The organism is Proteus sp. fly-1067 (assembly GCF_040139345.1).
Taxonomy (GTDB): domain Bacteria; phylum Pseudomonadota; class Gammaproteobacteria; order Enterobacterales; family Enterobacteriaceae; genus Proteus; species Proteus vulgaris_B.
This window is the reverse complement of the sequence record NZ_JBEEUL010000008.1, coordinates 57672-173014: the sequence shown is the minus strand read 5'-3', so window position 1 is coordinate 173014 and position 115343 is coordinate 57672. Positions and strand designations below refer to the sequence as shown.

The 115343-nt window shown below is 37.1% G+C and carries 103 protein-coding genes (2 of these 103 cut by a window edge); 53 read left to right on the top strand and 50 right to left on the bottom strand.

All coding sequences use genetic code 11. The features are described 5' to 3' along the window. The 6 genes from atpA to glmS all read left to right on the top strand — a co-directional run. A protein-coding gene (gene atpA / locus ABN217_RS12590; RefSeq protein WP_109410108.1) for a F0F1 ATP synthase subunit alpha crosses the window boundary here: on the top strand, positions 1-722 show its 3' portion. Its footprint begins 820 nt before the window's first position; only the last 722 of its 1542 coding nucleotides appear in the window; its start codon lies off the left edge, out of view; it ends in the stop codon at positions 720-722. Between the two features lie 58 nt (positions 723-780). Continuing rightward, a complete protein-coding gene (gene atpG, locus ABN217_RS12585; protein WP_036933511.1) occupies positions 781-1644 on the top strand; it encodes a F0F1 ATP synthase subunit gamma in 864 nt (287 codons plus the stop codon). A 34-nt stretch (positions 1645-1678) separates the two neighbouring features. Further along, positions 1679-3061, top strand: a complete 1383-nt coding sequence (gene atpD / locus ABN217_RS12580; protein WP_023583323.1) for a F0F1 ATP synthase subunit beta — start codon at positions 1679-1681, stop codon at positions 3059-3061. A gap of 21 nt (positions 3062-3082) precedes the next feature. Beyond that, entirely contained in the window at positions 3083-3499 is a 417-nt protein-coding gene (locus tag ABN217_RS12575) for a F0F1 ATP synthase subunit epsilon (protein ID WP_006534340.1), read from the top strand. 152 nt (positions 3500-3651) lie between these two features. Beyond that, positions 3652-5025 (top strand): bifunctional UDP-N-acetylglucosamine diphosphorylase/glucosamine-1-phosphate N-acetyltransferase GlmU, encoded by a 1374-nt coding sequence (gene glmU / locus ABN217_RS12570; RefSeq protein WP_072071084.1) that lies wholly within the window; start codon positions 3652-3654, stop codon positions 5023-5025. A gap of 159 nt (positions 5026-5184) precedes the next feature. After that, entirely contained in the window at positions 5185-7011 is a 1827-nt protein-coding gene (glmS, locus tag ABN217_RS12565) for a glutamine--fructose-6-phosphate transaminase (isomerizing) (protein WP_164526885.1), read from the top strand. A gap of 88 nt (positions 7012-7099) precedes the next feature. On the opposite strand, the gene ABN217_RS12560 is transcribed toward glmS, so the two are convergent. Next, positions 7100-7549: a DUF411 domain-containing protein gene (locus ABN217_RS12560; protein ID WP_197269725.1), complete on the bottom strand. Its 450-nt coding sequence runs from the start codon at positions 7547-7549 to the stop codon at positions 7100-7102. A gap of 493 nt (positions 7550-8042) precedes the next feature. Next, positions 8043-8450: a YgiW/YdeI family stress tolerance OB fold protein gene (locus ABN217_RS12555; protein WP_231619374.1), complete on the bottom strand. Its 408-nt coding sequence runs from the start codon at positions 8448-8450 to the stop codon at positions 8043-8045. 345 nt (positions 8451-8795) lie between these two features. Between ABN217_RS12555 and satP the strand changes: the two genes are divergently transcribed. Then, positions 8796-9359: an acetate uptake transporter gene (satP, locus tag ABN217_RS12550; RefSeq protein WP_072070516.1), complete on the top strand. Its 564-nt coding sequence runs from the start codon at positions 8796-8798 to the stop codon at positions 9357-9359. Between the two features lie 19 nt (positions 9360-9378). Here satP and ABN217_RS12545 read toward each other — a convergent pair whose 3' ends face one another. The 3 genes from ABN217_RS12545 to ybiA form a co-directional block, all read right to left on the bottom strand. After that, on the bottom strand, positions 9379-9963 hold the full coding sequence (locus ABN217_RS12545; RefSeq protein ID WP_072070512.1) for a rhomboid family intramembrane serine protease: 585 nt from the start codon (positions 9961-9963) through the stop codon (positions 9379-9381). Between the two features lie 87 nt (positions 9964-10050). Next, positions 10051-10962, bottom strand: a complete 912-nt coding sequence (nagK, locus tag ABN217_RS12540) for an N-acetylglucosamine kinase (RefSeq protein WP_196554667.1) — start codon at positions 10960-10962, stop codon at positions 10051-10053. Positions 10963-11119: 157 nt separating this feature from the next. Then, positions 11120-11671, bottom strand: coding sequence for a riboflavin biosynthesis intermediates N-glycosidase (ybiA, locus tag ABN217_RS12535; RefSeq protein ID WP_115351339.1), 552 nt, complete (start codon positions 11669-11671; stop codon positions 11120-11122). Positions 11672-13034: 1363 nt separating this feature from the next. On the opposite strand from ybiA, the gene ABN217_RS12530 reads away from it, so the two are divergent. The 9 genes from ABN217_RS12530 (at position 13035) to ABN217_RS12490 (ending at position 26198) form a co-directional block, all read left to right on the top strand. Then, positions 13035-13433 carry a hypothetical protein gene (locus tag ABN217_RS12530; RefSeq protein WP_072070509.1) on the top strand — a complete coding sequence of 133 codons (399 nt, stop codon included), beginning with the start codon at positions 13035-13037 and terminating at the stop codon, positions 13431-13433. Positions 13434-13604: 171 nt separating this feature from the next. After that, positions 13605-15725 (top strand): UDP-forming cellulose synthase catalytic subunit, encoded by a 2121-nt coding sequence (gene bcsA, locus ABN217_RS12525; protein ID WP_072070508.1) that lies wholly within the window; start codon positions 13605-13607, stop codon positions 15723-15725. 2 nt (positions 15726-15727) lie between these two features. Next, on the top strand, positions 15728-18079 hold the full coding sequence (bcsB, locus tag ABN217_RS12520; protein ID WP_196554666.1) for a cellulose biosynthesis cyclic di-GMP-binding regulatory protein BcsB: 2352 nt from the start codon (positions 15728-15730) through the stop codon (positions 18077-18079). An 11-nt stretch (positions 18080-18090) separates the two neighbouring features. Then, positions 18091-21792 (top strand): cellulose biosynthesis protein BcsC, encoded by a 3702-nt coding sequence (locus ABN217_RS12515; RefSeq protein WP_349459480.1) that lies wholly within the window; start codon positions 18091-18093, stop codon positions 21790-21792. Positions 21793-21807: 15 nt separating this feature from the next. Continuing rightward, complete coding sequence (gene bcsD / locus ABN217_RS12510; RefSeq protein ID WP_115351337.1) at positions 21808-22278, top strand: cellulose biosynthesis protein BcsD; 471 nt, start codon at positions 21808-21810, stop codon at positions 22276-22278. Positions 22279-22317: 39 nt separating this feature from the next. After that, positions 22318-23229 carry a sensor domain-containing diguanylate cyclase gene (locus ABN217_RS12505; RefSeq protein ID WP_072070504.1) on the top strand — a complete coding sequence of 304 codons (912 nt, stop codon included), beginning with the start codon at positions 22318-22320 and terminating at the stop codon, positions 23227-23229. A gap of 167 nt (positions 23230-23396) precedes the next feature. Further along, on the top strand, positions 23397-24356 hold the full coding sequence (gene galU / locus ABN217_RS12500; RefSeq protein WP_072070503.1) for a UTP--glucose-1-phosphate uridylyltransferase GalU: 960 nt from the start codon (positions 23397-23399) through the stop codon (positions 24354-24356). 72 nt (positions 24357-24428) lie between these two features. Beyond that, positions 24429-25457, top strand: coding sequence for a family 8 glycosyl hydrolase (locus ABN217_RS12495; protein WP_197269721.1), 1029 nt, complete (start codon positions 24429-24431; stop codon positions 25455-25457). Positions 25458-25769: 312 nt separating this feature from the next. Continuing rightward, positions 25770-26198, top strand: coding sequence for a TOBE domain-containing protein (locus ABN217_RS12490; protein ID WP_340894445.1), 429 nt, complete (start codon positions 25770-25772; stop codon positions 26196-26198). A gap of 122 nt (positions 26199-26320) precedes the next feature. On the opposite strand, the gene ABN217_RS12485 is transcribed toward ABN217_RS12490, so the two are convergent. From ABN217_RS12485 to fdnG, 7 genes are all read right to left on the bottom strand, one after another. Further along, complete coding sequence (locus ABN217_RS12485; RefSeq protein ID WP_197269720.1) at positions 26321-27970, bottom strand: LTA synthase family protein; 1650 nt, start codon at positions 27968-27970, stop codon at positions 26321-26323. A gap of 108 nt (positions 27971-28078) precedes the next feature. Then, positions 28079-29941 (bottom strand): selenocysteine-specific translation elongation factor, encoded by a 1863-nt coding sequence (selB, locus tag ABN217_RS12480; RefSeq protein ID WP_349459479.1) that lies wholly within the window; start codon positions 29939-29941, stop codon positions 28079-28081. Then, the gene (selA, locus tag ABN217_RS12475) at positions 29938-31329 is read right to left on the bottom strand and encodes an L-seryl-tRNA(Sec) selenium transferase (RefSeq protein ID WP_197269718.1); all 1392 of its coding nucleotides are present in this window, start codon (positions 31327-31329) and stop codon (positions 29938-29940) included. The genes selB and selA overlap by 4 nt, the downstream gene beginning before the upstream one ends. Before the next feature lie 15 nt (positions 31330-31344). Further along, complete coding sequence (fdhE, locus tag ABN217_RS12470; protein ID WP_196554660.1) at positions 31345-32265, bottom strand: formate dehydrogenase accessory protein FdhE; 921 nt, start codon at positions 32263-32265, stop codon at positions 31345-31347. Positions 32266-32472: 207 nt separating this feature from the next. Beyond that, entirely contained in the window at positions 32473-33129 is a 657-nt protein-coding gene (gene fdoI, locus ABN217_RS12465; RefSeq protein WP_072070496.1) for a formate dehydrogenase cytochrome b556 subunit, read from the bottom strand. Beyond that, complete coding sequence (gene fdxH, locus ABN217_RS12460) at positions 33126-34064, bottom strand: formate dehydrogenase subunit beta (protein WP_036933457.1); 939 nt, start codon at positions 34062-34064, stop codon at positions 33126-33128. Before fdxH ends, fdoI begins: the two co-directional genes overlap by 4 nt. A gap of 11 nt (positions 34065-34075) precedes the next feature. After that, positions 34076-37123 carry a formate dehydrogenase-N subunit alpha gene (gene fdnG, locus ABN217_RS12455; RefSeq protein ID WP_141650228.1) on the bottom strand — a complete coding sequence of 1016 codons (3048 nt, stop codon included), beginning with the start codon at positions 37121-37123 and terminating at the stop codon, positions 34076-34078. A gap of 178 nt (positions 37124-37301) precedes the next feature. On the opposite strand from fdnG, the gene fdhD reads away from it, so the two are divergent. Continuing rightward, entirely contained in the window at positions 37302-38132 is an 831-nt protein-coding gene (fdhD, locus tag ABN217_RS12450) for a formate dehydrogenase accessory sulfurtransferase FdhD (RefSeq protein WP_072070493.1), read from the top strand. Between the two features lie 75 nt (positions 38133-38207). On the opposite strand, the gene ABN217_RS12445 is transcribed toward fdhD, so the two are convergent. Together ABN217_RS12445 and umoA are read right to left on the bottom strand one after the other, a co-directional pair. Beyond that, positions 38208-39071 carry an ATP-grasp fold amidoligase family protein gene (locus ABN217_RS12445; RefSeq protein WP_196554657.1) on the bottom strand — a complete coding sequence of 288 codons (864 nt, stop codon included), beginning with the start codon at positions 39069-39071 and terminating at the stop codon, positions 38208-38210. Between the two features lie 250 nt (positions 39072-39321). Next, the gene (umoA, locus tag ABN217_RS12440; protein WP_115351331.1) at positions 39322-39858 is read right to left on the bottom strand and encodes a UmoA family flagellar biogenesis regulator; all 537 of its coding nucleotides are present in this window, start codon (positions 39856-39858) and stop codon (positions 39322-39324) included. Between the two features lie 295 nt (positions 39859-40153). Here umoA and ABN217_RS12435 point away from each other — a divergent pair, with 295 nt between their 5' ends. The 5 genes from ABN217_RS12435 (at position 40154) to ABN217_RS12415 (ending at position 47736) form a co-directional block, all read left to right on the top strand. Next, positions 40154-41044: a LysR family transcriptional regulator gene (locus tag ABN217_RS12435; protein WP_340894458.1), complete on the top strand. Its 891-nt coding sequence runs from the start codon at positions 40154-40156 to the stop codon at positions 41042-41044. A gap of 425 nt (positions 41045-41469) precedes the next feature. After that, on the top strand, positions 41470-42270 hold the full coding sequence (locus tag ABN217_RS12430; RefSeq protein WP_349459477.1) for a Slam-dependent surface lipoprotein: 801 nt from the start codon (positions 41470-41472) through the stop codon (positions 42268-42270). A 184-nt stretch (positions 42271-42454) separates the two neighbouring features. Beyond that, positions 42455-43819, top strand: coding sequence for a surface lipoprotein assembly modifier (locus ABN217_RS12425; protein WP_349459476.1), 1365 nt, complete (start codon positions 42455-42457; stop codon positions 43817-43819). 41 nt (positions 43820-43860) lie between these two features. Continuing rightward, a complete protein-coding gene (locus ABN217_RS12420; RefSeq protein ID WP_349459475.1) occupies positions 43861-46914 on the top strand; it encodes a TonB-dependent receptor domain-containing protein in 3054 nt (1017 codons plus the stop codon). A 27-nt stretch (positions 46915-46941) separates the two neighbouring features. After that, on the top strand, positions 46942-47736 hold the full coding sequence (locus ABN217_RS12415) for a TonB family protein (protein WP_349459474.1): 795 nt from the start codon (positions 46942-46944) through the stop codon (positions 47734-47736). A gap of 73 nt (positions 47737-47809) precedes the next feature. Here the strand turns inward: ABN217_RS12415 and ABN217_RS12410 are convergent, their stop codons facing one another. From ABN217_RS12410 to rpmH, 8 genes are all read right to left on the bottom strand, one after another. Beyond that, a complete protein-coding gene (locus ABN217_RS12410; protein WP_349459473.1) occupies positions 47810-48271 on the bottom strand; it encodes a DUF1097 domain-containing protein in 462 nt (153 codons plus the stop codon). Positions 48272-48515: 244 nt separating this feature from the next. Continuing rightward, positions 48516-48659: a hypothetical protein gene (locus ABN217_RS12405; RefSeq protein WP_196554679.1), complete on the bottom strand. Its 144-nt coding sequence runs from the start codon at positions 48657-48659 to the stop codon at positions 48516-48518. Further along, positions 48660-48917, bottom strand: coding sequence for a helix-turn-helix domain-containing protein (locus ABN217_RS12400; RefSeq protein WP_072070485.1), 258 nt, complete (start codon positions 48915-48917; stop codon positions 48660-48662). A gap of 120 nt (positions 48918-49037) precedes the next feature. Next, positions 49038-50402 (bottom strand): tRNA uridine-5-carboxymethylaminomethyl(34) synthesis GTPase MnmE, encoded by a 1365-nt coding sequence (mnmE, locus tag ABN217_RS12395; RefSeq protein WP_023583363.1) that lies wholly within the window; start codon positions 50400-50402, stop codon positions 49038-49040. Positions 50403-50532: 130 nt separating this feature from the next. Next, entirely contained in the window at positions 50533-52173 is a 1641-nt protein-coding gene (yidC, locus tag ABN217_RS12390; protein ID WP_196554651.1) for a membrane protein insertase YidC, read from the bottom strand. A 2-nt stretch (positions 52174-52175) separates the two neighbouring features. Further along, positions 52176-52436, bottom strand: a complete 261-nt coding sequence (gene yidD, locus ABN217_RS12385; protein ID WP_072070482.1) for a membrane protein insertion efficiency factor YidD — start codon at positions 52434-52436, stop codon at positions 52176-52178. Next, positions 52400-52759 carry a ribonuclease P protein component gene (gene rnpA / locus ABN217_RS12380; RefSeq protein WP_071788569.1) on the bottom strand — a complete coding sequence of 120 codons (360 nt, stop codon included), beginning with the start codon at positions 52757-52759 and terminating at the stop codon, positions 52400-52402. Before rnpA ends, yidD begins: the two co-directional genes overlap by 37 nt. Before the next feature lie 17 nt (positions 52760-52776). Then, positions 52777-52920, bottom strand: coding sequence for a 50S ribosomal protein L34 (gene rpmH, locus ABN217_RS12375; RefSeq protein ID WP_036933424.1), 144 nt, complete (start codon positions 52918-52920; stop codon positions 52777-52779). A 754-nt stretch (positions 52921-53674) separates the two neighbouring features. Between rpmH and dnaA the strand changes: the two genes are divergently transcribed. From dnaA to gyrB, 4 genes are read left to right on the top strand one after another with little or no spacing between them, the layout of a single operon-like run. Further along, a complete protein-coding gene (gene dnaA / locus ABN217_RS12370; RefSeq protein ID WP_349441484.1) occupies positions 53675-55075 on the top strand; it encodes a chromosomal replication initiator protein DnaA in 1401 nt (466 codons plus the stop codon). A 4-nt stretch (positions 55076-55079) separates the two neighbouring features. Continuing rightward, positions 55080-56183, top strand: a complete 1104-nt coding sequence (dnaN, locus tag ABN217_RS12365; protein ID WP_072070480.1) for a DNA polymerase III subunit beta — start codon at positions 55080-55082, stop codon at positions 56181-56183. Between the two features lie 11 nt (positions 56184-56194). Next, a complete protein-coding gene (gene recF / locus ABN217_RS12360) occupies positions 56195-57283 on the top strand; it encodes a DNA replication/repair protein RecF (RefSeq protein ID WP_196554650.1) in 1089 nt (362 codons plus the stop codon). 20 nt (positions 57284-57303) lie between these two features. Further along, positions 57304-59718: a DNA topoisomerase (ATP-hydrolyzing) subunit B gene (gene gyrB / locus ABN217_RS12355; RefSeq protein WP_196554649.1), complete on the top strand. Its 2415-nt coding sequence runs from the start codon at positions 57304-57306 to the stop codon at positions 59716-59718. Positions 59719-59817: 99 nt separating this feature from the next. On the opposite strand, the gene asd is transcribed toward gyrB, so the two are convergent. Continuing rightward, positions 59818-60924 carry an aspartate-semialdehyde dehydrogenase gene (gene asd, locus ABN217_RS12350; protein WP_115351322.1) on the bottom strand — a complete coding sequence of 369 codons (1107 nt, stop codon included), beginning with the start codon at positions 60922-60924 and terminating at the stop codon, positions 59818-59820. A 472-nt stretch (positions 60925-61396) separates the two neighbouring features. Between asd and ABN217_RS12345 the strand changes: the two genes are divergently transcribed. Beyond that, the gene (locus tag ABN217_RS12345) at positions 61397-61966 is read left to right on the top strand and encodes a class I SAM-dependent methyltransferase (protein WP_072070476.1); all 570 of its coding nucleotides are present in this window, start codon (positions 61397-61399) and stop codon (positions 61964-61966) included. Positions 61967-62021: 55 nt separating this feature from the next. Here the strand turns inward: ABN217_RS12345 and pdxR are convergent, their stop codons facing one another. Beyond that, the gene (pdxR, locus tag ABN217_RS12340; RefSeq protein WP_349459472.1) at positions 62022-63509 is read right to left on the bottom strand and encodes a MocR-like pyridoxine biosynthesis transcription factor PdxR; all 1488 of its coding nucleotides are present in this window, start codon (positions 63507-63509) and stop codon (positions 62022-62024) included. A gap of 127 nt (positions 63510-63636) precedes the next feature. Between pdxR and ABN217_RS12335 the strand changes: the two genes are divergently transcribed. Next, entirely contained in the window at positions 63637-64095 is a 459-nt protein-coding gene (locus ABN217_RS12335; RefSeq protein ID WP_072070475.1) for a GNAT family N-acetyltransferase, read from the top strand. Between the two features lie 93 nt (positions 64096-64188). Here ABN217_RS12335 and ABN217_RS12330 read toward each other — a convergent pair whose 3' ends face one another. Then, on the bottom strand, positions 64189-64926 hold the full coding sequence (locus ABN217_RS12330) for a tetratricopeptide repeat protein (protein WP_284551302.1): 738 nt from the start codon (positions 64924-64926) through the stop codon (positions 64189-64191). A gap of 105 nt (positions 64927-65031) precedes the next feature. Between ABN217_RS12330 and murQ the strand changes: the two genes are divergently transcribed. Then, a complete protein-coding gene (gene murQ, locus ABN217_RS12325) occupies positions 65032-65931 on the top strand; it encodes an N-acetylmuramic acid 6-phosphate etherase (protein ID WP_349459471.1) in 900 nt (299 codons plus the stop codon). A 102-nt stretch (positions 65932-66033) separates the two neighbouring features. Here the strand turns inward: murQ and ABN217_RS12320 are convergent, their stop codons facing one another. Further along, positions 66034-66897 (bottom strand): YicC/YloC family endoribonuclease, encoded by an 864-nt coding sequence (locus tag ABN217_RS12320; protein ID WP_115351316.1) that lies wholly within the window; start codon positions 66895-66897, stop codon positions 66034-66036. A 125-nt stretch (positions 66898-67022) separates the two neighbouring features. Between ABN217_RS12320 and rph the strand changes: the two genes are divergently transcribed. Both rph and pyrE read left to right on the top strand, forming a co-directional pair. Then, positions 67023-67739, top strand: coding sequence for a ribonuclease PH (rph, locus tag ABN217_RS12315; RefSeq protein WP_072070469.1), 717 nt, complete (start codon positions 67023-67025; stop codon positions 67737-67739). A gap of 81 nt (positions 67740-67820) precedes the next feature. Then, complete coding sequence (pyrE, locus tag ABN217_RS12310) at positions 67821-68465, top strand: orotate phosphoribosyltransferase (protein ID WP_196554645.1); 645 nt, start codon at positions 67821-67823, stop codon at positions 68463-68465. 307 nt (positions 68466-68772) lie between these two features. Here the strand turns inward: pyrE and slmA are convergent, their stop codons facing one another. From slmA to coaBC, 3 genes are all read right to left on the bottom strand, one after another. After that, a complete protein-coding gene (gene slmA, locus ABN217_RS12305) occupies positions 68773-69375 on the bottom strand; it encodes a nucleoid occlusion factor SlmA (protein WP_072070467.1) in 603 nt (200 codons plus the stop codon). 112 nt (positions 69376-69487) lie between these two features. After that, positions 69488-69946: a dUTP diphosphatase gene (dut, locus tag ABN217_RS12300; protein ID WP_349441489.1), complete on the bottom strand. Its 459-nt coding sequence runs from the start codon at positions 69944-69946 to the stop codon at positions 69488-69490. Continuing rightward, positions 69930-71141 (bottom strand): bifunctional phosphopantothenoylcysteine decarboxylase/phosphopantothenate--cysteine ligase CoaBC, encoded by a 1212-nt coding sequence (gene coaBC / locus ABN217_RS12295; RefSeq protein ID WP_349441490.1) that lies wholly within the window; start codon positions 71139-71141, stop codon positions 69930-69932. Before coaBC ends, dut begins: the two co-directional genes overlap by 17 nt. Positions 71142-71442: 301 nt before the next feature. On the opposite strand from coaBC, the gene radC reads away from it, so the two are divergent. The 7 genes from radC (at position 71443) to ABN217_RS12260 (ending at position 77547) form a co-directional block, all read left to right on the top strand. Next, positions 71443-72114: a RadC family protein gene (gene radC / locus ABN217_RS12290; RefSeq protein WP_349441491.1), complete on the top strand. Its 672-nt coding sequence runs from the start codon at positions 71443-71445 to the stop codon at positions 72112-72114. Positions 72115-72361: 247 nt separating this feature from the next. Beyond that, entirely contained in the window at positions 72362-72598 is a 237-nt protein-coding gene (rpmB, locus tag ABN217_RS12285; RefSeq protein WP_036914542.1) for a 50S ribosomal protein L28, read from the top strand. Between the two features lie 10 nt (positions 72599-72608). Further along, positions 72609-72776: a 50S ribosomal protein L33 gene (gene rpmG, locus ABN217_RS12280; protein WP_006534250.1), complete on the top strand. Its 168-nt coding sequence runs from the start codon at positions 72609-72611 to the stop codon at positions 72774-72776. A 149-nt stretch (positions 72777-72925) separates the two neighbouring features. After that, positions 72926-74053 carry a glycosyltransferase family 4 protein gene (locus ABN217_RS12275; protein ID WP_349439585.1) on the top strand — a complete coding sequence of 376 codons (1128 nt, stop codon included), beginning with the start codon at positions 72926-72928 and terminating at the stop codon, positions 74051-74053. Between the two features lie 216 nt (positions 74054-74269). Continuing rightward, positions 74270-75271, top strand: a complete 1002-nt coding sequence (locus ABN217_RS12270) for a glycosyltransferase family 9 protein (RefSeq protein ID WP_197269709.1) — start codon at positions 74270-74272, stop codon at positions 75269-75271. A gap of 3 nt (positions 75272-75274) precedes the next feature. Further along, a complete protein-coding gene (locus ABN217_RS12265) occupies positions 75275-76378 on the top strand; it encodes a glycosyltransferase family 4 protein (protein ID WP_349439586.1) in 1104 nt (367 codons plus the stop codon). Beyond that, a complete protein-coding gene (locus ABN217_RS12260) occupies positions 76378-77547 on the top strand; it encodes a glycosyltransferase family 4 protein (RefSeq protein ID WP_349459486.1) in 1170 nt (389 codons plus the stop codon). The genes ABN217_RS12265 and ABN217_RS12260 overlap by 1 nt, the downstream gene beginning before the upstream one ends. Before the next feature lies 1 nt (position 77548). On the opposite strand, the gene rfaL is transcribed toward ABN217_RS12260, so the two are convergent. After that, positions 77549-78817, bottom strand: a complete 1269-nt coding sequence (rfaL, locus tag ABN217_RS12255; protein ID WP_349459470.1) for an O-antigen ligase RfaL — start codon at positions 78815-78817, stop codon at positions 77549-77551. A 99-nt stretch (positions 78818-78916) separates the two neighbouring features. Here rfaL and mutM point away from each other — a divergent pair, with 99 nt between their 5' ends. Then, a complete protein-coding gene (gene mutM, locus ABN217_RS12250; protein WP_164525812.1) occupies positions 78917-79741 on the top strand; it encodes a bifunctional DNA-formamidopyrimidine glycosylase/DNA-(apurinic or apyrimidinic site) lyase in 825 nt (274 codons plus the stop codon). Here mutM and coaD read toward each other — a convergent pair. From coaD to waaA, 3 genes are read right to left on the bottom strand one after another with little or no spacing between them, the layout of a single operon-like run. Next, a complete protein-coding gene (gene coaD / locus ABN217_RS12245) occupies positions 79738-80223 on the bottom strand; it encodes a pantetheine-phosphate adenylyltransferase (protein WP_115351308.1) in 486 nt (161 codons plus the stop codon). The genes mutM and coaD overlap by 4 nt on opposite strands. Then, complete coding sequence (locus ABN217_RS12240) at positions 80213-80992, bottom strand: glycosyltransferase family 2 protein (protein WP_349459469.1); 780 nt, start codon at positions 80990-80992, stop codon at positions 80213-80215. Before ABN217_RS12240 ends, coaD begins: the two co-directional genes overlap by 11 nt. After that, positions 80992-82269, bottom strand: a complete 1278-nt coding sequence (waaA, locus tag ABN217_RS12235) for a lipid IV(A) 3-deoxy-D-manno-octulosonic acid transferase (protein WP_072070455.1) — start codon at positions 82267-82269, stop codon at positions 80992-80994. The genes ABN217_RS12240 and waaA overlap by 1 nt, the downstream gene beginning before the upstream one ends. A 201-nt stretch (positions 82270-82470) precedes the next feature. Between waaA and rfaQ the strand changes: the two genes are divergently transcribed. From rfaQ to ABN217_RS12200, 7 genes are read left to right on the top strand one after another with little or no spacing between them, the layout of a single operon-like run. Further along, a complete protein-coding gene (rfaQ, locus tag ABN217_RS12230) occupies positions 82471-83535 on the top strand; it encodes a putative lipopolysaccharide heptosyltransferase III (RefSeq protein WP_196554637.1) in 1065 nt (354 codons plus the stop codon). Then, on the top strand, positions 83532-84662 hold the full coding sequence (locus ABN217_RS12225) for a glycosyltransferase family 4 protein (RefSeq protein WP_196554636.1): 1131 nt from the start codon (positions 83532-83534) through the stop codon (positions 84660-84662). Before rfaQ ends, ABN217_RS12225 begins: the two co-directional genes overlap by 4 nt. Then, entirely contained in the window at positions 84659-85774 is a 1116-nt protein-coding gene (locus ABN217_RS12220; RefSeq protein WP_349459468.1) for a glycosyltransferase, read from the top strand. Before ABN217_RS12225 ends, ABN217_RS12220 begins: the two co-directional genes overlap by 4 nt. After that, complete coding sequence (locus tag ABN217_RS12215) at positions 85774-86862, top strand: glycosyltransferase family 9 protein (protein ID WP_196554634.1); 1089 nt, start codon at positions 85774-85776, stop codon at positions 86860-86862. The genes ABN217_RS12220 and ABN217_RS12215 overlap by 1 nt, the downstream gene beginning before the upstream one ends. After that, entirely contained in the window at positions 86853-87947 is a 1095-nt protein-coding gene (locus tag ABN217_RS12210; RefSeq protein ID WP_349459467.1) for a glycosyltransferase, read from the top strand. The genes ABN217_RS12215 and ABN217_RS12210 overlap by 10 nt, the downstream gene beginning before the upstream one ends. Continuing rightward, complete coding sequence (locus ABN217_RS12205) at positions 87940-88902, top strand: polysaccharide deacetylase family protein (protein ID WP_349459466.1); 963 nt, start codon at positions 87940-87942, stop codon at positions 88900-88902. The genes ABN217_RS12210 and ABN217_RS12205 overlap by 8 nt, the downstream gene beginning before the upstream one ends. 1 nt (position 88903) lies before the next feature. Continuing rightward, complete coding sequence (locus ABN217_RS12200) at positions 88904-89977, top strand: glycosyltransferase family 9 protein (protein WP_196554631.1); 1074 nt, start codon at positions 88904-88906, stop codon at positions 89975-89977. A 21-nt stretch (positions 89978-89998) separates the two neighbouring features. On the opposite strand, the gene rfaC is transcribed toward ABN217_RS12200, so the two are convergent. From rfaC to rfaD, 3 genes are read right to left on the bottom strand one after another with little or no spacing between them, the layout of a single operon-like run. Next, positions 89999-90958: a lipopolysaccharide heptosyltransferase RfaC gene (gene rfaC / locus ABN217_RS12195; protein ID WP_349459464.1), complete on the bottom strand. Its 960-nt coding sequence runs from the start codon at positions 90956-90958 to the stop codon at positions 89999-90001. Then, positions 90955-92004 (bottom strand): ADP-heptose--LPS heptosyltransferase RfaF, encoded by a 1050-nt coding sequence (gene rfaF / locus ABN217_RS12190; protein WP_349459463.1) that lies wholly within the window; start codon positions 92002-92004, stop codon positions 90955-90957. The genes rfaC and rfaF overlap by 4 nt, the downstream gene beginning before the upstream one ends. A gap of 9 nt (positions 92005-92013) precedes the next feature. Next, a complete protein-coding gene (gene rfaD, locus ABN217_RS12185) occupies positions 92014-92952 on the bottom strand; it encodes an ADP-glyceromanno-heptose 6-epimerase (RefSeq protein ID WP_072070447.1) in 939 nt (312 codons plus the stop codon). A gap of 270 nt (positions 92953-93222) precedes the next feature. On the opposite strand from rfaD, the gene ABN217_RS12180 reads away from it, so the two are divergent. Continuing rightward, a complete protein-coding gene (locus tag ABN217_RS12180; RefSeq protein WP_196554628.1) occupies positions 93223-94422 on the top strand; it encodes a glycine C-acetyltransferase in 1200 nt (399 codons plus the stop codon). A gap of 9 nt (positions 94423-94431) precedes the next feature. After that, positions 94432-95457 carry an L-threonine 3-dehydrogenase gene (gene tdh / locus ABN217_RS12175; RefSeq protein ID WP_072070445.1) on the top strand — a complete coding sequence of 342 codons (1026 nt, stop codon included), beginning with the start codon at positions 94432-94434 and terminating at the stop codon, positions 95455-95457. 51 nt (positions 95458-95508) lie between these two features. Here the strand turns inward: tdh and ABN217_RS12170 are convergent, their stop codons facing one another. The 3 genes from ABN217_RS12170 to rimO all read right to left on the bottom strand — a co-directional run bounded on the left by ABN217_RS12170 (position 95509) and on the right by rimO (position 99313). Next, positions 95509-96474 (bottom strand): divergent polysaccharide deacetylase family protein, encoded by a 966-nt coding sequence (locus tag ABN217_RS12170; protein WP_502935127.1) that lies wholly within the window; start codon positions 96472-96474, stop codon positions 95509-95511. Between the two features lie 2 nt (positions 96475-96476). Then, on the bottom strand, positions 96477-97769 hold the full coding sequence (gene envC / locus ABN217_RS12165; RefSeq protein WP_196554625.1) for a murein hydrolase activator EnvC: 1293 nt from the start codon (positions 97767-97769) through the stop codon (positions 96477-96479). A 215-nt stretch (positions 97770-97984) separates the two neighbouring features. Continuing rightward, on the bottom strand, positions 97985-99313 hold the full coding sequence (gene rimO, locus ABN217_RS12160) for a 30S ribosomal protein S12 methylthiotransferase RimO (protein ID WP_349459461.1): 1329 nt from the start codon (positions 99311-99313) through the stop codon (positions 97985-97987). A 353-nt stretch (positions 99314-99666) separates the two neighbouring features. On the opposite strand from rimO, the gene ABN217_RS12155 reads away from it, so the two are divergent. From ABN217_RS12155 to ABN217_RS12135, 5 genes are all read left to right on the top strand, one after another. Then, entirely contained in the window at positions 99667-100104 is a 438-nt protein-coding gene (locus tag ABN217_RS12155; protein ID WP_023583406.1) for a rhodanese-like domain-containing protein, read from the top strand. A gap of 69 nt (positions 100105-100173) precedes the next feature. Then, positions 100174-100644: a protein-export chaperone SecB gene (secB, locus tag ABN217_RS12150; protein WP_006534205.1), complete on the top strand. Its 471-nt coding sequence runs from the start codon at positions 100174-100176 to the stop codon at positions 100642-100644. After that, positions 100644-101660 (top strand): NAD(P)H-dependent glycerol-3-phosphate dehydrogenase, encoded by a 1017-nt coding sequence (gene gpsA / locus ABN217_RS12145; protein WP_023583407.1) that lies wholly within the window; start codon positions 100644-100646, stop codon positions 101658-101660. Before secB ends, gpsA begins: the two co-directional genes overlap by 1 nt. Before the next feature lie 98 nt (positions 101661-101758). Continuing rightward, a complete protein-coding gene (gene cysE, locus ABN217_RS12140; protein WP_196554624.1) occupies positions 101759-102580 on the top strand; it encodes a serine O-acetyltransferase in 822 nt (273 codons plus the stop codon). After that, positions 102580-103140 carry a serine acetyltransferase gene (locus ABN217_RS12135; RefSeq protein WP_196554623.1) on the top strand — a complete coding sequence of 187 codons (561 nt, stop codon included), beginning with the start codon at positions 102580-102582 and terminating at the stop codon, positions 103138-103140. The genes cysE and ABN217_RS12135 overlap by 1 nt, the downstream gene beginning before the upstream one ends. Before the next feature lie 67 nt (positions 103141-103207). On the opposite strand, the gene trmL is transcribed toward ABN217_RS12135, so the two are convergent. The 11 genes from trmL to ABN217_RS12080 form a co-directional block, all read right to left on the bottom strand. Further along, positions 103208-103711 carry a tRNA (uridine(34)/cytosine(34)/5-carboxymethylaminomethyluridine(34)-2'-O)-methyltransferase TrmL gene (gene trmL / locus ABN217_RS12130; protein ID WP_036933349.1) on the bottom strand — a complete coding sequence of 168 codons (504 nt, stop codon included), beginning with the start codon at positions 103709-103711 and terminating at the stop codon, positions 103208-103210. 30 nt (positions 103712-103741) lie between these two features. After that, positions 103742-104533: a glycosyltransferase family 2 protein gene (locus ABN217_RS12125; protein WP_349459460.1), complete on the bottom strand. Its 792-nt coding sequence runs from the start codon at positions 104531-104533 to the stop codon at positions 103742-103744. Between the two features lie 35 nt (positions 104534-104568). Then, positions 104569-105735 (bottom strand): nucleotide sugar dehydrogenase, encoded by a 1167-nt coding sequence (locus tag ABN217_RS12120; RefSeq protein ID WP_349459459.1) that lies wholly within the window; start codon positions 105733-105735, stop codon positions 104569-104571. 30 nt (positions 105736-105765) lie between these two features. Continuing rightward, positions 105766-106929 (bottom strand): glycosyltransferase, encoded by a 1164-nt coding sequence (locus ABN217_RS12115; RefSeq protein ID WP_349459458.1) that lies wholly within the window; start codon positions 106927-106929, stop codon positions 105766-105768. A 1184-nt stretch (positions 106930-108113) separates the two neighbouring features. Next, on the bottom strand, positions 108114-108716 hold the full coding sequence (locus tag ABN217_RS12110) for a hypothetical protein (RefSeq protein WP_349459457.1): 603 nt from the start codon (positions 108714-108716) through the stop codon (positions 108114-108116). Between the two features lie 622 nt (positions 108717-109338). After that, positions 109339-110475, bottom strand: a complete 1137-nt coding sequence (locus tag ABN217_RS12105) for a glycosyltransferase family 4 protein (RefSeq protein ID WP_349459456.1) — start codon at positions 110473-110475, stop codon at positions 109339-109341. 468 nt (positions 110476-110943) lie between these two features. Continuing rightward, entirely contained in the window at positions 110944-111939 is a 996-nt protein-coding gene (locus ABN217_RS12100; RefSeq protein WP_072070680.1) for an NAD-dependent epimerase/dehydratase family protein, read from the bottom strand. A gap of 4 nt (positions 111940-111943) precedes the next feature. Next, complete coding sequence (locus ABN217_RS12095; protein WP_349459455.1) at positions 111944-112909, bottom strand: hypothetical protein; 966 nt, start codon at positions 112907-112909, stop codon at positions 111944-111946. Positions 112910-112921: 12 nt separating this feature from the next. Next, on the bottom strand, positions 112922-113614 hold the full coding sequence (locus ABN217_RS12090; protein ID WP_349459454.1) for a WbqC family protein: 693 nt from the start codon (positions 113612-113614) through the stop codon (positions 112922-112924). A gap of 16 nt (positions 113615-113630) precedes the next feature. Next, positions 113631-114674 carry a glycosyltransferase gene (locus tag ABN217_RS12085; RefSeq protein ID WP_349459452.1) on the bottom strand — a complete coding sequence of 348 codons (1044 nt, stop codon included), beginning with the start codon at positions 114672-114674 and terminating at the stop codon, positions 113631-113633. 3 nt (positions 114675-114677) lie between these two features. Then, positions 114678-115343 carry the 3' portion of a DegT/DnrJ/EryC1/StrS family aminotransferase gene (locus ABN217_RS12080; RefSeq protein ID WP_196554611.1) on the bottom strand. The gene runs 426 nt beyond the window's last position, so the window shows 666 of its 1092 coding nt (coding positions 427-1092); its start codon lies beyond the right edge, outside the window — the gene reads right to left on this strand; it ends in the stop codon at positions 114678-114680.

The window sequence follows — 115343 nt, the reverse complement described above, 5'->3', positions numbered from 1 at the left end:
CACTGTTACTTCGTCGTCCACCAGGACGTGAAGCATATCCAGGTGACGTTTTCTATCTGCACTCCCGTTTACTTGAGCGTGCTGCTCGCGTTAATGCTGAGTACGTAGAAGCATTCACTAATGGTGAAGTTAAAGGTAAAACCGGCTCTCTGACTGCGTTACCAATTATCGAAACGCAAGCAGGGGACGTTTCTGCATTCGTTCCTACGAACGTAATCTCTATTACCGATGGTCAGATCTTCTTAGAATCTAACCTGTTTAACGCAGGTATCCGTCCAGCTGTTAACCCAGGGATCTCCGTATCTCGTGTAGGTGGTGCAGCTCAGACTAAGATTATGAAGAAACTTTCTGGTGGTATCCGTACTGCACTTGCGCAGTATCGTGAGCTGGCAGCATTCTCACAGTTCGCTTCTGATCTGGATGATGCTACCCGTAAACAATTGAACCACGGTCAGAAAGTGACTGAATTGCTGAAACAGAAACAGTACGAACCAATGTCTGTCGCACAACAGTCTTTAGCACTGTATGCAGCAGAACGTGGTTATCTGGAAGATGTTGAAATTTCAAAAGTTGTGCCATTTGAAGCGGCTTTATTAGCTTATGCCTCTCGTGAACATGCTGATTTATTGAAAGAAATCAACCAGACTGGTACTTATAACGAAGAAATCGAAGCGAAGCTGAAAGGCGTGCTAGAAAACTTCAAAGCGACTCAGTCCTGGTAATAACTATTCGGCCTAATAGTTAAACATTAGGCCGTCTGGTTCATGAGGAGAAGCAGAAATGGCCGGCGCAAAAGAGATACGTTCGAAGATCGCCAGTGTGCAAAACACACAGAAGATCACTAAAGCGATGGAGATGGTCGCCGCGTCGAAAATGCGTAAAACGCAGGAACGCATGGCAGCCAGCCGTCCTTATGCAGAAACCATGCGCAGTGTGATTGGTCACCTTGCGTTAGGGAATCTGGAATACAAACATCCATACCTCGAAGAGCGTGAAGTTAAACGTGTCGGGTACCTGGTTGTTTCGACCGACCGTGGTTTGTGTGGTGGTTTGAACATTAACTTGTTCAAAAAACTGCTGGCAGACATGAAAGAGTGGTCTGAAAAAGGTGTACAGGTAGATTTAGCTCTAGTGGGTTCTAAAGCCGCTTCATTCTTCGGCTCTGTGGGCGGAAATGTTGTTGGTCAAGTAACCGGCATGGGCGATGATCCAAAACTGTCAGACCTTATCGGTCCAGTGAATATCATGTTGCAGGCTTATGACGAAGGTCGTTTAGATAAACTGTATGTGGTGGCAAATAAGTTCATCAATACCATGGCTCAAGAGCCTAAAATTCTTCAGGTTTTACCATTACCACCAGGTGATGATGAAGAGCTGAAAGAAAAATCTTGGGATTATCTGTACGAACCTGATCCTAAGGCGTTACTGGATACTTTACTGCGTCGTTATATCGAATCGCAGGTTTACCAGAGCGTCGTAGAGAACTTAGCGAGTGAGCAGGCCGCCCGAATGGTCGCGATGAAAGCCGCTACAGATAACGGTGGTAACCTGATTAAAGAGCTGCAATTGGTGTACAACAAAGCACGTCAAGCAAGCATTACTCAGGAACTTACAGAAATTGTGTCTGGTGCAGCCGCGGTATAACAGCTAGGTTTACGAATTACGTAGAGGATTCAAGATGGCTACTGGAAAGATTGTCCAGGTAATCGGCGCCGTAGTGGACGCCGAATTCCCTCAGGATAGCGTCCCTAAAGTATACGACGCTCTTGAGGTTATGAATGGTAAAGAAAAACTGGTGCTGGAAGTTCAGCAACAGTTAGGCGGTGGTATCGTTCGTTGTATCGCAATGGGTACATCAGACGGTTTAAGCCGTGGCTTAAAAGTTGAAAACTTAGGCCACCCAATTGAAGTACCAGTAGGTAAAGCAACACTAGGACGTATCATGAACGTTCTGGGTACACCTATTGATATGAAAGGTGATATTGCAACAGAAGAACGTTGGTCTATCCACCGTGAAGCACCTACCTACGAAGAGTTATCAAACTCACAAGAACTGCTTGAAACCGGTATCAAAGTAATGGACTTAATCTGTCCGTTTGCTAAAGGTGGTAAAGTCGGTCTGTTCGGTGGTGCGGGTGTTGGTAAAACAGTTAACATGATGGAATTGATCCGTAATATCGCGATCGAGCACTCAGGTTACTCTGTATTTGCTGGTGTTGGTGAGCGTACTCGTGAGGGTAATGACTTCTATCATGAAATGACCGATTCTAACGTTCTTGACAAAGTATCGTTAGTGTATGGTCAGATGAATGAGCCACCTGGAAACCGTCTGCGTGTAGCATTGACTGGTCTGACTATGGCTGAAAAATTCCGTGATGAAGGCCGTGACGTACTGTTATTCGTCGATAACATCTATCGTTACACCTTAGCCGGTACAGAAGTATCTGCACTGTTAGGTCGTATGCCATCAGCGGTAGGTTACCAACCAACATTGGCTGAAGAGATGGGTGTTCTGCAAGAACGTATCACTTCAACCAAAACAGGTTCAATCACCTCTGTACAGGCTGTATACGTACCTGCGGATGACTTAACTGACCCATCACCAGCAACAACGTTTGCTCACTTAGATGCGACAGTTGTACTGAGCCGTCAAATTGCTTCATTAGGTATCTACCCTGCGGTTGACCCACTGGATTCTACCAGTCGTCAGTTAGACCCACTGGTAGTTGGCCAAGAGCACTATGATGTGGCTCGTGGTGTTCAGTCTATCCTGCAACGTTATCAGGAACTGAAAGACATCATCGCTATCTTAGGTATGGATGAACTGTCAGAAGAAGATAAACTGGTTGTTGCGCGTGCGCGTAAGATCCAGCGCTTCCTATCTCAGCCATTCTTCGTTGCTGAAGTATTTACCGGTTCACCAGGTAAGTTCGTTTCCCTGAAAGACACTATCCGTGGCTTTAAAGGCATTCTGAACGGTGATTATGACCACCTGCCAGAGCAGGCGTTCTACATGGTTGGTACTATCGAAGAAGCAGTAGAAAAAGCTAAGAAGCTTTAATACGGCTGACGGGAGGTTGATATGGCCGATACATCGTTCCACCTGAAAGTTGTCAGCGCTGAAAAGCAGTTATATGACGGCGAAGTTAAACGAATTCAGGTAACTGGTAGCGAAGGTGAGCTCGGTATTTATCCGCAGCATACCCCGTTATTAACTGCCATAAAACCGGGCATGGTACGTGTCGTAAAAACATCGGGCGAAGAAGAGGTTATCTACCTTTCAGGTGGTATTCTCGAAGTTCAGCCGACTGGCGTCATTGTACTGGCAGATACAGCTATCCGTGGTCGTGATTTGGATGAAGCGAAAGCGTTGGAATCTAAGCGTAAAGCTGAAGAACACATTCAATCCTCTCATGGTGACGTTGATTATGCTCAAGCATCAGCAGAATTAGCCAAAGCGATTGCGAAATTACGTGTAATCGAATTGACTCGACGTTGATGTAAATAGGCAGTCTATGAATAAAAAAGCCAGTTGGTTCTTAGCTAACTGGCTTTTTTGCGTCATGAAATATTTTGTGTGACGAAATATGTAGTATTATTTGGCATAAACAGGTTTACTTGCCATTCTTTACGGGAGTTATCGGGTTAATTATGTCTAATTCAGCTAAAAGCGTTGTTATTCTTGCTGCGGGAAAAGGCACCCGCATGTATTCACAGTTACCTAAAGTTCTTCATAAACTAGCGGGTAAATCCATGGTTCAACATGTGATTGATACTGCCAAGTCATTAGGTGCTCAACAAACACACCTTGTCTATGGGCATGGTGGTGAACTCATGAAAGAAAAATTAGGTTCACAACCTGTTAATTGGGTACTACAAGCAGAGCAACTAGGAACCGGTCATGCAATGCAACAAGCCGCGCCTTTCTTTGCTGATGATGAAGACATCCTGATGCTTTATGGTGATGTTCCTCTTATAACCAAAGAAACGTTAGAACGTTTAATTGAAGTCAAACCAGAAGGCGGTATTGGTTTATTAACGGTTATTTTAGATAACCCAACCGGTTATGGTCGTATTGTTCGTGAAAATGGCGAAGTTACTGGCATTATCGAACAAAAAGATGCGTCTGAAGAGCAACTCAAAATTAATGAAATCAACACGGGTATTTTAGTAGCCAATGGTGGTGATTTAAAACGTTGGTTAGGTAAACTCGATAATAACAATGCACAAAAAGAGTATTACATTACTGACATTATCGCGTTAGCACATAAAGAAGGTCGTAAAATTGAAACGGCTCATCCTCGTCGCCATAGTGAAATGGAAGGGGTGAATAATCGCTTACAACTAGCAGCATTAGAGCGTATTTACCAAACAGAACAAGCCGAGCGTTTATTATTAGAAGGCGTTATGTTGCTTGATCCTGCGCGCTTTGATTTACGTGGAACATTAACTCATGGTAAAGATGTGGTGATTGATACCAACGTTATCATTGAAGGCAATGTGACGTTGGGAAATAACGTTGAAATTGGTACAGGTTGTGTTCTAAAAAACTGTGTAATTGGTGATAATTCTATTATTAGTCCATATACGGTGATCGAGGATGCAAATTTAGCACAAGAGTGTACTGTTGGCCCATTTGCACGTCTTCGCCCAGGCAGTGAATTAGCAGATAAAGCTCATGTTGGTAATTTTGTTGAGATGAAAAAAGCCAGCTTAGGCGTTGGATCTAAAGCAGGTCATCTGACTTACTTAGGCGATACAGAAGTGGGGGCTAACGTTAATATCGGTGCAGGTACTATCACTTGTAACTACGATGGCGCGAATAAATTCAAAACCATTATTGGTGATGATGTATTTATTGGTTCAGATACCCAATTAGTGGCGCCAGTTACTGTTGCTAATGGTGCTACCATTGGTGCAGGAACAACACTCACTAAAAACGTGAATGAAAACGAATTAGTGATCAGTCGAGTTAAGCAAACTCATATCAGTGGATGGAAACGTCCAGTGAAGAAAAAACAATAATTTTAAGAGAAGGGCGTATATTTTATTAGCGCCCTTTTCTTGTACGCTATTATTCTAAAAACAAAAAATATCCCCGCTTTCTACAATGGCTTGGGGAACAAACCAATCAGGTATAAGACATCCAAGTGCGAATAAACGCACAGTTTTAGGAATAACACAATGTGTGGAATAGTAGGTGCAGTTGCACAACGCGATATCGCTGAAATCTTAATTGAAGGCTTGCGTCGTTTAGAATACCGTGGATATGACTCTGCGGGGTTAGCTGTTGTTGATAATGACTGCAAAATGACACGTTTGCGTGAAGCTGGCAAAGTACAAATGTTGGCTGATGAAGCAGAAAAAACACAAGTAATTGGTGGCACAGGTATTGCTCATACTCGTTGGGCAACACATGGTGAACCTTGTGAAGATAACGCTCATCCTCATGTATCTGGCACTATTGCTGTGGTACACAATGGTATTATCGAAAACTACCAAGAACTGAAAGCAGAATTAATTAAAAAAGGGTATCAGTTTGCCTCTCAAACAGATACCGAAGTTATTGCTCACTTGGTAAACTGGGAACAGCGCCAAGGTGGCACATTACGTGAAGTCGTACAGCGTGTTATTCCTCAATTACGTGGTGCTTATGGCACTGTAATTATGGATAGTCGCACACCAGAATTATTAGTCGCTGCTCGTTCTGGTAGCCCGCTGGTGGTAGGTCTTGGTGTAGGCGAAAACTTCCTTGCTTCTGACCAATTAGCATTATTGCCAGTGACTCGTCGCTTTATCTACCTTGAAGAAGGCGATATTGTTGAAATCACACGTCGTCATGTCCATATTTTTGATGTGAATGGCGAAGAAGTTAATCGTGATACGATTGAATCTAACGTTCAATATGATGCAGGTGATAAAGGTGTTTATCGCCACTATATGCAAAAAGAGATCTACGAACAGCCTCTGGCGATTAAAAACACCCTTGAAGGCCGTTTAAAATCAGATTCGATTGATCTGAGTGAGCTAGGCCCTAAAGCTGAAGAGATCTTATCTAAAGTTGAACACATTCAAATTGTAGCTTGTGGAACGTCTTATAATGCGGGTATGGTTTCTCGCTACTGGTTTGAGTCTCTAGCAGGTATTCCTTGTGATGTCGAAATAGCATCAGAATATCGCTATCGTAAACCGGCAACTCGCCGTAATAGCTTATTGATCACTTTATCTCAATCGGGTGAAACCGCTGATACGTTAGCTGCGCTACGTTTATCTAAAGAGTTAGGATATTTATCATCGCTGGCGATTTGTAACGTTGCTGGCTCTTCTTTAGTGCGTGAATCTGAATTTGTTTTAATGACTAAAGCGGGTGCTGAAATTGGTGTTGCATCAACTAAAGCGTTCACAACACAGTTAACAGTTCTATTAATGCTGGTGGCATATATGGGACGTATCAAAGGTGTTGCAACATTAGAGCACGACGTTTCAACTGCATTACATGCATTACCAAGCCGTATTGAAAGCATGTTGTCGAAAGATAAAGTGATTGAAGCCTTAGCTGAAGATTTTTCGGAAAAAAGCCATGCTTTATTCTTAGGTCGTGGCGACCAATACCCGATTGCGGTAGAAGGTGCATTAAAGCTAAAAGAGATCTCTTATATTCATGCTGAGGCATATGCTGCTGGTGAATTAAAACACGGCCCATTAGCATTAATTGATGCAGATATGCCCGTTATCATTATTGCGCCAAATAATGAATTATTAGAAAAATTGAAATCTAATATCGAAGAAGTACGAGCACGTGGTGGTTTACTGTATGTATTTGCTGATCAAGATGCGGGCTTTGAAGAAAATGAAACAATGAAGTTAATTTCTTTACCTCACGTTGAAGAGCTTATTGCGCCAATTTTCTATACCGTACCATTACAGTTATTGTCTTATCATGTTGCGTTAATTAAAGGCACCGACGTAGACCAACCTCGTAACTTGGCTAAATCAGTAACGGTTGAATAAGTCATACGTTAATTACGTTATCGTTTAAAACCCAGTTAGGCATAACAGTCTAATTGGGTTTTTTTGTTCTTATAAAACAACATTACAGTTAGTTGTAAGACTTAAACAAAGATTGTGTACCTGACTTATCAAAGGCAATAACTTGGTAAGGTTCTTTGTAATCACCTGCATACATACCTAAACTTCCAGCTGGCATACCAGCAACCGCAATACCAGATTTAGATTTATCTACTAAGTCGATATTTTTTAAACTATCGACAGGAATATGTCCAATTAAGTCCTTACCTTGGTAAGTCGCTAAGTGGCAACTTAATAAATTATTTGGCACGCCTGCTTGTTGATATTTTTCCATTAATTGAGTTTCTGAAACAATATTCACTTTGACATTAAAGCCAGCCTCTTTCACACCATCAGCCCATAAAGTACAGCATCCACAACTATCTGTTTTATAAACCTCCACAACATTATGATTAGAAGCATAAGCTGTACTTGTAAAAGCAGAGATTGCAATAATAGAAGGCAGTAATAACTTTTTCATTGTTCATTCCTTTCATTAAATTGATAGATGAGACAATAATCTTTCCCCCTACAGGAAGGTCAATTTAATAAAGGTATAAACACGTAGAGTTTTGTAAAAGAATATTTATATAAAACAAAGATATAAATAACACTACGTTTATTCTTTTCTTAATGTATTTAGGCGTATTAGTTGATATAAAAAGAAAAAAGCCTGCATAGCAGGCTAAAAATGGAGAAAACAGGGTAAACATAGAGTTAGGATGTAAACGATTATGAGGGTATTTCATTAGTTAAATCACCTCTTGCGAAGAGTGATTGTGCTTTAACTGGTATTAAGTATAAACCTAAGCTTAACTTGAGGTTAAAGCGGATAAATTTGTATAAGGTGTACAATTTTATTGATTGAATTTGAAAAATGAAAAATAGAAACAAAAAAAGCCAATTTATTCAAATAATTGGCTTTTTTAAAAAGATATACTGGTTGGCTTTAGATACAAATTATTTGATGTTAATTATTTAATAATTGTAACTTGTTTTACATCGATCTCAGTACTTGTCCACTCTTTATCTACTTTACCTTCAATTCTGACGGTATTATCTGGGGTGACTGTTTGTCCGCGCCATCTTTTATTATCAATATCTACATTGATACCGCCGGTGCTATCTTCAAAAACATATAGCTCATCACCAATTTTTTTTGTGATTTTACCCGTTAAGATAACCCACGTGTCATCAGAAAGATCTTTTGCTTTAGCAACCGTGGTTTCACTAATAGAAGGGCCTTTAAATCCACCTTGTTGAGTTGGTGCTTGAATAGAACCTTGAAAACCACCTTGGTGTGTTGTATTTGCTTGAGATGCAAACGCTAACGTACTACCAATTAATAAAACTAGAATTTTTTTCATAACAAGCTCTCTTATAGATTAATAATACAACTAATTATTGTGTGAGATTTTATTTCATTTTCATGTATAAAACCGCATATTAAGGTAAATATCAGTATTAATATATCAACTGATTGATATTACCTTTAAATTATAGGTCTTTATTTCTCTTTGTGTTTTTTATTGATATAAGCATCTATCACTAAATACTTCTTTTCTCTAAGTTAAATCAACTGGTTATTTACCCTTAGTCTCAGTGCTGGCGATTATTCAAAAATATACCCTTCGGGATCATTGTTTTTAGACGTATTACCTCTTATTATCCAGCGCCTTCAAATTTTTTTTAATTTTCCCCTATTATTTTTAGAGGTTTTAGGTTTTATGACTAACGAACGCATTGCCAATCCGGGTCCATTAGGTTTAATGGGTTTTGGTATGACAACGATTTTGTTGAACATACATAATGCCGGTTTTTTCCCTGTTGTCTCTGTCATTATGAGTATGGGAATTTTTTATGGTGGGATCGCACAAGTTATTGCTGGTATTTTTGAGTTCAAAAAAGGTAATACTTTTGGCGCAACCGCATTTACCTCTTATGGTTTCTTTTGGATAACATTAGTGGGAATTTGGTTATTACCCGTAATGGGCTTGAGTGAACCCACAACCCCTGTCTTTTTAGGTGTCTTTTTAGCATTATGGGGAATATTTACCTTTTTCATGTTTATTGGCACATTAAAAGCCAATAGAGCATTACAGTTTGTTTTTTTAAGCCTGACAATTTTATTTGCTCTACTGGCAATAGGAAATATCACTGGTAATGCATTAATTTTAAAAATTGCCGGCTTTGAAGGTATTATTTGTGGCGCCAGTGCTTTTTACCTAGCAATGGCTGAAGTATTAAATGAGATGTATGGCAGAACAATATTGCCAATTGGTCACAAGTAACCGCTTTATAAAGAAGTGGCTATTTAGCCACTTCTATTACTTGGCTTTTTCGTCGTACTAATTTTCTTGCACACCATGCATAAAATAATCCTGCAACTACACCTGCAATATGTGATTCAGTCGATACACCTAATTGACCCGGAATTAAACCATAGGCCATTGATCCATAATAAAATAGAACAAAAAGGGCAATGACAATATCGATAATTTTACGTCGAGTAAAAGCGTGAGCAATCAATAAAGACCATAATCCAAAGATCCAGCCACTTGCGCCCACATGAATAGCACTTCGCCCAAAAATCCAAACCAACAAACCACTTACGATAATAATAAATAAGCTTGATAAAACATATTCTCGTAAAGATTGTGTCATGGATAAAAAACTAAGAATAAGAAGAGGAAGTAGATTACTAAAAAGGTGAGACCAAGAGCCATGTACAAAAGGGGCGATAAATATACCAATTAATCCTTCTCCTGTTCTTGGAATAATTCCCCATTGAAGAAGTGAAATCGGCAATAGAGAGCCAATTAATTGAAGTAGGATTAATGTGATAGTTAATCCACCAAGAAAGGTTAATCTTTTTTTAAACCAAATCTTATCCATAACCATAGCCTTAATACAGAGTGACGTAGATAAAATCGTTTTGATAGAAGAGCCTTTAATAAAAGAAGAAAGGCTCTTTTTTGTTTATCAGTCTAATAAATTAAGGCAAGCAGCTCCACGGGCGCCACCTGCATCACCGTGACGCGCTTTTTCTATTGCTGGAATTTGCGCATTTCCATAGACACAGTGTGAAAGATATTCAGGAAATTGGTCATACAGTGCATTAAATTGTGATAATCCACCACCAATAACAATTAAATGTGGATCAAGTACAGTCAGAATATTACTAAGGTAAATCGCAAGTACTTTCATATAACGATCAACGTGTTCTTCTGTTTTCTTATCCCCAGCATAATATTGCTCAACGATATCAACAGCTCTTTGTGGTGCATGATTGAAAGCTTTATACATACGTTCAAAGCCTCGGCCTGATAAATAAGTTTCAAAACACGCTTTTTTACCACAACCACAGATAATTTTTGGCATCGTATCGCCTATGACATTATCTGCATCAACATTTAAATTCATATGGCCAATTTCACCAGCAATGCCATTTTTTCCAGAAAGCACTTTACCATCAACAACAAAACCACCACCGACTCCTGTACCTAAAATAAGGCCAAGTACGGAAGGATAATGACGAAATTCAGGATCCCACGCTTCGGATAAGGCAAAACAGTTGGCATCATTTTCAACTTTAACGGGCCTATTGAGTATATGTGCAAGATCATGAACCATAGGTTTGTATTTGGCAGCTGGAACATTGGTGGTAAACACTGTTCCTTCTTTTGCATTTACAATGCCTGGCACACCTACGCCGATTTTTCCTTTGCATCCTAATTCGTTGTCAGCTTCTAAAGTTAGTTCCTTAAAAACATTCAATAATGCCTGATAGTCATTTTTAGGTGTAGGAACACGTTTTTGCCATACTTGAGTCAGATCTTTATCAAAAACGGCAAGCTCAATTTTTGTGCCGCCCATATCAAAACCATAATACATATCAGTCTCTTAATTATTCTGTAAATATTATTTATAGTAACAACAAGATTGTTGCTACCGTGCCATTTCTATTTCAGTCAATATTTAAGTTATCTCTACTGTTTATATACACTAGGTAATAAATAACAGTGATTGGTGACAGTTGAGTTTTTTTTACCTATTGATGACTGCCTTCCATTAAAACACTACGTACTTTCATTAGAGCAAACCCTAATAAATTTAATCCATTCCATAAAAGGGGATTACTGATCTCTTTGTCTTGTTCACTTAAACCTACTCCCCATATCTTATCAACGGGGCTTGCTTCCACAAGCACACGATTGCCTGTGGAAATTAAAAAAGTACCCAATGCATTATTTTGAGAAAATTTGGCGATATTGGCTCGAATAACGATATCCATGCGTTGTTGTTCCCAAATTTCTTGGCTAAATCCTTTTACTTCTCGACCAAGTGCTTTAGCTGTACCTGGATTTGATGTTGCAATAATACGCTCTCGTATTTCTATATCATTAAAAAGCTTTGCTTTCTCAGCCATCATATAGTGTTCAGCACTGATATAACGAACATCATCTAAGATAAAAGGTGCTGGATACCATTGGCTAAAGCAACTTTTTGTGACTTCATTTGTTTTATTTCTGTGCCCCCAAAAGTAAACAAATTTTATTTTCTTACCTGTACGGAAATCTTTCTTTAATTGTTCTAAATCCATTTTCTTTCCATTATCACGAAGGCTTTTTGTTTATCTAATAAAGATAGCATAGAAGTAAAGAAGGATAGAGTGCCTTTTCGTGATTCTGTGAGAAGGTGAAGCGATTCCGCTATTTGATCATATTGATATAATTAAACGTCTTATTTTGATTAGTTTCTATCAAATGATAAAAAAAATAGAACTTAAACCCGTAGGATTGTTCTTAAAAGAAAACATCTAAAAAGTATATTATTTTATATGGTTACATAAAAAGATTGTCTCAAAATGACATTATCTTATTAGTATAAAGATGTAGTTGATTAAGTATTTTTAATATAAAAAAATATAATTATTGGTATTTATACTAATTATTGGTATATATAACTATTGTTTTAATTATTTAATATAAAATTCAATTGGTTGTGTTTATTGTGGCGTGTTTTTTCATTGTTACATTTATAATTTGAACTAAATCACGCTTGTTGGTTTGTTAAGCTAAATTAACAATATTGTTTTAGGTGTAAAATATAACCAAGTTAATTATCCTGAAATACAGGTTATTCTTAGTAGTATTTACTATAAGTAAATAGTGATAATACTCATAGTTAGATAATCTATTTTTGTCTATTTTACTAGGGTGTTTTTTCTAAAACTTAATCAACTCTGATGTATTTAATTTTTTTTCAATAAAAATAGCCCATCTTAATATGATAAAAAGCAATAAATTCACCTTTTGAGTGTAAAAAAGAAATCATTTTTGATAATGATCAATATGCATTAATAATATTTAACATTTTTTATGCTCTTTTTTAGAGAATAATTTTAATTAGAATATGAAGATTTTTTTAATTTGATCTTGAAAGGTTCTTTAGTTTTTAGAGTAAATAATATTACTTAATGATTATTTTAGAATTTTATTTTTATAAAATTTATACAAATTGTTATTAGTTAATACTAGTTATTATCTGGTTTTTAATCGTGTTTTTTTGGGTAAAAAAGACGCTATTTTTGATGATAACAATAAATGCTAAATTAAGTAGAAATACCCGTTTTTTGGAAGTGAAAATGAGTAAAGCTTAAATTTTTACGCTTTTTTTGATGTTGTATTTTTGATTGAAATAATTATACAATTTAAATTAAATAATCATTGCTCTAAATTAGATGGTGTTTATTTGAAATTAAAAAAGTCAGTATTTATAAGATTAATTAACCCTACATAGCTGATGTTCATTAATTGATAGTTTAATAAGAGTTTAAATGTGGATTTATAAATATATATTTAAACTTATTTTAATTTTATCTCTAAGGATCACACACTCTTATTTTGTATGAGCATCAAATTATTGAACAAGATTTTAAGTGCTGTTATTAAAGGGGCCACACTATGTATGATGATATAAGTAATTTAAAAGATAAGTTTCAGGAGGATGCTTTTGCTTTTCAAGAGTTTTCTTCCTCTGTAACACAAGATGTTGATAATAAAATAGAACCAATAATTATAAGTAATAAAGATAATAATAAAATCAGTAATTTAAGTAATAATACGTTTTCAGAAACTTCACTTTCTGTGAAAAACGAACTAAAACAACCTATTACTGTTTCGCCAACTCCTTCTTATCACCAGGATGCTTTAGTTGTTAAAGCAAAGAAAGACAATTTAATTAAGAGTAAGAAAAATTTGTTAGCAGATAATAAAATATTTGATAGCAAAGAAACAGATAGAGTTCATGCACATGAAAATATATCATTAAAAGATATATTGTCATTTATTGCCTCTGTTTAATTCAAATAAGTAACACTCTTTGTATAAATAAATAATATTGACTGGTGTCAATTTTTAGCCATTGTTATTTTATTTTTTAAGCTAGGTTTATTTCTTTTCGATATTTATTTATATCGACGGGCAACCTTTGTCTTAAGAAAAGATCTATGGCGATGACAAAGGTATGGGTTTATGAATAAAATATTTAAAACATTAATTACGGCTTTCTTATTGATAACAATGTTTTCACTTATTGTTATGCCAATGAGTGCCGAACAACAATATATATTCGGCATTATCAATATATTGTTGTTATTTGTTATCGGCTTTAAAAAATCAAAAAAACGATTGTTAACAATGGTTTTTATATCGTTGTTGATGTCAACACGTTATCTTTACTGGCGTGCAACGAATACCCTTAATTTTAATACAACTATTGAAGCTGTTTTAGGTAGTGGCTTATTTATGGCTGAGATTTATTCTTGGATTATTTTGGTCTTAGGATATTTCCAAACATCATGGCCATTAAATAGAAAAATAGCTCCTTTACCTAAAGATATTTCTCAATGGCCAACCGTTGATATTTATATACCAACATATAATGAAAGCTTAGATGTGGTACGTGATACGGTTTTAGCCGCACAGGCTATCGATTACCCTCAAGATAAAATGAAAGTGTATATCCTAGATGATGGTAGTCGCGAAGAGTTTAAACAATTCGCTGGTGATGTGGGCGTAACTTATATTGAACGTGAAGTTCATGATCATGCCAAAGCAGGTAATTTAAATCACGCAATGGGATTAACTGATGGTGAACTAATTTGCGTTTTCGATTGTGACCATATTTCAACACGTATTTTCTTGCAAGCAACGGTCGGTAGTTTCCTTGAAGATCCTAAATTAGCGCTTATTCAAACACCACACTATTTTTATTCTTCAGATCCATTTGAACGTAATTTAAGTGCAGCTAAAGATGCACCACATGAAGGCGCACTTTTCTATGGCCCAGTACAGCGTGGTAATGACAACTGGAATGCGACATTCTTCTGTGGCTCATGTGCGGTTATGCGTCGTAGTGCGCTTGAAGAAATCGGTGGTATTGCCGTTGAAACAGTAACAGAAGATGCCCACACAGCACTGAAATTACAGCGTCTAGGTTGGAACTCTGCATTTATTGATATTCCTTTAGCCGCAGGTCTTGCAACAGAACGTTTAGCATTACATGTTAACCAACGTATTCGTTGGGCGAGAGGAATGACACAAATATTCCGCGTTGATAATCCAATGTTAGGCCGTGGTTTAACATTTCCTCAGCGCCTATGTTATCTCAATGCCATGCTCCATTTTCAGTACGGTTTGCCTCGCATTATCTTTTTGACTGCGCCGTTACTGTTTATGTTATTTAACCTCAATATTATTGCTTCATCTGCCAGCATGATATTCGCCTATGCATTGCCACATTTAATCATGTCGGTTTATGTAAACTCAAAAAATATCGGTAAATATCGTTATTCTTTCTGGGGTGAAATTTATGAAACTGTTATGGCTTTTAGCTTGGTTTTACCTACGCTACTCAGCTTAGTTTCACCAAAATTAGGTAAATTCAACGTAACAGATAAAGGTGATTTACTAGATAAAAGCTATATGGATTACCTCACTGTACGCCCTTTGATTATTACTGCTCTCCTTTTAATCACAGGTATTTCATGGGTCGTTATTCGTTATTTATTAAACGATTTCCAAGGTATTGATCCCCTGGTTATTGTTTTAAACCTGACTTGGGCAACTTACAGCTTATTTATCATTCTTGCATCGATTGCTGTCGGTAAAGAGACTCGCCAAATTCGTAAACATACTCGAATTAAAGCCTCTCTTCCTATTACATTACATTTTGATGATGGTGCGGAATTAAGTACTACCACTGAAGATATTTCAATGGGTGGAGTTCGTATCGCAGTGAATAAAATGGCGGAACTACGCCAACGCAATGTCACATCAATCACTTTAAATGTTCAACGTGATGAGGTTTCAGTTCCTGCTGAAATGGTTAGTTTAGAAAACAATCAATTACGCCTTGAATTCTTACCTATCAATTTAAATGTTCGCCGTAAATTAGTGCGCATTATCTTTGGTCGTGCAGATGCATGGATCCATCAAACGGATTACAAAGATAAACCTTTTAAAGAATTGGCAGGTATTACGCGTTGTATTTTTGAATTGTTCTTTGGTCGTCGTCAAAAAGTAAAACCAGTGGCAACAAGAACCAAAGCAAAAACTTCACTCTCTGTGCAATCTATTAACGGAGATGACTAAGCATGAAAAAGAAACTGACATTAATGCTAAGCCTGACTGCTATGGCGATTGCGAGTATTAACTTATCTCAAGCTGCGACTGGTATGTTAGAACTCGGCGGTGAAATTTTGCCTGACCCAACTTCTTATACTCAATCACCAGTGCAACAAAATGCCAATAATCCTATCCAAATGGGAGATGTAGCATTATCAGAAGCTCGTAATATCGAAGAGCAATTAACGTTGGCACAGATGGGAAACCCATCGCCTATCGTATTATCAGGAAGAAGACTACTTTCTGGTGTGACTTTTAATATGGCGAATGATTTATTTATTGATAGCGCCACACTAACAATGAAAGTGAAAGCATCTCAAGAATTAGTTCAATCAGATCAAACACTTCATTTAATGTTAAATGGTCAACCTATGGGATTTCTGCCGTTAGAAGAAGGTGGACAAGAGCATGAGTATGTTTTAGAAATCCCCGAAATGATGTTGACGAATGTGAATAATCTGAGTTTCCGTTTAGCAAGTCGTGATGCATTAGATGAAAATCAATGCACACCACCATTAACTGAAGGGCTTAGTCTCGTTATTTCACCTGATTCATCATTAGATTATCGAGGTCGTTGGATTAATGGCGGGTACAGTCTGGAACGATTGCCCCTACCGTTCTTTGATCCCGACAGAATGACAGCGACCTCGTTACCTATCATATTGTCTGATAAACCTGACGATGCAGAGGTAACTACAGCTGCGATTGCAGCATCATGGTTTGGTAGTTTTAGTCATGATATTAAGCAAGTTGATTTACCAGTTCTAATGAACCAATTACCTGAAAGTGACGGTATTTTAGTTGGTTACTCAGGACAAACTATTGCAGGTATTACTTTACCTTCAGGAAATAGTGGGCAATTAACGATTGTTGATAACCCCGTTGATCCTGTTTTCAAATTATTACTGATCAGTGGTGATAATGAGAAATCATTACGCCAAGCAGTATGGGCGCTAAATAACGGTAAATTGCCACAAAACGATCACTTAGTTGTGCCTTCTCAAACATTGGCTGTGCGAAATGATTACGATGCACCACGTTGGTTGAATACCAATAAACCGGTCACATTGGGTCAAATTGCTAATGGTAGCGATGATTTCTCGCGTCAAGGTATTAACCATGCGCCGAATCAGTTTTCATTTCGTGTCTCACCCGATCTTTTTTGGTGGGATGGTGATGCGTTACCTTTAGAATTGAAATATGTTTTCCCTCATTCAGATAAGCTTAATAGCCGTCGTTCTTCATTGATTGCTTCTTTGAATAATCAATTCTTAGGTGCGCTATATCCAGCACGTTCAGAGCCTTTAGGCATGTTAAGACAATGGTTAGGTATGGAGAGTGAACAGCAAAATAGCACCCTCTATTTAAACCCTCGTCAAATTTATAGTCAAAATCAATTGCAGTTTTATTTTGATTTACGTGAGCCGGATGATTCTCCTTGTATTTTAACGGATGGTAGTAGCTTGATTAGCCAAATTGATCCGCAATCAACGCTACAATTTAAAAATACTTGGCACTATTCAAGAATGCCGAACTTGGCGTATTTTTCAGGGGCTTCATTCCCATTTAGTCGCCGTGCTGATTTTTCACAAACTACACTGCTATTACCTGAAAATCCGACAACAGAAGAGCTTTATACCTTAGTCAATTTAATGGCGAGATCAGGTTATTCCACGGGTACACCGGTTTCTCATACTTCTGTTTTCTTAGGGGCTAAAGCGCTAGAGAAAAATAACCTTTCTCAACAAGATATATTAGCAATTGGCTCATTAAGCAGTGACGGTTTTTTACCAGCTCGTTTTTCACAACAGGCATTCTCTTTTTTAAATAAAAATATCGAGATCAAATCACAATCATTGCTTGAAAAAGCGAAAGGCTGGATTGCGGGTGATTATTTATCTCAAAGTGGTGATGCAGCTAATTATCTCTCTTCCGTGAACAACTGGCGTGGCATGGTGAGTTTTATCTCACCTTGGGCGAGCGATAGAGTTGTCGTATTAGTGACTGCTAAAGGTAATGATTCGATAAAGACCATTATCAACGATTTAAATTTAGCTGAAATAAATGCAGCCATTAAAGGCGACATCACTCTGATTAGTGGTAAAGACACAGTAAGAAGTTTCCATTTAGGCGAACACTTCTCTCAAGGTGACTTACCTTTATTACAACAATTCCTTTGGTATAGCTCTAGGCATGTGTATTTGCTTGGTCTTTTAGCTGTTGGTTTTTGTGCGTTGACGGGCTTAGTGACTTATTACTGGTTACAACGTCGTTCAACTCGTCGTTTACATCAGATATCACAGCATCGTTCAGGTAAATAGGAGTATATGGGATGAAAAACCACGCACTTAACATCATCGTTAAAGTTATTTATGCAGGTTGTATTTTAGGCGCTTCAAGCCAAGTACAAGCCACGGCGAATGATGTAAATACAACAGCTACTGATCCAAATATTGTAAGCTCTCTTATTGAACAAGCTAATTATTGGCACGGTAGAGCGCATGATGCGCGTGCAGTAGAAGCACTGCAAAAAGTGTTGATTATGGAAAGTAATAACCAAGACGCTTTATATTTAATGGCGTTCTTTACAGCACAGCAAGGGAATGAAAAGCAAGCGACCTATTGGCGGGAAAAACTTGCACAAGTCGCACCGCAAGATCCGCGTATTGAAGGATTAAAGAATATCCGATCATCACAATTTAGTGATCAACAATTAGGTTATGCCAGGGAATTGGCAAAGAAAGGGCAGCATGAAGAAGCGATAAAAGCGTATCAACGTTTATTTGTTAGTAGTGAGCCACCAGAAACACTGGCATTAGAATATTATCAGACTATGGCTGGTGTGCCTGCAATGTTGCCACAAGCTATTTCAGGGCTAAAACAACGAGCTGCATTAATGCCTGATAATAAAGAAACACAAAGAGCGTTAGGGCTGACGCTAACTTATAACGAAGAAACTCGTCGTGAAGGGATAACAATTTTAGGTAATGTTTCAGGCGATGAGTCAGCAAAAAAAGGCCTTCGCCAAGCACTGTTATGGCTGAATGTCCGCCCTGATGATGAGGTGTTATATAAAACCTATTTACAAGCAAATCCGAATGATAAAGCTGTTGCTGAACATTTCCAAGGCGCTATTCAAGGTAATGCACGTCAAGCTGGTTATACCGCTTTAAATAAAGGCAAATTGAAAGAAGCAGAAGGTTATTTTAAACAAGCATTAGCAGCAGATAATAATGATGCACAAGCATTAGCAGGGTTAGGTTATACCGCATTACGTTCGGGTGATTTAGCAACAGGTCAGCGCTTATTAAATCAAGCTGCACAATCAGGTGGCGAGCAGGGCAGTAAATGGAAGCAACAAGCGGAAGATGCTGGTTTCTATGCACAACTACGTGATGCGCAACAACGTGCTAAACAAGGAAATATTCAACAGGCACTTGATAAATTAGCCCCTTTAACGGGCGCATCAGGTGAGAAAGGATTATCCGCTAATTTGCTACAAGCTGATTTATTACGTAAACAAGGTAATTTACCTGCTGCGCACCAATTATTAGCCGGTCTTTATCAACAAAATAGTCGTAATGAAAAAGTCATTTCAGCTTACTACTATTTATTGGTTCAGGAAGGACAAAATACGAAAGCAGAGCAATTACTGGCTCAACAATCAGCCTCTTTACGTCAAAAACTTACCGCAAATACAGATCCTTCAGAGACATTACGTCGTGAAGCACAAAAAGCGTTAGAAAATGGTAATCGTGTTCAAGCAAGACAATTGCTGACACAAGCACAACGTAAAAATCCACAAAATAACTGGGTTTATCTTGATTTAGCTCGTTTAATGGCTGCTGATGGTGATAGTACTGGCGCAAAAAATATTATTTCACAATTGCAAAATCGTAAAACAAGAGACACGGATTATGTCGCTTCTCTATTTTATGTTGAGCAAAAAGAGTGGGATAAAGTTTTTAATTTGCTAAGTAGTCATAACCAACAGACAGAAGCTGAGAAAGAGTTATTACAGCGCGCTCGTTTTCATCGTCAACTTGCGCAAGCAGAGCATTATCGCCAAGCTGGTAATCTAGTTGCTGTACGTAATACCTTACGTCCTTTAATTAACCAAGTTGCTGATTATCCAAATGATGTAGGTGAATTAGCGGAACGATTGGTAAGCAGTGGATTAAACGATGAAGCGTTGCAGTTAGTTGAAAATGATATTGCCAAAGGCACTAAAGGATCTGTAGGTAACTATGCAGGTCATATCAATGTTCTCAATGAATTAGGTCGTTATACACAAGCATCTAGCTTGATTAATGATCCGGCATTGCAACAAGAAACACCAATTGTTGAGAAGAAACGCTTAGAGGTAGCTACCAAAGTTGCGCAAGCTGATAACTTACGTGAAAAAGGTGAAATTAAAGCGGCTTATGACACATTGGTTGTCGCGTTAAAATCATCCCCTAATGATCCTGATTTATTAATGGCATTAAGTCGTGTTTATTTAGCGCAATCTATGCCTGAACAGTCGGATAAAATTCTCTCTTATTTGGAAAAAGAGCAAGGAAAAGATACTAAATTAATTCAAGCTCAAATAGAAGTTGCATTAGCGCAACAAGATGGCCGAAAAGCACAGCAGCTATTGCAACAAATTCCGTCTTCTTCACAACCTGCTTATTTATTACAAGCAGCACAAATAGCGCAATTAAACGGTGAAAACCGTAAAGCTTTAACCTTGTTACGCAGTGCACAATGGCAAAACACTGATGATCGTGTATTGAATACATCTGCGGGTCAATTACGCGCATTAGAGAGCGATAATACAGCCATAGCAGGTTCTATCTATGAACGTAAAGAGATGGCATCTGTTCAACGTTCTATCCGTGAATTAGAAGAAAAAGTTTCACCGTGGGTACAAGGCGGTGTTGCTGTGCGCCATCGCAATGGTGATAAAGGATTATCTAATGTCACTGAAATTTCTGCACCAATCAGTATTTCAAGTGTTCCAGGAGAAGAGTTCCGCTGGGAATTTAATGTAACTCCAGTTTCTATGACGAGTGGCTCAGTTTCTGGTGAGAGAGCAAATCGCTTTGGTACAGGACAGCTTCAACATGCTGAACGCTTTGCTAAGAATAGTGATAACCATGACGAGAAAAACAAAATTAATGCCGACGAAGCCGGTAGCCAACGTGCTTCTGGTGTTGAATTAGGACTGCGTTTATCTGACAAGAATGTCAGCTTTGATGTTGGCTCAACACCATTAGGCAAAGATACGGCAACGGTTGTCGGTGGTCTCACATATTCACCTAAAATTGGCCAAAATGGGCAATTAACACTGACTGCAGAGCGCAGAGCCATCAAAGATAGTCTACTTTCTTATATGGGACGCACCGATCCTATGACGGGTGAAAGCTGGGGTCGTGTAACACGTAATGGTGCCAAAGCTCAATATGCTTGGGATGATGGAAAAGTTGGCGCTTATGTCGGGGGCGGTTTTTATAACTATGAAGGTAAAAGTGTTGCGAGTAATGATGAAGTGAAAGCATGGATGGGGTCTTACGCTAAGTTCTATAAAGATGACCAACAAGAAGTGAAAGCCGGTGTGCATGTTGATTATATGAACTTTAGAAATAACCAAAATAACTTCTCATTGGGGCATGGTGGTTACTTTAGTCCACAAGATTATGTTTCTGTCTCATTACCTGTTGCTTATACCCGCCGTTTTGAAAAAGGTGAAGTGTCCTTAAATGGTGCAATAGGTATACAAAGTTACAAACAAAAAGGCAGTGATTATTTTCCAACACATAGTTATATGCAAGACGCCTTAAATAAACATAACGCGAGCGATCCTCGAATTAAATCTCGTTATGAAGAAAAAGACGAAACAAATATTACTTACAGATTAGGTTTAGACGCGAAATATTATTTAAATAAAGAAACCGAGTTAGGTGTCAGCTTATCGCATGATACATCCGGTGATTATGCTGAAGATAATATGTGGTTACACCTAAAATATACTCCAGACTTTCTGTCTAAATAATTAAGGAAACAAACAATGAATAAGCATGACAGTGATATCTTACAATTACCTTTTGAAAGTGGCTGGCAAGATCTAACTCAATTATTATTTTTTCAAGTATTAAATGACAATGATATTTCAACTGCCGAAAGTAAATTAAGAAATATTGGTAAAGATATTGCCTTACGCTACCCTTTACCAGAAAGTGAAAATATTCAATTACTTGAATCACATATTAATCGCGTATTAACGTTATTCAAATGGGGTTTTGTCACCATATCTCCTGCAATGAGTGAGCTTTTATTAGTGCACTGTGCATGGCCTCATTTTACGCAAAGCCAAGATGACGTTCAGTGGCGTGTTGCAAGTGCTGGTGTATTAGAAGGGTTATATGAGGGGTGGTTAACTCATCAAGGTGGTAATGCAAAAATGCAAGTACATCGTCAATCTACTGATGCTAAAGATGTCTTTATTTTTCGCTATGCACATAATTCATCAGCTGAATAATAATATATATGCTTTATTGATGAGCATCGGAGGTCAAAAATGAATGAAATGATATTTAATGATGATAATTCTAAATGCTTATTAATAAAGCAGTTTACTAATAATGTTTTTATGATGTTAGTAACTGATATTAATGGCACTATAGTTTATGCTAATGAAAAATATTGTGAATTTAATAACGTTCATTTTGAAAATATAAAAGATAAAAAATACAACTTATTTTATTTAATTGATAAGAATCAAATCAATTATTGTGTAAACGGTAATAATGATAATAAAGGTGTTTATCGATTAGAAGCAAAGAGAAATAATGAATCTCAACAAGAAGTATGGGAAGATATTAGTATTATTCCTGTATTTGATAAAGATAATTTAATTTCTCATTATGTATTTATTAGTTTGGATATTACTGATAAAGTAGAGTTAAGAAATGAGTTATTTAGTAAAAGTTATATCGACTCATTAACCGGAATATCAAATCGATTAAGTATTGTTGAAAAAATTGAAAATGAGCGATTAAATATTTCACATCCATCTTCATTTTGTCTTGGTATTATTGATTGTGACAAATTTAAAGCAATTAATGATCAGTTTGGGCATCATGCCGGTGATAAAGTATTGTGTGAAATATCAAAGCGATTATCACAATTAGAAAACAGCGAAGTTTATTGTGGCCGACTTGGCGGTGATGAATTTGCTGTGCTTTTCCCTAAAGGATTACGTTCTTGTTCAGTGATTCTATTAGAAATAATAGAATCACTTTGGAAATCAATGGAAAAGCCAATAAATATTAATTCAGACTATATGTTAACGCCTTCTATTAGCTTAGGTATTGCCGAATATCCTAAAGACGGAAAAACATTATCTGAATTATTAAAATCTGCAGATGAAACACTTTATTCCATAAAAGAAATGGGTGGTAATAAATACGGATTTTATTCTGGGTTTTAAATAGAAAATTTTTAAATAAAGATATAAAAAATAATATTATCTCTTTTTAATTAAAGAGAGGTAACTATATATTTTAAATGTATCTGGTTTTTATAATGAAATATAAATGTAATTTAAAATAATACTAAATATTAATTTTAGATAAATATCTATTAGAGGATTTTATTATGATGAAAGCTGTTATCCCTGTTGCTGGATTAGGTACTCGTATGTTACCTGCAACGAAATCAATTCCTAAAGAAATGCTGCCTATCGTTGACCGCCCTTTAATTCAATATATTGTTGAAGAGTGTGCTCAGGCTGGTGTTGAGGAAATTATTTTAGTCACTCACTCTTCTAAAAATTCAATTGCGGATCATTTTGATACCAGCTTTGAATTAGAAAATATGCTTGAACAGCGTATTAAAAATAAATTATTAGAAGAAGTACGTTCAATTTGCCCTGAAAATGTCAAAATTGTACAAATTCGTCAAGGTCATGCATTAGGTTTGGGTCACGCTATTTGCTGTGCGCGTCCTGTGATAGGCGATAATCCATTTATTGTTTTACTACCAGATGTTTTATTGAATGCACACTATTGTGATCCTAAACATGATAATTTATCAGCAATGATCAAACGTTTTGAAAAAACTGAACGTAGCCAAATCATGGTTGAACCAGTACCAATGAGCCAAGTGCAACAATATGGTGTTGTGGATTGCGAAGGCGTTTTCTGTCCTCAAGGTAATTGGGCACCTATTCGTCGTATCGTGGAAAAACCAAATCCAGAAGATGCACCATCTAATCTTTCTGTAGTAGGTCGTTATGTTTTCTCTTCAGCTATTTGGGAATTATTGGATGGTTTACCAGCAGGCGTTGGTGGTGAAATTCAGTTAACTGATGCGATTGATTTATTATTGAAAAAAGAAACGGCTGAAGCTTATACCTTAGTGGGAAAATCTCATGACTGTGGTAATAAGCTGGGATATATGAAAGCCTTTGTTGAATATGGTTTACATAATTCCGTTTTAAAAGAAGAATTCGCTTCTTGGATGCAGGATTTTTGTGAAAAAACATTGTTACCCAAAACAGAAGTCATAGAAGAAGACGAAATTAATGAAGAACAAAAGATAGTTGCTATCTTTTGAGTTACCTTGAAATAACATGCAATGTGCCGACCGAAATAAGATAACGGTCGGCAATAGCAGGAGAGAAAGGCAATGTCTTTTGGGCACTTATCTCGTTGTAATTATCTATTTTTTACCTTTTTTATTTTAGGTTTGTTGCTTATGGTTTCTCCCTCAATACAGGCAGCAGATACTCAAACCGGATGGCAGCAGTTTAAAGAGCGCTATATTAAGGATGACGGGCGCGTTATAGACAGCGCCAATAACAATATCTCGCACTCAGAAGGTCAAGGCTATGGGATGTTGATGGCGGTAATGAGTGATGATCGTGAGACATTCAATAAGCTGTGGCGTTGGACAGCGACCTCTCTTTATCGAGGCGATTTAGGGTTGTTTAAATGGCGTTATGAGCCTGAAAATAATGAACATACCCCTGATCCTAATAATGCAACTGATGGTGATATTTTAATTGCGTGGGCATTATTAAAAGCGGGTGAAAAATGGAATGATGAAAGTTATCTTTCAGCCTCCGATTCTATTCAGCACGCTATTTTAGAGCATACCTTAGTTAAAACAAAAAACTATACCGTATTACTACCGGGTATTAATGGTTTTAAAACACCGGAAGAAATTATTATTAATCCATCTTATTTTATTTTTCCAGCATGGAAAGATTTTTACCGTACAAGTAAAGATGTTCGTTGGAAAGCGTTAATTAATGATAGCCAATCCTTGCTAAGAAATATGCGTTTTGGTGAATATCAATTACCCTCAGACTGGGTGAGTTTATATCCTGATGGAAAGATAGAGCCTAGTGAAAAATGGCCCGCACGATTTAGCTTTGATGCAATACGTATTCCGCTTTATTTAGCTTGGGCACATGATGAATTAGCATTACAACCCTTTGTGCAGTATTGGCAGCAATTTGATCGTTATAAAACCCCTGCTTGGGTCAGTATTGATGCTCAAGAGCGTGCGGAATATAACCTCACACCAGGTATGATGGCGGTGAGGGATTTAACAATGAAAACCCCTATTGAAGATGTTGAGTTAAGTAAAGATACGGATTATTACTCTTCCGCTTTACATTTATTAGCGACATTTGCTCAGAATGGGCAATAAGTCTTTTTAATTAAGATTATAGATAGCTTAAATTACCTTTAGCTAACAGGTTAATTAAGTTATCTATTTTGTTTATGACAATAAGGATAAAAATAAAAAAGATATAACTTGCTGAATTTATTTCTATTAATTTGCGAGGTCGTTATTTATTTTTGCTATTTCTATTTATTTATAACATTATGTTTTTAAATAATAAATAAACTTTAAACTATGATCTAAGAATAATTTATTTAATGGCATTTATGATAAAATTACCTCAATGACTTGATAGTGTTATTTATATAATTTCTCATCAATAATAGAGGTGGATAAATGAAAGTTTCAGCACGCAATCAGTTAGTTGGTAAAGTTATTGATATTATTGAAGGTGCCGTTAATAGCGAAGTTATTTTATCGTTAGCGCATGGTGAAAAACTGGCCACAATTATCACTAAAGAGAGCTGTGATAGTTTAAAGATCAAAAAAGATGGTGAGGCAATCGCCATTATTAAAGCACCATGGGTTGTTTTAGCGCTACCTGATTGTGGTTTGAATTTTTCTGCACGTAATCAGTTTGCAGGAAAAGTGACTCAAATCGCGCAAGGCGCTGTAAATTCAACGGTGCATTTAGAAACAGTAAAAGGCTTAGAGCTGACTGCGGTTATTACAAATGAAAGCTTACAAGAAATGCAATTGGCAAAAGGCAGTGATGTTTTAGCATTAGTGAAAGCATCTAGTGTGATTGTTGCAACACGTAAATAATAGTATCCAATATTTTGGATAATCAGTTTTAAGATAAAAAAAGAGGCTAGATAACTAGCCTCTTTTTCGTTGATATTAATCAGATTTATAATCCCGATCATCCATTATTTAAGTGACAAAAATTAATCATCAGCGACACCTGCAACTTTCAATTTGTCGTAAATATAATTTTTATAACTATTAATTAATTTTTCGTCTTCACAGTCATTTAATTTACCTTCACATAAGTGTCGCATTTGAATATTGGCTTTATAGAAAGGTGATAATGGTAAACGTGCACGCTCCAGTATCATGCCACCTAAGAAGCTAATATCCGTTAACTCACCCGTTGAAAGTGATGCACCTTGCGTTAGGTTGTCTCTCAATGTGAATTGAGTGATATGTGCGGGGTTAGTAAATGGTGACTGGTAATTATTTAACTCAATATTAGGTTGATGATCACCAAAATAAAGAAACATTGTCGGTTTTTCTCTTTGGGCGACAAAATTGGAAAAATCTTTAATTGCCGGATCACTGGTAATTATTTTTTCCATATAGTGGCTAAATTTACCCGGCGCATTACTGCTTTTTGTTTGACCTGTAATTTGATAGTCATCAGTATGAGATTCATCATAAGGGCCATGCTCGTACATCGTTAATGAAAATATAAACAAAGGCTTATCTGTTCGTTTTTTAAGAACTTCTTCGATATAACCTAGCATATCTTGTGTTGATATTTTCCAAAGATTTTCTTCCAAATGTCCAGGATAACCTAACTCTTGAGGTTGGATAATTTCATCAACTCCCATTTGCTCATAAGCATAACCAGCATGATAAGCACTGCGATTAAATGGGGTGAGTAAAACCGTGTAATAGCCTTCAGCTTTGAGTCGGCGAAATAAACTTTCATTAAGATTATCGACAACAAAATAGAATACCGAGTTCTTACGGGCACCAAAATCGTCAGTATTTAATCCTGTTAAGATGGAAAACTCAGAAAGCCAAGTACCACCACCAAAGGTTTGTACTCGTAAAGGGCTTTGAGCACTCACACCTTCATCTTTTTGGAACATAAATAAATCAGGTAATGCGAGATCTTTATCAAATTGATAAATGGAGGGATTAACCGTCGATTCTTGTAATAAAATGATGATATCGGGCTTTATTTCAGTTTGTGTCTCAGGTAATGCCGTTTTATTTGCTTTTTCAAGGAAATAGTCAGCACTTTCTTTAAAATAAGGGGGGTGATATGTAGTTTGGTAACCGGACATAATCAAATTAGTAACGGTACCTCGGCCACCAGGTAATGTACCTTCCCATTCAACTTGCCACTTTTCAACAGTAAAATGGATGGTAATGACACCAACAACTATTAGCAGTAAGCTACTTACACGTAATGTTAGGCGTGATTTTTTGGAAAAACGCCAAGCAATCAACATATTAATAAGAAGCCATATTAGCATTGCAACCAATGCCACACCGGCTTCCCAATAATGTCCTAATGTCCCTAAATTTGAACTGTCAAAGGCTAAATCAAAATCAGAGAACATTAATGTCTCTTTGTAATAATGGACTTTAAGTTGGTTAATAAACTTAGTGATCAGGAAAAGTGTACCAGTTGTAATGATCGAAAATAAAACACGTCCTGATAAAATAAAGAAAAGAGAAAAAAGAATAAAATAAGCACTCACAGAGAGTAGGGCTGTATAAATAAGACTCGTTTTTTCAAAAACAATAAACAGAGAGCCAATAAGAATAAGTGCTAGGTAAGCACTTCCTAATAGTTTTTTCATATCTCTTCCGAGTATAGCCATAAAGAATAGGATTTAAATTTTACTACTATTGTAGGTGATAATTTTAATTAGACTGAATGGATTATTCAGTCTAATTATATTCTTTATTTAGAATAGCCCTTTATCTCGTAAAATATGAAGATCTTTTTTGCGCCGTGTAAAACCTGTACGGTCAAAATATTCTAGGATTTGTACTGCTAATTTACGTCCTACAGATAATTCATCACGAAAATCCGCTGCGGTGACACTGCCATTACTCTCATTATATTTCACAATAATGGAGGCAAATTTCTCTATAGATGCATGGGTATAGTAGCGATCAGCAATAATTGGGATAATTAAACCTAACTGTGCGGCCTTGCGTAATAATGAACGAATTTCTTTTTCATCCTTTTTCATTTCATTTGCAAGATCACGTACCCACCAAGGTTCAGATTGCTCAAAATAGACTTTAGCATATCGCCATAACGACTCTTGTTCTGGCGAAAAAGCAAGACCATGGGTTGGGAGATGAAGCCAGCCCCGACTTTGGCTAATTGCACCCTCTTTTCGTAATTGATCAATTAGGTGATAAACCAACTCATCATGATAAGTTGGTAGCGCCATTCGTTTTAAACGTGAACGTCCGACTCCCATTTGATCATTATGTTGTTGGTGATATTCCTCAAGTGTATTGAGTAATTTTTGTTTTGCATTATCAGCATTTTCTTTAGAAAGAATAACGCCAGCAACGTTAATTAGGTCAAATGTTTTTAGTAGCTGAGTGAGTGCACTTTCAGTTAATTGCTGAGCCCAAGCAAACTGATTTAGAGATAATTCACCTTTTGGTAAACATAACGCTAAATTGGCACTAACACTATCAGCATTATCAAGTTGATGTAGCCAAGCTAAGAACTCACTTTGTCGTTTACCTCTACGTGGCGAATGCAAATGTAAGACTTTCGCTGCGGCTAATGTACGTTGAGCACTAATATCACGTAAAATAAGTCTGTCGTTATCCACCAGCCAAAGTGGTTCATCAAGAATAAGTTCAGCTAATTGAGGTGTTTCGGTAGTATTATTTAAGAGCGCAACACGGCCTGTAATATGGCGAGTACCATGATGAATATGTACAGGCTGCCAATGCTTTAAAGGTTCATCAGCGATTAAACTGACTAAGACTTTATGAGCTTGATAGTTAGGTTCTTGAGAGAGCAACCAATCGCCACGAGAGACACTATCTTTACTGACATCTCCAGTGATATTAATGGCAATACGATGACCGGCTCCAGCACTTTCTACAGGTTGATTTTGTGCGTGTAACGCTCTGATCCTTACTGGTTTATCAGCACCTGTTAGCCAAAAAGTATCACCAATGGCTATTTTCCCTGCGAGGGCAGTACCCGTAACTACTAACCCAGCCCCTTTAATACTAAAAACGCGGTCTATCGCTAAGCGAAAGCGTTTATGCCATTGAGGGTGTTGTTGCTCTTGTTGATGAAGATTAACAAGATAGTCACGAAGCGCGGGTATCCCTTCATTAGAAGGTGCTGAGGTGACAAAAATAACAGGTTGTTGCCAGCTTAAATTGGCCAATACATCAATTATTTGTGATCGAACTTCTTCAATTCGTTCAGGCGTAACACGATCTGCTTTAGTCAGAATTACGGTAACTTGAGGGCAACCAGCAAGACGTAAAATAGAAATATGTTCAATGGTTTGAGCCATAACACCATCGTCACAAGCCACAATTAACAGTGCATGAGAGATCCCACCAACACCAGCAAGCATGTTAGAAAGAAATTTTTCATGACCAGGCACATCGACAAAACCGATAGACGTTCCGTCATCTTGACGCCAATAGGCATAACCTAAATCTATGGTCATACCTCGTTTTTTCTCTTCGGGTAAATGGGTTGTATCTACCCCAGTGATGGCTTGTATAAGTGTGGTTTTTCCGTGGTCTACGTGACCTGCTGTCGCAAAAATCATAGTAAAAGTGCCTGTATTAATGCATTTTCATCCTCAAGACAGCGCAGATCAAGCCACAGGCGACCATCAGTAATTCGACCGATAATGGGCTTTTCTAAATTACGCCAAAGTGCGGCTAATGTATCTAACTGGCTACCTTTTCCATCTTTTGCTTCAAAGGTAAGCGCTGCACTCGGTAAACTTTCAATAGGTAACGAACCACTGCCTATTTGAGACGCACATGAGGATATCGTGATATGGTAATTTTCCCCATAATATGCCTGAAAATGAGGCAATAACCGTTGCGCCATGTCATGAATTTCTGTTTGTGTCCTAGTTAACAAACGTAATGTCGGAATTTCAACTACCATTTTTTCTGGTTGCTGATAAAGGCGTAATGTGGCGCCTAATGCTGCTAATGTCATTTTATCAACACGTAATGCACGCTTTAAAGGGTGGCGCTGAATAGCTTCAATCCATGTTTTTTTACCTAAGATTATTCCCGCTTGAGGGCCACCTAATAATTTATCACCAGAGAAGGTAACAAGATCGATACCTTGTTGTAGATAATCTTGAGGCATGGGCTCTGAAGGTAAACCTAAAGTAGCTAAGTTAGTCATTGAACCACTGCCTAAATCGATAGCAGTAGGTAAATTCATCTCTTTACCTAAAGCCGCTAATTCTTCACCATGAACTTCTGCGGTAAAACCTTGAATAGCGTAATTGCTGGTATGAACTTTCATCAGCAATCCCGTATTTTCATTAATGGCGTTACGATAATCTTTAAGATGAGTGCGGTTTGTTGTACCCACTTCTTTAAGTGTGCAACCTGCTTGTGTCATCACATCGGGGATACGAAAAGCACCACCAATTTCCACTAATTCACCACGAGAAACCACGACTTCTTTATTTGGTGCTACGGTTGCAAGCATCAATAAAACAGCGGCCGCATTGTTATTAACAATACAGGCATCTTCAGCCCCCGTTAATTCACATAACAAGTCTGCGATAGCGCGATCACGGTGTCCTCTTGAGGCACCATCGAGAGAATATTCTAAGGTTGCAGGAGAGCGCATAACTTGGCTAACGGCTTCGATAGCCGATTCAGCCATTAATGCTCGACCTAAATTGGTGTGTAAAACCGTTCCTGTTAAATTGAAAACAGGTTTAATTAACGATTTTTGTTGTAATGTAATGCGATTTTGTAATTCATTCGCCCACTGGTTATACCATGCAGGTAGGTCATTATCTTGGCGAATAATGATACGCGCTTCTTCTTGTAACTTTCGTAAATGCTCAGTAATAAATGTCTGACCATAAGAAGCAACTAAAATCTGAATTTCTTCTTGATGCAGCAACTTATCAATAGACGGTAGCTGGCTGTAAAGTGAGCGCGTATCATTTGTCATACTAGTACCTAATTATTATTCATTTGGGAACAGGAATGGGTTAATGCTACTACGAGCAAATCCTTCTTCTTCCATTTTTGCATCAAGAACAATAGACGCTAAATCATCAGCGACAGCATCAACATTGGCGTCTTTTTCTTGATATAAAATTTTCAGATAGCTTCCACAATCACCACAGCTTTCTGCTTTAACCGGAGCATTTTCACTGTCTAATGACCAGTAATTTAGTTTACCCGTTAGCTCACAGTTGGTGCATTTAATACGCACAACATGCCACTCGGTTTCACATAAATTACAATGTAAATAGCGTAAGCCTTGCGTTGTTCCGATTTGTACCATGCTTGTAACTGGCATACTGTTACAAACAGGACAGAATTGGCGATTTTCACCATATTCTGTTTTTGCTTTACCTGGAATATTAGAGGCCAATTGTGCCCAATAAAGGGATAATGCAGACCAAATAAAGACCGATTTATCCGCAGGTACTTTTGAATACTCATCATTAAGTAATGCTGTCGCCATCTCTTCTAATTCAGTTTCAGAAGCTTTAGACAGGTTTTCTAATGTGATAGTGACACTTTCAGGTACAACCGGACGTAATTCAGCAATAATTGAGGCTAATAAAGCATGCCAATGTTTACTACGCTTGAATGTTTTTTTATCTAAAGGCGCAACACCTGCTTGCTGTGTGAGAAGTGGTGCAAGATCAATGATTAATGGATTGTCATGGAGTGCTTTTTCTTGAGCTTTAGCAATTTCAGCTGCAAATTCAAGGTAGTTTGCAAAAGGATTATCTTTTGCAAGTGATTGAAAACGTTCAGCACGACGTTGATAAAGGTTTTTCAGATTAGGGAATAATACTGGTGGAATGAAACTAATACCTTTTTCTGATTGTTCTTTACCTAATTGCTCTTTAGGAACGATGCGAATACTCATAACGTTCTATCTTCCTATTATCTTAAATTTTATAGTGAATACCCACAGGGTTTGGCTTCAGAATAAATCAAATACAGACACGAAGCCATGACAGTGGGTAATAATAGCGTGATTTTATTGTTTTTTTACGCCTTAAAACCAGACGTAAATTGAATAAAAAACGGAGGCTCACAAGCCTCCGTTTGTTCAGAAATACACTTTAGGTCATTATTTCTGTGACTGCTTTTCGGCTTCTTTTTTCTCTTCTTCGAGAATTTCACGATACCAACGAGGGTGGTGCTTTTTAGCCCAACCACGAGTTACCCAGCCTTCAATCATGCTACGAATTGAACCTTTCACCCAGAACGCCGCATAAGCATGAACAAATACGGTGATTATCAGTAAGATTGCTGATAATGAGTGAACTAATAAGGCAATTCGAATCACTGGGATCGAGAAATATTCTGCGAAATAAGGACGCCAAATGATAACACCACTGACTGTTAGTAAGATCAGGCTGATACTTAATGTCCAGTAAATACCCTTCTGACCTAAGTTGTAGTGGCCAATATCGCCAGCTTCTTCATTTTGCAGTACTTTATGAATGTTTTTAGCCCAGACTAAGTCATCTTTATCAATAAAGTTGTGCTTCAGATATCTGAAGAACATAAAGAGAAAGAGGAACGCCATCACGCTACCCACGAATGGGTGCAACAAACGCGACAGTTCTGGTGTACCTAAAATATTCATGAACCAATTCAGAGATGGGAAGAAGAAACCCAATCCGCTGATAGCAGTAAACAGAAATACAATCACTACTAACCAATGGTTAATACGCTCAGAAGCGGTGTGGCGAAGAATTTTATCGCCTTTCTTCTTCATCATTTCTGCTCCTCCTTATTCACAGAGGTCTGTGTTTTAGAAGATGCTTCCATCTCTTTGAGCGCTTCTTCTTCATCTTCTTCAGTTGTACGGTTTGGACCTACACCTAAATAATGGAAAATTGCACCCGCGAAGGTTGCGGCAAAACCAACCGCAGCTAATGGTTTCCAGATACCTTTCCAGAATTTAACCGTTGAGCTAATTTCTGGGTTTTCTGGTAAACCATGATACAAGTTTGGTTTGTCAGCATGATGGAGAACATACATCACGTGTGTACCACCCACACCTTGTGGATCGTAAAGACCAGCATTGTCGTAACCACGAGTTTGCAGTTCTGAAACACGTTCGCTTGCAAGATTGATCATCGCTTCTTTCGAACCAAAATGAATCGCACCTGTTGGGCACGTTTTCACACATGCAGGCTCTTGGCCGACTTCAACACGGTCAACACATAACGTACATTTGTAAGCACGGTTATCTTCTTCATTAATGCGAGGCACGTCAAAAGGACAACCTGCAATACAATAACCACAACCAATACAGTGTTCTGATTGGAAATCAACAATACCGTTAGCGTATTGAATGATGGCACCTTCTGCTGGGCATGCTTTTAAACAGCCTGGGTCAGCACAGTGCATACAACCGTCTTTACGGATCAACCATTCCAGCTTGCCATTCTCTTCAACTTCAGAGAAGCGCATCACTGTCCATGATTTTGCCGTTAAGTCAGTAGGGTTATCGTAAACACCAACGTTAGTGCCAATTTTATCGCGAATATCGTTCCATTCAGAACAAGCAACCTGACAGGCTTTACAGCCGATACAGGTCGTTACGTCGATAAGTTTTGCCACTTCTTCCTTGTAATCCCGCACATGAGGTGCGGGAGTAAGAGAATTGGTGGCAGAGCGACGAATAATGTCTTGGGATTGCAGTGACATAATTTATCTCCTTACACCTTTTCCACATTAACAAGGAACGCTTTAAACTCAGGCGTTTGTGTATTTGCATCACCAACAAATGGCGTTAACGTATTAGCAATAAAGCCTTTGACTGCAACACCTTCAAAGCCCCAGTGGATAGGAATACCAATGGTATCCACTTTGCGGCCATCCACATCAAGGGTTCTAATACGCTTAGTCACCACAGCTTTGGCTTTGATATAACCACGTTTTGAGCTGACTTTAACGGTATCGCCTTGCACAATGCCTTTTTCTGCGGCTAAACGCTCACCAATTTCAATAAATTGTTGTGGCTGAATAATCGCATTCAAGCGCGCGTGTTTAGTCCAGAAGTGGAAATGTTCTGTCAGACGATAAGTTGTACCGACATATGGGAAATCTTCTGCTTTACCCATATCTTTCCAGTCATCTTTAAAGATACGCGCTGCTGGGTTTGAAACTACATTTGGATGCAGTGGATTAGTACCCAATGGTGTTTCAATTGGCTCATAGTGCTCAGGGAATGGACCTTCTGCCATCTTGTCGATAGCAAACAGACGTCCCATACCTTCTGGCTGCATAATAAATGGACCAACATCAGAACCTGGTGCAGCGTTGCTATAGTCAGGTACATCAATACCTGTCCATTTGCTACCATCCCATTCGATTAACTTACGTTTAGGATCCCATGGTTGACCTTGTGGGTCTGCCGATGCACGGTTATAAATAATGCGACGGTTAAGAGGCCATGCCCATGCCCAACCTAATGTATTACCCAATCCTGATGGATCGGAGTTATCACGGTTAGCCATTTGGTTGCCTTTCTCTGTCCAGCTACCCGCGAAGATCCAACAGCCACTTGCTGTTGTACCATCATCACGTAACTGAGCGAACGAGCTAAGCAGTTGACCTTTTTTCAGAATGATATTGCCATCAGCATCTTTTAAATCGACTAATGCTCTACCATTACTTTCTTGTGCAACTTCTGCGGATGTTGGATTATCAGGATCAAAGTAATCCCAAGTCATATTCAACACCTGCTCTGGCATCGCGCCGCCTTCTTCTTTGTAGAGTTGGCGTAAACGATGGAAAATACCTGATAAAATCTCAGCATCAGGGATAGCAATACCAGGGGCATCTCCCCCTTTCCAGTGCCACTGTAACCAGCGACCAGAGTTAACGATAGAGCCGTCTTCTTCTGCGAAACAGGTTGTTGGTAAACGGAAGACTTCAGTTTGAATATCTTCTGTTTTAACGTCATTCTCTTCACCGTGGTTCTGCCAGAAACACGAAGTTTCAGTATTTAGCGGATCCATTGTGATAAGGAATTTCAGTTTTGATAATGAACGAATAACCTTGTTCTTATTCGGGAATGAGGCAACAGGGTTAAAGCCTTGGCAGATATAGCCGTTGACTTCACCTTTATCCATCATCTCGAAGTATTGTAGAACGTCGTAAGGTTTGTCCCACTTAGGTAACAGTGAGAAGCCCCAATCATTATCGCGTTGAGCATTATCACCATAGAATGTCTTCATCATACTGACGAAGAATTTAGGATAATTACCCCAGTAGTTAACTTGTCCTGGTACCGTCGCTTTTGGCGTATTCGCAGCTAAGTAGGTTTCTAATGAAGTCTGCTTTTCAGAAGGCAGAGTCATATAGCCTGGTAAGCTTTGAGATAATAGACCGAGGTCAGTTAAGCCTTGAATATTGGAGTGACCACGTAGTGCGTTAACACCGCCACCAGCCATACCCATATTACCTAACAGTAATTGGATCATTGCCATGGTACGAATATTTTGAGCACCAACAGTATGTTGAGTCCAGCCTAATGCATACAGGAAAGATGCTGTTTTATCTTTCGCTGCTGTTTCAGCAATATATTCACAGACTTTTAAGAAATCTTCTTTTGGTGTACCACAAATCTGAGTAACCACATCAGGCGTGTAACGGCTAACGTGTTCTTTTAACAGATTCCAGACACAACGAGGATGTTGTAATGTGGTGTCGCGTTTTGCGAAACCATTTTCATCCATCTCGTAGTTCCAAGTGGTTTTATCATATTGACGTTTTTCTGCATCATATCCGCTGAATAAACCATCATCAAAGTGATAGTCTTCACGGACAATCAAGCTAGCATTGGTATAAGCCTCAACGTATTCTTTTTGATATTTCTTATTTTCGAGCAGATATAAGATAACGCCCGATAAGAACGTAATATCAGTACCAGAACGGATAGGCGTATAGAAATCCGCAACAGCCGCAGTACGGGTGAAGCGAGGATCAATAACAATGAGCTTGGCGTTATTATGGATTTTAGCTTCCATCGCCCAGCGGAATCCCACAGGGTGTGCTTCTGCCGCATTACCGCCCATAACGACGATAAGGTTGGCGTTTTTCATATCAACCCAGTGGTTGGTCATCGCACCGCGACCAAATGTTGGAGCAAGACTTGCTACCGTTGGTCCGTGTCAGACACGCGCTTGGTTATCGACAGCTAGCATCCCAAGAGCTCTTGAGAATTTCTGAGTTAAAAACCCAGTTTCATTGCTTGCTGCAGAGGCGCAAAGCATACCGGTTGTTAACCAACGGTTGACTTCGACACCCTCTTTATTGAGTTTCTGGAAGTTGGCATCGCGGTCTTTTTTGATTAAGCGCGCAATACGATCAAATGTTTCTTCCCATGAAAGTTTTACCCATTTATCCGAGCCGGGTGCACGGTATTCTGGGTGTTTTAAGCGACCTTCACTGTGGATGAAATCCACAAGACCAGCACCTTTAGGGCATAATGCACCGCGGTTTACTGGATGGTCTGAGTCACCTTCAATATGGAATATTGTTTCTTTTGCGTTTTTCGCGCCATCGCCCAGACTATACATTAATAGTCCACAACCGACAGAACAGTACGTACAGGTATTGCGGGTTTCGCGGGCTCTCAGTAATTTATACTGACGCGAGCCTGCTAGCGCAACTGCTGGTGCAAAACCGAGCGCCGCCGCTGTAGTACCTGCCATACCGCCAGCACAGATCTTAAAGAACTGTCTTCTGCTGACCTGCATGGGGTCTCTCCTCATCATACATTGCTTTTACTGACTCTGATTTTCTTCACGAAAATGGAGCTGATTGTTTTTTTATTCCTATTATCCTTAATAGGATCAGGTTCATTGCCTGATAGGTAGTGTAAAATCGTTTTACCCGTATTGTTATTATGTATTAATAAATTTAGGAATTCATCTTATGGATGAAACAAAATCGACAAAATTGTTAACTAAACGTGTAATCATTGGCGTAGATCAAACAATTGTGCAACACAAAGGATCTCTTAACAGACAAGAAGACGATTATATTGCACTCGAAGTTCCTGTTGCATTAGTGTACAACGGAATTTCTCACGTTGTTATGATGGCAAGCCCTAAAAATTTAGAGTTGTTTGCTGTCGGATTTTCTTTATCCGAAGGCATTATAGAGTCTTCTAATGAAATTCGCAGTATCGAAATTGTGGAAAGTTGTCACGGAGGCATTGAAGTTCAAGTTGAATTATCAAGCCGCCGTTTTATGGGCTTAAAAGAACGTCGTCGCAATATGACTGGGCGTACAGGCTGTGGGATTTGTGGGACAGAACAACTTGAAGAGATTTTCCGACCTATTACACCGTTACCTTTTACACAAACATTTTCACTTTCAAATCTTGATAAAGCCTTAGAGCAGATGACAACCGTTCAAGAAATTGGTGAATTAACTGGCTGTACTCATGCGGCTGTTTGGTTATCACCAGAGGGTGAAATGCAAGGTGGTTGTGAAGATGTTGGTCGTCACGTTGCATTGGATAAGCTTTTAGGTATGAAAGCACAAGAGCAGTGGAGTGAAGGTGCGGTATTAGTTTCAAGCCGAGCAAGCTATGAAATGGTACAAAAAGCCGCGATGTGTGGTGCGGAAATTTTATTTGCAGTTTCTGCGGCAACCTCTTTAGCGGTCGAAGTCGCTAATAAATATAATGTAACGCTGGTGGGTTTTTGTCGTCGCGGAAGAGCAACCGTGTTTACTCATCCACAACGATTAACTGACTAATGAACATGAAACACATTAGAATAGGTGTAATAACTATATATTCTTGCATTACACCTATTTGATCTTTCACTTTATTTATGACCACAATGCCCCTAATTTGTAATCCCACTCTTTAGGTTTGATGGGAATACGTCCTGCATTTGGGGTAAAGGTCATTTCGCTAAAGATGAGCTTATTTTCAGACATTAAAAAATCAACTCGGCAATAATTAAAGCCATTTGCCATTTTAGCGGCTAATTGCAACATGTTTTCAAATTGAGTAGGTTTTTCAACAGGTTCTGGTGTGTTGGGATCTTCTAAGGTGATGGGTTGTAACTGCCAATTTGTGTCATACACATTTATATACTCATTTCCTTTGGTGTCAGAGATATCAATCTCGGCATAATGAGGCTGACCATTAAAACAGTGAAGACGACAAGTTGTTGGTATCATTGGATTTTTTGTATCAAATAAATCAATATATTCTTCACAGATGATTTGAGCTTTGATATTTTTATAATGCCATTCACGAGTGACCGGATAGAGGTTACGCTTTAAATGAAAATGAAGTTTTTTCTTTGCTTTTTCAAAATCAAAGGTTGATTTATCAAGGCATATCACTGTGCTTCCACTGTCATGATTGCATTTCAATACAAAGCGTGAAGGAAGTTGAGAAATATCTATTTCATCAGGGTGTGAATAAATTTTAATAATAGGAACAAGATAAGATGGGCCTATTTTATCTATCACATAGTCTCTCACTCTAATCTTATCTGCTAAGCGCGTATAAATTGGATTTCTATCGAATAGCATGCGTGCATTGATTTTTTCATTTAGTGATGTTGGTATTTTAAAATTTGGTTGATAACCTAAGTTACGAATAAACTTATTTTTTAAATACACACGATCTGGCAATGCGATAGTTCTAAACTGTTTGAAATAATATTCTATGATTTTCATAAGCTAACGGTTATTTGAAATAGATAAGTAAAATAAAAAATAACTTTTCTTTGAATTAAACTTCTATATAGAGAAATAATTAAATGTAAATTAAGAGAATAATGTCAGTTATTGATGTTTTTATATTTTTTATTTATATAAATTTAGAATGTATTAACGTGAGTTAATATTTAAAGTCTCTATTTTAATAAAAGAAAGAATAACGACATTAAGAGAGAATTAACAAAATAGAATATTGATTAAGATTATATTAATTTGATGACCATTTAGTTATATGAATAGGTTTGTCCCAGTTATTAAAGCGTAATCCTTTGCCAGTTCTATTTCCGTGAGCATCTAATATTTCATAATATTCTTCAACGATTTGGCTACGCCCGCGTTGCCATTCATTGGTTGTTGCAAAAGGATCGATTAAATAGATATCACCGACAACGGTATATAGTTCACCTAAATAGCGAATTTTTTTTGTACTGCTATTTGAATAATGAGAAAACATAATTTGGTAGGTTTTATAGTGTTCAGGTTGACCATAAGGGCCATATTTCATTGCAATATAACGAATACCTTGATGATCAGAGGGGTTTGTACCACCAGGAACAGGCATATCTGGTGTGATATTAAAAAGAGTATATCGAGAGCTTGCCGTAGGTTGTCTTAATGCTTGTCGATAGCTTTGTGTATCAAGCCCTGTGGCATTCCATGTTCTGTCCACCAGTCCATTTCCTGCAAAACAGGAAAAAGAGGATCCTAATAATGAAAGAATTATAAATAGGAACTTAGCAAACATAAATACTCCTTTATTGCCATTATGATGCCAGAAAATAAGGTATCCATTCCGTGAAAAAGAGATGTAGAACTGGGTTATTTCTTGCTGTAACGCTTATCGATTCTAAATGGCTATCTAAAAGAAAAAATAAGGAATTGTAGCTGGAGCAAAAAATACGTTTTTATAGTGAGGGAATAATCTCAAAGAAAGCTAGAATATTTTATTTATCAGGTTGTTGGTCTTGGTTATTAATTTTATTTATTTATTTTATGATAGGATAATAAAAGTAAAAACTATGTAGGATTAATGATTAATCATGGACACTCGTTTATTGAACGCATTTGCTGTACTGGCTGAAACTGAACATTTTGGTGAAGCATCATTAAAGCTTTGTATTAGTCAGCCTGCACTTACTAAACAAATAAAAACATTAGAATCTCAATTGGGTATTACTCTTTTTCAACGTGGGCGCCAAGGTGCAAAACTTACCCTAGAAGGGCAATATTTACTCAATCAATGCCAATCAGTATTAAGAGAAGTTCGTCTTTTAGAAAAACAGGCTCGCCAATTAATTGAGCCTCAAAAGATCGAGCTTTATGCTGGGTTTGGCTTGTCATCATTAAGCTTTATCACCCCTTTATTGGCTAAATTTAAGCAAGATTATCCAGATATTACGGTTCATATTGATGATATGCCCTCTAATATAATGGAAGATAAAGTACTTTTAGGTGAATTGGATTTAGCTTTTTCACGTTTGCCTATTTCTGAGCCACTAAAAGGCATTCCATTAGTACAAGAGCGATTGATGTTAGCAATTCCCACGCAAACTATTATGGTGTTAGAGGCTGATGATGATCCATTACACTACTTTAATACGCTTGGGCTTATTCAGTTGGCTCCTGAGAAAGGAAAAAAACTATATCAACAAATCCATGCCTTTTTAAAGCATCATCAAATAAAGCCTCGTGTATTACAACAATCACAAGATATTCAAACACAGCTGGCGTTAGTTGCCGCGGGATTAGGAATGGCATTAGTACCTAAAAATGCAGAACTTATTTGTGACAAACAAAAAGTCACTTTGTTGCCACTGTCTGGTTTGTACACACAATGGGAAATAGGTGTTATTTGGAATAATAATATTCAAAATAAAGATCGTGATGTCTTTATAAAAATAATTCCTGAGGAAATAAATAAATTAAAATAAATGAAAAAATTTTTTAATTTAATTAATGATTACATTCTCAATGTATTGCTTATAGTAAATATAAAACACCTAATAAATATTAATTAGTTTTATAACAAAGTAATTTAATTAATTGCGAGATTGTTCACAAAAAACAACATAGAATAATAATGACATTTTAATTTGTTTTAATAAAAAGTTAAATTAAAACATAACATTAAATATATCTCCATGACATAAATAAGGCTAATTAAAATCATTGTTATTAAAAAGAGTTATTTACAATGAAAGAGATTTATTTAATATAGTTCACCGACAACACAGCAAGCTTTATATTCGCAAGTGAAGTTGGAAAGATAAAAATATAAATACCTCTGTAAGTGGTTACTTATTATTTTATTTATAATAAGTAACCACATCCTCACATGAATAATATGGAAATTATTATGAAAAAACTGAATAAAATAACTTGTGCGTTATTCGTATTAATGGGTACACATGCAGTGCAAGCTGAAATTCACTCTAATCAAAGTGGTGTTTTAACAACGATGGTTGTAGGTGCAAGTGATGCAGTGAATCGAGGTTCTCATCAATCAGCCGGTGGAGAACCTGGTGTTGGGATCAAAAGTATTGGAAATGGTGCAAAACTTAGCTTTGCTTCGTTAACATCACCCATGATGAGTGGTGGAGCAGACAGTAATGGAATTTATACTATTCAACCTAATGCTAACTCCCCTGCAAGCCACAGTAATATGGGTATTTTTCACTTTGCAAAAGTGACGGACGCGAATGTTTATTATGGTGACTGGGCAAAAACAACATCAGCAACAGATGCGACACATCAAACCTATTATGTCGGTAAAGATGTCACAACCACACTGCCGACAGACAGCGCGACTTATACGGTAACAGGTATTAGCCAATACAGTGGTAGTAATCTACTTTCAGGTACGTTTGATGTTAATTTTTCACAAAAGAAAATTGAAGGTTCATTGGCGAATAGTCAACGTACGGTTCAGTTAGAAAGTGGGAATCTTTATACCGCCAATAACCAAGTGACGTTTTCTGCGGATGCAAAAGAGGGCACAACATCAGGGGTTGTTGAAGGTGCCTTCTTTGGTGAAAGCGCGGATGTATTAGCGGGTATTGTCGTGTTCAGTTCAGACCATACAAAAGATATTGGTTTCGGTGGTACGAAAGATAGCAGTGGAAATGAAGAAACGACAGCAAGCACGGATGCTTCTTAATTTTTTCAAAAATAATATTATAAATTTGTTTGGTAATACAATCGGTTAATTCTTTAGAAGTGGTATTAGTGGTCATTATGCTAAATGTTAGCAACAGATAATCAGGTATAGGGTTATCTGTTTTTTTTTATCAAAAATAAATCGACCTTAAGGAATAGGTCGATTTTTATTATAAGGATATACCATGCGTTATTATCAAAAACGAATGGAATTACTTTTTATTATCAGTATGTTATTCATTCCATTAAAAGTAAGCGCCAAAGAAAATAATTCCGTTTTATTCTCCTATTCCTCACCTCAACATTACGTTGCCCAAATAGGGCAACAACTTTATAGTGCTTTACAGCAACAGCAGTGGAAAAAGGCTGAAGAACTACTACTGGACTATCAACAATTACCTTTACATGAAACACTCTTAATTGATTACGCTAAAGCGCTTTTAGCCCAAGCAAAGGGGGATTTTTTAAACGCTGAATTTTATTATCAGCAGCAACTTAAACAAAAAGCCGATTTTATCCCAGCGCAAACAGGGTTAATTCAGCTTTATTTTTATTTGAGAGAATATAAAAAAGCACAACAGCAACTCACTCAATTAAGTAACATTGTTGATTTACCTAAAAATATTGTCCAATCTATTGAGTTTTATAGGGTTAAGTTAGCCTCTTATTTTCAAGGTCAGCGTTTCTATCAATTTAGCTTTTTTTATGATGATAATATTAATCAAGCACCTTACTTAGCAGAACAAATTGTCTCTCAATCTACTCAAAGAAAAATTACGCTAAGAGGTGCCAAACCCACTGCATCAACAGGTTTTGCTCATTATTTTTCTTTTTATCAACCGTTTATTATTTATTCTTACCATACTTTCTCTTCTTATACTTATGTACGATATATTGATTATCACTCTTACCGTAACGCTAATTTTCTTGCGTTATATACACAACTGGGTTATCGCTACCAAAAAAATCAATATCAATGGTCAATGACACCTTATTACGAAATAAAAAAATCACAAGCTCAATATGAATATCAAGCATGGGGAAGTGAAACACAATTTTCTTATTTAATTAATAAAAAGCAGACTATTAATTTAAGTTTTGATTATAAAGTAAAAAAATATCAAAAAATTTTAAATAATTTAAATTCTCATCAACTTAGTTATAATGCTAACCATAACTATTATTTTAATAATGGAATTCAGTTAGTTAATCAATTAAATTATCAGTTAGATCGTAAAAAAAACACTTTATTAAATTATCAGCTGTATGGTATAAAAACAGGCGTTTATTATCCATTGTCAGTAAGTTGGAATATCTCTTTTTTTTTACAGTATCAATTTAAATATTTTAATAATTATAATCCTTTATTAAAAAAGAGAAGAAAAGATAATAGCTTTATTTTCACAACCAATATTAAAAATAAATCACCTGTTATTTTAGGGTTTTACCCTGCAATAGAATTCCGTTATACCCGAAGATTAAGCAATGTGGATTGGTTATATCAATATCAGCAACATGAAGTATTATTTAAATTAGAAAAACAATTTTAATTAAATAAGTTACTTCCTTTATTAATTGAATAGGTAAAACAATGCATGTAATGCTTTTTAGAAAGCGGAAAATTGTTTCAATCTTCGTTTCTCTATCGCTAATTTCTCCTTGCTTTTATCTGCAAGCCAAAGAAGATAAAACCGATCTTGGTCATATTCAGATTTCTGATAATAAAGAAAAAGATACCGAAGGTTATTCACAAGTTTATGAGAAAGACGTCTCTAATGTTTATTTAGGCAAAGAGCTATTAGAGCGTTATCAAGGTGTTTCTCCTGCAGATTTACTCAAAAGTGCCATTGGAGTTTATAGTGGTGAAGCGCGTAATGGTGGGGCGCTTGATCCGAATATTCGGGGTATTCAAGGGCAAGGGCGAATTCCTGTTACGGTGGATGGCACAGAGCAAGCAATTACGGTTTATCGTGGTTACAGTGGTGCTTCTAATCGTAACTATATTGATTCTAATCTGATTAGCAGTATCTATATTGAAAAAGGTCCTTCATTAACCCCTGATATGAAAACAGGTATTGGTGGTGGTATTGCAGTAAAAACCTTAGGTATCCGAGATATTGTCCCTATTGGTGATTCTTTTGGGATTAATTTTAAAGGGGATATCAGTAATAACTCTACACGGTATAAAGAAGTTTATACAAATATGATTGAGGATTACCGCTATTATCCAACGTTTTACCAGCAACATGCTTACATTATTGATCCTGCTTTAGAAATAACCCCTCAAAAAAGCAAATTAGAAAACTTTAAAGATTATTCATTTCGTCTTGGGTTAGGTTTTGAAGAAGAAAAGTTTAATTTACTATTTGCTTATGCACTGCGAGAAAAAGGAAATTACTTTGCAGGAAAAAGGAATGCCAAAAAATATAGTGAGGATAATGAAGACTTATTAGAATCGGTTCATGTCAGAGATGGGACAAAAAACTTTGATCCTTATTTACCTTTTATTGCTCATATTTATCGACCTGATAATGAAGTACCGAATACCTCTAATCGTAGTCGCTCTCTTTTAGTCAAAGGAACATTATTTCCTGAATCAACGCACCGTTTTTCGATTAACTATCGATATACTGACTTATTGTTTGGCGATATTATGCCATCACGTTTAAGTTGGGTTCGTTATGATAAAAATTTAGTCAACCAGTGGCCTCTGGGGAATATTACACAACAAGCAGGCATATTAACCTATCAATATAAACCCGAAGATAAAAAAACAGATTTACTGTTACGGTTATGGGGCAATTTAACTACGGGTCATACTAATACGCGAGGAGGAAAACCAAGGGAGCCAAAACAAGTTGACTCGTTTTCTAGTAGAAATACACAATGGAATCTCAGTTATGAAACTGGGTTTATTGATACTTCTTCTCTTTATCAAGAGAATAATCGTTATGGTATTGATATATCCTCGATATTTAAATTATCACCGCAATTTTCTATTGCATTTTCCAGTTATTATCAATTTGAGAAATTAGATAGTGATGAATTGGAATTACCTACAGGTTTTGATTTTGTTACCGCTGGGCGAGCAGGGCAACGTCATGAAATTAATTTAGCTCTTTCCACAGATTGGAAGCCACTGTCTTGGTTAGCCATTACCGCGGGTGGGAAATATCATTATTATCATTTAACAGATACTTTTTTAAATAATAAGCGGCGTAATAACGTAAAAGGTTATGAAAAATCACCGCCAATAAGAGGTTTTATTCTTCCTTATCGACGTACATTAACCGCGGAGGAGTATATATTATATCGAGCCATTAATCGGATAGATGTAGAAACGTTACCTGAAGAGATTAAAAATTATCGACGTTATCCAGAAATATATAAAAAAGTGCGAGAGTTTCAACAGTCTAAATTTATTTATCCTGAATATGAAAAATTATCACCTGAAATAAAAGAAAAGATTATTAATAGTAATGAAGTTAGAAGAATTCAGATTGATATGATGCAAGATGACTTTCTTCATGATGAACAAGGAAATCTCAACATAAAATCGTCTCAAAAACGCCTTATGGTCACGGAACATACCGTCATACTTTATGACGAAAATGGCGAATTATCTAAAAGTAACAATATGTTCTTAAGTGGTTATGCTGATATCAATGAAAAAGTGCCCGATCCTATTACAGGTAAATTAGTTAATAAATATGAAATGGGCGTGACAAAACCAATTTCTATTTATCTTGATGATGATAAAGATAATTTTGAATCTGAACCCAGCTATCAGCATGGGGCATTTTCACCACTCGTGTCTGCAACGGTGTATGCCAGTGATATATTGCGTTTTTATGGGCGTTATACTGAGCAGCTACGATTACCTAATTTATTTGAAGACACCAGTGGTTTTTCAGGCTCTAAAGCCCGTTATTACGGTTTTAAATTAAAACCCGAGCGTGCGAAAAGTACAGAGTTTGGGGTTGTGTTTGATTTGACCGATTGGCTTAATGTCGAGCGCCATGCTGATATTAAAATAAATTATTTTTATACCAATATCGAAAATGTGTTTGATAGAGATGCGAATTGGCAAATTAGGCAATTTGAAAAGCAAATATTAGAGGGGCTAGAAGTTCAAGCGCGCTTTGATAACGGTTTTATTTTTATGGATACCGCGCTTGTTTATAGTCATAAAAATAAGGTATGCGATAAAAATGCTTTTAGTCACTATGATCCCTTTGGTTTCTTGGGTATTAAAGATTGTATGACGGGCGGTTATCCGGGAGGTTTTTTACGTACTTCTATTCAGCCTAAATATTCGGTTAATTTACATTTAGGAACTCGTTGGTTAGATAATAAATTAGAAATAGGTAGCCGTTGGCTCTATTCATCAGAAGTAGAAAATAAAGATGAAAAATGGCTAAAAGAAAAATTACCAAGAGAAATGTACGGTAGAAATAATAACCCGATGCGTTGGGCAAAAGTCTTTACCGTTGATGGTTATATTAACTATCAATATAGCCCTAATTTATCGTTTGAAATAACGGGAAGTAATTTATTAAACGAATATTACATTGATCCACTAACGCGATCAGGTATGCCTGCACCCGGAAGAACGTTCCGATTAGGTGTGACTGCACAATTTTAATTAAAAGAGAGTAAGGAGCTTTTATTTATGTTGGCACTTTCTGTCAGGCATCCGCTTAATATTTACTACTGGTTAATAGGTATATCGTTAGTTTATATCGCCATATTAAGTTGGGTGTTACGTTCACTTTCTATGACAGAAAGTGCACACCATATTCATCAGCAACAAGAGAATACATTATCTGTTTATCAAGTGGTATTTTCACCCCCCCAGCAATCTACAGTGGTGCCTGAGCCTATTGAAAAAATTGAGCCTCAAGAGAGCGCTATTGTTTTACCGAGTTCAGAAAAAGGGGCGTTTGTTGAGGTACAAAAAAAACCACCTGAAAAAATAAGGGAAAAGCCCATACCTATAAAACCAATTACACCAGTAAAAAAACAGGTGATACAAGAAAAAGTAGAGCCAATAAAACAGCGTGATGTAGAAAGCCAAATAGCGCAAACGGCATCAGAAGCCTCGGCAGAAAGCTTAACACAACATACGGCAAGCTCATTAGCAGGAAGGAGTCATGCGTTAAGTGAGAAAGGAATAGGGCAAGGTGAATCTGATAATCACTATATTAGTTCACTGCGTCGAGAGATAGAGCGCCATAAACGTTATCCATCACAAGCTCGTCGCATGCAACATGAAGGTCAGGTAGTGGTGAGTTTTTCACTAACATCAGAAGGTACAATTTCAAGGGTTGAGATAGAAAGTACTTCAGGTATTTCTTCTCTTGATAATGCGGCCATTGCGGCGGTTAAACGCGTAAAACCCATTGGCCCTAAACCTGAAAACCTATTAGATCCTTTAATTGTCTCATTAGATTTTCAATTAAAATAATCGAAAAGTGATTAAAAGAAAAAAGCGGTTTTAGATTATCTAGATACCGCTTTTTATTGTGCCATAATCCATATTAAGCTGTTTTTGGCCATTTATTGGCAATCCAAAGTCCACTCATTTTCATTGCATAACCAAATAAAACACCTACAATTAGCGAGGGAATGGTTTGAATGAGCTCGCCTTGCGCTGCAAAAATGGTACATGCTCCAATAAAAGTGCCGGGAATATAAGCAAGTAAGGCGCTTTTAGCTTGAATGCACATTATGAAGGCAATTACACCCGTTACGGCATAGCCGAAAATAGAAATATCATTAAAAAACTGGCTACCATAAATAATGGCTAATGCCCAAATTACGCCACTCATAATCGTTGCTATTGTGACAGCTAGTCCTTTAACACCTTCTTTAGGATAAGCAAAATAAGCGGTACAACCTAAAAAGCCGGCCCAGCTTAATAAATCAAATTGATTAGCAACAAATGCCCAAATGGCAGAAAGAATGCCTGTTGTCAGCGCAGTAAAATAAAGCGTTCTCACGATAGACTCTTAAATATAAGGGGGATATTTACCCAGTTAACTAAAGGCGAAGTTTAGCATTGTCATTGACTGATTTTCTATATTTAGATCATTAAACATCATAATTTAAATACGTATTTTTTCTCTATGTAAAATCTATTTTTCTTTTAAAAAAATGGAAAGGTAAAGTAAACGATTGCGTTATTTAATCTATGATTAAATAAAAAATCACGAGATACATTATTTGATATTTATTGTTAATCGTTTAATTAAAAAGAGTATTAAATAATATAGAAAATAAAAAAAAGATAAGTAACTCTTCAGCATATTGGAATGAATGCGCACCTGAGCTTTTTTTAGTAAAAATACCCACATAATATTCATTCATATACACATCAAGGCTCGCCATTTACCACTCCTCTTTCCATTCACTTTTGTGTGCTAAATTATTTTTAGCATCTTTAGGATGAATTTCCATCTCTAAATTGAGTGCGGAGAGCAGTTTGAAAAAGGTTTCTAGCTTGGTGGAATTAGGATTAAGTTCAAAATTGGATACGGTGTCTTGTCGAATTCCCACTTTTTGGGCAACTTTACCTTGAGACAGTTTTTTTGTTAATCGAACATCTTTTAGATGTACGCTAAGTTGATAGGCGTTAATTATAATCATCATCTACTACCGGTTATAGGCGTTAATATCTAATATACCGGTTATAGCGTGTAGATCTGATTTTACCTGCTATAACCGTTAAGTTGAAAATTACACGGTGTAGCAGGTAAAATTTAGTGGTTACTTCCCAATACAGAAACTAGAGAAAATACGACCTAATAAATCATCAGAAGTAAATTCACCAGTGATCTCACTTAATGCTTGTTGAGCGAGCCTCAACTCTTCTGCCAATAATTCACCTGATTTTGCATAAACTAATTGTTCATGACCTTGCTGTAAGTGCTCTGCTGCGGTATTTAAGGCTTGTAAGTGGCGACGACGAGCCAAGAAACCACCTTCAGTATTACTATTAAAGCCCATTGCTTCTTTTAGGTGATCGCGCAGTAACTCGATACCCATACCATCACGGGCAGATAAGCGGATCATCGGGTAGTTACCTTGTGCTGTGATCTCGACATTTTCCCCTGTTAAGTCTGATTTGTTACGAATAACAGTAACAGGTAAGGTATTTGGTAAGCGAGCCATAAACTCAGGCCAGATATCTTCAGGTGTTGTTGCATCGGTTGTGGTGCTATCAACCATAAATAGCACTCTGTCTGCTTGCTCAATCTCTTTCCAAGCACGTTCAATACCAATGCGTTCTACTTCATCACTGGCTTCACGTAAGCCTGCTGTATCGATAATATGCAATGGCATACCATCAATATGAATATGCTCACGTAATACATCACGAGTTGTACCGGCAATATCCGTGACAATCGCCGCTTCTCGACCGGCTAATGCATTTAATAGGCTTGATTTACCTGCATTCGGGCGACCAGCGATCACCACTTTCATCCCTTCACGTAACAAGCTACCTTGGCGAGCTTGGGCACGAACATCATCTAATTCAGCAATAACGGCATTAAGTTTTCCTTCAATGATACCGTCAGAAAGAAAATCAATCTCTTCGTCAGGGAAATCAATGGCCGCTTCAACATAGATACGTAAGTGAGTTAATGACTCTACCATCTCGTTAATATGAGAGGAAAAAGCACCTTGTAATGAATTAATTGCTGAACGAGCCGCTTGTTCTGAGCTGGCATCAATTAAATCAGCAATGGCTTCTGCTTGTGCTAAATCGAGTTTGTCATTTAAAAATGCACGTTCAGAAAATTCCCCTGGATTTGCAATACGCACACCGGGAATTTGTAAAATACGTTTTAGTAATAAATCTAGAATAACGGGGCCACCATGGCCTTGTAGTTCTAGAACATCTTCACCTGTAAATGAGTTCGGATTTGGGAAGAAAAGGGCGATACCCTGATCAAGTACTGAGTTGTCATCATTGCGAAATGGCAGGTAATCGGCATAACGAGGTTTAGGCAATTTACCTAAAACGGTTTGCGCCACAAGGGCAGCTTTCGGGCCAGAAACGCGTAGGATACCAACACCGCCTCTTCCCGGAGGTGTGGCCTGAGCGACGATAGTATCAGTGCTATGCATGGTGTACTCGCTTAATCAGAATAATCATATAAATATAAAAAACAGAAGGCGGTCATTGTAGACCGCCTTCGCTATTTTATGTCACTTTCCTTTGAATGTAACCAAGGAAGAGGTTTTTCCTCATGTGACCTTATTTTTTGTCTCTGCTGTGTAAGCCACGTTTTTCCAGACCGCGGTAAATTAACTGCTGCTGGATGATGGTCACTAAGTTACTGACGATATAGTACAGAACCAGACCTGATGGGAACCACAGGAAGAATACAGTAAACACAACCGGCATAAAGGTCATGATTTTTTGTTGCATCGGATCAGTCACTGCTGTTGGAGACAGTTTCTGAATGATGAACATAGTTACACCCATTAATAATGGCAGGATGTAGTATGGGTCTTGTGCAGACAAGTCTTGGATCCATAACATAAATGGAGCATGACGTAATTCAACCGAGCCCATCAGCATGTAATACAACGCAAGGAAGATTGGCATCTGGATAATCAGTGGTAAACAACCACCCAGAGGGTTCACTTTCTCTTGTTTGTATAACGCCATCATTTCTTGGCTCATACGTTGTTTGTCATCACCAATACGTTCACGCAGAGCAGCCAGTTTTGGTTGCAGTAAACGCATTTTCGCCATGGAGGTGTACTGCGCTTTGGTTAGCGGGTACATGATACCACGAACGATAAAGGTGATCATGATGATGGAGAAGCCCCAGTTACCGATAAAGCTGTGAAGGAATTTCAACAGTTTAAACAGTGGTTGAGAGATAAACCATAACCAACCATAGTCTACAGACAGGTCTAAATGTGGCGCGATAGCGGACATTTCAGACTGAATTTCAGGGCCAACCCATAATGTAGAGGTGATGTCAGCCGTACTATTTGGTGCAATAGTAACAGGTGCTGATTTATAACCAATCAGAGCAATGGATTTATTTTCTAAAGTAATTGAGTAGAAGTTATTGTTCTGACTATCTTTAGAAGGAACCCATGCTGTTGCGAAGTATTGTTGTAACATCGCAACCCAACCATTATTCGTGGTTAGAGATAAGTTTTTATCTTCGATATCACCAAAGCTATATTTTTTATAGTTGGTTTCATCTGAGGAATATGCCGCACCACGATAAGTGTGTAGCGCAAAGTTGCTGCTACCCGTATCACGGCTTTCTGGCAATTTAACAGATTGTTTTAACTGACCGTAGAAGTTCATTGTCAGTGTTTTATCTGTTGTATTCTCAATTTTGTATTCAATACCGATATCGTACTGACCTTTTTTCAGAACAAAGGTTTTGACGAATTTTACGCCTTCTTCATTCACAAAAGTCATAGGTACACGTAATTCATCCTGATTTTCACCAAGTACGAATTCATTTTTATCAGCAGTATAAATTGGGCGAGATTTCTGATCTGGACCATCTGGGCCAATTAAGCCGCTTTGAGCCTGATACAGGAATTGAGGTGTAGTTTCCAGTAAACGGAAAGGTGTCTGTGAATTAAGCTCGGCGGGATAGGCTAACAAATCAGCCTCATCGATTGTACCGCCTTGAGTATTGATACTAAGATCAAGTACATCAGTTTTTACGGTAATCAATTTTGCCTGCTCATTGCTGTTACCAGTTACAGCAAGACTATCACTACTTGGCATGTCCGCTTGTTGCGAGATCTGAGTAGTAGTGGTGGTGTTTTGTGAAACTTTATCACCCTCCCACTGCTGCCAGATCAGGAAAGAAACGAACAGCAAAGCGATGAATAGAAGATTGCGTTGCGAATCCATCGTTAATTTTCTCTGTTATCGTCGTTTTTTCTAGGTGGGACAGGATCATCACCACCTTCGTGTAAAGGGTGGCATTTTAATATGCGTTTCACTGTTAACCAACTACCTTTTATCATTCCAAACCTGCGCAATGCCTCAATTCCATAATGAGAGCACGTAGGATTAAAACGACAACGAGGCCCCAACAGAGGACTAATCCCCAGTTGATAGCCCCTAATCAGCAAGATCAGGACTTTTGAGCCAAGCGACAATGACGACGCCATAATTTACCCAACACTTCCGTCAATTGGTGGTTATCAAGTTCAGCAACCCCTTTTCTTACTAATAACACAAAATCCATCGGCGGTAATTCATGCTGATGTAAACGAAAGTATTCACGGGCTAATCGTTTAATACGATTGCGCTCATGAGCACGTTTAACGTTTTTCTTTGCGATTGTTAGACCGATGCGGGGATGCCCCAGCTCATTCTGGCGACCCAAAATAGTAACTTCTGGTGAACTCGCGCGTTGTGGTTGCTGGAAAACAAAATTGAAATGCTTGGGAGTTAACAAACGTAACTCCCTTGGAAAAGCGAGCTTAACCACGGAATGGTTAGCTTTTATTATTTCGAAGAAACGGTCAGACGAGAGCGGCCTTTCGCACGACGGCGAGCCAGAACCTGACGACCATTTTTAGTGGCCATACGAGCGCGGAAGCCGTGGTTACGGTTGCGCTTCAGTACAGACGGTTGAAAAGTGCGTTTCATGGCGATTTCTACCTACTTAATATAATTACTGATTCAGCAAATGCGTTGACAGACAGGCGTGCAATAAATAAACAAACCAGTACTTCAATCGCAGCATCAATGATGGAAAGATGCGGGATTGTAATAAAATCACTCAAATGCGTCAATCAAGATGACGCTTTAAGTACCGATTTTTGTCGTCTTTTTTAGCAAACCCGATAATCAATCCTGACTTATGCGCAACGAGTACGCTTATTAGCGACCTAAAAGAGCGCCTTAATAAGTGACTTTGTTGGTACAAGCACGCAGGGTGCAAGATTATACGGACTCATGGTGAAAGCGCAAGGATCTTTGGTGGATCAAGTGAGAGATATTTGATCACTTACTATAAGAAGAGAAGATTTATACAAAGAGAAAGTTATCCCCAATTGCTATTTATAGGGCGACTCAAGTACACTAGAACGCCTTTGCATATTTCATTTGGTGAATTATCACAAATCATCAAGCCTGTGGATAAAAACCATAAAAACTGTGCAAAAGAAAGAGGATCTTCGTTTCATTTTGCGATATGATCCCCCGTCACGATCAGAATAGCCAGTCTGCGATCGTGAATCACGATGTAAATAAATCGTTGTCACCAAGAGTTGTTCCTTATTAAGAATTGAAGAGGAACGATGTTGTGCACTTTGTGTTTAAGCACGCTGTGTTTAGCTACATTGTAGAACTGCATTTTTCCTGTTTATTTTTTAGTCTTGTTTTTTTAGGGGAGTCCGCCGTGTCACTTTCGCTTTGGCAGCATTGTCTTGCCCGATTGCAGGATGAGTTACCTGCCACTGAATTTAGTATGTGGATACGTCCCTTGCAGGCAGAATTAAGCGATAATACGCTGGCGCTGTATGCACCTAATCGTTTTGTTTTGGATTGGGTAAGAGAAAAATACATTAATAATATCAATGCGTTATTGGTGGATTTTTGTGGCTCTGAAGTCCCTTCTTTACGTTTTGAAGTGGGTAATAAACCTGCATCGACACGTACACCGGAAAGTATTCCTAAAGCTGTTGTACACCCAACAGTAAATACGGCACCTACGTATAGTCAGCCCGTTCGCCCTAGCTGGGATAACCAACCTGCGTCTCAACTACCTGAGCTGAATTATCGCTCTAACGTTAACCCAAAACATAAGTTTGATAACTTTGTTGAAGGTAAATCTAACCAGTTAGCGAGAGCCGCAGCAAGACAAGTTGCTGATAATCCTGGTGGTGCTTATAACCCGCTTTTTTTATATGGTGGAACAGGGCTGGGTAAAACGCACTTGTTACATGCAGTGGGTAACAGCATTATGGAACGTAAAGCGAATGCAAAAGTGGTTTATATGCATTCTGAACGTTTCGTACAAGATATGGTAAAAGCGTTACAAAATAATGCGATAGAAGACTTTAAACGTTATTACCGTTCTGTGGATGCACTATTAATTGATGATATTCAATTTTTTGCCAATAAAGAGCGTTCACAAGAAGAATTTTTTCATACCTTTAACGCATTGTTAGAAGGTAATCAGCAAATTATCTTAACCTCAGACCGTTATCCTAAAGAGATTAACGGTGTTGAAGATAGATTAAAATCACGCTTTGGTTGGGGATTAACGGTGGCGATTGAACCACCAGAACTTGAAACCCGAGTGGCGATTTTGATGAAAAAAGCGGATGAAAACCAAATTCAATTACCTGACGAAGTGGCCTTTTTTATTGCCAAAAGACTTCGTTCTAACGTCCGTGAGCTTGAAGGTGCATTAAACCGAGTGATTGCTAACGCGAATTTTACAGGTCGTGCGATTACTATCGACTTTGTACGTGAAGCATTACGTGATTTACTCGCTTTACAAGAAAAATTAGTCACTATCGATAATATTCAAAAAACAGTTGCTGAATATTATAAAATTAAAGTGGCCGATTTACTGTCGAAGCGGAGATCCCGATCGGTTGCCCGTCCGAGGCAAATGGCAATGGCGCTGGCAAAGGAACTCACAAACCACAGCTTGCCTGAAATCGGGGATGCCTTTGGTGGTCGTGATCATACAACTGTTCTTCATGCATGCCGTAAAATAGAGCAATTGCGTGAAGAAAGTCACGATATCAAAGAAGATTTTTCTAACTTAATCAGAACATTATCATCCTAGCGCTATGAAATTTATCATTGAACGTGAACAGCTTCTTAAGCCGCTACAACAAGTGAGTGGCCCTTTAGGTGGTCGTCCTACCTTACCTATTTTAGGTAACTTATTGCTTAAGGTAACTGAAAACACCTTATCACTAACAGGAACTGACCTTGAAATGGAGATGGTGGCAAGAGTTAACCTCAGTCAGTCTCATGAAATTGGCGCCACAACTGTTCCTGCGCGTAAGTTTTTTGATATTTGGCGTGGGTTACCTGAAGGCGCAGAAATTAGTGTTGAACTTGATGGTGATCGCCTTTTAGTGCGCTCAGGTCGTAGCCGTTTTTCATTATCAACTTTACCCGCATCTGATTTTCCTAACTTAGATGATTGGCAAAGTGATGTTGAATTTATCTTGCCACAAGCAACATTAAAACGCCTTATTGAATCCACGCAGTTTTCAATGGCACATCAAGATGTGCGTTATTACCTCAACGGTATGTTATTTGAAACTGAAAACACAGAATTACGCACAGTTGCAACAGATGGGCACCGTTTAGCCGTATGTTCGATGGATATCGGACAATCTTTACCTGGTCACTCGGTTATTGTTCCTCGTAAAGGTGTTATTGAATTAATGCGCCTACTGGATGGTGGTGGTGAAAGTTCACTGCAACTGCAAATCGGTAGCAACAATATACGCGCGCATGTAGGTGATTTTATTTTTACCTCGAAGTTGGTTGATGGTCGTTTCCCTGACTATCGTCGCGTATTACCGAAAAACCCAACCAAAACAGTGATTGCAGGTTGTGATATTCTTAAGCAGGCATTTTCTCGTGCTGCGATTTTATCTAATGAGAAATTCCGCGGTGTGCGTATTAACCTCACTAGTGGTCAATTAAAAATCACAGCCAACAACCCTGAGCAAGAAGAAGCAGAAGAAATTGTTGATGTTCAGTATCAAGGTGAAGAAATGGAAATTGGCTTTAATGTCAGTTATCTCCTTGATGTATTGAATACCTTGAAATGTGAAGAAGTTAAGCTATTACTGACTGATGCCGTTTCAAGTGTTCAAGTTGAAAATGTGGCAAGTTCTGCGGCTGCTTATGTTGTTATGCCAATGCGTTTATAATAGTCACTAACATGATTTTATCCCGTTTATTGATCCGCCATTTTAGAAATATCGAACAGGCGGATCTGCCATTAGCGGATGGCTTTAATTTTCTTGTTGGACCAAACGGGAGTGGTAAAACAAGTATACTTGAAGCGATTTACACCTTAGGACATGGACGAGCATTTCGTAGTTCTCAAGCAAATCGCGTGATCCAACATGATGAAAATGAATTTATTCTTCATGGGCGTTTAAGTGGGCTTAATGAAGAGAGCCGCAGCTATGCGATTGGGTTGAGTAAAGATCGCGAAGGTAATAGTACGGTACGCATTGACGGAAGCGATGGCCATAAAATTGCAGAATTAGCCAAATTATTACCCATGCAATTAATTACACCAGAAGGTTTTACTTTACTGAATGGTGGGCCTAAATATCGTCGCGCGTTTATCGATTGGGGTTGTTTTCATAATGAACCTCGATTTTTTGCTGCATGGTCAGATTTAAAACGTGTTTTAAAGCAACGTAACGCAGCACTAAGGCAAGCAACGTCTTATCGACAGCTAATGCCTTGGGATAAAGAACTTATCTTATTAACACAACAGATAAGTGAATGGCGAGCTCAATATACCGAAGATATCGCTAAAGATATTGAAGAAACGTGTCGTCTGTTTTTACCTGAATTTTCGCTGAAAGTCAGTTTTCAGCGGGGCTGGGATAAAGAAACTGATTATGGTGAGTTGCTAGCACGTCAATTTGAACGTGATAAAATGTTAGCCTATACCTCACTTGGTGCTCATAAGGCAGATCTACGCATTAGAGCAAACGGCACGCCAGTAGAAGATATGTTGTCACGAGGTCAGCTCAAGCTGTTGATGTGTGCTTTGAGACTGGCACAAGGTGAATATTTCACTCGTAAGAATGGGCAAAGATGCCTGTATCTGCTCGATGATTTTGCTTCCGAATTAGATGCAAGTCGGCGTCAGTTGTTAGCCGAGCGTCTAAAATCTACGCAAGCTCAGGTGTTTGTCAGTGCGATAACACAAGGGCAAGTGAAAGATATGCTAGATGTAAATAGCAGGCTATTTAGCGTAGAACGTGGCAAAATAGAGGTTAAACCATAGGAATAAAGCGAGAAACGTTGATGTCGAATACATATGACTCCTCAAGTATCAAAGTATTAAAAGGGCTGGATGCGGTGCGTAAGCGCCCGGGGATGTATATCGGGGATACAGATGATGGAACCGGTCTGCATCACATGGTCTTCGAGGTGGTCGACAACGCAATCGACGAAGCCCTCGCGGGTTTCTGTGATGAGATTATTGTCACTATCCATTCAGATAACTCCGTCTCTGTTCGAGATGATGGTCGTGGAATTCCAACCGGCATTCACCAAGAAGAGGGTGTTTCAGCAGCAGAAGTTATTATGACGGTTCTGCATGCTGGGGGTAAATTCGATGATAACTCCTATAAAGTCTCTGGTGGACTTCATGGTGTAGGGGTTTCTGTTGTTAATGCGTTGTCTGAAAAACTCGAACTGACTATTCATCGCGATGGAAAAATCCATCAGCAAATTTATCGTCATGGTGTACCTGATGATCGCTTAAAAGTGATTGGTGATACTGAAAAATCAGGAACATTTGTTCGCTTCTGGCCAAGTCTTGAAACCTTTAAAGGTGAGACTGAATTCCAGTATGAAATTTTAGCAAAACGTCTTCGTGAATTGTCATTCTTAAATTCAGGCGTTTCTATCCGTTTAATTGATAAACGTGATAATCGTGAAGATCATTTCCACTACGAAGGTGGTATTAAGGCATTCGTTGAATACTTAAGCCGTAATAAAACACCAATTCACCAAAATGTATTCTATTTCTCCACTGAAAAAGATGGCATTGGTGTTGAAGTTGCGATGCTGTGGAATGATGGTTTCCAAGAGAATGTGTATTGTTTTACCAACAATATTCCACAACGTGATGGTGGTACACACTTAGTTGGTTTCCGTACCGCAATGACTCGTACGTTAAACAACTATATGGATAAAGAAGGATTTAATAAGAAATCAAAAATCAGTGCAACGGGTGATGATGCTCGTGAAGGTCTGATTGCGGTTATTTCTGTTAAAGTCCCAGATCCTAAATTCTCATCACAAACAAAAGACAAACTGGTTTCTTCTGAAGTTAAAACAGCGGTAGAAACGCTGATGAACGAGAAGCTGGTGGAATATCTGTTAGAAAACCCAAATGACGCCAAAATCGTTGTTGGTAAAATTATTGATGCTGCTCGTGCTCGTGAAGCTGCACGTAAAGCGCGCGAGATGACACGTCGTAAAGGTGCTTTAGATTTAGGTGGCTTACCAGGTAAATTAGCAGACTGTTCTGAACGTGATCCTGCTTTCTCTGAACTGTATTTAGTGGAAGGGGACTCTGCGGGTGGCTCTGCAAAACAAGGGCGTAACCGTAAAACGCAGGCTATCTTGCCGTTAAAAGGTAAAATCCTAAACGTTGAGAAAGCGCGTTTTGATAAAATGCTGGCGTCTCAAGAAGTAGCAACATTAATCACAGCATTAGGTTGTGGTATCGGTCGTGATGAATATAACCCAGATAAACTGCGTTATCACAGCATTATCATCATGACGGATGCGGACGTCGATGGCTCTCACATTCGTACTCTGTTACTGACATTCTTCTATCGTCAAATGCCAGAAATTATCGAACGTGGTCATATCTTTATTGCTCAACCACCACTTTACAAAGTGAAGAAAGGCAAACAAGAGCAATACATCAAAGATGATGACGCGATGGACGAATACCTGATGTCGATAGCACTTGATGGTGCAGCTCTTTATATTAGTGAACATGCACCAGCAATGCACGGTGAGCAATTAGAAAAACTGGTTGTTGACTACCATGCTGCACATAAAATTATTCGTCGTATGGAGCGTATTTATCCACTGAGCATGTTAAATAGCTTGGTGTATCACTCAACGCTCACAGAAGAAGATTTATCTGACAAAACCAAAGTTGAAGAGTGGATGAGTGGTTTGGTCAACCGTTTAAATAATGCGGAAGAGCAAAGTAGTACTTATAGCTATACCATCACTCAAAACGATGAAAACCGTTTATTTGAGCCAGTGTTGCGTATCCGTACTTATGGTATTGATACAGACTATAAACTGGATTATGACTTTATCCACAGTAGTGAATATCAACGAATTACCCATTTAGGTGACATTATTGGGAACCTAATTGAAGAGGGAGCGTTTATTGAGCGTGGAGAGCGTCGTCAGGCGATTTCAAGTTTTGAAGAAGCGCTAGAGTGGTTAACAAAAGAATCACGTCGTGGCCTTGCTGTACAGCGTTATAAAGGTCTTGGTGAAATGAACCCAGAACAATTATGGGAAACCACCATGAACCCAGATACACGTCGTATGATGCAAGTGACCGTTAAAGATGCGATTGCAACGGATGAGCTATTTACTACGCTAATGGGTGATGCGGTTGAACCTCGTCGTGCCTTTATCGAAGAAAATGCGTTGAAAGCCGCAAATATTGATATCTAATAGATATCATTCCATCATGTAAAATAAAAACCAGCTAATTTATTGATTTTAGCTGGTTTTTTTATACTTACTGTTTACGCTCGGATGAATACGATGTAATTAACGCAAAATATTCAGCATACGGCGTAAAGGCTCAGCAGCACCCCATAACAATTGGTCACCGACAGTAAAAGCTGAAATAAATTCAGGACCCATATTCAGTTTACGAATACGCCCTACAGGTGTGCTTAATGTGCCGGTTACTGCCGCAGGTGTTAATTCGCGTATCGTTAATTCGCGATCATTGGGAATAACTTTTACCCAGTCGTTATGGCTAGCAAGTAATTGTTCAATTTCAGCAACAGGTAAATCTTTTTTCAGTTTTAGAGTAAATGCTTGGCTATGGCAACGTAATGCGCCAATACGAACGCAAAGACCATCAACAGGGATAATATTTGAACCAGTGTTTAAAATCTTATTGGTTTCTGCTTGTCCTTTCCACTCTTCTCGACTTTGGCCATTTTCTAATTGTTTATCAATCCAAGGGATCAAGCTACCAGCTAGAGGAACACCAAATTGCTCAGTTGGCATCGTACCACTGCGCGTAAAGTTAGTGACTTTACGTTCAATATCTAAGATGGCTGAAGCTGGGTTTTCAAGCTCTTTCACTACTTGATTATGTAGAGAGCCCATTTGTGACAGTAGCTCTCTCATATGACGAGCACCAGCCCCAGAAGCTGCTTGATAGGTGGAGACACTTGCCCACTCCACTAAGTTGTTAGTAAATAAACCACCTAATGACATCAGCATTAAACTAACAGTACAGTTACCACCAACAAAAGCTTTAATGCCTTTGTTTAAACTGTCTTGAATATGTTGACCGTTGACGGGATCGAGAATAATGACTGCATCATCATTCATACGTAACGCAGATGCGGCATCAATCCAGTAACCTTGCCAACCAGCTTGGCGCAGTTTTGGATAGATTTCATTGGTATAGTCACCACCTTGGCAACTAATAATAATATCGAGTGATGCTAGAGTATCAATATCATAAGCATCTTGCAGAGTGCTACGGTGATTACCATAAGCAGGTGCTGCTTCACCTAATTGAGATGTGGTGAAGAAAACAGGGTTTATCCCATCAAAATCACGTTCTTCAACCATTCTTTGCATTAAAACGGAGCCGACCATACCACGCCAGCCCACAAAACCAACATTTTTCATTGTAATTACCCTGTCTTTGTCTGTAGGAATAGTGAGAGACCTCACACTAACCTGACAAAATATAGAGATAGGTGCAAGTGAATTTATTGATTATTTACCAAAGAATTAGAAGTGTTTCTTATAGTCTTCGTAGAGTTAACAAAAGAAAGCCACAGAACGAACAAATATCAATGAGTTGTTAAAAAAGAAAATAGACTCGCCATAAAAATGTAAGAATATTCTGTTATATCTTATTTTGTTTTTTTGATAAACAAAAATATATTCTTGTTTAAGAAAATAGAGTAAAAATAGAAAAATGTAAAATAGTGTAATATATAAGAAAAACGTATTTACTTAGAGGTCACTCCAAGCTTTATACTAAACGCTATTGTTTAATAGATGATGTATTTTCATAAATAAAAAATAATGATGAAGGTTCTTCATTTTATATGAATTTTATTTCACCGCTTATTAAGTGGTGTTAGGAGGCGAAATGGATATATCAACAGTCATTCCATTATCTACGTACTACTCGTATTTAAAACGGTTTGTGATTTCACCAACCACGATGGGTACTATCGCGCCTTCATCTCGTTGGTTATGTTATGAAATGCTGGATAAACTTAATTGGCAACAGGACATTCAAGTTGCAGAGTTAGGTGCTGGTACAGGGGTTATTACCCAACAAATTTTAAAAAGAATGTCGGTGAATTCCTCATTAGATGTTTTTGAAATAGAACCTAGTTTTGCAACAGAATTAGATAAAATCGATGATAATCGATTAAAGGTTTATACCGCATCAGCGGAGAAATTAAACAGTCATTATAATATGATTATTTCAGGGTTACCTTTTTTATCTATACCAAAGAAAACAGGTTTAAGAATTTTAAAACGAGTGCATAAAGAGTTATTAAAAACACGAGGTTGTTTTGTGTTATTTCAATATACCACTCGATATGAAAAAACATTATCTCGCTATTTTCATTTAGAAAAAAAATTAGTCATGCTTAATGTTCCCCCTGCTTGGGTTTATTATTGCACGCCTAAAAATAATATAGGGTAAATGCAAGGCTTGCTCGCTTTTTATATTGTAAATAACAAATAAGAATAGATGCTATTTATTTAGATAAAGTTTGAGCAAGCAAGATAATACTCTTTTCAATTTCATTTGGATTATGAGCAGCATACCCTAATAAAACACCTTTCTTTGGATATGTTTGAATACAATAACGCGCCAAAGGCTGTATGGCTAATCCTATTTTTCGCGCTTTTTTTACAACATATTCTTCTGTATAACCTGATTTTAACCAGCAGACAATATGGATGCCTGAATCTGTGGGCTCAACATGAAAAACATGAGATAAATGTGTTTTTATCGCATTAGTTAACACTTGATAGCGTTCATAGCAGGCTTTTCTTATTCTTCTTACATGGCGGGCGTAATACCCTTGAGACATAAACAGCGCTAATGTTGCTTGCTCTAGAAAACCTGAATGTGAATCGGTGTAGTATTTAGCGACTTTAAAGGCTTCGATTAAAGTTTGAGGTACGACTAAAAAACCTAAACGAAACCCGGGATACATCATTTTTGAAAATGTTCCAGCATAGATAACTCGCTGATATTTATCTAACCCTTGTAGAGATTGGATGGGTTTAGTGTGATAGCGAAACTCACTGTTATAGTCATCTTCAAAGATCCACACATTATTGGATGATGCCCATTCTAATAATGCAATACGACGTGAAAGTGAGAGTGTATTGCCTAAGGGAAATTGATGAGAAGGAGTTGTAAAAACAAGTTTTGCTTCTGGACACTGCTCTATTCCTTGAGAGATATCCATTCCATCGATATCTGAACTTATTGGATATGGCTTTATACCATAAGAAGTGAAGATACCTCGTGCACTGTCATAACCAGGATCATCTAGCCAAATGGTATCTCCCTCTTGTAATAGTACTCTAGTGGTGAGATTTATAGCTTGCTGCGTACCATTTACAATAATGATTTGCTCAGGCTGACAAGAAAGCCCACGAGTTGATTGAACATATTGGCATATCATCTCTTTTAATGGCGTGTAGCCTGTTGGCGAATTGAATGTTGCGAGTATTTTTTTTGATTGTCGCCAAACCCGTCCTAATAGCCTTCCCCAAAGTTCATGAGGAAAAAGATCTACACAGCCAACGCCGACATGAAATGTAGGACTGCTATTAATATTTGGTTGTGACTGTTGCCAAAAAGCGTGAGCTTTTTGCATATTGGGATTTAGCGTTTCTAATGAATCTTTTATGTGTGATGAAGAAATAGGGTGGATTGTTTTGGTCCACTTATCTGAGATAATGGCATCCGGGATTGTATTTGCAACAAAAGTTCCTGCACCACGGCGAGTAAATAAATAGCCTTCATCAATTAAACGTTCAAAGCCTGCAATAACAGAGTTGCGAGAAATCGACATCATTTCAGCTAATGTGCGACTTGATGGTAGACGGCTACCTGATGTTAAGCGCCCATCTAAAATGGCTTTTCTGATCGCGTGATAAACCTGAGAACCTATAGGCCCTTCTTCTAAAACAAGGTTAGGAAAATAAGCTGTTTTTTTCTGTTTCATAAAGTGGACCCTATAAAAACACAAAAAGTGTACCTTATTGAGAGCCAAAATTAAACGTACCATGACCACGATTAAAGGCAGGTGATACTTTTTTATAGCACTGATGAAAGTAGAAGGAAGTGAAGAGATGAGTACAACACCAATAACTGTTTCAATCCAGTTTGTTGAGCAAGAGCATTATGCTCAATGGTTGCCGCATTGGTTAAGTTATCAAGCATTTTATAAAGTTGAATTATCAGAAGAAATAACATTAAAAACATGGGCGCGTTTTTTTGATGAAAAAGAACCTGTTTATTGTGCCGTAGCAATAGAAGGTGAAAAGGTATTGGGTTTTGTTCATTATCTTTTTCATCGCTCAACATGGGCTGAAAGTAATTTTTGTTATTTAGAAGATTTATTTGTTTCACCAGATACACGTGGCCGCCATGTAGGTAAGCAACTTATTGAGTTTGTTCATCAACAGGCAAAACAGTGTAGTTGTGCTCGTTTATATTGGCATACACAGGAAACTAATTTACGTGGTCAGCGCTTATATAACTGGGTAGCAGAAAAACCCGGTGTTATTGAATACCGTATGGCGCTGTAAAAGCACGTTAGGCAGGACAGATAGGGTAGAAAAGGGATGGTAATATTTACCATCCCTTTTGGAGTTAGGGTTATTTATTAGATTTAATTTGGGTTAATTAAACGTTGGTTGGCAATAAAACTCATTGCCAACTTTTTTTGCTTCTTCACAAGCTTGTTTCATTAATTCATCAGCTTTTTGTTTGTTTGGCTCGATAATATGATATTGGCCAGAGAACATAAAAGAAGCCATTGCTTGAGCAAATCCTTCAAAAGTCATTTCGTTAGCTTTCGCAAACCACAGATTGGCTTTCTCCGTATCTACGGGCACATTGCCAACACCACTATAGATAAGTCCTAACCAAATTGGAGCGTAAACAAGTTCTGGTTGATGAATCGCTGCGACTTCTTCTAATAATACAATCGCTTTTTTGTGATCTGTTTCTCCAGATAATGGCGCAATAAGAGCTGTTGCTAAACTTATTTTACCTCTTATGCTTCCTTTATTTACTGCGAGAGTGGCTAATTTTTTTGCTTCGATATAATTATTTTTAAAATAAGGATCGGCATTAAATAAGTAGATATCAGCAAGTAATGCGTAGGCATCAGCATAATCATTTTTTATTGCTTCATTTGCCCACAGTTGTGCATTAAGAAGGTTTTTTTCTACGCCTGTTCCCATCGAATACATTTCGGCTAACTGATATTGAGCTTGTGCATTATGGTTTAGTGCTTCTTTGCGAGTATCTTCAAATTTTCTTTTATCTTGCTCTTCAAAATTAGCGTGTAAAGAAAACGAGCAAAAAAGGGTAAATAGGCTGATAAGCGTCGAAATATATTTAATAAATGTCATGTAGAGTACCGTTTGTAATGATTTTGAAAATCTTACCAATAATAATGGTATAAAAGCAGTTAATTTCTTCGACTTAATCATATGAATAATATTGGGAGAGCCAAAATGGCTATTGATCTTAGCAATCTGGTCACTGAAAGTAGGAATCATGACAGTGAGAATATCGATACGCTTTCAACATTGGATATGCTAAGTGTCATTAATAATGAAGATAAAAAAGTGCCACTTGCAATAGAAAAAGTGCTACCTGAAATTGCACAACTCGTTGATAAAGTTGCTGTTGCCTTTACACAGGGCGGTCGCCTTATTTATTGTGGTGCGGGTACTTCAGGGCGATTAGGGATTTTAGATGCCAGTGAATGCCCGCCAACCTACGGTACTCCTCATGAAATGGTGATTGGTTTAATTGCGGGTGGGCATAAAGCGATTTTACAAGCAGTAGAGAATGCAGAAGATAATGCACAATTGGGTGAAGAAGATTTACGCCAACTTAATTTTAATGAGCAAGATATTTTAGTGGGTATTGCGGCAAGTGGTAGAACGCCTTATGTGATGGGCGCTTTACAGTATGCAAAATCACTGGGTGCTATTACAGGGGCAATTAGCTGTAATCCTGAAAGCCCGATCGCCAAACTTGCTGATATTGCTATTACACCGGTTGTGGGTGCAGAAGTGATAACTGGATCATCGCGTATGAAAGCGGGTACAGCACAAAAACTTATCTTAAATATGATAACCACAGGTGCGATGATAAAGATTGGCAAGGTATTTGGTAATTTAATGGTGGATGTTGAAGCGACCAATGCCAAATTGATTGAACGTCAAATTCGTATTGTGATGCAAGCAACCGAGTGTGAAAGAGCGATTGCTGAAGAAGCGTTATCACAATGTCAGCGCCACTGTAAAACAGCAATTTTAATGATCCTCGCAAACATAGATGCAAAGCAGGCGACACAGATGCTTAATCAAAATAAAGGGTTTATTAGAAAGGCGTTGGGTGAGTGATTTTCATTTATTAAAGAGAATGTTAAATTTTATTCTTGATAAAAGCCAGCAAATACAAGGTATCTACTGGCTTAATGATGGGCTGTAAACAGCTAAGAAATCTTACTCAATATTTTGGATCTGCTCGCGCATTTGTTCAATTAAAACTTTTAATTCAATGGCTGAATTGGTGACTTCTGTATTAATTGATTTTGATGCTAATGTGTTGGATTCACGATTAAATTCTTGCATCATAAAATCAAGGCGACGGCCTACCGCTTCTTTTTTCACAAGAATTTTGCGTGTTTCTTTAACATGGGCTTCTAATCTGTCAAGCTCTTCCGCCACATCTAAACGTTGCGCTAACATTACTAATTCTTGCTCTAAACGATTGTTATCAATTTGAACTTGAGCTTCTTCTAATTTGCTGGTTAAGCGCTCACGTTGCCAGAGTAAGATTTCTGGCATTTGAGCTTTCACTTTCACCACTTCTGCACTGACGGCATCTAAACGTTGCTCGATAAGTTCTTTAAGTGCTTGTCCTTCGGCTTCACGACTTGCAATAAAGGCATCAATTGCCAAATCTAATTCCGCTAAAAGCTCTGTACCAATAGCATCTAAATCTTGCTCTTGGGCTGAGATAACGCCAGGCCAACGTAGAATATCAAAAGGACTGATAGTGCCTTCATGGCTGTGGCTTTTTACCCAATTGGCGGAAACAATTAGTTGTTTGGCGAGATTTTCATCAAGGTTAAGTTCACCTTGAAAGCGAGCGTTAAGATCAAATCGTAAATTACATTCAATTTTACCGCGAGTTAAGCGATTACGTAGACGTTCACGAATAACGGGTTCTAAACTACGTAATTGCTCAGGTAAACGAATATAAGTTTCGAGGTAACGTTGGTTTACGGAACGCAGTTCCCATGCGGCGCTACCCCAGTCTTTTTTGATGTCTCGGCGTGCGAAAGCAGTCATGCTACGGATCATAATTGGGTCTCAATAATGTAAAAGATGATACGATTATAACCCTAGGCATCAACACAAGGATAGGCATAAGCCATTTTAGGTCGTATAATGCGCCCCCAATATGTCAGAGAAAGCGGAGATAACACATGCGTCCAGCAGACAGACAAGCAGACCAAGTACGTCCTATTACCATTACTCGCCATTATACAAAACATGCTGAAGGTTCTGTATTAGTCGAGTTTGGTGATACTAAAGTCTTGTGTAACGCCACTGTAGAAGACGGTGTACCTCGTTTTCTTAAAGGACAAGGGCAAGGATGGGTGACCGCAGAATACGGCATGCTTCCTCGCGCAACCAATAGCCGTAATGCACGTGAAGCGGCTCGTGGTAAACAAACCGGCCGTACTATGGAAATTCAGCGTTTAATTGCTCGTTCATTACGTGCAGCGGTTGATTTAAAAGCATTGGGTGAATATACCATTACTGTTGATTGTGATGTTATTCAAGCTGATGGTGGTACACGTACTGCGTCTATCTCTGGTGCTTGCGTAGCATTAGTTGATGCATTAAATAAAATGGTTGAAGAAGGTAAGCTGAAAAAAAGCCCTCTAAAATCAATGGTAGCCGCAGTCTCTGTGGGAATTGTTGATGGTGAACCATTATGTGATCTTGAATATGTTGAAGATTCTGCAGCAGAAACAGATATGAATGTGGTGATGATCGATGATGGCCGTATGATTGAAGTTCAAGGCACGGCAGAAGGCGCACCCTTTAGTCATGAAGAATTACTTGCTTTACTCGCCCTTGCAAAGGGGGGGCTAGAGAAGATATTTGAAGCGCAAAAAGAGGCGCTTAAGCAATAAACTTTATTTTTAAAGGCGACTGAGAAGTCGCCTTTTTTATGTCTAAAATTTGTCATCAAGTAACGTAGAGAGGAGAAAAAAATGAAAGCCTACCAACGCCGCTTTATCGAACTAGCATTAGCAAAAAATGTCCTGAAATTTGGTGAGTTTACACTGAAATCAGGACGGGTGAGTCCTTACTTTTTTAATGCCGGTTTATTTAATACGGGGCGTGATTTGGCTTTACTGGGGCAGTTCTATGCGCAAACATTATTAGATAATAATGTGCCTTGTGACGTATTGTTTGGGCCTGCTTATAAGGGTATCCCCATTGCAACTACAACGGCAGTCGCATTAGTTGAACATCATGATATTGATATTCCTTATTGCTTTAATCGTAAGGAAGCGAAAGATCATGGTGAAGGGGGAACATTAGTAGGAAGTCCTTTAAAAGGTAATGTTGTGATTGTTGATGATGTTATCACAGCAGGTACTGCTATTCGTGAATCAATGGAAATTATTAAACAGCATGATGCAACGCTTTCTGCTGTGCTATTAAGCTTAGATAGACAAGAAAAAGGGCGAGAAGAACTTTCTGCAATACAAGAGTTAACACGTGATTATCAATGCCGAGTGTATTCGATTATTACTCTGGATGATTTAATTAACTACCTAAGTGATAGTGAAACGCTATCTGAGCATTTACCCGCAGTTAAAGCTTATCGTGAGCGCTATGGCGTTAATTAATAAAGTTAAAATACGATAAATAACTGGTTGATTATAGATAAAAAAAAGCCCTCGCCCAATAATGGGCGGGGTGAGTAGTACAATGAATCTTCTGTGATAACTACCACAGATATTGAAATATAAAAAGGACTTTTACAGCAGGGGCAAAGCGATCCGCTAATGCCACAATGTAGGAACTGCGCAAATGCCATTCCTGATAAATACATTGAGGTACTTATGTACCAGAGGACGCATGTTAACACAAATAAGAAAAAAACGGCATATATGTCAATTTCAAATTCTTGAGTTAAATCACGAGTCCATCATTTCATTGTAATTGTGCCAATATTAATGGCCAGCGAGCTTCAAATTCTTGGGTCGGTTGATAACGAAATTCAGTACGTACAAAACGCGCTAACATACCTTCACAAAAAGCGAGTAGTTGTGAGGCAAGTAAGGCTTCATCATGTAAAAAAGCACTACCTTCACGAATTTTACGCTCTTTGATAACTTGTCGAAGCTGAACTTCAATACGCTCATAAAGTTGATTTATGCGGCCTTGTAATCTGTCTTGCTCAAACATCAAAGCATGGCCCGTTAAAATACGAGACAGTCCTGGGTTTTTTTCAGCAAAACCGAGGATCAAGATAAGAATTAAGCGAATTCTGGCTATCGTTTCTTTTTCGTCTTTTAAGATCAAATTAATACGAGAAACTAAGCTGTCTTCGATAAATTCAATTAAGCTATCAAACATTTTTGTCTTACTTGGGAAATGTCGATAGAGTGCTGCTTCAGATACACCAACAGTGGCAGCTAGTTTTGCCGTTGTAATGCGCTGGCTACCATCACTTGACTCCAACATTTGAGCAAGTGATTGTAAGATTTCATCCCGTCTATTTCTTTTCTTTTTAGTTTCTTTTTCTTCTGCCATGACTGATAAGGCCCCTGCTAAAAGCAAAACAAATCAGTAAACCTTTGCACTTAAATTTTTAGTGCAAAGGGAGTGATATCGTCATTGAAATAATTAATGCAAGACGTCGTTATTATTGGCGGCCGGAATGACCAAAACCGCCACTACCACGTTCCGTTGCGGTAAAATCTTCAACAATATTAAATTCAGCTTGAACGACCGGTACGATAACCATCTGAGCAATACGTTCGCCCGGTTCGATGGTGAACGCTTTTTGCCCACGATTCCAAACTGACACCATCAATTGGCCTTGGTAGTCAGAATCAATCAGTCCAACTAAGTTACCTAATACAACACCGTGTTTATGGCCCAAGCCTGAACGAGGAAGCACCATTGCTGCTAAGCCTTCATCGGCAATATGTACAGCGAGACCTGTCGGTAATAATTCAGTTTGCCCTGGTTCAAGTATCAATGGTGCATCAAGGCAAGCACGTAAATCTAAACCAGCAGAGCCTGTTGTGGCATAAGCAGGAAGTGGATATTCTTGGCCAATACGAGCATCAAGAATTTTAACATCAATTTTTTTCATCATAGTGTTTGGCTATCTCGTCGAGTAAGCGATGGCTAAGTTGTGCTTTACTACTGTGTGGTAAACGCGTTTCTCCATTAGCCCAAATAAGGTGTAATGCATTATTGTCACTGTTAAAGCCTTGATTTTCTAATGAAACATCATTAGCACAGATTAAATCAAGCTGCTTCTGTTCTCGTTTTTTGCGGGCATATTCTTCCACATTCTGGGTTTCGGCTGCAAATCCAACAACAAAAGGACGGTGCTCAATCATTTTTCCGACACTGGCAACAATATCGGGGTTTTTTACCATAGTGATGGTGACTTCATCACCTTGTTTTTTAATTTTTTCAGTCGCAATAAGTTTAGCGCGATAATCTGCAACGGCTGCACAACCAATAAAAATATCTTGTGAAGGCGCTAGCATCATCACTTGTTCATACATTTCTTGTGCGCTTTCAACATCGATACGTTTAACACAAGCGGGTGTCGGTAATGTGACAGGGCCAGCGATAAGAGTAACTTCAGCGCCCCTTAATGCAGCTGCTTGTGCAATTGCAAAGCCCATTTTTCCAGAGCTATGATTGCTGATAAAACGTACCGGATCTAGCGCTTCACGAGTAGGCCCTGCGGTGATGGTGATTTTTTTACCCACAAAATCTTGTGATTGTATAGCAAGTTGTTTTTCAGCTAATGTGACGAGCTCTAAAGGATCTAGCATTCGCCCAGGACCCACATCACCACACGCTTGGCTACCTGAATCAGGCCCCCAAATTAAACAACCCCGTTGTTCTAAACCGGATAAATTCTCTTGTGTAATAGCGGCTCGATACATCTGCTGATTCATTGCTGGGGCAATGGCAATAGGCGCACTACTGGCTAAACAGAGTGTGGTGAGTAAATCATTAGCCATGCCTGCACGTAAACGGGCGATAAGATCAGCTGTTGCAGGTGCAAGTAAAATTAAATCAGCCCATTTACCTAATTCAATATGCCCCATTGCTGCTTCTGCAGCGGGATCAAGTAGGTCATCAGCTACAGGAAAGCCAGAAACCGCTTGTAATGATAATGGTGTGACAAAAGCATGTGCCGCGGGTGTCATTACAACACGGACAATAGCACCTTTATCACGTAAACGGCGAACAAGTTCAGGTGCTTTATAGGCCGCAATACCACCACTAATACCAAGAATAATCTTTTTGTTGTGAAGTGTAGTCATGATGAAATGCCTAAGTACATAAATAATTGTCCGCAATTTTACCACAAGGTATCCGTGAATTCGGAATTCTATGTAACTTCATGTTTTATTGATTAAATTTTTGCGGGTCATCTCGCATAATTTTGATATGTGTCTTTTTCATACAATATAAGCAGTTTATAGTAAATTAACTGTATAAAACAACAGTTGTTTTATGATTGGCATTTTATGATGCGCGCTTAAAAAGCAAGATAGCAGAATTAAAGTGAAGAAATAAAATAAGTTACTTATGTCCCAATTTTGCTAATTAAGGAGTCCATGGATGGAAAATCAATCAGTTAGTGCACTTTTACCTAGAGAGAAGTTACTGCTTTATGGCGTGGAGTCGCTTACCGATATTGAGTTACTTGCTCTTTTTTTACGTACAGGAACTTATGAAAAATCAGTATTAGAGCTCGCCGCTTTTTTACTTAAAGAATGTGGCTCTTTATATCATGTCATTAGTGCCGATTATGAAACACTTGGCCGTTTTAAAGGTGTTGGTGTGGGTAAATTTACCCAATTACAGGCAATTAATGAGATGGCACAACGCTTTTCGACTACACAATTTATGTATAAAAATGTGTTATCTTCTTCAGAGGAAACGAAATATTACTTAAAAAAATTACTTAATTGGCAAGAAAGAGAAGTGTTTGTGGTGCTTTTTCTTGATAATCAAAATCAATTAATTGCCTATGAAGAGATGTTTAAAGGAACTATTAATCGAGTAGAAGTTCATCCTAGAGAAATTGTACGTCAATCAATAAAAAAGAATGCAACATCGATTATTCTTGCCCATAATCATCCTTCAGGTATTTGTGAACCTAGCCTTGCAGATAAACAGATCACTAAGAAAATTTTTGCCGCATGCCAATTAGTGGGTGTAAATGTACTCGATCACCTTGTAATAGGGCATGATAACTGTGTTTCTTTTGCTGAACGTGGCTGGTTATAGCAAATATTTTTGTAATTATTGTCAATCTTTATTTGTACGGGTCTTGAGCGTTGAGGCCATTGGGCGTATACTACGCCACCTTTGAGGATCTTGGGTTTGGCGAGAAGAGCCTATCTCAGCAAGTTTTTTCTGAGGTGTTTACACAGTTTTTCAATCGTTAAAAGTTGCTGAGATGGGCTCCAAAGCCTGACGAGGCGGTCAAACCTGATACTAAAGCTCGAGCTGATTAGATTTTTGGAGAATAGACATGTCCCGAGTCTGCCAAGTTACCGGCAAGCGTCCTGTGAGTGGAAACAACCGCTCTCACGCATTAAACGCGACTAAACGCCGTTTTCTGCCAAACCTGCACTCTCACCGTTTCTGGGTTGAGTCTGAGAAACGTTTCGTAACTCTGCGTGTATCTGCTAAAGGTATGCGTGTGATTGATAAGAAAGGCATCGAATCTGTATTAGCAGATTTACGTGCCCGTGGTGAGAAGTTCTAGGAGCTGAAAAATGGCTAAAGGTATTCGCGAGAAAATTAAACTCGTTTCTTCTGCTGGTACAGGTCACTTCTATACCACTACGAAGAACAAACGCACTATGCCAGAAAAACTGGAAATGAAAAAATTCGATCCAGTTGTTCGTCAACATGTGCTTTATAAAGAAGCTAAAATTAAATAATTTTAGTTTTCTTAAAAAACCCGACCTTTGTGTCGGGTTTTTTGTTATCTAAAGCCTGCTAAGTATAACAAAGTAAAGCTATTGTGATCTTCCTTTGCTCTTTAGTTATACTATGGCTCTTTTTGAATCATCAGTTGAATGGATTGCGGATGAGCAAGTCAGTATTATCAATATTACATACAGAATCATCTTGTGGGTGGGGTGGTCAGGAAATTCGTATACTGACGGAATCTCAAGGTATGATCCGCAGAGGGCACCAAGTTGCGCTAGTGTGTTGCCCGACTTCTAAAATTGCTAAAGCTGCGCCTGATTATGGTATTGAAGTTTTTACATTACCGATTGAAAAAAAACGTGTCTCTGCATTAAAAGCACTTCGTCAGTGGCTGAAATTACATCATCACCAATTTGATGTGATTAATACTCATAGTTCTACCGATGCATGGTTAGTTGCAGCCTCTTGTGCCACATTAAGCCATACACCACCGATTGTGCGTACTCGTCATGTTTCTACCGATGTTTCACGCTCACTACCTACTCGCTGGCTCTATCTTTCATCTAGCACGCATATCGTGACAACAGGCGAAAAGCTACGTCAGACATTACATCAGCACAATAAATTCCCATTAGAAAAAATGACATCAGTACCTACCGGTATTGATTTACAACGTTTTTTTCCACAGGATAAACAGCATGCTAGAGCGAAAATAGGTATCCCTAATAAACCAACATTAGGAATAGTGGCAACAATGCGTGTGTGGAAAGGGCATAAATATTTAGTCGAAGCATGGAAATCATTACATCAGCAGTTTCCCGATTGGCAATTAATTTTTGTCGGTGATGGACCTCAGCGTAAAAATTTAGAGCCAATGGTCAAAAATGCGGGATTAGCGCAAAGTATTTTCTTTTTAGGTAATCGTAATGATGTGCCTGATTGTTTAAATGCAATGGATCTCTTTGCATTACCTTCTTTTGGTAATGAAGGTGTGCCTCAAGGCATTATGCAAGCAATGGCCTGTGGTTTACCTATTGTTTCTACAACGGTGGGAGCGATTAGCGAGGCTGTTATTGATGGTAAAACGGGTTTTACATTGGTGCCCCAAGAACAAGAGGCACTGACAAGCCATTTAGCTAAATTAATGGGCTTAGAACAATTACGTGAACAGATGGGAAAAGCTGCGCTTGAACATGCTGTTTCACGATTTGGCTTGGATAATATGCTAGATAAGATGGAAAGGATCTTTATTCAGGCAATTAACGATAAAAATAAATCAGTATGATTAATGTTGATAATAAAGTCGTGAAACGATTATCTCTACTCGTCATATTTTAAGTTGTCGTATGGCTGATTGTACTTATTCGTACTAAATACACCTTGAATGACTTAGAGTCTCTATTATCAACTTAGTGTATTCATCTTATTGATGAATATTTGTAATACTTTTTAGTGTATAGTCTGAGAAGTAAATGTATCATTTAAGCCAAATAAAAAGCATATGGATCCAAATAATATATTGGTTATAGCGATAGCCCGTTTCGGTGATACATTACTTATCACACCGGTTATCCATGCATTAAAACAGCGTTGGCCTAATGCTCATATTCATGTGCTTGCACATAAACGTAGCGCATGCATTCTTGAGCATAATCCTGATATTGATTGTATTAGGCATTTTTCTAAAAAAAGAGCGGTTTGGACTGGCTGGCTACCTCATAAGCCTTATGATTTAGCACTAGTATATGGCAATGATAGTGAGTTGGTGAGCTATGCCCGTCGTCAATCTCACCATACTGTGACTTTTTCTGATCAGTCGCAACAGCAAACTGATGTGACTTGGGTTGAACGTCCCAAATCGCCGATGGTTGCACAAAAAGAACGTGCCTTATTAATTAATGCGTTAGGGATTTATCCGAGTTGTTGGCAGCTACGTTACTTTATCAGTGATGAAGAAAAGAGCTTTGCACAACAATTTTTAAAAGATAATTCATTAATTAATAAGAATATTATTGGTTTTCAATTACAGAGTTTTCCGGCTAAAGCCTATAGAGATTGGCCGGTGGAAAATTTTCTACAATTAGCAAAGCAGATAATTACCCATGACGCGAGTACGTATTTCTTGCTATTAGGTAGTAAGGAAAGTGAACAACTCTCCATTGATTTAGCTAAAAGAATAGGTGAAGAGCGTTGTTTAGCCTTAGCCGGTCGAGTTTCAATGCGACAAAATGCGGCAATTATGGCAAATTTATCGCTTTATGTAGGGGTAGATACAGGGCCTACACATTTAGCAGGGGCTTTAGATATCCCAATGGTGGCGTTATACCATAGCTATCACCCAGGGTGCTATTTAGCGCCATTACAACATTCTTGTTGTCAGGTTATCCAACACCCAACCTCGTTGGAAAATGCTCGTCGCGAAGACAATATGGCTGAAATATCAGTTGAAGAAGTGTGGAATGCAGTGCGTAATATCATTGATGGAATGAAGGTGAAAAAGTAATCCATGAAGATCGGTATAATTGATGTCACAATCACCATGTCTTATGGCGGGATCCAAACAGCGGTTTGGGAACTGGCTAAGCAATTGCATGATGCTGGACATGAAGTTCATCTTTATGGTGGCAATGGCGATATTCGACACAATCTGGCAGGACGCCAAATACAGGTTCACACTTATCCTTATACCCCCAGAGATAAAGTGATTGATCTCGGTGGGCGCTTTCGTCGTATTGTTGAGCGTTATACTTTTGCGCGACATGCCAAAAAAGAGGTTATTAGCCAACATTTTGATTGGGTAATTTTAACGAAGCCTTTTGATTTTTTTTGGCCCTCTATGATGCCTAAATCATCCTCAACGCGTTTTTGTTATATGAGTGGGGGAACCAGTTTTTTTAAAGGCGATCGCAGATTAGGTAAAAAGATTTCAGCATGGGTTGCGTGCAGTCACTTTAATGCTTGGCAAATCCAACATCATTTTAAGCAGTTTCCAAACGTAATTTATAATGGTGTGGATATTGAAAAGTTTAAGCCTATGACCACGTCACTGCGTGAGCAATTAGGGATCAATGCGTCTACTTTTTTACTCTCCTTTGCAGGACGGCTAGTAGGTTGGAAAGGTTTGAGTGTCGCAATTGATGCCATAGAGCAATTAAAAGGTGAAGATGTTAAACTTCTGATTATCGGTGCTGGTGATGATCTTGAGCGATTAAAAAAGAAAGCAATTTCTAAAGGTGTTGCAGAGCAAGTTATTTTTCATCAACCTGTTGAACATAACGTATTACCTGAATTTTATGCATCAAGTGACGCAGGTATTTTCCCGAGTACAGGAGATGAAGCCTTCGGTATTACGATTGCAGAAGCGATGGCGTGTGCAAAACCTGTCATTGCAAGCCATATTGGGGGTATTCCTGAAGTGGTGGGTAATGAAGGCACCGCTGGGCTTCTTGTCGCACCAGGTAGTGCAGATGAAATTGTGATAGCGATTAATCATCTTCGTGCATTACCGGATAGAGGTAAAAGCATGGGGGAGCAAGCTCGTCTACGCATTGAATCACGTTATACTTGGCAACACTCTGCGCAACGTTTATTACGGGCACTGGCGTCATAATTATGAAAATTGCCTATCTTGATCCTTACCCGGTTCCTGACTTACGTGTGGCTTCATTGCAAATACTGCAAAATGTCGATGCTTTTGCCAGAGCGGGTGCACATGTCACTTTAGTGACACCTAAAGGACAATATCGAGATAGTGATATATTAGGACGTGCTATTCATCCTAATGCGAGTTTAGTTTCTTTAAGAGATATTCGCCGAAAATGGTATTTTCCGTTTAATTCACAAAAACTTTTCTCATTACAGATTACTCGCTGGGTAAAGCAAAATAACGTTGATGCGTTGTTTACCCGTAATTTAAAACTAGCTTGTTATCTCTGTGAAAATTACCCAGACATTCCTCTCTTTTTTGAAAGCCATGAAATCTTTGCTCAATCTTTTGCAGAGTCTCATTCATTTGAGAAAAAAAAGAATCGAGCCAAATATCATAAGCTATTAAAAATGGAAAAGTTGGTTTATAGCCAAGCTACGGGTGTTTTTGTTCTTACTTCATTATTAAGAGATGATATTGTTTCGCAGTATCAAGTTACTACGCCAATAACAGTAGTTCCTGATGGTGTGGATTTACATGCTGTGGCAGATAATCAGATAGCACCTCTTAAATTAAATCAATCCATTACAGAAGTGCTTTATTTGGGAAGTTTGCATAAATGGAAAGGTATTCCAACCATGATGCGAGCAATGAAATACCTTGATAACGCACGGTTGAATATCGCAGGAGGAACGCCGGAGCAGATTGGGGGATTAACCTTATTAGCTCAAGAAATGGATGTCAAAGATAAAGTGAATTTCTTGGGGTTTATTGATCCGAAAAAACGCTTTGAAGCAATTGCTATGCATGATATCTGTGTACTCCCGCTGACGTTAACGAGCATTGGAAGTCGTTATACTTCACCACTTAAGTTATTTGAATATATGGCTATGGAAAAACCGGTGGTCATTTCAGATTTTCCTTCAATTCGTGATGTTGTGGATGAGAAAGCAGTGAGTTTTGCTGATAGTGGTGATGCACAAAGTTTTGCAAAACAGATAATACAACTAAGAGAAAACCCGCAGAGAGCTAAAGAAAAAACAACTCATGCCCGCTCTCTGGTTGAAAACTATTACAACTGGGATAAGCGGGCAGAGACTATTCTAAAAACAATAGAGAAGTTAATTAAGTAATCTATTGTTGTTTATCTGATGGCGTGACTGATTGATTATTGAGTAAAGCATGACGCAATGCCAACATTAATCCCACCAAAATACCCACTTGATTAATATAGGCATTTTCAAATAATCCTCGTAGTACATACACCCCTAAAAATGACATCAATAACACTAAAGCTGCTTGGCGAATAATTCCTGAGTTCTTTCTTATTAGTTGGATACCTTGAGCAATTACTGAAGAGCAAAAATAGAGAATACCAAATAACCCTAAAATACCGCCAGCAAACCAAAAAGCGAGAAAGATATTATGGGGGCCAATGGATTTTTTAAATTTCCAATTTGGGTGATCTTTAGCTCGTTCATTATAAACATTATGGTAAAGTTGATTACCATAGCCATATCCCGTAAAAGGGCTTTCTAGAATAAGATTTATTGCTGAATGGTATGTGCCATTAATGAAACGGTCACCACTGTCAATCTGTGTTAATTTATATTGTAACCTAGATGGTTTTCGTTTATCTAAGGGAGTTTCTGGTGTTATTTGTATAATTACAAAAAGTAAGATAATACTAATAAAAGTACCTATAGTTGTAAGTATCCATTGGCGATTAATCAATAACATTAAAAAAGTAACGATTAATAGAGATATCCATGCACTTCTAGCTAAAGTACCTAACATAAGTAATAAACAGGATACTCCCCAAGAATATAGTAAACTTTGCTTTATAAAGTAGTGCTTATTTAATACTAGAAAGACAAGAATAATAGGATAAAAAAAGAGTAAGGCATAAGATATTTCTCTGTGAAACTTATGACTTTTAGACTCAAAAGGAATAATACCTCTTTGATACTCCAAATAATACTGCACTAATTCTTTAGCCATAATCACCAGCAACCCTATCGCAAAAGCAACCATCATCATTTTAGCTATATCGGTAGGCTTTTCTTTATATAATACAATCGGAAAGGTCACAGCAAACAGCAATAATCCATTGAGTATGGGCTTATTTATCTCTTTTATACTGATGCTAGGCTCGACAGAAATTAGAATCGAATAGCCAATCGCGAGCAATAAAAACAGGAGTGAAAAAGCGAGATTATTTTTAAATATCTTACAGATAGTCTTAAAGTCACGTACCAGATACCACAGTGCTGTTGCACCAATCAACCCCATCACAATATTTTTATAACGAGTGATATCTGGTAAGTAGATCAATATAATGTAAAGCCCAATAATGGATAAGTTCCACAGGGATTTTTTACTACAATCTTTAAACACCATCATAATAATCTGCTATCGTCCTTTATGCTTTTAGGAAAGCTGATCATACAATAAAAATGATGTTATCGCTGTATCTCTTATCTGATAATTATGGAGTCACCAGTGCCTGAATTGCCAGAAGTCGAAACCAGTCGCCGAGGCATTGAACCTCATCTTGTAGGTAATGTGTTGCACTATGCCATTGTGCGTAATAGTAAATTACGTTGGCCCGTTTCTGAAAAAATAAAAACCTTACTCGATGAGCCTATTTTAAGTGTTAAGCGGCGAGCTAAATATTTACTCATAGAGCTGAATACTGGATGGATTATTATCCATTTGGGGATGTCAGGGAGTGTGCGTATTTTATTAGAGGAACAGCCTGAAGAAAAACATGATCATATCGATTTGATTTTTCGTGATGGCAAAGTATTGCGTTATACCGATCCTCGACGCTTTGGTGCATGGTTATGGTGTGAAGATTTAACAACCAGCTCAGTATTAGCCCATTTAGGGCCTGAACCCCTTTCTGATGAATTTAATGCACAATATCTATATCAACAGTCAAAAAATAAAAAAACAGCCATCAAACCATGGTTAATGGATAATAAATTAGTTGTGGGTGTCGGCAATATTTATGCTAACGAGGCACTATTTTCATCAGGCATTATGCCAGATAGAAAAGCCAATAGTTTAACGTTAGAAGAGTGTGTGGTACTAGTGACTGCGATAAAACGCGTATTAACACGCTCTATCGAACAAGGTGGGACAACACTAAAAGACTTTTTACAATCAGATGGTAAGCCTGGTTATTTTGCACAAGAGCTATTTGTTTATGGGCGTAAAGATAAACCTTGTTTAATTTGTGGACATACAATTGAAAGCATTAAGCAAGGGCAACGTAGCACCTTTTTCTGCCGACATTGCCAACATGGTGAAAATGAGAGTTAAATTTTACCGAGTTTTTTTAGCATGGCGGTGGTGACTACTTCAGGTAAAAACGTAGAGACATCACCGTCATGGCGCGCCACATCTTTAATTAAAGATGAAGAGACAAAAGAAAGATTTTGAGAGGGTAGTAAAAACACGCTATCAAGATCAGGTGCAAAATGGCGGTTCATATTCGCCAGCTGCCATTCATATTCAAAGTCAGAAACGCTACGTACGCCACGAATTAAAATAGTCGCTTGTTGTTGTTTGGCAAAATTAGCCATTAGTTCACTAAACCCAACCACTTCAACATTAGGTAAATGACTCGTTACCTGTTTGGCTAGATCAACACGTTCTTCGAGGGTAAACATCGGATTTTTACGGGCGCTATCAGCAATGGCTAATAAAACCGTATCAAACATACCCGCAGCACGGGTTAAAATATCAATATGGCCATAAGTGATAGGATCGAATGTTCCGGGGTAGATAGCTTTATTTTTCATTATTGATAGTCTTCTGGCTGAGTTCCCATAAAGAGGCGTATTTATTAAAGGTATACTGTGCGTTAACAAATGCCAATATCAAACCCTGCTTTCCATCTAAAAACCCCATTCTTAACAACCACGTCTTAAAAAAAGCCCCTAATGTATGACTTAAAATCGAGCTGAAATTGGCTTTTTTACCTTGTTGGTGACGTTCTTTTGCCCATTCGGTGGCATATTTTAGCTGTTTTTGCTGAAATTCCATGAGATCACGGCAAGTAAGATGTAAGAGGTCACCTTGTAAGGATTTAACGGTTGCACCTTGGGTTTCTAATGATTCATGAACTAAATTATCGTTATATTGATAACGTTCACGAGCATATAAACGTGTCACTTTATCGGGATACCAACCACTGTGCTTCATAAAACGCCCCATAAATAAATTACGGCGAGCACAGTGATAAACCACATTTTCTTCAGGTTGTTGCAATATTGCGAGGATACTGGTTTTTAGCTCAGGAGTGACACGTTCGTCACTATCGATCATAAAAATATAATCACCAGTGGCATATTGTTGTGCTAATTGGCGCTGTTTACCAAAACCTGGCCACTCACTGTTTACAAAGACTTTTGCCCCTTTTTCTGTTGCAATACGGCAGGTATCATCTTGACTCCCCGAATCTAACACAATGATTTCATCCGCCCATTGTACAGAGTCTAAGCATTCACCAATGACATCAGCGACATTTTTACTGATCATCACCACAGAAAGGCGCTTACTCTGGCTCATTAGTGACTCCGGGGAGGAAGATAGGGGGAAAGTAAGGTGAGTAAACGCAGTAATGCCCCTTGATTTTCATGAAGTACTTCAACCGCATGACGACCATAATAACGACGATAGTCTTCATCATTAAGCAGTGAGGCGATCGCTGTTGCCATTGATTGACTGTCCGTGACAGTGATTAACCCTTCAGCTTGATCAAGCTTGGCACAGATATTTTTAAAATTAAAAGTATGAGGTCCCATAATCACAGGGATAGCGTGAGCGGCTGCTTCTAACGGGTTATGACCACCTCGCTCGACTAAACTTCCTCCCACAAAGGCTAAATCAGCAATACCATAGAGCAACATCAGTTCGCCCATAGTATCGCCAATAACCACTTGAGTTTGTGCATCGGGAACAGCATCAGTGCTACGTAATGTGTACTTTAATCCTGCTTCGCGGGTTAATTGCTCAGCTTTAGGAAAACGTTCAGGATGTCGAGGCACTAAAATTAACAAAAGTTGTGGAAATTGTGTCAGAAGCTTTTTATGTGTCTCTAAAATAATGGTCTCTTCACCTTCATGCGTGCTTGTTGCAATCCAAACAGGGCGGTGAGCTGCCCATTGGCGACGTAAAGCAACAGCTCTGGCTGCTAATTCAGGGGTAACAGAAATATCAAATTTCAGGCTGCCTGTTACATGCAAATGTGAGCGTTTAAGGCCTAATTCGATAAAACGCTCGCCATCTTCTTGGTTTTGAGCCGCGATTAAGGTGATCTTTTGGAGCATCGTTTTGACAAAATTACCTAATTTTTGATAACCGGCGGCAGAGCGTTCTGATAAACGTGCATTAGCAATAATCAACGGAATTTTTCGTTGATGCAGTTTTGAAATTAGGTTAGGCCATAATTCTGTTTCCATAATGATAACCAATTTGGGATCGACCGTTTTAAGAAAACGATTAACTGAACCTGGTAAATCATAAGGAAGATAGACATGGTAAACATCATCACCAAACGCAGAACGTACACGTTCTGAACCTGTTGGAGTCATGGTAGTGACTGTTATAGGTAAATCAGGATAGTGATGGCGAAGGGCGCGAACAAGCGGCACTGCGGCGAGAGTCTCACCCACAGATACAGAATGCAATAATATCCCTTGAGGCACGACTTTGCCTTTGCAAAAGCCATAGCGCTCTCCCCACCGTTTTCGGTAGGCGGGTGCTTTACGGCTACGTAATAAAAGACGTAACCAAATCAGAGGTTGAATAAGGTAAAGAAGTACCTGATATAAACGCAACAACATGCTATCAAATTCACTTATCTGGACGAACGCTTATAGTATCACAGTGTGTAGTAGAAAGTGTGTAAAAACAAACGTTGTGGCGATAAACAACACGGTATAATGCTTTTTTATTAATTTTAACAGGCTTTATTCAGGAAACTTGATAGAATTTTTTTTATAATCAAATCACATTGCTAGTTATTCAAGTACATTTGGAATGTTATGAGTGAAAAAATGAAGTTAATACAACGGGTTCTTATTATTAAGTTACGACATCATGGTGATACTTTATTGATTACCCCTGTTATTAATACATTAAAAGCTAACTTTCCAAATGCTGAAGTGGATGTTTTAATCAATAAAGAAACCATGCCAATGATTGAGAGTTTTTCCTCCATTCACCATATCTTTGCACTAGATAAAGCATGGAAAAATGAAGGGAAGCTGGCAAGGTTACGTCATGAGTGGCAATTGTTCACTGAATTAAGAAAGAGACACTATGATGTTGTTATAAACTTAGCCGATCAATGGAATAGTGCATTAATAACGCGTTTTACGGGGGCTAAAATTCGTGTTGGATATGATATTTATAAACGTCAAAGCCCTTTTTGGAAAAAATGCTTTACTCATTTGATCCCTTTAGACTCTGTTTATACTCAACATATTGTGGAGCAAAATTTAGCGCTCTTGCAACCACTACAGCTACCTAAAATAGATAATCAAGTATCAATGGCATACAGTGAACAAGATAAACAGTGCGTTATTGATAAGCTAAAATCTCAAGGTGTATTCACATCTTATATTGTTATCCAACCGACATCTCGTTGGTTTTTTAAATGTTGGGATGAAAATAAGTGGTCTGAATTAATCGATGCCTTACAGCATGATGGACACCAAATTATTTTAACATCAGGGCCTGATGTTCGTGAAAAAGAGATGGTAGAGACCATTATTAAAGGGTGTACTTCAAACAGTGTGGTTTCATTATCAGGACAACTCTCTTTACCTCAACTTGCTACGTTAATTGATCATGCTCGTTTATTTATTGGGGTTGATTCTGTTCCCATGCATATGGCGGCAGCACTTAAAACGCCTCTTATTGCGCTCTTTGGGCCATCAAAATTATTTCATTGGTCGCCATGGGAACATATTGGCGAAGTGTTATGGGCAGGCAATTATGGTGAACTCCCTGATCCTGATGATGTCAATACCAACACACAAACGCGTTATCTCAGTTTAATACCTGTCGAAGATGTACTGAATGCCGTAAGGGGACAACTAAAATGAATTCATTCCGATTGGCTATAGTGCGTCAAAAATACCGACCTGATGGGGGAGCGGAACGATTTGTTTCTCGAGCGCTTGAGGCATTAGATAATCAAGCTGTAGAACTTAATGTGATCACGCGTTCATGGATTGGTGCAGTACAACCTCAGTGGCATATTCATATTGTCAACCCAATGAAATGGGGACGAATTAGCCGTGAAAAAGGTTTTGCTCAAGCAGCAAGACAATGTTGGCAAAAAGAAAAGTTCGATTTAGTGCAAAGTCATGAACGTATTGCAGGATGCGATATTTATCGTGCAGGAGACGGTGTTCATCACCGATGGTTATTACAACGTTCACGCGTTTTAAGCCCATTACGTAGTCAATTATTGCTTAATAGTTGTTATCACCGCTATGTAATGAAAGCTGAAAAAGAGATGTATCATTCACCAGAACTAAAACGCGTTATCTGTAATTCAGAAATGGTAAAGCGTGAAGTGATGGAAGATTTTGGTATTGAAAGTGAGCGCATTAGCGTAATTTATAATGCGATTGATAATCAGCGATTTTTCCCTGCGACTGCGCTTTATCGCGAACAATTACGCCAGCAATACCATATTCCTGTTGAAGCAAAATGTTTTATTTATGTGGGCTCTGGATTTGAGCGCAAAGGCTTAAAAGCGGCCATAGAAGCGATTAGTTGTACAAGTGCACATTTGATTGTAGTTGGACAAGATAAAGAGCAGAAAAAATATCAGCAATTTGCTCATCAATTAAAAAGTCATGATCGCGTTCATTTTCTAGGTGTGCAAAAAGACACCTTACCTTTATATCAAATGGCAGATGGTTTATTGTTACCCACTTTATATGATCCTTTTCCTAATGTTGTTTTAGAAGCAATGGCATGTGGTTTACCTGTGATCACTAGTTATACTTGTGGTGGCTCTGAATTTATTGAGCAAGGTGTTAATGGTTTTGTCACTGATGCGCTAGATATTTCGGCAATGGTAAGTGCAATAAAAACAATTTCTGCCGATAATCTTGATAATAGAATGTCTAAAGCTGCCCGAAACAAGATATTGCCTTATACGCCAGAGCATTTATCTCAACAACTGATTGGGCTTTACCAAAAGGTTCTTAGTTTATGAAGGAACATATCCTTTTTATTATTGATGGATTACCGGGTGGTGGTGCTGAAAATGTCACTATCAGGCTCTGTCATGGTTTAAGCCAGCGTGGTTATACCGTTACGTTACTCTCTTTAGCCGAAAAGTGTGATTATTCGATCCCTGCTAATATTGAGTTATTGATTGATGCAGACAGTTACCGTGGATTATTTCATCGACAAACAGAACTGAAACGTCGAGCAAAGTCGATGGATAATACGTTGAAATCATTATTTGCACGTAAAGGTATTCCATCGCTTGTTGTTTCAAATTTGCATAAGACAGATAGAATAGTCGCTTTATCTAAAGAGCTGGCAGATAAAAATACATGGTATTGCATTCATGGCATATTTTCCCAATCTTATTTAGGTAATAAAACAGGTTTTTCTCGTTGGTTAAAACAAAAAAAGATCCAAAAAGTATATCAAGGGAAAAATATTATTACGGTTTCCAATGCAGCTGGACAGGATTTGATTGAAAATGTGGGAGTATCACCACAACAATTAAAAACGATTTATAACCCGTTTGATATTCAAGAAATTAGAAATTTAGCGTTAGAAAGTAATTCTTATCAAGGGCAAGATTATTTACTGCATATTGGTCGTTTTCATGAAGTTAAACGGCATGACAGATTATTAGAAGCATTTGCGTTAGCGGATTTGCCTTGTAAATTATTTATTGCAGGACAAGGCTCTTCTGAAGTGACAACTAAAATTAAAAATAAAATAGCAGAGCTTAATTTAGAAAATAAAGTAAGTTTAATTGGTTTTTTAGCAAATCCATTTGCTGTTATTAATGATGCAAAAGCGGTTGTTTTAAGCTCTGATAGCGAAGGTTTAGGCAATGTGTTGGTTGAATCTTTGATTTGTAATACACCGATTGTGAGTACCAATTGTCCCGGTGGTATTGGTGAGATTATGGAAGGTGAGCTTGCTAATTATAAAGCAGATCTAAATGTAACATCGTTAGCAGAAAAGATGCGATTGGTTTATTTTACCCCACCTAAAATCACACCTGAGATGTACCAAAAATTTGATATTAATGAAGTGATTGATCAGTATGTTGAACTTATAGTTACTAGAGTGCACCAATAATGGGAAATAAAAAATTTAGTACGCTTAGGCGATTAAATAGACAAAAAAATTATTTTTTTAAGCGGGTGAAATTTGCTATTGCCAAGTTTTTTATTGATTCTATTTATCGTAAGAGTTTTTCTTTAAAAAAAGATCCTAAAGTACTTTTTTTAAGAGATGATAATAAAATTGGTGACATGGTTGTTTCAACATCAATTTTAAGACAACTAAAGAACAATGGGTATTCTGTAGATATTGTTTCTGGAAATAATAATTTTTGTGTTATTGAGTACTCTGATTTATATAATAAAAATTATACATATGAAGAAAAATTTTTTTCTATTATAAAATTAGCGCTCAGTTTAAGGAAAGAAAGTTACGATTTAATTATTGATATGGGAGAGTTACTCCCAATATCTTATTTATTATTTATAAGAATAATTGATGCTAAAAATGTTGTCGGCTTTAATAAAAATAACATTAAAACATATAATTTAAATATAAATTATGATAAGTATCAATCTCATGTTATTGAAAGGTACAAGGAAATGCTTAATGTTCTTAATGTGCCTTTTGATGAACTTAAATATGAGATTATGATCCCTAGTGTGATAGAAAATAAGATAAAAAAATTTATTAATGATCTACCATATAAAAAAACGGTAGTAATAAATCCATTTTCTGCATCTGAAAAAAGAGATATATCAAAAGAACAGCTATTATTTATAATGTCATATTTCAAAAAATATGAAGTAAATATTATCTTTATTGGACGACAGAATGATCTAGAAAATCTTCAATTCGAAAATATTGTGAGCAATCCTATTGGAGACTTTATTAGTGCATCAGCAATTATAAAATATGCTGATTTAGTAATAACACCAGATACATCTATTGTTCATGTTGCTACGGCTTTTGATAAACCTACACTTGCATTGTATGGAAATGATTATCATGGCCAATATGCAAATAATTATTTGTGGTCACCAAATAATCAAAAAGCAATTCAAATAACTCAGGACAAAATAGATAGTAAAGTCAGTGAGATATCAACAGATCTAATTAAATCTAAATTAGATATTCTTGTAGGTGAGTATTTATGTCAATAAAAAAAATAACTATAGTTGGTATTGAGTTGCAAGGTTTAGGAGGTATGGAGGTTGTTTTTAATAAATTAAATAATTTATTAAAAGAATTTTATCCTCAAGTAGAATTATCTATTGTCCTTTTGAAGGAACGAGATATTTGTATTAATGAAAATTGGTATGAAAGTTTAAATGTAAGATTTATTAGTTGTAAAATTAGAAATCATAAAGTAAGAAGATTTTTATTTTCATGTAAATTAGCTAATATTTTAAGAAAAGAAAAACCAGATGTTATTATTGGATCAGATGTTATAGGGTGTTATATCGCTAATTTAGCATCTAAGTTCTCACTGAGACATATCCCAGTGTTTTCTTGGATACATACATCATTATGGATAGCATATAAAGCGATATACACTTTAAATACGCAATACCATATACCGATTAGCTCAGGTAATAAAAAATATTTACTTAGTAATAATGTACCTGAATCTCGTATTAATGTAGTTTACAATCCCGTAGATAGAACGGATAAAACGATCCCTCGTCCTCAAGGTAGGACAAAATTTCTCTATGTTGGGCGGTTATTATCCAAGGGAAGTAAAAACCTTGAATTTATGTTTCGTTCATTAAGCAAGTTAGAAGGAAACTGGGAGTTACATCTAGTTGGAGATGGAGAAGACAGAGCAGATTTACTCTCACTTGCAAAAAAGTTAAAAATTGATAAAAAAGTTATTTTTCATGGTTGGCAAAGTAATGCGTGGGATTATGTATTAAGTCATATTAAAGAAGTTACTGCATGTTTATTGACATCAACTCATGAAGGACTTCCTATGGTTTTAATTGAGGCTCAATCTTATGGAATTTACTGTATTAGCTCTGATTGTTTAACTGGACCTTCTGATATTATTAATGGAAGTAATGGGCAATTATTCCCAGTTGATGATGAATCATCATTCTTGAAAATATTAAATAATGTTGTCAATGAAAGATTAAATCTACCTAATCCTTGTGAAATGAAAAAATCTATTGAGCCATTTTATGGCGATGTATATATAAAAAATATGATGGATTTTTTTGAAATGAAGAGTAAAGAATATAATGGCTAAACCTGCATTTATTATCACATTAGATACTGAAGGCGATAATCTTTGGGAAAATGAGGGTAAGATCACCACGCAAAATACGCATTTTCTTCCTCGTTTTCAGCAACTTTGTGAACGTTTTCATTTTAAACCTGTTTGGTTAACAAACTATGAAATGGTAATGGATGAGGCGTATATTGAGTTTGCTCGTGATGTTATTGCCCGTAATACGGGTGAAATTGGTATGCACTTACATGCTTGGAATAGCCCACCATTAACACCTTTAACTGATGATGATTTACGCTATCAGCCTTATTTAATTGAATACCCCAAAGCGCAAATGCGAGATAAAATCGCATTAATGACTGATTTGCTTGAAGATAAACTACAAACAAAAATGTTAAGTCATCGCGCGGGGCGTTGGGCATTTAATGAGGTTTATGCACAACTCTTGGTTGAATTTGGTTATCAAGTCGATTGCTCTGTCACGCCTAAAGTAGATTGGCGTTTTACAAAAGGCGATCCAGCACAAGTGGGTGGAACAAATTATACCCATTTTCCAAGCCATGCTTATTTTATGGATCTAGAAGATATTACCAAGTCGGGTAATTCAACATTGCTAGAAGTGCCAATGAGTATTCAATATAAGCATTCGCCTTTAATGAATAAAGTTAAGCAAGGCTACGATAAGTTAAGAGGTAAGCAACGAGCGCCTTCAGTAAATTGGCTTCGTCCTAAAGGCGGAAATGCCCAACAGATGATTGATGTTGCTGAAAAATCGTTAGCTCAAGGCCACTCTCATATTGAGTTTATGTTGCACTCATCTGAATTTATGCCGGGTGGTAGCCCTACATTCCGTACTGAACAGGAAATTGAAGGGCTATATAATGATTTAGAAACGTTATTTAGTTTCTTGTCAGACAAAGTGCAGGGAATGACGTTGGCTGAGTACTATCAAAGTAAGATGCAGGCAAAATAAGATGAAGTTAAAGAAATTAAAATGGGTACATAACTTCCTAAATATTTATAACCCACTTTTAGGAAAGATGAAAAAAACAGATACATTTTCATCTGATATTCAATTTAATAGTATTCTTATTTTTTCTACGACAGCGCTGGGGGATTTTATGTTTAATACCCCCGCGATAAGAGCTATTCGTGCACATTATCCTGATGCACATATCACATTGGTTTCCAGCGAAAAAAATAGATTATTAGTTGAAAACTATGACCAAATAGACAGTGTGGTTTATTGGGATAATAAAATTAGAAATCTACTCCCTATTGCATTACAGGCAAAAAAATATAAACCCGAATTAGCGGTTATTCTTCATTCTCATCTCCCTTATGATGTGTTATTTGCTGTTATGGCAGGTTGTCAGTATATACTACGTAATACATCAGATATTATTCCTAAATGGTTTCAAAAATGGATTATTGCTGATCATTATCCAGCAGGAGGCCATGTTATTCAGAGTAAACTTAATCTTATTCGTTATTTAGGGATCGATAGTACTGATACAAGAATGGAACTTCCGTGTGAAATAAAACCATTAACCAAAAATGAAGGGAATATTGTTGGTTTTCAGATGGGAGCATCAACGCAAGAGCGTCGATGGCCAGTAAAATATTTTGTTGAATTAGCGCAAAAGCTTATTGATAGTAAACCATCAGTACAAATTAAATTAATAGGATCTCCTCGAGAATTAGAATTGCCCGAGGATTTTTTTGCATTATTGCCAGAAAAATATCTTCACAATATTGAAAACCTAGTAGGCAAAACTTCATTACCTGATTTGCTAAGTCAGATAAAAATAATGGATGTATTAGTCACAGGAGATACTGGGCCTCTGCATTTAGCGATCACACTACAACGCCCAACAGTAAGTTTATTTGCGACAGCAAACCCTAAATGGACAGGGCCTTATCAAGATCTTCATTTGCATACCATTATCAATAAGAAACCTAACCCAGATGAGGGAATACAAGCATCAATGGATCTTATTATGGTTGATGAAGTCTTTAGTGCGGTTAATAAAGCCCTAAAAGACTAATAACTTTTAGGGCTTATAAGGCTAAATATTGAGAATATTAATAACTTGTTGTGCACTTATCTCCCCAATATCCCCGCCTTCTGCTTTTATAGCCGTTTGGGCTTTACCATAACCGCCGATTAAACCGGGATCGGTGGGGCCAAATAGGGTGATATTGGGTTTATCTAATGCGGCCGTTAAATGGCTTAATCCGGTATCGACAGACACCACACTTTTAGCACCAGCAATAACCTGAGCCACTTGGGCTAGCGACATTTTTGGCAGCACATCAACGTAGTCAAAATCTTTTGCTAGGCGAATGGCTCGTTGGTGTTCATGCTCTGCACCCCAAGGCAATTTAATGCGTACTCCAGAATCTGCGAGTAAGGCGATTAATTCTCTCCAATGGGATTCTGGCCAATGTTTCTCATCACGCGTAGTTGCATGCAAGAATACCAAATAAGGGCGTTCATCAAAGGATGGAAGTGAGAGAAAATGCTGTGCAATTCCATAATCCCCCTGAGATTGTGGAATAGGGTAATTTAAGCTTAAGGCAAACAACTGGCGAATTCGCTCAACGGCATGCATTTTTTTACTGACGTCATGGCGAACGTTGTAAAAAAAGCTAGCTAATGGCTCACGGGCACATTGGCGGGAATAACCATGTTTTATTCCTTTGGCGTATCGAGTCACTAAGAATGCACTTTTCAGTAATCCTTGTGCATCAATAACGGCATCATAATGATGAGCTTGAATAGCGCGACGAAATTGCGCGCGCTCTGCACGAATAGGCGCACTAAACCAGTTTTTTCGCCAACGACGTATCGCCACAGGAATAGCCGTATCAACGGCTTGGTGCCAGCTAGGGATCTGTGCAAAACCTTCTTCGACTACCCAATCAAAACGAATATCAGGATAAACATTTATTGCATCAGTTAATGCAGGCAACGTATGTAAAACATCCCCCATAGAAGAGGTTTTAACGATTAATACCCGCTTCACGCTGATGGCTCCGTTGACAGTAAATTTTCAAGCTCTGCAAAGACTTTTTCTGGCTGAATATCAATTAAGCTTTGGTGATAGCCTTGTTCTGCATCCCCTTTACGTACTTTGTGATAACCAGTAATTAAACGGATCACGCGCGCTTTATGTGATAACGGTGGCGTAAAGTCAGGGCTACTTGGGCCATAAAGTGCTACTAACGGACGTTCTAACGCAGCAGCAATGTGCATTAAACCAGAGTCATTACTGACGACTGCTTTACAAGAGGCAATTAAATTAACCGCCTGCTCAAGACTGGTTTCGCCAGCAAGATTAAAACATGCTTCACGTGCTTCTGACGTTAAGGTTTGTTTTATTTCTTCGCCTGCTTCTTTATCTTTTTGAGAACCAAATAAGAAGATTTGATAACCTTGCTCAATGAGTTTCTGTGCTAAAGCTGCGTAATGGTAATGAGGCCAACGTTTAGCAGGGCCAAATTCAGCGCCTGGGCAAAAACCAATAGCAGGACGCTGAGTAGATAATGAAAATTGATGCAATGTGGTAGAGATATCACTCTCGGCTACTGATAACTTAGGCCAAAGCAGAGGTTGAGGTAAATCAGCCGCTTTTTGGACTTTTTGCTTGTCATAAGCTAGCGCAACGTAGCGTTCAACCATTAAAGGAAATGCGTCTTTATCTAAAGGTCGTAAATCATTTAATAGCCCATAACGCATTTCCCCACGCCATCCAGTGCGTTTAGGAATGTCTGCAAAGAAAGGGATTAATGCAGACTTAAACGAGTTGGGTAATACATAAGCGTGAGTATAACCATTCTCTCTTAATTGTTTTCCTAAACGACGACGTTCACCAATGGCTAAAGCACCGTGCCCTAATGGCATTGGGATTGCATTATCAACTTCTGGCATTTTTTCGAGTAATGGACGACACCATGCAGGTGCCATTACATCAATGGTTGCCGCCGGATGTAATGCTTTCAATGTACGATAAAGACTTTGGGACATCATCATATCCCCGACCCATGACGGCCCTACCACAAAGATTTTCATAAACAGTGATTACTTACCTTGATTTAACCATTGCATATAAAGCTCTACACCTTCAGCAACTGTTTTAAAAGGTGCGGAATAACCTGCTTTACGTAAATTTGTTAGATCAGCTTGAGTAAATGCTTGGTAACGACCTTTCAATTTCTCAGGGAATTCAATATGTTCAATAGAGAGATCTTTATCTTTATGATGAGCAATAACGGCATCGGCAACAGCTTGGAATGATTCAGCTCGACCCGTACCACAGTTAAAAATACCGGATACATTATTACGCCAGAACCATAAATTAACCGCTGCCACATCGCCAACATAAATAAAGTCACGTTGGAAGGTTTCACTACCTTCGAATAATTTGGGATTTTGACCGGCATTTACTTGGTTATTTAAATGGAATGCGACACTTGCCATACCGCCTTTATGACCTTCACGTGGGCCATAAACATTAAAATAACGGAAGCCACAAATCATCGAATCTGCTTCAGGTAAAATCTGGCGTACATATTCATCAAATAAGAATTTTGAATAACCGTAGACATTTAAAGGTGCTTCATATTTTCTCTCTTCGATAAAATTATCAGTGCGACCGCCATAAGTTGCAGCAGAAGAGGCATATAAGAAAGGAATTTGGCGCTCAAGACAAAAATGAAGTAGCTCTTTAGAATATTGATAGTTGTTATCCATCATATATTTGCCATCCCACTCAGTGGTAGAAGAGCAAGCACCTTCATGGAAAACAGCATCGATATCACCAAAATCATCACCAGCAACAACACTCGCAATAAAATCTTCCTTATCCATATAATCAGTGATATTGAGATCAACTAAATTAACGAATTTGGTGCCATCTTTGAGGTTATCAACAACCAAAATATCGGTATAACCTTCATCATTTAACGCTTTAACAATATTGCTGCCGATAAAACCTGCACCGCCCGTGACGATAATCATGTGGCTACCCCTTCATATAAAAATCTTAAAATTAGCTCTAGGTCTATAATAACACTGAACAGCGTTAACGGTAGTATTCATCACGGAACAACAGACTGAAATTCTCAAAAAATGCAGTGTGTATTAGTGATCTTAATTACATAAATAACATTATTTATTTACATTTGTCGTTTTTAATAGAACAAAGGCATAGAATAAGAAACAAAGCTGACTATATTATAGTCAAAATATTTATGTTTCGCTTTTCAGCTTGCTGTCTTAGGAGAAAGTATGTCTACTCCCGCATTTTATCAACAAATTAATCAACAACTCGAACAAACTCGTCAAGATGGCCTCTTTAAAAATGAGCGCATCATCACCTCTTCACAAAGTGCTGATATCGCCGTTGCTGACGGAAGCCATGTTATTAACTTCTGTGCTAACAACTATCTAGGTTTAGCAAATCATCCCAAGCTGATTGAAGCCGCAAAAGCAGGTATGGATAGCCACGGGTTTGGTATGGCATCTGTCCGTTTTATTTGTGGTACTCAAGATTCACATAAAACATTAGAAAATAAAATTGCTGAATTTTTGGGTATGGAAGATGCCATTTTGTATTCATCTTGCTTTGATGCCAATGGTGGACTATTTGAAACACTAATGGGCCCAGAAGATGCCATTATTTCTGATGCCTTAAACCATGCGTCTATTATTGATGGTGTGCGTTTATGCAAAGCCAAACGCTATCGCTATGCCAATAACGATATGGCAGAACTGCGCATACAACTCGAAAAAGCCAAAGCAGATAATGCTCGCCATATCATGATCGCAACTGATGGTGTGTTTTCAATGGATGGCGTGATCGCCGATCTCAAATCTATTTGTGATTTAGCAGATGAATTTGGTGCATTAGTGATGGTTGATGATTCTCATGCCGTGGGTTTTGTGGGAGCGCAAGGTCGGGGAACTCATGAATATTGCGATGTAATGGGGAGAGTTGACATTATCACAGGCACTTTAGGTAAAGCGCTAGGTGGTGCCTCTGGTGGTTATACAGCGGCTCGTAAAGAAGTGGTCGAGTGGTTACGTCAACGTTCTCGCCCTTATTTATTCTCCAATTCATTAGCACCTGCCATTGTTTCAGCCTCTATTGCCGTATTAGAGATGTTGAAATCAGGTGATGAAATTCGTGATCGTTTATGGCGCAATGCTTCACTTTTCCGTGAAAAAATGAGTGCTGCAGGTTTTACATTAGCAGGTGCCGATCACGCGATTATTCCAGTGATGTTAGGTGAAGCTAAATTAGCGCAAGAATTTGCAACACGTTTACTTGATGAAGGAATTTATGTGACGGGATTCTTCTATCCTGTTGTGCCTCAAGGGCAAGCGCGTATTCGTACACAAATGTCGGCAGCACACACGACTGAACAAATTGAGCGTGCAGTGGCGGCATTTATCAAAATCGGCAAAGAACTTAATGTGATTGCATAAGGTTACTCTATGAAAGCATTGTCAAAATTAAAAGCACAAGAAGGTATTTGGATGACCGATGTTCCAGTACCTGAACTTGGTCATAACGATGTGATGATCAAAATTCGTAAAACAGCGATTTGTGGCACTGATGTTCATATTTATAACTGGGACGAGTGGTCACAAAAAACAATTCCTGTGCCTATGGTCGTTGGCCATGAATATATCGGTGAGATTGTTGCGATAGGGCAAGAAGTTAAAGGCTTTAATATTGGTGATCGTGTCTCGGGTGAAGGGCATATCACTTGTGGTCATTGTCGTAATTGTCGTGGTGGTCGTACTCATTTATGCCGTAACACTATTGGTGTTGGTGTAAACCGTCAGGGCTGCTTTGCTGAATATCTGGTTATTCCAGCTTTTAATGCGTTTAAAATTCCAGACAACATTCCTGATGAATTAGCCGCTATTTTTGATCCTTTTGGTAATGCTGTACATACCGCGTTATCTTTTGATTTAGTGGGTGAAGATGTGTTGGTTTCTGGCGCTGGCCCCATTGGAATTATGGCAGCAGCAATTTGTAAACATGTAGGTGCTCGCCATGTGGTGATCACTGATGTTAATGAATATCGTCTTGATCTCGCGAAAAAAATGGGTGTTACCCGAGCGGTTAATGTTAGCAAAGAAAACCTAATCGATGTTATGAAAGAATTAGGTATGACAGAAGGTTTTGATGTGGGATTAGAGATGTCTGGGGCACCTCCAGCGTTTCGTACTATGCTTAACACTATGAATCATGGTGGCCGTATTGCCCTTTTAGGTATTCCACCTTCGGATATGGCAATTGATTGGGGACAAGTTATCTTTAAGGGGCTGTTTATTAAAGGTATCTATGGTCGTGAAATGTTTGAGACGTGGTACAAAATGGCCGCGCTTATCCAGTCTGGTCTTGATCTCTCTCCGATTATTACCCACCAATTCCCAATTGATGAATTCCAAAAAGGCTTTGATATCATGCGTTCAGGTCAATCAGGTAAAGTGATTTTAGATTGGCAGTAATGAGTGCTTATTAAGCCAAAAAAGAGCCTTTCAAGGCTCTTTTTTATTGCATTACTTTTCAATTTCACCCATTGAATTAGGATTAGGTGGGTTGGGTAAATTCTTTTTTTCTGATGAGCCAAATCCATTGGATAACGTATTAATCAGCGTACTTTTCTTCATCGAAATAATGGCTTCTTGTGCGGGTTTTAACCATGAGGCAGGTTTTGGCTCTTGCGGTTGTTCTGTAGGTGGTACAACTTTTGGTGGTTCGGGCTGTACTGGTTTTTCTATTTGTGGTTTTAATAGGCTACTTGGTGCGACTAGTTGAATATCCGCTGGGAGTAAAGGCAGTTGTTGTTGCAATGCTCTGACGGTAGAAGGGTGAGGGTGTCCAATAGCGATGGCTGATCCATTTTTTCGTGCTAAGGCAATCGCGCGATTTAGCTGTTGGCGGGTTTCTGCTTCTGTTTGTACATTATCTAAGAAAACATGACGACGTAAAGAGGGAACACCCGCGGCTTTAGCTGCAATGGCAGCTTGTGTATTACCAATGGTTACGCTATCTAAAAAATAGAGGTTTGAGTGATTAAGCGCTTTAATGACTCTATCCATCGCTTGTCTATCTGATGTCATTGCACTGCCCATATGGTTATTCATACCGACGGCGTAAGGCACATTATTAATAGCATGTTGAATAATGCGATTAATTTCAGCCTGATCCATTGACGGTTTTAGGGTATCACGCTCTAAAGGCTGTTTACTGATAGGAGCCATGGGCATATGGATGAGAATTTCCCGCCCTTGTGCATGGGCTTTATTCGCCACTTCTTTTCCATGAGGTGAATCAGGCAAAATGGCAATAGAAACCGCAGTTGGAAGTTGTAAAATTTGGTTATCTTCTTTTTTACGATAACCAAAATCATCAATCACAATGGCTAATTTGGCCGCAAATGCAGGTGTACTCACAACCAGACTTAGCAACATTAAACTAAGTAAAAAAGCACTTTTGCGTTGTAATGTGCCAAGTAATTTCAAACCTACCTCCCAAGCCAAGGAACAGGGTTTACTGCTTTTCCTTGACGTCTAATTTCAAAATAGAGTGCTGAACGCTCTTGTCCACCACTATTACCGACTAAAGCAATAGATTGGCCTGCTTTTACTTGCTGACCGACATTTACTAAAGCACTTTGGTTATAACCGTAAAGGCTCATATCACCTTTTCCGTGTTCAACCACGACAACCAAACCATAACCTTGAAGCCAATCTGCAAGTAATACACGACCATCAGCAATCGCTTTTACTTCAGTGCCTTGGGCTGCAGGTATAACAATTCCTTTCCAACGCAATTCACCAGAGCCAGAAATAGATTCACCAAAACGGTGTAATAAAGAGCCTCTAATTGGCCAAATTGCTTGTCCTGCGGGTTTGCCTAAACCACCTGTACGTGACATCAATGATTGCTCTTCAGCAGTTGGTTTATAGGTTGAACCTCGCTGTTGGGCTTCACGTTGTTTAGCGGCAATGCGGGCAGCCTCTCGAGCCTCTCGCTCTGCGCGGGCTTTAGCTTCTCGCTCTGCTTGAGCGATTTTATTTCTTAATTGTGCTTCGTTAGCACGCATAGTGGCTAAGTTTTTCTGATCCGCTTTTAAGGTGGATTCAAGTTGAGTTAGTGTTTTTTGTCGAGCCGCTAATGCGTTATCAAGCTTTTGTTTTTCTTGCTGCTGTTTAGTTAAGACTTGTTTTTGTTCGTTTTGTTTTGCTTGCTGCGCGTTTTTTTCCGCTTCCAGTTCTTTTGATGTTTGAGCCAGTTCGGCCATTGTCTCTTTTCGTGCATCATTGATATAGCTGTAATACGCCAAAATACGCTCTTCACGCTGACCCTCTTCACCACGAAATAAGAGTTCAATACCTTGGTGTTTACCCTGACGATAAGCGGCGTCCATTTGACGGGCTAATAACGCTTGTTGTGAATGATATTGTTTTTGTAGGCGTGCAATATTCGCGGTAATTGTTTTGATCTCTTTACCTAAAGTTTGTAAGCGACTTTGAGTTTCATGCACTGAACGACCTGCATTAGAGATTTGTGTCTCTTGTGTTTTTAATTGATTAAGAAGTGCAGTTCGTTGTTTTTGTTGTTCTTGAACTTGTTTTTCTTTTTCCGCAATCGTGGTTTGCAGATCTTTTAATTGATTGCGATTATCTGTTAATGAATTGGCAAAAACAGGAGTGGCTGAAAATAGAGTGGTACTAATAAGCAACGTGATTAACGGTAAAGAAAATACACGATAAGACTGATGTGTTTTTTTTTGAAGATCCATTTTCTCTGCCATCTGACCAACGTACCTTTCATAACAGTTTGTAAGATTATTTCATGCCACAAAACAACTGACCAGCTAACATGAAATAAAGCCGAAATTTCAGATAATACCTAACAGGTAATCTATTCAATTAATAAGAGATTATAAAGCAATAATAGAAGGAGAGAGGAAAAAAGAGGCAATCCGTGTGACAGCGCAATAAAATATCACGCTGTCCACGAGAGAAATTATTCGACGATAGTACCCCAAAGGTCATATTCATCTGCGTGTTCAATAAGAACACGAACGATTTGTCCTGGCTCTACATCAAACTGCTCGTTAAGGTAAACTGCACCATCAATTTCAGGTGCATCAGCCATACTTCGACCAATAGCGCCTTCTTCATCGACTTCATCAATCATCACAAGTAGCACTTTGCCAATTTTCTCTTGTAAGCGTTCAGTCGAAATTTGTTGTTGTAGTTTCATAAAACGGTGATAGCGTTCTTCTTTTACTTCTTCAGGTACTTGATCGGCTAATTCATTCGCTTTCGCGCCATCAACAGGGCTGTATTTAAAGCAACCTACACGATCTAAACGTGCTTCGGTGAGAAAATCCAATAACATTTGGAAATCTTCTTCTGTTTCACCCGGAAAACCAACAATAAAGGTAGAACGTAAGGTTAATTCAGGGCAAATTTCACGCCAGCGTTTTACTCGCTCTAAGGTGCGCTCAACAGAGCCTGGACGCTTCATTAGTTTTAAAACTTTCGGGCTTGCGTGCTGTAATGGAATATCTAAATAAGGCAAAATTTTGCCTCCAGCCATTAAAGGAATAACATCATCAACATGTGGGTATGGGTAAACATAATGCAAGCGAACCCAAATCCCTAATTTTGCGAGCTGTTCGCATAAACTCACCATACTGGTTTTAACTGGCATTCCATCCCAAAACCCTGTTTGGTGCTTAGTATCAACACCATAAGCAGACGTATCTTGTGAGATAACCAGTAATTCTTTTACCCCTGCGTTGACTAATCTTTTGGCTTCATTTAATACTTCACCAATTGGGCGACTATCTAAATCACCACGCATGGATGGGATGATGCAGAACGTACAACGATGATTACAACCTTCAGAAATTTTCAAATAGGCGTAATGGCGAGGTGTTAACTTGACACCTTGTTCGGGTACAAGGCTGATAAAAGGGTTGTGATCAGGTTTTGGCACATAGTGATGAATATGTGATAAAACTTGTTCATAACTATGAGGCCCTGTGATTTCGAGTACCTTTGGGTGCACTTCACGAATTTGATTCTCTTTTGCACCTAAACAACCGGTAACAATGACTTTACCGTTTTCATCGAGTGCTTCACCTATTGCTTCTAGTGATTCTTGTACTGCGCTGTCAATAAACCCACAGGTGTTGACGATGACTAAATCAGCATCATTATAGGTAGGAACAACTTGATAACCTTCTGTGCGCAGTTCGGTTAGGATACGTTCAGAGTCCACTAAATTTTTAGGACAACCTAATGAAACGAATCCAATTTTAGGCACTTGATTTGTTTGCGACATGCTCGTGTTCTCAATACTTTTAAATAAATAACAGATTGTTGTTTCTCAGACAGGTATGAATTTTACGCAAAGGGTAATTTCTACGTAAATAGCCATTATAAGGGATGCTGATTTATTAATAGCTTGCCTGAAGAGGGATCTTGTAGAGTAAAAAGGGGTGACCTTTTCAATTCATCATTTTTCATAAATCCGGTGCTAATGGTACATAAATCCGTCAATAAAAAAAATGATTGTTGAGAAACTTTCCGCAAAAACTGAAAGAGAAACGCAGGAATAGGCTGTAATTGCGCCATGACAAAGGTATACTTTGGCTCTTTGATACTATTTTTAACTAACGAGAGTGATTGCATCCTATGCTGCAAGAAGTAATGCAATTTTTCAACCGGCACACCCTGTTAAGTTTTGTTTGGGTTGCGCTGCTGGTGGCGGTCATTGTATTGACCTTTAAAGGGCTTTTTTCTAAGACGAAAAATATTTCCCGTACAGAAGCGATTTCTTTGATAAATAAAGAGAATGCGGTATGTGTTGATATCCGTAGCCGTGATGAATTCCGTAAAGGACACATCATTGATTCTATCAATTTAACGCCTTCTGAAATCAAAAATAATAATATTGCTGAGCTGGAGAAATATAAATCACAGCCAGTTATTGTTGTATCACCGTCAGGCATTGAAGGTGCAAAACCTGCTGAAAGCCTAATTAAACTCGGTTTTGAAAAAGTCTTTATCTTAAAAGATGGTCTTTCAGGCTGGAGTGGTGAAAATTTACCACTGGCTAAGGGTAAAAAATAACGAGCGAGCAGATTGAGTTCTATACTTACTGCTATTCAATTAATAAGGATATAAAAAGGTAAGATTATTATGTCAGAACAGCAAAACCAAGAGATGACTTTTCAAATTCAGCGTATTTATACAAAAGATATCTCTTTTGAAGCGCCTAATGCTCCACAAGTTTTCCAAAAAGAGTGGCAACCAGAAGTTAAATTAGATCTAGATACATCTTCTAATACTTTAGCTGAAAACGTGTATGAAGTTATTTTGCGTGTCACTGTAACTGCAACTATGGATAACGAGACTGCATTCCTGTGTGAAGTGCAACAAGCAGGTATCTTCACTGTTGAAGGCATTGAAGGCACTCAATTAGCACATTGCTTAGGTGCATATTGCCCTAACGTTCTGTTCCCTTATGCTCGTGAATGTATCACTAACTTAGTCAGCCGTGGTACTTTCCCACAACTGAACTTAGCACCAGTTAACTTTGATGCGTTGTTTATGAACTATTTACAACAGCAACAAACTGATGCAGCTAATGAAGGGGCTGAAGAAGCTTAATGAACGCTTCTATGACAGTTATCGGTGCCGGTTCATACGGCACCGCTTTAGCGATTACCTTAGCGCGCAATGGCCATGATGTTGTGCTTTGGGGTCATGATCCTGAGCATGTTGCGGCGTTAGAACAAGCACGCTGTAATCAGGCATTTCTGCCCGATGTTTCCTTTCCTGATAGTTTATACATGGAAGCTTCTTTGCAAAAAGCCATTGAAGCCAGCCGTAATATTCTGGTTGTGATCCCAAGCCATGTTTTTGGTGACGTATTACAGCAGATCAAACCCTTTTTACGTCAGGATGCACGTGTTGTTTGGGCGACAAAAGGACTTGAGGCTCATACTGGTCGCTTATTGCAAGATGTAGCGCGTGAAGTATTAGGTAATGAAATCCCGCTTGCAGTTTTATCTGGCCCTACTTTTGCCAAAGAACTTGCTGCAGGTCTGCCTACTGCGATTTCTGTTGCATCAACGGACAACACCTTTTCTGAAGAGTTACAACAGTTGTTCCATTGTGGTAAAAGTTTTCGTGTGTATAAAAATCCTGACTTTATCGGTGTGCAATTAGGTGGCGCGGTAAAAAACGTGATTGCTATTGGCGCAGGTATGTCTGATGGTATGGGGTTTGGTGCAAACGCACGTACAGCACTAATTACTCGTGGCCTTGCTGAAATGAGTCGTTTAGGTAAAGCATTAGGTGCAGATGCCGCAACGTTTATGGGAATGGCGGGGTTGGGGGATTTAGTTTTAACCTGTACCGATAACCAATCTCGTAATCGTCGGTTTGGCATGATGTTAGGTCAAGGGCTTGATGTTGATACGGCACAAGAAAAAATAGGTCAAGTAGTTGAGGGCTATCGTAATACCAAGGAAGTCCGCGCATTAGCAGAACAAGTTGGTGTTGAAATGCCTATTACTGAGCAGATCTACCAAATTTTATATCAGCATAAAGACGCGAAAGAAGCGGCATTATCTTTATTAGGTAGAGCCACTAAAGATGAGATAGACAGTAATCTATTCTAAGTCTATTTTAGATAGTTGCTTAAGGCATCAGTTTTGGTTTTAAACATAAGAAGCCTAAGTTTTTACTTAGGCTTCAATGTAAAAGAATGAGAGTGAGCATGTCGCTAGAAGAACTAAAAAAAGTCTGGGATCATATTAAAGGTGAAGCTAAATGTTTGGCGGATTGTGAGCCTATTTTGGCGAGCTTCTTCCATGCGACATTACTCAAGCATGAAAACTTAGGTAGTGCCTTAAGTTATATGCTGGCGAATAAATTAGCGACTCAGACTATGCCTGCGATTGCTGTTCGTGAAATTGTTGAAGAAGCATATCGTAGCGATGCCTCGATGATTGAATGCGCTGCTTATGATATTTCAGCGGTTCGCTTGCGTGATCCGGCTGTTGATAAATACTCAACACCACTGCTTTATTTAAAAGGCTTTCATGCCTTACAAGCTTATCGTATAGCTCACTGGTTGTGGAACCAAGATCGCAAAGCCCTTGCTGTTTATCTGCAAAATCAAATTTCTGTGACCTTTGGTGTCGATATTCACCCTGCTGCGCGCATTGGCCACGGTATTATGCTTGATCACGCAACAGGTATTGTGATTGGTGAAACAGCAGTTGTTGAGAACGATGTCTCAATCCTACAGTCTGTCACTTTAGGCGGGACAGGCAAAACAGGGGGAGATCGTCACCCTAAAGTCCGTGAAGGTGTGATGATTGGTGCGGGTGCTAAAATCCTTGGTAATATTGAGATTGGTCGCGGTGCCAAAATTGGTGCGGGATCAGTCGTTTTACATGAAGTTCCTGCACACACTACCGTTGCTGGCGTTCCTGCTCGCATTGTCGGTAAACCTACCAGTGACAAGCCTTCATTCGATATGGATCAACACTTTAATGGTGTGGTGCCGGGTTTTGAATGTGGTGATGGCATTTAATGGCATTAGCAGAAGTTACACTTTCTGAACTTAAGGCTTGCTTACACGCCGAGTATATTGGCGATAACAAGCCTTTTAGTTGGATACGTCTTTTTCACCGTGTCTTTTTTTGCCAACGTTCACGTTACCTATTTTGGTGGCGTGTCGCCCAATTCTTTTATTTTTCTAAAAATCGTTTTCTTAAAAAATTAGGCATTCGTATTGGTGCTAAAAACAATCGTAAATATTGTAACGATATCTCATTAAGAACTCGCATAGGTAAAGGCCTTTCGTTACCGCATCCAATCGGGATTGTACTGACTAATTACTGCCAATTAGGTGAGAACGTAACCTTAATGCAAGGTGTGACCATTGGAGTAAAAGAAAAGGATGGCAAAGCAGATATTCGAGTTGGCAACCATGTTTATATTGGTTGTAATTCTTCGATTATCGGTGGTGAGATAGAGATTGGTGATAATGCAGTAATTGGTGCTCACGCATTAGTATTAAAGGATGTGGGAGAAGGGTGTCGGTATATTACAAAAGTTGTTGCCGAAATCAGACAATTATCAGAGTCATAAATTAAATTTTTAGCCGTTTGAAATAAAAAAAGCGCTAGTCATTATTTATGATCAGCGCTTTTTAATTTCAGTCTCTTAGCAATGCACCAGGATAACCGAGTTGACGCCATGCCTCAAAAACCACAACGGCAACGGTGTTTGATAGGTTCATACTGCGACTATCAGCAAGCATTGGAACTCTGATTTTCTGCTGTGTTGGCATATTATCCAATACATAAGGCGGTAACCCACGGGTTTCAGGTCCAAAAAGGAGATAATCTCCATCTTGATAGCTCACATTGCTATGTGCTGGTGTGCCTTTTGTTGTTAACGCAAATACACGCGCACCTGTCGGTGATTGTGCATTATCTGGGTTTAAACCTTCACTTTCTAAAAAAGCATAGTAATCGTGGTGCTGTTTAATATCAGCAAACTCACGGTAATCAAGCCCTGCACGACGTAGGCGTTTATCATCCCAAGTAAAACCCAAAGGCTGGATCAAATGAAGATGAAAGCCTGTGTTAGCACACAGGCGGATAATATTACCCGTATTCGGTGGAATTTCGGGTTCAAATAAGACGATATTGAGCATATAAAGCCTAAGACAATGTAGAAACTAATATTATTCCAAAAGACCCAGTTTTTTAGCTAGAGAAGGAAATTTAGATCTAAAAAAACCATTAAAAGCATAATGAGAAAAATAATAGGAAGCTGAAAATAGATTAAGATTCTCTATATCTCGATAAATCCGCCATTGGTGTTTTGCTGCATCAAATTTATTGGAGGAAATTGAATTTTCTCTTACATTGTAAGAACCAAGCGACTCATTTATTCCGTAAGCATAAGGTGTTTGTTTCAGTAGTTTTAGCCAGAGAGCATAATCTTGTCTTTTTCTTATTGATGGCATTGAAAAATCAGTAAATTTATCTTTATCAAACATTACTGTTAAACAACCGATAGAACAGACTTTTAGCATATCTGAATAACTTACTTTTTCAGGAACCCCAATTTTGCAGATAAAAGCGTCATCTTCAGAAACTCTATCATAAGCGGAAAAACAAAAATCTATACTATTAGATAGCATAAAACTAAGCTGTTTTTCTAACTTATCATCTCGCCAATAATCATCACTATCTAAAAAGCAAATGAAACGTCCATTAGCAAGTGATAATCCTTTATTACGAGTAATTCCTGCGCCTTGATTAGCTTCATTTTTTAATATTTTTATCCTTTCGTCTTTGTAAGAGGATACTATTTCAATAGTATTATCATTAGAGCAATCATCAATAATGATTAATTCAAAATTTTTATAGGATTGTCTCAGAACTGAATCGATAGACTTACATATATATTCTCCTGAATTATAGGATGGCATAATGATAGATATTAAAAAATTAGTATTTTCAGATAACATCAGAACTACAGCCTAGTTTGAGGGTAAATATATAATTAATCGTTACCAAATAGGTCACGAGTATAAACTTTTTCTTCAACGTCGTTTAGCACTGATGACATTCTGTTGGTAATAATAACATCAGAGATTGATTTAAATTCATTTAAATCACGAACTAATTTTGAATTAAAGAAGGTTTCTTCTTGCATTTCAGGTTCATAAATCACTACTTCAATACCTTTGGCCTTAATACGTTTCATAATGCCTTGGATAGAAGAAGAACGGAAATTATCAGAACCCGACTTCATGATTAAACGATACACACCGACGACTTTTGGTGATTTTGCAATAATAGAGTCTGCAATAAAGTCTTTACGCGTGCGGTTAGCTTCTACGATTGCACTAATAATATTATTAGGAACCGAGTCGTAGTTTGCTAATAGTTGTTTAGTGTCTTTTGGTAAGCAGTAACCGCCATAACCGAATGATGGGTTATTGTAGTGATTACCAATACGCGGATCTAAGCAGACACCCTCAATAATTTGTTTTGCATTTAGGTTGTAAGCTTGAGCGTAGCTATCTAGCTCATTAAAATAAGCAACACGTAATGCTAGATAAGTATTAGCAAATAATTTAATCGCTTCTGCTTCTGTTGAGTCTGTAAAAAGAATATCAATATCTTTCTTTAATGCGCCTTGTTGTAAAAGGTCTGCAAATTTTTGTGCTCTTTCTGATTGTTCACCAATCACAATACGAGAAGGGTATAAGTTATCGTAAAGTGCTCGACCTTCACGTAAGAATTCAGGAGAAAAGATAATATTATTCGTATTATATTTTTCTCTCATCTCTTTAGTAAAACCAACAGGAATGGTTGATTTAATAATCATTGTTGTGTTTGGATTATATTCTAAAACATCACGAATAACAGACTCTACAGAAGAGGTATTGAAGTAGTTTGTTTTAGGATCGTAATCGGTCGGGGTTGCAATGATAACGAAGTCAGCATCTTTATAAGCGAATTCTTTATCTAAGGTTGCTGTAAAGTCGAGCTCTTTGGTTGCTAAAAACTCTTCAATTTCTTTGTCTGTAATTGGAGAGATTTTTTTGTTCAGTAATTCAACTTTTTCTTTATTGATATCTAACGCAACAACTTTGTTGTTTTGGGAAAGAAGTATTCCGTTAGATAGACCGACATAGCCAGTACCGGAGATGGTGATTTTCATTTTATATACCTTATTTCTTGTACAGTAATATCAAAAATTTCTGTATTTTTTGAATATAGATTCCCATTGTGTAATTATATATTCATCATTTAATTCATTTTTTCTTATTTTAAAACAGTTTTCATTAAATGAATCTATATTGGAATATAATGTTTCGATGGCTTTCTTTATATCTTCTACTAATTGAAGATTAGTATCCATATTTTCTATTTTTTTTGCATAAGTGAGAGCTTTCCCTGAAAAATTTGGTTTTTTTAACTTATCATATGGATGATATCTATTCTCTATTAAAATCCCAGTAACACCATCTATAATATATTCTGGAATTGCAAAAGTATTTGTGGCTATTGATGGTTTTTTTAATTTAATACCCTCAAGTAGAGATAGAGCATGGGTATCAAAATATGTTGGATGGATAATTATATCTATTTTTTTTATTAGTTCTAAATATTCACTAGTTGATAAATTAAATGGTATTAGATTAACATTTTTTAATTTTTTGGTTGATATATTCCTCAGTGTTTCTTCATCTGTTACTAAATATAATTCAATATTTAAGTGTTTCAACGATTCAAAAGCGAGCATAACTTCTCTCCCTCCTTTTAAATTGAAACTACTTGAGCAAAATAATAATTTTATAGGTGATGTTGATAAATTGAGTGTATCATTAGGAATGATTTTTTTTTCAGTTGATGAATAAGGATATATCACCCCTAAATTCATGCTAGAAAATAAATTTTCAATGTTTGCTTGAATGAAAATTTGTTTGGTAGATTCCTGTGATGCTTCAGAATAAAAAATAAATCCTTTAAAATTCTTCTTTTTTATTAACCTTTTGAAGAAAAATAGATTTGTTTTATTTATCTTTTTTGTATTATAAGAAAATAAGCCGATACCAGATTCTACATAAACCACATAATTTTTTTTAGTAAATATAAGTTTAGAACCAGACTCTATAATTAATTGAGTGTTATCTGGAATTGGAGTGAGTAAATGATATGGAATTAACCATTCTAAAGGAGGAAGCCATGGTATCGATTTAGATAAATCTAATATATTTTCTTTGAAACTTTTTTTCTCAAACATTTGCTTTGTTTTTTCTTGAGAAAAACTACAACCTAGCTTTATGGCTAAGTTCTTTATCCACTGCCTAGGAGTTCTAAAATAAATATGAATGTTATTATGCTTTTCCACTTTTAAGATGTATTCCTATTTTAATGTATAAAATAATATAAAAAATAACACTATATATTAAATAACAGTATATATATTCTACTGAAGATTGGTTTATATATTTTGAAATGAATATCAAAGATATAAATGTAAATAACTTAAAAGCTTCAAGGTATAATTGAAATTTATGTTTTTCTAGATATGTTAATGACTGTGATATGGGAATTACTGCACCTTGTACTATACAAAGAAACAATATAGGTATTAAATATACTTTTAATTCCACCCAATTATTTATAGTTTCATTGTTAAATATTGTAAGTATAAACGTCATAAAAAAATAAATAAATGAAAATATTATAATGTTTGTAATGAAACAAAAAACACTTGTCTTATAAAATAAAGTTGAAGCTGATTTTCTTTCCTTCTTCCTTAGTTTTTCTGAAAATTCTTTATTGTAGACTTGCATAATTATTCGTAGAATAAAATTAGATGGGTTAATAAATAAGCGCTGCATAATATTTATTAAACCTAATACATAGGGACCAAATAAAAACTGTATACTAATTGGTAATATTTGACTAGTAAAACTATTTATTAGGCTGGATATGCTATTGGTTATATAATAACTTTTATATTTCTTAAATATATAATTATATAAGTTTGTTTTTTTTCTAAGATTTCGCTTCAAAAACTTAAGATAAACAAGGCATAAAATAGAAAGTAAAATAGACGATAAAAAGTACCCTAGTATAAGACCTTCAGGAAAATCATGTAATGCTAATACTAACTGTAGCACAGGAATGGAACTGAGAAATATAAATCTAATAATTGAAGCTTGGTAATGTTTATTATTTCTTAATAAGATATTAGAAATAATAACTTGTAAGGCTTGAGAAAATATAGCTATAGATAAGTAAAAGGAAAATTTATATCCTAATAAGGACGATATTATAAAAACAAATAAAGAAACAAGAAATGAAGAAAGTAAGGACAAAGTAATAATATTATCTAATTCTTTATCTGTGCAGACCAAGCATATTGCTTCAAAACGAAGGCATGATATAGCTAGAAATAAACCAATCAAAGAAATAAAAAATGCATATTCTCCAAAGATATTAGGAGTGTATTTGCTCATGAAAAATGGGGTTAAAATAAAAGTTATTCCATGACCAAATACTGGGCCCAATAGTAGTTTTATAATTTTATTTTTCATTCTTTTTATTAAATAATAAAGGTGCTAATACTAAAAGTAAGACACCGGCATGAGTGAATAGAAAAGTCGAAAATGCACTACCTTGAATAGCATATATTGTAATAAAAACTAAACCAAAATATTTTGGAGGAAAATTTGAAATTTTTAAAACTTTAAATACTATACTAGCTAGAAGTATATTTATGAAAACTCCTATTTGGCCTAAATTAGCATAACCATCACTAATATAACCATTGTTAGCACTCATTTCTTCACTGTTAAAATAAGCTTTACCAATTAACTGAGGAATAGTTTTATCAAAAGGATAATCTATAAAAAGCGATAAATATGAATTTGAATAATAAGTAAAAGAAGATTGAAAAAAATCAAAAAAGTAATAATTTAATAGTGACGGAATAAAAAATAATCTACGTATTAATAATGATTCAGGTTCTTCAAAATCTGCAAATATTCTTAGAGACAATATTATTATAAATAATGCTAATGCGGCCTTTGTAATTTGAGAATATTTTTCTTTATAATTATTGGCACCAATATAAAAACCTAAAATAACAAAAAGGGTGAGGAATACAGATTTATGTGCAGTAGTCATAAATAGATATAGTAGTACTACACTTGATATAATGAATAATAGTTTATTCTTTTTTTCTAGAGCATATATGATACTGATAGGACATATCACTTTAGCTAACCAAAAATAACCATATACAGAAAGTGATGTATTAGATAACCTAGATTCTCTTCGTATATCATATATATCTTTAAATAGAAAAACATTAAAGTTAAATTTTATGCCATGCGCTAAAATTACAGGAATCAAGCAAAGCAACATAAGAGAAAATAAAAGAAATAGAATAGATCTTTCGGTTAGTTTTACTTTCTTAAACTTAATATTAATCGTAAAATTTAAAATGATATTTGTTATTGGAATCGCTATTAATGACCAGATAATTATACTAATACTAGATAGCTGATAGGAATATAACACACTGTTTGGAATAGTGTTGAATATCAAAATAAAAAAGCAAATTAGCCTATTAAAATCATTTTTAATAAAAATATAATATAAAAAACATAAATTTAATAAGGAATATGAAATAAAAAAATCAAATAGAGAAAAATTATCCGAAAATCCCATATATGAATACTTTATTGATATAAAGCTTCCATAAGAGAATAGAAATATAAAAAATATAATAGTTGGTATGATGAAGTTATTTAGCTTTTTCATAAATATTGATATACTTTGTTATTATTTCTTCTAAAGAAAATGATTCTTGGGATTTTTTATAAATTTTATTTTTTAAATCCGCAAGTAATGTATGGTTTTCAATTAAATCATTGAGTACAAAATATAACTCATCTGGAGATGAAATGAAGAACGCTCCATCATCTGAGCTTAAATATCCATCTATTCCAGTGTCTTTTTTTCCAATAATGACACATCCATTAATTGCAGCTTCTATGTACACCATTCCGAATGTTTCATTATCACTTGGTAATATAAAAATATCACTTTTGCTGAATATATTTAAAACTTCATTATTATCTTTCCAACCATGGAAATAGATATCTTTATTTTTCTTAGATAAAAGTTTATTATATAATGGCCCATCGCCAATAATATTAAGTTTTATATTTTTTATGGGGCTTCTAATTTTATTAAACACATCGATTACCCAATCTATATTTTTTCTTTCTATTAATTGGGCACAGGTTGTTATTGTTATTTCATTTTTATTTTTTATGGGGAGTGCTAATGGGAATTTACTTTTACTAACTCCATGTGGAATATTAATTGTTTTTATATTAAAAACATCTTCTATATATTTCTTTATACTCTTATTGATAGCAATAACAAAAGATGCATTTTCTAAGACAAGCTTGTATTGATTAAAATAAAAACCGGAATGTTTTATTTTTTTTATTCTATCAATATCACCTTGTCTAATACTAACAATATAATTTATATTTTTTTTCTTGGCTAGTTTATAAGCGATCAATCCATCAGGTAAAATATAATGAGCATGAATAATATCTGTGTTTTTAATAAAATCATAAATATTATTTTTTATATATATACTACATAAAGAAAACTCAAAAAACTTTGGAAGTCTAATAAAATTATAAAATAAAAGTTTTATATTATTATCTATGTGGGTTGTTTTTTTTAAGGTAGAAAATATTTTATATCTCTGAGGTAAAAAAGGGAGTTTAGGTATGTATTCTGCTGGAAATAATACTTGCTGATAAATTCCTCGTTTCTTTAATTCCTTTATAATGTTAAGAATTATTGGATTACCATTTAGATTTTTTATGGGGATATTTCTAGTGATATGTAATATATTCATATTTAGCATAGCTACCGCACTGGGTTTACGGCCCCCAGAGCGCCAAAATTCATCTCGGAAAACCCTTAACTATATGTAATATAAGAGTTTTATTATATAAGCATACTTTAACTATATGCTGAAAACCGCACTGAGAGTAGACTCTTCAAACCAGACGGTCAAGTAATAGCTGGGTATTTTAGCATTGATTGAGGATATATAAATACTGGAATAACGCTCGATTCAGCCAGATCATTCTGAATTGCATCGTTAGATGCTAGCAAAAAGAACATGCTACCTCTTCTCTAATAAGTAGCGCTATATATCGATACAGTAATTTTACTGCTCTATTTGTTGATGGTTGGGTACTTAGAGCCGTTGTTGTTAAAAATAAGCTGAAAAGGAATAGGGTAAAAAGATAGGCAACCATCTAAATATTATTAATGCCATAATATTTAGATGGTAATGTTGAGATTGGATAAGTGATATTTATTTCTTACGAAGTTCGTCGAATCTTTTTAGGTTCATTTCAGCTTTGTAAGCTTCAAATAGTTTTTTACAATCATATTGTGGCTCATAGCCTAGCTCTTCTTTAGCATTTGATACATCCATTAGAAAACCGCCACCATATGGTTTATTTGGCATATAAACGATTTTTGATTTTTTTTCTGGAGGAGAAAAAACATCAATGATAGTTTCTATCTGTTCCTGGAGTGTAATAGGAATACCTGTACCTATATTATAAAAACCTTCGTTTCTATTCACTAATGTCGCTTTACACAGCATTTGGCTAAAGTCATCAACATAAACCATATCTTTAGCGTAATTTGGGTTTCCCCATAATTCGATATCTTCACCTTTTTCTGCTTTTTCTATCATTTGGTATAAAGGTCTTTTAGCTTTTTTTCCATTTGGAAAATAATAATGATATGGGCTGTAATTATATATAGTGGGTAACCTAAAAATAAATTTTTTAAGATTATATTCTTGATGATAATGCTCAATTAATTCTAAAGCAGTGTTTTTTGAAATAACATAGACGGCATGGTCACCTTTATAATCAAAACTCTTTTCTAAGTCAGGTGATAAAGTAATATTTTCTCCTGCATGTAATGAAATATCGAAAACAGTCTGAGTATAAAGAATTCTATCAGCTTTAACCTTTCTGCAATATTCTAATACGTTAAAAGCACCCATGATATTTACATTTAAATATTCATAAGGGTCATACTCATCCATATAAGATGGAATTTTTGCTGCTAAAAGCATAACAGCATGAATATTATCAGTAGGTAATTTTTCAAAATCAGCTGAGTTGGTAATATCAACACTAACATATTTTATATTATATGCATCAAAAGTATTAGTTTCACGACTACCAACCGCAATAATTTCAAAATTACTCTCATTAAAGAAATCTGAACAATAACGGGTTAGGTAGGAGCCAACATTACCAGTAGCTCCAAATATTATTATTTTTTTCATTAGGTTATACCTTATGTTTAGCGATCATATTTATGATAATATTCATATCGTTAATATCGTATCGTTGGTCACAGGGGATCGGAAGTATGTTTTTAGCATAGTTATATTCAATACTACTTTTATCACATTCCTCTAATACATTAGGCCATAGTGTGGGTATGTATATTTTATTTTTAATTAAGTGTTTTTTTAAATTATCTGAGTTTTTTATTAATAAAGGATAGCAAAAAGGTGCATCAGGGATTGTGTTTTTTAATATATCAAGGCTGTTAATATGTGATAGGTTTTTATATAAATAAGAAAAATTAGTATTTCTTTTTATTATTGTTTTTTCATAATCGATTGCGCCCAGTATATTTTCTGAAAATTTAGACATGGACTGTATAGGGATATTTGAAATTTTTTCTTCACAATTTATATGCTGTTCATAATAATTACTTGCACATTCCTCGCTTCTTCCTATCAGTGGAATTAGATCATCTTTTATTTTGGTATCATTAAAGGAATTACTAATTACTTTGTTACAAAATAAATAAGCACCATCAGGAATACCAAAATATTTTCTACAAGAATATAATGTGGGTACATTAGATATAGGTGGTTGAAAAAAAGCCTGTGTATTATCGATTATAATATTTTTATATTTATTTTTATATTTTAATATAGTCTCGTTGGAAATAAAACCATAGTAGTTCACAATATATAAAAATGAATTTTCTACTTCTTCAATAATGGGTAAGAAATTACTGTCGATATGATAGTAGTTTATTTTTATATTTGATATGTTTTTATGTAAATATTCTTTTACACTATTGCATAAAAAATAGGGTAAAAGTAGTTTTTTTATATTATATATTTTAATTAATAATAATAAAGCTGATCTTCCGCTGTTTAATCTTATATTATTTTCATACCAAGGTTTGTTAACTAAAGATTCTAACTCAAAATAGCCACCTATTTCTTTTTGCATAAAATGAGAGCCTTAATCTAATAAATATTTATTTAATAAAGTTTTAATTTCAGATTTTGAATTATTCATTAATACATCAATCATAGACAAATTTGGTTGATATGATTTGCAATTATATTGTATGTAGTGAACATTTTGGGGCGTAATAAAGTTAAGGTTTATATTATTGGATAAAAACTCCTCTTTATTATAGAGTTTCTTTCCTCCTACACTATTTACATAGTTTCTACAATTGTAAATATTACAAAGTTCTATCAACCTTTCTTTAGCACTTATATTTTTATTGTTATTTATTAATGATGAATAGTTGTATTTAAAATCAATTTCTAAATATTTAAATGTTTCAATTATTGAGTTTGATGCTATATGAGCAATGTTTCTATTTTTATCTGTTAATACTTTTTCAATTATAGGATATATAAAAGGAAAGTAGGGAGCTTTAGAATATGCTTGTGATATAGATGCTAATATTTTTCTAACATCTTCTTGAAAATATAGTTCGTTAATTTTTTTGAAACTGGATGCTTTTATTACAGGAATTGTGAATAATTGAGGGCCGTTTTTTGTTAAAATACTATTTCTATTTATATAGCCATTTTTAATATAGTTAACATCATCGTAGAATATAAATATATCGCTATGATAAGCTAATTGGTAATATCCAATATATGGAAATAAGTATGGTTGCATTACAGCTAAAGTCATTGTGTATAATTCCCTTTTACTGTTTATTTATAATTATCTTTGTTATTAATTTTATTTTTTCTCGGATATACAAAATTCTTAAATGATTCCTATATTTAAATAATTTTTGTTGATTTCGATTAATGTTTTTATGAAGCATCCAAGATTTTTCTATAAGAAGCTTAGCAAGTTCCCATTTTTTTGCTACAAAAGATTCATTAGCGCTTACTCTATATATACTAGAGATTGCAAAATTTATATCTTCTCTATTTGCACCTAATGTTATTAATTTTGTAAGGTGTTTCTCGTGTTCAATTAGTTCTTTTTTTAATTTTTCTTCGTTGATTGTTAATTTTGATAGAGACCATGATCCTAAAGCATTAATTCGATATACACATGTAATATCTGGTAAGTAAAGGGCTCCATTGTCGATACTCCCTAATATTTGATAATAATAATCACCAACGGGTGCTTTCTCAAAATATTTTTTAAATTCTAATGCTACATTACGTCTAAATACAAGTGATGCAGTAGGCATATATGCACCACCTTGTCTAATAACTTCTGATAAAGGTGTAATAAATGAAGTTTTACTATAATTAGCTATTACATTTATTTTTCCATCTTGTTCTAATGTATATGCAGAACTAAAGCAAATGTTAATATCTTTGTTTTTTTCTAAAATATTTATTTGTTTTTCAAGTTTTTTATTATCTATCCAAAAATCATCTCCTTCGCATAATGCTATATAACTCCCATTAGAAAATGATAGAGCATTAACCGAAGGTTTTAAACCTTGTGAATAAATATTTTTAGATGGAATGATGTGTTTAATTATAGTGGGGTAGTTGTTTGCATATTTTTTTATTATATTTGATGTTGAATCTGTAGAGCAATCATCATGTATAATAAATTCATATCTATAAGATGTATTTTGGCAAAGCACACCAAGTATAGTGTCTTCTATATATTTTTCTTGATTATACGTGCAGCATATTACACTAATGATAACCTCTTCAGAGCTCCATCTATCAATTATTTCTTTTTCAGGAAGAGGTGTTTTTAACTTATTTATTGTCATTTTTTAGCTTTTAATAACATTTATAATTCTGTTTAAATCATCATTACTTAATAAATGATGAATTGGTAGGCAAATAACACTTTCAGATATTTTTTTTGCAATTGGTGTTTCTACTTTGTATTGGTTGTAAATATTAAAGTCAGTGATTAATGGGTAAAAATATCGACGGCTGATTATATTATTATCTTTTAATTTTAGATAAAGCTCATCTCTTTTTTTACTATATTTATTTTCATCGATTATTATAGGATAGTAAGAATAATTCCACATTAAGTTTTCTGGTATATTAGGTAGAGTAATGCCAGGTATATTACTCAAATGAGCATGATAAAACTCAGAGACTTTTCTTCTTTTATCTATTGCTTCATCGATATAGTTTAATGTAGCTAGGCCAAATGCAGCTTGTACTTCATTGAGTTTCGCATTGAAGCCTAACTCATCAATTACTGTTTCATTTGTGTAACCAAAGTTTTTATATCTATCGAGTTTTTCTTTCATTTCTTTGGTGTGACAAATAATTGCTCCCCCTTCGATGGTGGAGTAAGTTTTAGTTGCGTGAAAACTTAAAATAGATAGATCACCATTGTTTAATATTGAGCGGTTATTTTCTTTAACGCCAAAGGCATGAGCTGCATCATAAATGACAGGAATATTATACTTATCTGCAAT

Coding starts and splice junctions, on each gene's coding strand:
- waaA (WP_072070455.1), bottom strand. CDS start 82,269: ATGTTGTTGCGTTTATATCAGGTACTTCTTTACCTTATTCAACCTCTG.
- rimO (WP_349459461.1), bottom strand. CDS start 99,313: ATGTCGCAAACAAATCAAGTGCCTAAAATTGGATTCGTTTCATTAGGT.
- ABN217_RS12490 (WP_340894445.1), top strand. CDS start 25,770: ATGAAAGTTTCAGCACGCAATCAGTTAGTTGGTAAAGTTATTGATATT.
- slmA (WP_072070467.1), bottom strand. CDS start 69,375: ATGGCAGAAGAAAAAGAAACTAAAAAGAAAAGAAATAGACGGGATGAA.
- ABN217_RS12515 (WP_349459480.1), top strand. CDS start 18,091: ATGAAAAACCACGCACTTAACATCATCGTTAAAGTTATTTATGCAGGT.
- rfaF (WP_349459463.1), bottom strand. CDS start 92,004: ATGAAAATCTTTGTGGTAGGGCCGTCATGGGTCGGGGATATGATGATG.
- bcsB (WP_196554666.1), top strand. CDS start 15,728: ATGAAAAAGAAACTGACATTAATGCTAAGCCTGACTGCTATGGCGATT.
- ABN217_RS12100 (WP_072070680.1), bottom strand. CDS start 111,939: ATGAAAAAAATAATAATATTTGGAGCTACTGGTAATGTTGGCTCCTAC.
- rpmH (WP_036933424.1), bottom strand. CDS start 52,920: ATGAAACGCACTTTTCAACCGTCTGTACTGAAGCGCAACCGTAACCAC.
- ABN217_RS12120 (WP_349459459.1), bottom strand. CDS start 105,735: ATGAAAATCACCATCTCCGGTACTGGCTATGTCGGTCTATCTAACGGA.
- fdxH (WP_036933457.1), bottom strand. CDS start 34,064: ATGTCACTGCAATCCCAAGACATTATTCGTCGCTCTGCCACCAATTCT.
- ABN217_RS12560 (WP_197269725.1), bottom strand. CDS start 7,549: ATGAAAAAGTTATTACTGCCTTCTATTATTGCAATCTCTGCTTTTACA.
- selA (WP_197269718.1), bottom strand. CDS start 31,329: ATGACAAATGATACGCGCTCACTTTACAGCCAGCTACCGTCTATTGAT.
- ABN217_RS12435 (WP_340894458.1), top strand. CDS start 40,154: ATGGACACTCGTTTATTGAACGCATTTGCTGTACTGGCTGAAACTGAA.
- ABN217_RS12505 (WP_072070504.1), top strand. CDS start 22,318: ATGAATGAAATGATATTTAATGATGATAATTCTAAATGCTTATTAATA.
- fdoI (WP_072070496.1), bottom strand. CDS start 33,129: ATGATGAAGAAGAAAGGCGATAAAATTCTTCGCCACACCGCTTCTGAG.
- pyrE (WP_196554645.1), top strand. CDS start 67,821: ATGAAAGCCTACCAACGCCGCTTTATCGAACTAGCATTAGCAAAAAAT.
- nagK (WP_196554667.1), bottom strand. CDS start 10,962: ATGTATTATGGTTTTGATATGGGCGGCACAAAAATTGAGCTTGCCGTT.
- mnmE (WP_023583363.1), bottom strand. CDS start 50,402: ATGCATAGCACTGATACTATCGTCGCTCAGGCCACACCTCCGGGAAGA.
- rfaD (WP_072070447.1), bottom strand. CDS start 92,952: ATGATTATCGTCACGGGCGGTGCAGGTTTTATCGGCAGCAATATTGTT.
- envC (WP_196554625.1), bottom strand. CDS start 97,769: ATGGCAGAGAAAATGGATCTTCAAAAAAAAACACATCAGTCTTATCGT.
- coaD (WP_115351308.1), bottom strand. CDS start 80,223: ATGAAAAATAAAGCTATCTACCCCGGAACATTCGATCCTATCACTTAT.
- ABN217_RS12430 (WP_349459477.1), top strand. CDS start 41,470: ATGAAAAAACTGAATAAAATAACTTGTGCGTTATTCGTATTAATGGGT.
- cysE (WP_196554624.1), top strand. CDS start 101,759: ATGTCGCTAGAAGAACTAAAAAAAGTCTGGGATCATATTAAAGGTGAA.
- coaBC (WP_349441490.1), bottom strand. CDS start 71,141: ATGACTACACTTCACAACAAAAAGATTATTCTTGGTATTAGTGGTGGT.
- ABN217_RS12155 (WP_023583406.1), top strand. CDS start 99,667: ATGCTGCAAGAAGTAATGCAATTTTTCAACCGGCACACCCTGTTAAGT.
- dut (WP_349441489.1), bottom strand. CDS start 69,946: ATGATGAAAAAAATTGATGTTAAAATTCTTGATGCTCGTATTGGCCAA.
- ABN217_RS12270 (WP_197269709.1), top strand. CDS start 74,270: ATGGATCCAAATAATATATTGGTTATAGCGATAGCCCGTTTCGGTGAT.
- tdh (WP_072070445.1), top strand. CDS start 94,432: ATGAAAGCATTGTCAAAATTAAAAGCACAAGAAGGTATTTGGATGACC.
- trmL (WP_036933349.1), bottom strand. CDS start 103,711: ATGCTCAATATCGTCTTATTTGAACCCGAAATTCCACCGAATACGGGT.
- rph (WP_072070469.1), top strand. CDS start 67,023: ATGCGTCCAGCAGACAGACAAGCAGACCAAGTACGTCCTATTACCATT.
- asd (WP_115351322.1), bottom strand. CDS start 60,924: ATGAAAAATGTTGGTTTTGTGGGCTGGCGTGGTATGGTCGGCTCCGTT.
- gyrB (WP_196554649.1), top strand. CDS start 57,304: ATGTCGAATACATATGACTCCTCAAGTATCAAAGTATTAAAAGGGCTG.
- ABN217_RS12495 (WP_197269721.1), top strand. CDS start 24,429: ATGTCTTTTGGGCACTTATCTCGTTGTAATTATCTATTTTTTACCTTT.
- fdhE (WP_196554660.1), bottom strand. CDS start 32,265: ATGAGTATTCGCATCGTTCCTAAAGAGCAATTAGGTAAAGAACAATCA.
- rpmG (WP_006534250.1), top strand. CDS start 72,609: ATGGCTAAAGGTATTCGCGAGAAAATTAAACTCGTTTCTTCTGCTGGT.
- pdxR (WP_349459472.1), bottom strand. CDS start 63,509: ATGAAACAGAAAAAAACAGCTTATTTTCCTAACCTTGTTTTAGAAGAA.
- ABN217_RS12220 (WP_349459468.1), top strand. CDS start 84,659: ATGAAGGAACATATCCTTTTTATTATTGATGGATTACCGGGTGGTGGT.
- ABN217_RS12320 (WP_115351316.1), bottom strand. CDS start 66,897: ATGATCCGTAGCATGACTGCTTTCGCACGCCGAGACATCAAAAAAGAC.
- ABN217_RS12090 (WP_349459454.1), bottom strand. CDS start 113,614: ATGACTTTAGCTGTAATGCAACCATACTTATTTCCATATATTGGATAT.
- yidC (WP_196554651.1), bottom strand. CDS start 52,173: ATGGATTCGCAACGCAATCTTCTATTCATCGCTTTGCTGTTCGTTTCT.
- ABN217_RS12345 (WP_072070476.1), top strand. CDS start 61,397: ATGGATATATCAACAGTCATTCCATTATCTACGTACTACTCGTATTTA.
- atpG (WP_036933511.1), top strand. CDS start 781: ATGGCCGGCGCAAAAGAGATACGTTCGAAGATCGCCAGTGTGCAAAAC.
- recF (WP_196554650.1), top strand. CDS start 56,195: ATGATTTTATCCCGTTTATTGATCCGCCATTTTAGAAATATCGAACAG.
- ABN217_RS12205 (WP_349459466.1), top strand. CDS start 87,940: ATGGCTAAACCTGCATTTATTATCACATTAGATACTGAAGGCGATAAT.
- ABN217_RS12405 (WP_196554679.1), bottom strand. CDS start 48,659: ATGGCGAGCCTTGATGTGTATATGAATGAATATTATGTGGGTATTTTT.
- ABN217_RS12575 (WP_006534340.1), top strand. CDS start 3,083: ATGGCCGATACATCGTTCCACCTGAAAGTTGTCAGCGCTGAAAAGCAG.
- radC (WP_349441491.1), top strand. CDS start 71,443: ATGGAAAATCAATCAGTTAGTGCACTTTTACCTAGAGAGAAGTTACTG.
- rfaQ (WP_196554637.1), top strand. CDS start 82,471: ATGAGTGAAAAAATGAAGTTAATACAACGGGTTCTTATTATTAAGTTA.
- satP (WP_072070516.1), top strand. CDS start 8,796: ATGACTAACGAACGCATTGCCAATCCGGGTCCATTAGGTTTAATGGGT.
- ABN217_RS12425 (WP_349459476.1), top strand. CDS start 42,455: ATGCGTTATTATCAAAAACGAATGGAATTACTTTTTATTATCAGTATG.
- umoA (WP_115351331.1), bottom strand. CDS start 39,858: ATGTTTGCTAAGTTCCTATTTATAATTCTTTCATTATTAGGATCCTCT.
- selB (WP_349459479.1), bottom strand. CDS start 29,941: ATGATTTTTGCGACAGCAGGTCACGTAGACCACGGAAAAACCACACTT.
- ABN217_RS12485 (WP_197269720.1), bottom strand. CDS start 27,970: ATGAAAAAACTATTAGGAAGTGCTTACCTAGCACTTATTCTTATTGGC.
- ABN217_RS12135 (WP_196554623.1), top strand. CDS start 102,580: ATGGCATTAGCAGAAGTTACACTTTCTGAACTTAAGGCTTGCTTACAC.
- ABN217_RS12445 (WP_196554657.1), bottom strand. CDS start 39,071: ATGAAAATCATAGAATATTATTTCAAACAGTTTAGAACTATCGCATTG.
- ABN217_RS12215 (WP_196554634.1), top strand. CDS start 85,774: ATGGGAAATAAAAAATTTAGTACGCTTAGGCGATTAAATAGACAAAAA.
- ABN217_RS12180 (WP_196554628.1), top strand. CDS start 93,223: ATGTCTACTCCCGCATTTTATCAACAAATTAATCAACAACTCGAACAA.
- ABN217_RS12330 (WP_284551302.1), bottom strand. CDS start 64,926: ATGACATTTATTAAATATATTTCGACGCTTATCAGCCTATTTACCCTT.
- murQ (WP_349459471.1), top strand. CDS start 65,032: ATGGCTATTGATCTTAGCAATCTGGTCACTGAAAGTAGGAATCATGAC.
- atpD (WP_023583323.1), top strand. CDS start 1,679: ATGGCTACTGGAAAGATTGTCCAGGTAATCGGCGCCGTAGTGGACGCC.
- rpmB (WP_036914542.1), top strand. CDS start 72,362: ATGTCCCGAGTCTGCCAAGTTACCGGCAAGCGTCCTGTGAGTGGAAAC.
- ABN217_RS12420 (WP_349459475.1), top strand. CDS start 43,861: ATGCATGTAATGCTTTTTAGAAAGCGGAAAATTGTTTCAATCTTCGTT.
- yidD (WP_072070482.1), bottom strand. CDS start 52,436: ATGGCGTCGTCATTGTCGCTTGGCTCAAAAGTCCTGATCTTGCTGATT.
- ybiA (WP_115351339.1), bottom strand. CDS start 11,671: ATGGATTTAGAACAATTAAAGAAAGATTTCCGTACAGGTAAGAAAATA.
- ABN217_RS12335 (WP_072070475.1), top strand. CDS start 63,637: ATGAGTACAACACCAATAACTGTTTCAATCCAGTTTGTTGAGCAAGAG.
- glmS (WP_164526885.1), top strand. CDS start 5,185: ATGTGTGGAATAGTAGGTGCAGTTGCACAACGCGATATCGCTGAAATC.
- ABN217_RS12085 (WP_349459452.1), bottom strand. CDS start 114,674: ATGACAATAAATAAGTTAAAAACACCTCTTCCTGAAAAAGAAATAATT.
- secB (WP_006534205.1), top strand. CDS start 100,174: ATGTCAGAACAGCAAAACCAAGAGATGACTTTTCAAATTCAGCGTATT.
- bcsA (WP_072070508.1), top strand. CDS start 13,605: ATGAATAAAATATTTAAAACATTAATTACGGCTTTCTTATTGATAACA.
- ABN217_RS12545 (WP_072070512.1), bottom strand. CDS start 9,963: ATGGATAAGATTTGGTTTAAAAAAAGATTAACCTTTCTTGGTGGATTA.
- ABN217_RS12095 (WP_349459455.1), bottom strand. CDS start 112,909: ATGCAAAAAGAAATAGGTGGCTATTTTGAGTTAGAATCTTTAGTTAAC.
- fdhD (WP_072070493.1), top strand. CDS start 37,302: ATGGATGAAACAAAATCGACAAAATTGTTAACTAAACGTGTAATCATT.
- ABN217_RS12210 (WP_349459467.1), top strand. CDS start 86,853: ATGTCAATAAAAAAAATAACTATAGTTGGTATTGAGTTGCAAGGTTTA.
- ABN217_RS12275 (WP_349439585.1), top strand. CDS start 72,926: ATGAGCAAGTCAGTATTATCAATATTACATACAGAATCATCTTGTGGG.
- ABN217_RS12240 (WP_349459469.1), bottom strand. CDS start 80,992: ATGAGCCAGAGTAAGCGCCTTTCTGTGGTGATGATCAGTAAAAATGTC.
- ABN217_RS12105 (WP_349459456.1), bottom strand. CDS start 110,475: ATGAATATATTACATATCACTAGAAATATCCCCATAAAAAATCTAAAT.
- ABN217_RS12110 (WP_349459457.1), bottom strand. CDS start 108,716: ATGACTACTGCACATAAATCTGTATTCCTCACCCTTTTTGTTATTTTA.
- ABN217_RS12200 (WP_196554631.1), top strand. CDS start 88,904: ATGAAGTTAAAGAAATTAAAATGGGTACATAACTTCCTAAATATTTAT.
- ABN217_RS12265 (WP_349439586.1), top strand. CDS start 75,275: ATGAAGATCGGTATAATTGATGTCACAATCACCATGTCTTATGGCGGG.
- glmU (WP_072071084.1), top strand. CDS start 3,652: ATGTCTAATTCAGCTAAAAGCGTTGTTATTCTTGCTGCGGGAAAAGGC.
- dnaN (WP_072070480.1), top strand. CDS start 55,080: ATGAAATTTATCATTGAACGTGAACAGCTTCTTAAGCCGCTACAACAA.
- galU (WP_072070503.1), top strand. CDS start 23,397: ATGATGAAAGCTGTTATCCCTGTTGCTGGATTAGGTACTCGTATGTTA.
- bcsD (WP_115351337.1), top strand. CDS start 21,808: ATGAATAAGCATGACAGTGATATCTTACAATTACCTTTTGAAAGTGGC.
- rfaL (WP_349459470.1), bottom strand. CDS start 78,817: ATGATGGTGTTTAAAGATTGTAGTAAAAAATCCCTGTGGAACTTATCC.
- ABN217_RS12415 (WP_349459474.1), top strand. CDS start 46,942: ATGTTGGCACTTTCTGTCAGGCATCCGCTTAATATTTACTACTGGTTA.
- ABN217_RS12400 (WP_072070485.1), bottom strand. CDS start 48,917: ATGATTATAATTAACGCCTATCAACTTAGCGTACATCTAAAAGATGTT.
- ABN217_RS12225 (WP_196554636.1), top strand. CDS start 83,532: ATGAATTCATTCCGATTGGCTATAGTGCGTCAAAAATACCGACCTGAT.
- ABN217_RS12125 (WP_349459460.1), bottom strand. CDS start 104,533: ATGTTATCTGAAAATACTAATTTTTTAATATCTATCATTATGCCATCC.
- gpsA (WP_023583407.1), top strand. CDS start 100,644: ATGAACGCTTCTATGACAGTTATCGGTGCCGGTTCATACGGCACCGCT.
- ABN217_RS12530 (WP_072070509.1), top strand. CDS start 13,035: ATGTATGATGATATAAGTAATTTAAAAGATAAGTTTCAGGAGGATGCT.